The organism is Variovorax sp. Soil_C_17, assembly GCF_057657265.1.
The window spans coordinates 1-110,777 of record NZ_JBDGIT010000007.1; the positions used below are offsets into that span (position 1 = coordinate 1).

Annotated in this window: 107 protein-coding genes; 62 read left to right on the forward strand and 45 right to left on the reverse strand. The window is 67.3% G+C overall.

Features of this window, described 5'->3' with window-relative positions:
• The first annotated feature begins 366 nt into the window (after window positions 1-366).
• The gene (locus tag AC3A6Y_RS26360) at window positions 367-558 is read left to right on the forward strand and encodes a YgaP family membrane protein (protein ID WP_487871197.1); all 192 of its coding nucleotides are present in this window, start codon (window positions 367-369) and stop codon (window positions 556-558) included.
• A 192-nt stretch (window positions 559-750) separates the two neighbouring features.
• Window positions 751-1,272 carry a flavodoxin family protein gene (locus AC3A6Y_RS26365; RefSeq protein ID WP_487871198.1) on the forward strand — a complete coding sequence of 174 codons (522 nt, stop codon included), beginning with the start codon at window positions 751-753 and terminating at the stop codon, window positions 1,270-1,272.
• Window positions 1,273-1,323: 51 nt separating this feature from the next.
• Here the strand turns inward: AC3A6Y_RS26365 and AC3A6Y_RS26370 are convergent, their stop codons facing one another.
• Together AC3A6Y_RS26370 and AC3A6Y_RS26375 are read right to left on the reverse strand one after the other, a co-directional pair.
• Window positions 1,324-2,829 (reverse strand): thymidine phosphorylase family protein, encoded by a 1,506-nt coding sequence (locus tag AC3A6Y_RS26370; protein WP_487871199.1) that lies wholly within the window; start codon window positions 2,827-2,829, stop codon window positions 1,324-1,326.
• A 15-nt stretch (window positions 2,830-2,844) separates the two neighbouring features.
• Window positions 2,845-4,197: an MBL fold metallo-hydrolase RNA specificity domain-containing protein gene (locus AC3A6Y_RS26375; RefSeq protein WP_487871200.1), complete on the reverse strand. Its 1,353-nt coding sequence runs from the start codon at window positions 4,195-4,197 to the stop codon at window positions 2,845-2,847.
• A 129-nt stretch (window positions 4,198-4,326) separates the two neighbouring features.
• Between AC3A6Y_RS26375 and AC3A6Y_RS26380 the strand changes: the two genes are divergently transcribed.
• Window positions 4,327-5,181, forward strand: coding sequence for a universal stress protein (locus AC3A6Y_RS26380; protein ID WP_487871201.1), 855 nt, complete (start codon window positions 4,327-4,329; stop codon window positions 5,179-5,181).
• Between the two features lie 58 nt (window positions 5,182-5,239).
• Here the strand turns inward: AC3A6Y_RS26380 and AC3A6Y_RS26385 are convergent, their stop codons facing one another.
• The 3 genes from AC3A6Y_RS26385 to AC3A6Y_RS26395 are packed head-to-tail and all read right to left on the reverse strand — an operon-like array spanning window position 5,240 to window position 6,443.
• Window positions 5,240-5,674, reverse strand: coding sequence for a DUF6691 family protein (locus AC3A6Y_RS26385; protein WP_487871202.1), 435 nt, complete (start codon window positions 5,672-5,674; stop codon window positions 5,240-5,242).
• A gap of 11 nt (window positions 5,675-5,685) precedes the next feature.
• Complete coding sequence (locus tag AC3A6Y_RS26390) at window positions 5,686-6,120, reverse strand: YeeE/YedE family protein (protein ID WP_487871203.1); 435 nt, start codon at window positions 6,118-6,120, stop codon at window positions 5,686-5,688.
• Window positions 6,120-6,443, reverse strand: a complete 324-nt coding sequence (locus AC3A6Y_RS26395) for a metalloregulator ArsR/SmtB family transcription factor (protein WP_487871204.1) — start codon at window positions 6,441-6,443, stop codon at window positions 6,120-6,122. The genes AC3A6Y_RS26390 and AC3A6Y_RS26395 overlap by 1 nt, the downstream gene beginning before the upstream one ends.
• Before the next feature lie 78 nt (window positions 6,444-6,521).
• Here AC3A6Y_RS26395 and AC3A6Y_RS26400 point away from each other — a divergent pair, with 78 nt between their 5' ends.
• The 7 genes from AC3A6Y_RS26400 to AC3A6Y_RS26430 all read left to right on the forward strand — a co-directional run bounded on the left by AC3A6Y_RS26400 (window position 6,522) and on the right by AC3A6Y_RS26430 (window position 14,232).
• The gene (locus AC3A6Y_RS26400) at window positions 6,522-7,454 is read left to right on the forward strand and encodes an MBL fold metallo-hydrolase (RefSeq protein ID WP_487871205.1); all 933 of its coding nucleotides are present in this window, start codon (window positions 6,522-6,524) and stop codon (window positions 7,452-7,454) included.
• A gap of 118 nt (window positions 7,455-7,572) precedes the next feature.
• The gene (locus AC3A6Y_RS26405) at window positions 7,573-7,782 is read left to right on the forward strand and encodes a hypothetical protein (protein WP_487871206.1); all 210 of its coding nucleotides are present in this window, start codon (window positions 7,573-7,575) and stop codon (window positions 7,780-7,782) included.
• 147 nt (window positions 7,783-7,929) lie between these two features.
• On the forward strand, window positions 7,930-8,526 hold the full coding sequence (locus tag AC3A6Y_RS26410; RefSeq protein WP_487871207.1) for a hypothetical protein: 597 nt from the start codon (window positions 7,930-7,932) through the stop codon (window positions 8,524-8,526).
• Window positions 8,527-8,634: 108 nt separating this feature from the next.
• Window positions 8,635-9,624 (forward strand): zinc-dependent alcohol dehydrogenase family protein, encoded by a 990-nt coding sequence (locus AC3A6Y_RS26415; RefSeq protein WP_487871408.1) that lies wholly within the window; start codon window positions 8,635-8,637, stop codon window positions 9,622-9,624.
• 229 nt (window positions 9,625-9,853) lie between these two features.
• Window positions 9,854-11,482 (forward strand): chaperonin GroEL, encoded by a 1,629-nt coding sequence (groL, locus tag AC3A6Y_RS26420; RefSeq protein WP_487871208.1) that lies wholly within the window; start codon window positions 9,854-9,856, stop codon window positions 11,480-11,482.
• Between the two features lie 50 nt (window positions 11,483-11,532).
• The gene (gene lon, locus AC3A6Y_RS26425; RefSeq protein WP_487871209.1) at window positions 11,533-13,935 is read left to right on the forward strand and encodes an endopeptidase La; all 2,403 of its coding nucleotides are present in this window, start codon (window positions 11,533-11,535) and stop codon (window positions 13,933-13,935) included.
• A 102-nt stretch (window positions 13,936-14,037) separates the two neighbouring features.
• The gene (locus AC3A6Y_RS26430; RefSeq protein ID WP_487871210.1) at window positions 14,038-14,232 is read left to right on the forward strand and encodes a hypothetical protein; all 195 of its coding nucleotides are present in this window, start codon (window positions 14,038-14,040) and stop codon (window positions 14,230-14,232) included.
• On the opposite strand, the gene AC3A6Y_RS26435 is transcribed toward AC3A6Y_RS26430, so the two are convergent.
• Window positions 14,188-14,814, reverse strand: a complete 627-nt coding sequence (locus AC3A6Y_RS26435; RefSeq protein WP_487871211.1) for a hypothetical protein — start codon at window positions 14,812-14,814, stop codon at window positions 14,188-14,190. The two genes, AC3A6Y_RS26430 and AC3A6Y_RS26435, sit on opposite strands and share 45 nt — an antisense overlap.
• Window positions 14,815-14,898: 84 nt before the next feature.
• Here AC3A6Y_RS26435 and AC3A6Y_RS26440 point away from each other — a divergent pair, with 84 nt between their 5' ends.
• The 5 genes from AC3A6Y_RS26440 (at window position 14,899) to mgtA (ending at window position 19,725) form a co-directional block, all read left to right on the forward strand.
• The gene (locus tag AC3A6Y_RS26440; RefSeq protein WP_487871212.1) at window positions 14,899-15,744 is read left to right on the forward strand and encodes a formate/nitrite transporter family protein; all 846 of its coding nucleotides are present in this window, start codon (window positions 14,899-14,901) and stop codon (window positions 15,742-15,744) included.
• A 203-nt stretch (window positions 15,745-15,947) separates the two neighbouring features.
• Window positions 15,948-16,373 carry a hypothetical protein gene (locus AC3A6Y_RS26445; RefSeq protein WP_487871213.1) on the forward strand — a complete coding sequence of 142 codons (426 nt, stop codon included), beginning with the start codon at window positions 15,948-15,950 and terminating at the stop codon, window positions 16,371-16,373.
• A gap of 40 nt (window positions 16,374-16,413) precedes the next feature.
• Complete coding sequence (locus AC3A6Y_RS26450; RefSeq protein WP_487871214.1) at window positions 16,414-16,932, forward strand: CBS domain-containing protein; 519 nt, start codon at window positions 16,414-16,416, stop codon at window positions 16,930-16,932.
• A gap of 34 nt (window positions 16,933-16,966) precedes the next feature.
• On the forward strand, window positions 16,967-17,197 hold the full coding sequence (locus AC3A6Y_RS26455; protein WP_487871215.1) for a hypothetical protein: 231 nt from the start codon (window positions 16,967-16,969) through the stop codon (window positions 17,195-17,197).
• Window positions 17,182-19,725, forward strand: a complete 2,544-nt coding sequence (gene mgtA / locus AC3A6Y_RS26460) for a magnesium-translocating P-type ATPase (protein WP_487871216.1) — start codon at window positions 17,182-17,184, stop codon at window positions 19,723-19,725. The genes AC3A6Y_RS26455 and mgtA overlap by 16 nt, the downstream gene beginning before the upstream one ends.
• A gap of 92 nt (window positions 19,726-19,817) precedes the next feature.
• Here the strand turns inward: mgtA and AC3A6Y_RS26465 are convergent, their stop codons facing one another.
• The gene (locus AC3A6Y_RS26465) at window positions 19,818-20,651 is read right to left on the reverse strand and encodes a DUF6064 family protein (RefSeq protein ID WP_487871217.1); all 834 of its coding nucleotides are present in this window, start codon (window positions 20,649-20,651) and stop codon (window positions 19,818-19,820) included.
• On the opposite strand from AC3A6Y_RS26465, the gene AC3A6Y_RS26470 reads away from it, so the two are divergent.
• The 5 genes from AC3A6Y_RS26470 (at window position 20,650) to AC3A6Y_RS26490 (ending at window position 25,612) form a co-directional block, all read left to right on the forward strand.
• Window positions 20,650-21,168 carry a universal stress protein gene (locus tag AC3A6Y_RS26470; protein WP_487871218.1) on the forward strand — a complete coding sequence of 173 codons (519 nt, stop codon included), beginning with the start codon at window positions 20,650-20,652 and terminating at the stop codon, window positions 21,166-21,168. The two genes, AC3A6Y_RS26465 and AC3A6Y_RS26470, sit on opposite strands and share 2 nt — an antisense overlap.
• The gene (gene ppsA, locus AC3A6Y_RS26475; RefSeq protein ID WP_487871219.1) at window positions 21,165-23,603 is read left to right on the forward strand and encodes a phosphoenolpyruvate synthase; all 2,439 of its coding nucleotides are present in this window, start codon (window positions 21,165-21,167) and stop codon (window positions 23,601-23,603) included. The genes AC3A6Y_RS26470 and ppsA overlap by 4 nt, the downstream gene beginning before the upstream one ends.
• Window positions 23,600-23,992 (forward strand): CBS domain-containing protein, encoded by a 393-nt coding sequence (locus AC3A6Y_RS26480; protein WP_487871220.1) that lies wholly within the window; start codon window positions 23,600-23,602, stop codon window positions 23,990-23,992. The genes ppsA and AC3A6Y_RS26480 overlap by 4 nt, the downstream gene beginning before the upstream one ends.
• Before the next feature lie 117 nt (window positions 23,993-24,109).
• The gene (locus AC3A6Y_RS26485) at window positions 24,110-24,538 is read left to right on the forward strand and encodes an Hsp20/alpha crystallin family protein (RefSeq protein WP_487871221.1); all 429 of its coding nucleotides are present in this window, start codon (window positions 24,110-24,112) and stop codon (window positions 24,536-24,538) included.
• A 204-nt stretch (window positions 24,539-24,742) separates the two neighbouring features.
• Window positions 24,743-25,612, forward strand: coding sequence for a BON domain-containing protein (locus tag AC3A6Y_RS26490; protein WP_487871222.1), 870 nt, complete (start codon window positions 24,743-24,745; stop codon window positions 25,610-25,612).
• Window positions 25,613-25,954: 342 nt separating this feature from the next.
• On the opposite strand, the gene AC3A6Y_RS26495 is transcribed toward AC3A6Y_RS26490, so the two are convergent.
• Window positions 25,955-26,608, reverse strand: a complete 654-nt coding sequence (locus AC3A6Y_RS26495) for a BON domain-containing protein (protein WP_487871223.1) — start codon at window positions 26,606-26,608, stop codon at window positions 25,955-25,957.
• 631 nt (window positions 26,609-27,239) lie between these two features.
• On the opposite strand from AC3A6Y_RS26495, the gene AC3A6Y_RS26500 reads away from it, so the two are divergent.
• Together AC3A6Y_RS26500 and AC3A6Y_RS26505 are read left to right on the forward strand one after the other, a co-directional pair.
• A complete protein-coding gene (locus AC3A6Y_RS26500; RefSeq protein ID WP_487871224.1) occupies window positions 27,240-28,469 on the forward strand; it encodes a trypsin-like peptidase domain-containing protein in 1,230 nt (409 codons plus the stop codon).
• A 102-nt stretch (window positions 28,470-28,571) separates the two neighbouring features.
• The gene (locus AC3A6Y_RS26505; RefSeq protein ID WP_487871225.1) at window positions 28,572-30,944 is read left to right on the forward strand and encodes a phosphoketolase family protein; all 2,373 of its coding nucleotides are present in this window, start codon (window positions 28,572-28,574) and stop codon (window positions 30,942-30,944) included.
• 18 nt (window positions 30,945-30,962) lie between these two features.
• Here the strand turns inward: AC3A6Y_RS26505 and AC3A6Y_RS26510 are convergent, their stop codons facing one another.
• From AC3A6Y_RS26510 to AC3A6Y_RS26525, 4 genes are read right to left on the reverse strand one after another with little or no spacing between them, the layout of a single operon-like run.
• Entirely contained in the window at window positions 30,963-31,823 is an 861-nt protein-coding gene (locus tag AC3A6Y_RS26510; protein WP_487871226.1) for a DUF6544 family protein, read from the reverse strand.
• Complete coding sequence (locus AC3A6Y_RS26515; protein ID WP_487871227.1) at window positions 31,820-33,007, reverse strand: efflux RND transporter periplasmic adaptor subunit; 1,188 nt, start codon at window positions 33,005-33,007, stop codon at window positions 31,820-31,822. Before AC3A6Y_RS26515 ends, AC3A6Y_RS26510 begins: the two co-directional genes overlap by 4 nt.
• Window positions 33,008-33,012: 5 nt before the next feature.
• The gene (locus AC3A6Y_RS26520; RefSeq protein ID WP_487871228.1) at window positions 33,013-35,379 is read right to left on the reverse strand and encodes an ABC transporter permease; all 2,367 of its coding nucleotides are present in this window, start codon (window positions 35,377-35,379) and stop codon (window positions 33,013-33,015) included.
• 5 nt (window positions 35,380-35,384) lie between these two features.
• Window positions 35,385-36,113: an ABC transporter ATP-binding protein gene (locus tag AC3A6Y_RS26525; RefSeq protein ID WP_487871229.1), complete on the reverse strand. Its 729-nt coding sequence runs from the start codon at window positions 36,111-36,113 to the stop codon at window positions 35,385-35,387.
• 525 nt (window positions 36,114-36,638) lie between these two features.
• On the opposite strand from AC3A6Y_RS26525, the gene AC3A6Y_RS26530 reads away from it, so the two are divergent.
• The 3 genes from AC3A6Y_RS26530 to AC3A6Y_RS26540 all read left to right on the forward strand — a co-directional run bounded on the left by AC3A6Y_RS26530 (window position 36,639) and on the right by AC3A6Y_RS26540 (window position 40,111).
• Window positions 36,639-38,090 (forward strand): flavin-containing monooxygenase, encoded by a 1,452-nt coding sequence (locus AC3A6Y_RS26530; RefSeq protein WP_487871230.1) that lies wholly within the window; start codon window positions 36,639-36,641, stop codon window positions 38,088-38,090.
• Between the two features lie 346 nt (window positions 38,091-38,436).
• A complete protein-coding gene (locus AC3A6Y_RS26535; protein ID WP_487871231.1) occupies window positions 38,437-39,051 on the forward strand; it encodes a hypothetical protein in 615 nt (204 codons plus the stop codon).
• A gap of 613 nt (window positions 39,052-39,664) precedes the next feature.
• Window positions 39,665-40,111: a calcium-binding protein gene (locus AC3A6Y_RS26540; RefSeq protein WP_487871232.1), complete on the forward strand. Its 447-nt coding sequence runs from the start codon at window positions 39,665-39,667 to the stop codon at window positions 40,109-40,111.
• A gap of 86 nt (window positions 40,112-40,197) precedes the next feature.
• Here AC3A6Y_RS26540 and AC3A6Y_RS26545 read toward each other — a convergent pair whose 3' ends face one another.
• Window positions 40,198-40,506 (reverse strand): acylphosphatase, encoded by a 309-nt coding sequence (locus AC3A6Y_RS26545; protein ID WP_487871233.1) that lies wholly within the window; start codon window positions 40,504-40,506, stop codon window positions 40,198-40,200.
• A gap of 184 nt (window positions 40,507-40,690) precedes the next feature.
• Between AC3A6Y_RS26545 and AC3A6Y_RS26550 the strand changes: the two genes are divergently transcribed.
• The 3 genes from AC3A6Y_RS26550 to AC3A6Y_RS26560 are packed head-to-tail and all read left to right on the forward strand — an operon-like array spanning window position 40,691 to window position 43,768.
• Window positions 40,691-42,181 (forward strand): NCS1 family nucleobase:cation symporter-1, encoded by a 1,491-nt coding sequence (locus AC3A6Y_RS26550; RefSeq protein ID WP_487871234.1) that lies wholly within the window; start codon window positions 40,691-40,693, stop codon window positions 42,179-42,181.
• 10 nt (window positions 42,182-42,191) lie between these two features.
• Complete coding sequence (locus AC3A6Y_RS26555; RefSeq protein ID WP_487871235.1) at window positions 42,192-42,950, forward strand: aspartate/glutamate racemase family protein; 759 nt, start codon at window positions 42,192-42,194, stop codon at window positions 42,948-42,950.
• Between the two features lie 59 nt (window positions 42,951-43,009).
• Window positions 43,010-43,768, forward strand: a complete 759-nt coding sequence (locus AC3A6Y_RS26560) for a GntR family transcriptional regulator (protein ID WP_487871236.1) — start codon at window positions 43,010-43,012, stop codon at window positions 43,766-43,768.
• 18 nt (window positions 43,769-43,786) lie between these two features.
• Here the strand turns inward: AC3A6Y_RS26560 and AC3A6Y_RS26565 are convergent, their stop codons facing one another.
• A complete protein-coding gene (locus tag AC3A6Y_RS26565) occupies window positions 43,787-44,308 on the reverse strand; it encodes an N-acetyltransferase family protein (protein ID WP_487871237.1) in 522 nt (173 codons plus the stop codon).
• A gap of 209 nt (window positions 44,309-44,517) precedes the next feature.
• Here AC3A6Y_RS26565 and AC3A6Y_RS26570 point away from each other — a divergent pair, with 209 nt between their 5' ends.
• Window positions 44,518-45,915 (forward strand): FAD-containing oxidoreductase, encoded by a 1,398-nt coding sequence (locus AC3A6Y_RS26570; RefSeq protein WP_487871238.1) that lies wholly within the window; start codon window positions 44,518-44,520, stop codon window positions 45,913-45,915.
• Between the two features lie 394 nt (window positions 45,916-46,309).
• On the opposite strand, the gene AC3A6Y_RS26575 is transcribed toward AC3A6Y_RS26570, so the two are convergent.
• From AC3A6Y_RS26575 to AC3A6Y_RS26590, 4 genes are read right to left on the reverse strand one after another with little or no spacing between them, the layout of a single operon-like run.
• Window positions 46,310-48,496 (reverse strand): alpha/beta hydrolase domain-containing protein, encoded by a 2,187-nt coding sequence (locus AC3A6Y_RS26575; protein WP_487871239.1) that lies wholly within the window; start codon window positions 48,494-48,496, stop codon window positions 46,310-46,312.
• Between the two features lie 44 nt (window positions 48,497-48,540).
• A complete protein-coding gene (locus AC3A6Y_RS26580; RefSeq protein ID WP_487871240.1) occupies window positions 48,541-49,506 on the reverse strand; it encodes a Bug family tripartite tricarboxylate transporter substrate binding protein in 966 nt (321 codons plus the stop codon).
• A gap of 49 nt (window positions 49,507-49,555) precedes the next feature.
• Window positions 49,556-49,924, reverse strand: coding sequence for an AtuA-related protein (locus tag AC3A6Y_RS26585; protein WP_487871241.1), 369 nt, complete (start codon window positions 49,922-49,924; stop codon window positions 49,556-49,558).
• Window positions 49,921-51,306 carry an acyclic terpene utilization AtuA family protein gene (locus AC3A6Y_RS26590; protein ID WP_487871242.1) on the reverse strand — a complete coding sequence of 462 codons (1,386 nt, stop codon included), beginning with the start codon at window positions 51,304-51,306 and terminating at the stop codon, window positions 49,921-49,923. The genes AC3A6Y_RS26585 and AC3A6Y_RS26590 overlap by 4 nt, the downstream gene beginning before the upstream one ends.
• Window positions 51,307-51,413: 107 nt before the next feature.
• Here AC3A6Y_RS26590 and AC3A6Y_RS26595 point away from each other — a divergent pair, with 107 nt between their 5' ends.
• Window positions 51,414-52,325 (forward strand): LysR family transcriptional regulator, encoded by a 912-nt coding sequence (locus AC3A6Y_RS26595; RefSeq protein WP_487871243.1) that lies wholly within the window; start codon window positions 51,414-51,416, stop codon window positions 52,323-52,325.
• Between the two features lie 130 nt (window positions 52,326-52,455).
• Here the strand turns inward: AC3A6Y_RS26595 and AC3A6Y_RS26600 are convergent, their stop codons facing one another.
• The gene (locus tag AC3A6Y_RS26600) at window positions 52,456-53,313 is read right to left on the reverse strand and encodes an aldo/keto reductase (protein WP_487871244.1); all 858 of its coding nucleotides are present in this window, start codon (window positions 53,311-53,313) and stop codon (window positions 52,456-52,458) included.
• Between the two features lie 149 nt (window positions 53,314-53,462).
• On the opposite strand from AC3A6Y_RS26600, the gene AC3A6Y_RS26605 reads away from it, so the two are divergent.
• Window positions 53,463-53,651, forward strand: coding sequence for a DUF3606 domain-containing protein (locus tag AC3A6Y_RS26605; protein WP_487871245.1), 189 nt, complete (start codon window positions 53,463-53,465; stop codon window positions 53,649-53,651).
• A 22-nt stretch (window positions 53,652-53,673) separates the two neighbouring features.
• Here AC3A6Y_RS26605 and AC3A6Y_RS26610 read toward each other — a convergent pair whose 3' ends face one another.
• The 10 genes from AC3A6Y_RS26610 to AC3A6Y_RS26655 all read right to left on the reverse strand — a co-directional run bounded on the left by AC3A6Y_RS26610 (window position 53,674) and on the right by AC3A6Y_RS26655 (window position 61,432).
• Complete coding sequence (locus AC3A6Y_RS26610) at window positions 53,674-54,078, reverse strand: hypothetical protein (RefSeq protein ID WP_487871246.1); 405 nt, start codon at window positions 54,076-54,078, stop codon at window positions 53,674-53,676.
• Window positions 54,079-54,578: 500 nt separating this feature from the next.
• Complete coding sequence (locus AC3A6Y_RS26615; RefSeq protein WP_487871247.1) at window positions 54,579-55,133, reverse strand: DUF4142 domain-containing protein; 555 nt, start codon at window positions 55,131-55,133, stop codon at window positions 54,579-54,581.
• A gap of 65 nt (window positions 55,134-55,198) precedes the next feature.
• Window positions 55,199-55,873 (reverse strand): dienelactone hydrolase family protein, encoded by a 675-nt coding sequence (locus tag AC3A6Y_RS26620; protein WP_487871409.1) that lies wholly within the window; start codon window positions 55,871-55,873, stop codon window positions 55,199-55,201.
• A gap of 153 nt (window positions 55,874-56,026) precedes the next feature.
• Window positions 56,027-57,076 (reverse strand): 4-hydroxy-2-oxovalerate aldolase, encoded by a 1,050-nt coding sequence (gene dmpG / locus AC3A6Y_RS26625; protein WP_487871248.1) that lies wholly within the window; start codon window positions 57,074-57,076, stop codon window positions 56,027-56,029.
• Window positions 57,073-58,032, reverse strand: coding sequence for an acetaldehyde dehydrogenase (acetylating) (locus AC3A6Y_RS26630; protein ID WP_487871249.1), 960 nt, complete (start codon window positions 58,030-58,032; stop codon window positions 57,073-57,075). Before AC3A6Y_RS26630 ends, dmpG begins: the two co-directional genes overlap by 4 nt.
• The gene (locus AC3A6Y_RS26635) at window positions 58,029-58,232 is read right to left on the reverse strand and encodes a tautomerase family protein (protein WP_487871250.1); all 204 of its coding nucleotides are present in this window, start codon (window positions 58,230-58,232) and stop codon (window positions 58,029-58,031) included. Before AC3A6Y_RS26635 ends, AC3A6Y_RS26630 begins: the two co-directional genes overlap by 4 nt.
• 3 nt (window positions 58,233-58,235) lie before the next feature.
• On the reverse strand, window positions 58,236-59,003 hold the full coding sequence (locus AC3A6Y_RS26640) for a 2-keto-4-pentenoate hydratase (protein WP_487871251.1): 768 nt from the start codon (window positions 59,001-59,003) through the stop codon (window positions 58,236-58,238).
• The gene (mhpD, locus tag AC3A6Y_RS26645) at window positions 59,000-59,815 is read right to left on the reverse strand and encodes a 2-keto-4-pentenoate hydratase (protein WP_487871252.1); all 816 of its coding nucleotides are present in this window, start codon (window positions 59,813-59,815) and stop codon (window positions 59,000-59,002) included. Before mhpD ends, AC3A6Y_RS26640 begins: the two co-directional genes overlap by 4 nt.
• An 83-nt stretch (window positions 59,816-59,898) precedes the next feature.
• Complete coding sequence (locus AC3A6Y_RS26650; protein WP_487871253.1) at window positions 59,899-60,423, reverse strand: GlcG/HbpS family heme-binding protein; 525 nt, start codon at window positions 60,421-60,423, stop codon at window positions 59,899-59,901.
• 34 nt (window positions 60,424-60,457) lie between these two features.
• Window positions 60,458-61,432 (reverse strand): tripartite tricarboxylate transporter substrate binding protein, encoded by a 975-nt coding sequence (locus AC3A6Y_RS26655; protein WP_487871254.1) that lies wholly within the window; start codon window positions 61,430-61,432, stop codon window positions 60,458-60,460.
• Between the two features lie 118 nt (window positions 61,433-61,550).
• On the opposite strand from AC3A6Y_RS26655, the gene AC3A6Y_RS26660 reads away from it, so the two are divergent.
• On the forward strand, window positions 61,551-62,453 hold the full coding sequence (locus AC3A6Y_RS26660; protein WP_487871255.1) for a LysR family transcriptional regulator: 903 nt from the start codon (window positions 61,551-61,553) through the stop codon (window positions 62,451-62,453).
• A 76-nt stretch (window positions 62,454-62,529) separates the two neighbouring features.
• Here AC3A6Y_RS26660 and AC3A6Y_RS26665 read toward each other — a convergent pair whose 3' ends face one another.
• Together AC3A6Y_RS26665 and AC3A6Y_RS26670 are read right to left on the reverse strand one after the other, a co-directional pair.
• Complete coding sequence (locus AC3A6Y_RS26665) at window positions 62,530-63,582, reverse strand: lysophospholipase (protein ID WP_487871256.1); 1,053 nt, start codon at window positions 63,580-63,582, stop codon at window positions 62,530-62,532.
• A gap of 118 nt (window positions 63,583-63,700) precedes the next feature.
• Window positions 63,701-64,636 (reverse strand): LysR family transcriptional regulator, encoded by a 936-nt coding sequence (locus AC3A6Y_RS26670; protein WP_487871257.1) that lies wholly within the window; start codon window positions 64,634-64,636, stop codon window positions 63,701-63,703.
• Between the two features lie 110 nt (window positions 64,637-64,746).
• On the opposite strand from AC3A6Y_RS26670, the gene AC3A6Y_RS26675 reads away from it, so the two are divergent.
• The 12 genes from AC3A6Y_RS26675 to AC3A6Y_RS26730 all read left to right on the forward strand — a co-directional run bounded on the left by AC3A6Y_RS26675 (window position 64,747) and on the right by AC3A6Y_RS26730 (window position 76,985).
• Complete coding sequence (locus AC3A6Y_RS26675; protein ID WP_487871258.1) at window positions 64,747-65,709, forward strand: Bug family tripartite tricarboxylate transporter substrate binding protein; 963 nt, start codon at window positions 64,747-64,749, stop codon at window positions 65,707-65,709.
• Window position 65,710: 1 nt separating this feature from the next.
• The gene (locus tag AC3A6Y_RS26680; protein WP_487871259.1) at window positions 65,711-66,760 is read left to right on the forward strand and encodes a 4-hydroxythreonine-4-phosphate dehydrogenase PdxA; all 1,050 of its coding nucleotides are present in this window, start codon (window positions 65,711-65,713) and stop codon (window positions 66,758-66,760) included.
• Between the two features lie 26 nt (window positions 66,761-66,786).
• The gene (locus AC3A6Y_RS26685) at window positions 66,787-67,959 is read left to right on the forward strand and encodes an L-rhamnonate dehydratase (RefSeq protein WP_487871260.1); all 1,173 of its coding nucleotides are present in this window, start codon (window positions 66,787-66,789) and stop codon (window positions 67,957-67,959) included.
• Window positions 67,956-69,518, forward strand: coding sequence for a UxaA family hydrolase (locus AC3A6Y_RS26690; protein WP_487871261.1), 1,563 nt, complete (start codon window positions 67,956-67,958; stop codon window positions 69,516-69,518). Before AC3A6Y_RS26685 ends, AC3A6Y_RS26690 begins: the two co-directional genes overlap by 4 nt.
• Before the next feature lie 23 nt (window positions 69,519-69,541).
• On the forward strand, window positions 69,542-70,471 hold the full coding sequence (locus tag AC3A6Y_RS26695) for a dihydrodipicolinate synthase family protein (RefSeq protein WP_487871262.1): 930 nt from the start codon (window positions 69,542-69,544) through the stop codon (window positions 70,469-70,471).
• Window positions 70,472-70,524: 53 nt separating this feature from the next.
• Window positions 70,525-71,508, forward strand: a complete 984-nt coding sequence (locus tag AC3A6Y_RS26700) for a TRAP transporter substrate-binding protein (RefSeq protein WP_487871263.1) — start codon at window positions 70,525-70,527, stop codon at window positions 71,506-71,508.
• A 22-nt stretch (window positions 71,509-71,530) separates the two neighbouring features.
• On the forward strand, window positions 71,531-72,034 hold the full coding sequence (locus AC3A6Y_RS26705; protein ID WP_487871264.1) for a TRAP transporter small permease: 504 nt from the start codon (window positions 71,531-71,533) through the stop codon (window positions 72,032-72,034).
• 13 nt (window positions 72,035-72,047) lie between these two features.
• Window positions 72,048-73,325: a TRAP transporter large permease gene (locus AC3A6Y_RS26710; RefSeq protein ID WP_487871265.1), complete on the forward strand. Its 1,278-nt coding sequence runs from the start codon at window positions 72,048-72,050 to the stop codon at window positions 73,323-73,325.
• 21 nt (window positions 73,326-73,346) lie between these two features.
• A complete protein-coding gene (locus tag AC3A6Y_RS26715; protein ID WP_487871266.1) occupies window positions 73,347-74,291 on the forward strand; it encodes a YncE family protein in 945 nt (314 codons plus the stop codon).
• Between the two features lie 40 nt (window positions 74,292-74,331).
• Window positions 74,332-75,255 (forward strand): amidohydrolase family protein, encoded by a 924-nt coding sequence (locus AC3A6Y_RS26720; protein WP_487871410.1) that lies wholly within the window; start codon window positions 74,332-74,334, stop codon window positions 75,253-75,255.
• The gene (locus tag AC3A6Y_RS26725; RefSeq protein ID WP_487871267.1) at window positions 75,252-76,688 is read left to right on the forward strand and encodes an aldehyde dehydrogenase family protein; all 1,437 of its coding nucleotides are present in this window, start codon (window positions 75,252-75,254) and stop codon (window positions 76,686-76,688) included. The genes AC3A6Y_RS26720 and AC3A6Y_RS26725 overlap by 4 nt, the downstream gene beginning before the upstream one ends.
• A 138-nt stretch (window positions 76,689-76,826) precedes the next feature.
• Entirely contained in the window at window positions 76,827-76,985 is a 159-nt protein-coding gene (locus AC3A6Y_RS26730; RefSeq protein WP_487871268.1) for a hypothetical protein, read from the forward strand.
• Window positions 76,986-77,087: 102 nt separating this feature from the next.
• On the opposite strand, the gene AC3A6Y_RS26735 is transcribed toward AC3A6Y_RS26730, so the two are convergent.
• Entirely contained in the window at window positions 77,088-78,308 is a 1,221-nt protein-coding gene (locus AC3A6Y_RS26735) for an aromatic ring-hydroxylating oxygenase subunit alpha (protein ID WP_487871269.1), read from the reverse strand.
• Window positions 78,309-78,533: 225 nt separating this feature from the next.
• Between AC3A6Y_RS26735 and AC3A6Y_RS26740 the strand changes: the two genes are divergently transcribed.
• The gene (locus tag AC3A6Y_RS26740; RefSeq protein WP_487871270.1) at window positions 78,534-79,214 is read left to right on the forward strand and encodes a TetR/AcrR family transcriptional regulator; all 681 of its coding nucleotides are present in this window, start codon (window positions 78,534-78,536) and stop codon (window positions 79,212-79,214) included.
• Here AC3A6Y_RS26740 and AC3A6Y_RS26745 read toward each other — a convergent pair.
• Entirely contained in the window at window positions 79,204-81,033 is a 1,830-nt protein-coding gene (locus AC3A6Y_RS26745) for a sigma 54-interacting transcriptional regulator (RefSeq protein ID WP_487871271.1), read from the reverse strand. The two genes, AC3A6Y_RS26740 and AC3A6Y_RS26745, sit on opposite strands and share 11 nt — an antisense overlap.
• A gap of 257 nt (window positions 81,034-81,290) precedes the next feature.
• On the opposite strand from AC3A6Y_RS26745, the gene AC3A6Y_RS26750 reads away from it, so the two are divergent.
• Genes AC3A6Y_RS26750 through AC3A6Y_RS26760 form a run of 3 tightly spaced genes read left to right on the forward strand, consistent with a single transcriptional unit; the run spans window position 81,291 to window position 84,568 of the window.
• A complete protein-coding gene (locus AC3A6Y_RS26750; protein ID WP_487871272.1) occupies window positions 81,291-82,766 on the forward strand; it encodes a benzaldehyde dehydrogenase in 1,476 nt (491 codons plus the stop codon).
• A gap of 33 nt (window positions 82,767-82,799) precedes the next feature.
• On the forward strand, window positions 82,800-83,567 hold the full coding sequence (locus AC3A6Y_RS26755; protein ID WP_487871273.1) for a coniferyl-alcohol dehydrogenase: 768 nt from the start codon (window positions 82,800-82,802) through the stop codon (window positions 83,565-83,567).
• Between the two features lie 5 nt (window positions 83,568-83,572).
• A complete protein-coding gene (locus AC3A6Y_RS26760; protein ID WP_487871274.1) occupies window positions 83,573-84,568 on the forward strand; it encodes an alpha/beta hydrolase in 996 nt (331 codons plus the stop codon).
• Here AC3A6Y_RS26760 and AC3A6Y_RS26765 read toward each other — a convergent pair.
• The 6 genes from AC3A6Y_RS26765 to AC3A6Y_RS26790 all read right to left on the reverse strand — a co-directional run bounded on the left by AC3A6Y_RS26765 (window position 84,565) and on the right by AC3A6Y_RS26790 (window position 91,472).
• Complete coding sequence (locus AC3A6Y_RS26765; RefSeq protein WP_487871275.1) at window positions 84,565-85,467, reverse strand: AraC family transcriptional regulator; 903 nt, start codon at window positions 85,465-85,467, stop codon at window positions 84,565-84,567. The two genes, AC3A6Y_RS26760 and AC3A6Y_RS26765, sit on opposite strands and share 4 nt — an antisense overlap.
• A gap of 62 nt (window positions 85,468-85,529) precedes the next feature.
• Window positions 85,530-87,743, reverse strand: a complete 2,214-nt coding sequence (gene paoC / locus AC3A6Y_RS26770) for an aldehyde oxidoreductase molybdenum-binding subunit PaoC (RefSeq protein WP_487871276.1) — start codon at window positions 87,741-87,743, stop codon at window positions 85,530-85,532.
• Between the two features lie 2 nt (window positions 87,744-87,745).
• A complete protein-coding gene (locus AC3A6Y_RS26775) occupies window positions 87,746-88,696 on the reverse strand; it encodes an FAD binding domain-containing protein (RefSeq protein ID WP_487871277.1) in 951 nt (316 codons plus the stop codon).
• Window positions 88,693-89,331, reverse strand: a complete 639-nt coding sequence (paoA, locus tag AC3A6Y_RS26780) for an aldehyde dehydrogenase iron-sulfur subunit PaoA (protein WP_487871278.1) — start codon at window positions 89,329-89,331, stop codon at window positions 88,693-88,695. Before paoA ends, AC3A6Y_RS26775 begins: the two co-directional genes overlap by 4 nt.
• Before the next feature lie 264 nt (window positions 89,332-89,595).
• Complete coding sequence (locus AC3A6Y_RS26785) at window positions 89,596-91,302, reverse strand: patatin-like phospholipase family protein (protein WP_487871279.1); 1,707 nt, start codon at window positions 91,300-91,302, stop codon at window positions 89,596-89,598.
• The gene (locus AC3A6Y_RS26790) at window positions 91,299-91,472 is read right to left on the reverse strand and encodes a hypothetical protein (RefSeq protein ID WP_487871280.1); all 174 of its coding nucleotides are present in this window, start codon (window positions 91,470-91,472) and stop codon (window positions 91,299-91,301) included. The genes AC3A6Y_RS26785 and AC3A6Y_RS26790 overlap by 4 nt, the downstream gene beginning before the upstream one ends.
• Window positions 91,473-91,620: 148 nt before the next feature.
• Between AC3A6Y_RS26790 and AC3A6Y_RS26795 the strand changes: the two genes are divergently transcribed.
• Window positions 91,621-93,108, forward strand: coding sequence for a cyclic nucleotide-binding domain-containing protein (locus AC3A6Y_RS26795; protein WP_487871281.1), 1,488 nt, complete (start codon window positions 91,621-91,623; stop codon window positions 93,106-93,108).
• Between the two features lie 33 nt (window positions 93,109-93,141).
• Here the strand turns inward: AC3A6Y_RS26795 and AC3A6Y_RS26800 are convergent, their stop codons facing one another.
• Both AC3A6Y_RS26800 and AC3A6Y_RS26805 read right to left on the reverse strand, forming a co-directional pair.
• Window positions 93,142-94,707, reverse strand: a complete 1,566-nt coding sequence (locus tag AC3A6Y_RS26800; RefSeq protein WP_487871282.1) for a phospholipase D family protein — start codon at window positions 94,705-94,707, stop codon at window positions 93,142-93,144.
• 197 nt (window positions 94,708-94,904) lie between these two features.
• Complete coding sequence (locus tag AC3A6Y_RS26805) at window positions 94,905-95,705, reverse strand: IclR family transcriptional regulator (protein ID WP_487871283.1); 801 nt, start codon at window positions 95,703-95,705, stop codon at window positions 94,905-94,907.
• A gap of 196 nt (window positions 95,706-95,901) precedes the next feature.
• Between AC3A6Y_RS26805 and AC3A6Y_RS26810 the strand changes: the two genes are divergently transcribed.
• The 5 genes from AC3A6Y_RS26810 to AC3A6Y_RS26830 all read left to right on the forward strand — a co-directional run bounded on the left by AC3A6Y_RS26810 (window position 95,902) and on the right by AC3A6Y_RS26830 (window position 100,979).
• Window positions 95,902-96,915, forward strand: coding sequence for an amidohydrolase family protein (locus tag AC3A6Y_RS26810; RefSeq protein ID WP_487871284.1), 1,014 nt, complete (start codon window positions 95,902-95,904; stop codon window positions 96,913-96,915).
• 78 nt (window positions 96,916-96,993) lie between these two features.
• Window positions 96,994-97,935 (forward strand): Bug family tripartite tricarboxylate transporter substrate binding protein, encoded by a 942-nt coding sequence (locus tag AC3A6Y_RS26815; RefSeq protein WP_487871285.1) that lies wholly within the window; start codon window positions 96,994-96,996, stop codon window positions 97,933-97,935.
• A gap of 32 nt (window positions 97,936-97,967) precedes the next feature.
• Window positions 97,968-98,930, forward strand: coding sequence for a tripartite tricarboxylate transporter substrate binding protein (locus tag AC3A6Y_RS26820; RefSeq protein ID WP_487871286.1), 963 nt, complete (start codon window positions 97,968-97,970; stop codon window positions 98,928-98,930).
• 10 nt (window positions 98,931-98,940) lie between these two features.
• Window positions 98,941-100,140: a CaiB/BaiF CoA transferase family protein gene (locus tag AC3A6Y_RS26825; RefSeq protein WP_487871287.1), complete on the forward strand. Its 1,200-nt coding sequence runs from the start codon at window positions 98,941-98,943 to the stop codon at window positions 100,138-100,140.
• Window positions 100,137-100,979, forward strand: coding sequence for a citryl-CoA lyase (locus AC3A6Y_RS26830; protein ID WP_487871288.1), 843 nt, complete (start codon window positions 100,137-100,139; stop codon window positions 100,977-100,979). Before AC3A6Y_RS26825 ends, AC3A6Y_RS26830 begins: the two co-directional genes overlap by 4 nt.
• A 236-nt stretch (window positions 100,980-101,215) precedes the next feature.
• On the opposite strand, the gene AC3A6Y_RS26835 is transcribed toward AC3A6Y_RS26830, so the two are convergent.
• Window positions 101,216-101,677: a hemerythrin domain-containing protein gene (locus AC3A6Y_RS26835; protein ID WP_487871289.1), complete on the reverse strand. Its 462-nt coding sequence runs from the start codon at window positions 101,675-101,677 to the stop codon at window positions 101,216-101,218.
• A 10-nt stretch (window positions 101,678-101,687) separates the two neighbouring features.
• Entirely contained in the window at window positions 101,688-102,293 is a 606-nt protein-coding gene (locus AC3A6Y_RS26840) for a DUF6448 family protein (protein ID WP_487871290.1), read from the reverse strand.
• Between the two features lie 297 nt (window positions 102,294-102,590).
• Between AC3A6Y_RS26840 and AC3A6Y_RS26845 the strand changes: the two genes are divergently transcribed.
• The 3 genes from AC3A6Y_RS26845 to AC3A6Y_RS26855 all read left to right on the forward strand — a co-directional run bounded on the left by AC3A6Y_RS26845 (window position 102,591) and on the right by AC3A6Y_RS26855 (window position 104,805).
• Entirely contained in the window at window positions 102,591-102,779 is a 189-nt protein-coding gene (locus AC3A6Y_RS26845) for a hypothetical protein (protein WP_487871291.1), read from the forward strand.
• A 191-nt stretch (window positions 102,780-102,970) separates the two neighbouring features.
• A complete protein-coding gene (locus AC3A6Y_RS26850; RefSeq protein WP_487871292.1) occupies window positions 102,971-103,120 on the forward strand; it encodes a hypothetical protein in 150 nt (49 codons plus the stop codon).
• Window positions 103,121-103,188: 68 nt separating this feature from the next.
• A complete protein-coding gene (locus tag AC3A6Y_RS26855) occupies window positions 103,189-104,805 on the forward strand; it encodes an N-acyl-D-amino-acid deacylase family protein (protein ID WP_487871293.1) in 1,617 nt (538 codons plus the stop codon).
• A gap of 194 nt (window positions 104,806-104,999) precedes the next feature.
• Here AC3A6Y_RS26855 and AC3A6Y_RS26860 read toward each other — a convergent pair whose 3' ends face one another.
• Window positions 105,000-105,989 (reverse strand): AraC family transcriptional regulator, encoded by a 990-nt coding sequence (locus AC3A6Y_RS26860; RefSeq protein ID WP_487871294.1) that lies wholly within the window; start codon window positions 105,987-105,989, stop codon window positions 105,000-105,002.
• A gap of 113 nt (window positions 105,990-106,102) precedes the next feature.
• On the opposite strand from AC3A6Y_RS26860, the gene AC3A6Y_RS26865 reads away from it, so the two are divergent.
• The 5 genes from AC3A6Y_RS26865 to AC3A6Y_RS26885 all read left to right on the forward strand — a co-directional run bounded on the left by AC3A6Y_RS26865 (window position 106,103) and on the right by AC3A6Y_RS26885 (window position 109,845).
• Complete coding sequence (locus AC3A6Y_RS26865) at window positions 106,103-107,161, forward strand: beta-keto acid cleavage family enzyme (protein ID WP_487871295.1); 1,059 nt, start codon at window positions 106,103-106,105, stop codon at window positions 107,159-107,161.
• Window positions 107,162-107,163: 2 nt separating this feature from the next.
• Window positions 107,164-107,919, forward strand: coding sequence for a class II aldolase/adducin family protein (locus AC3A6Y_RS26870; protein ID WP_487871296.1), 756 nt, complete (start codon window positions 107,164-107,166; stop codon window positions 107,917-107,919).
• 30 nt (window positions 107,920-107,949) lie between these two features.
• Window positions 107,950-108,321 (forward strand): carboxymuconolactone decarboxylase family protein, encoded by a 372-nt coding sequence (locus AC3A6Y_RS26875; protein WP_487871297.1) that lies wholly within the window; start codon window positions 107,950-107,952, stop codon window positions 108,319-108,321.
• A gap of 56 nt (window positions 108,322-108,377) precedes the next feature.
• Window positions 108,378-109,307, forward strand: a complete 930-nt coding sequence (locus AC3A6Y_RS26880) for a tripartite tricarboxylate transporter substrate binding protein (protein ID WP_487871298.1) — start codon at window positions 108,378-108,380, stop codon at window positions 109,305-109,307.
• A gap of 115 nt (window positions 109,308-109,422) precedes the next feature.
• Entirely contained in the window at window positions 109,423-109,845 is a 423-nt protein-coding gene (locus AC3A6Y_RS26885; RefSeq protein WP_487871411.1) for a hypothetical protein, read from the forward strand.
• 425 nt (window positions 109,846-110,270) lie between these two features.
• On the opposite strand, the gene yidD is transcribed toward AC3A6Y_RS26885, so the two are convergent.
• The gene (gene yidD, locus AC3A6Y_RS26890) at window positions 110,271-110,453 is read right to left on the reverse strand and encodes a membrane protein insertion efficiency factor YidD (protein WP_487871299.1); all 183 of its coding nucleotides are present in this window, start codon (window positions 110,451-110,453) and stop codon (window positions 110,271-110,273) included.
• Between the last annotated feature and the right edge of the window lie 324 nt (window positions 110,454-110,777).

Sequence of the window (110,777 nt, forward strand, 5' to 3'; positions counted from 1 at the left end):
TTGCCCAGCGCGAGCGACTGGGCATCGGCGAGGGCTTCCTGGAATTTGGTGGTGAGTTTGTCTTGGCGCATGAATGACTCCGGTTTCCCGGGCATGTTGGAGGTATCCCGGCGACGTCACGAGTCTGCGCCGATGAGCGCCTGCGCCATCTGATCGAGATCAAACCGTCGGTTCGATCAGGCAACCCTCAACGGGCCTGGTGAAGACGATGCCAGGCACCGCACCTGGAAGCACGTTTGAGCTGCATCAAGCCTTCTTCCACGTTGCATCGGATCATTGCAGACAGCACCAAAGCTTGATCTGCCGCAATAGCACCAAGCCCGCCCGAAAGCACCATAAGGGCTTCAATGCCGAAAGGGATCCATCATGATTCGTAACGTGGGAACCATCGACAGGGCCATCAGGGTCACCGCGGGCGCCGCACTCGTCGTGCTGGCACTTACGAGTGTGATTGGCGCATGGGGCTATCTCGGCGTGCTCCCGTTGCTGACCGGAGCCCTTGGCAATTGCCCCGCCTACAAGCTCTTCGGCGTCAGCACCTGTCCGTCGAGTTCGTGAGGGCGCGATGCAGAAGCTTCGGATCATCGCCGCATCGCTTGCGCTGCTTGGCGCCGCGGTGCTCTGGCTCGGTTTCAAGGTGTTGATCCTCGTGTTGACCCGAGACTGACAAGCCGGCAACGCATTCGACAAGCGCAGGTCCGTTTGCACGCGTGGCGCCAATCCTCTCAAGTCGCACTGATGGAGGCTCCGATGAGCAAGATCCTCGTGGTCGTCTATTCGTACACCGGCACCTCTCGTCGGCTTTCGCAGCAGCTTTGCAGCCAGATGGGATGGCAGCTTGCCGAAGTCGTCGAGGACCGCCCGCGCCGGGGCATCCTGGGCATTTGCCGATGCGTGCTGGATTCGCTCTTGCGACGGCGTCCCGCCATCCACTATGACGGACCGTTTCCAAGAAACTTCGACGCAGTCGTCCTGGTATCGCCGATCTGGCTCGGCCGATTGGCCGGGCCGATGCGCAGCTTCGTTGCGAGACGGAGGGACCATCTGCCCGATGTCGCGGTGATCTCGGTCGCCGGAGCCATCGGAGATTTTGCGGCGGCGGCCGAGGTTGCCGATCTCGTCGGCGAAGCGCCCATCATCAGTACGACATTCACTGCGCGAGAGATCGACGACGGGACATGTGCCGGCCGACTCCAGTTCTTCGGCGCCGCACTCAACGGCGCCGAGGCGACTCATGCAGCCCAGCGAGGACGCATGCCCAAGGCGGCTTGAGGCATTGTTCCCGACCACGGCCCGACCGCCTTTCGCACGGCCGCGCACCGGTCACGGCTGGGCATCGATGTGCACGATGGGCAACTGCGATCGCACGAAACTCAAGGCATATTGCAGGGCGCCCAGGCTCTCTGCGTGCAAGGTGAACAAGGGTTGTCCGAGATCCACGCGGTCCAGCAGGCGAACATGCATCGTCGCACCCGCCGCGCGATCGCGCGGCGCACCGGCCAGCTTTGCCGCGCGCGCCAGGAGCCGGGTGTCGATGGCCGACACGAGGCCATCGACCGGCGCGCACACCTCGCGAGAATGCGTGGATACGGGAGGCACGCGCATGCCGCCCTGCGCCTCGCAGATCGCGATGAACTTGGCGAGGGCTCGCCCGTCGTCCAGCACCCCCCGCGCCATGGCCACGCCTGAGCCCGGTTCGCTCCGGCCTGCCATTTCCAGGACGCACCCGGCGAGCAGCAGGGCACGTTCGCGCAGGTCCAACGGCGCATCGGCGCGGCGCTCGAGCACGGCCATGACGTCCATGGCCTCCAAGGCCGGACCGATGCCGCGGCCCACCGGCTGGGTACCGTCGGTGAGCTGGATCCGCACCTGAAGGCCGAGCGCCGCACCCACGGAAACCATGCTGCGCGAAAGCAGTTCGGCTGCCTCCACGCTGCGCAACTTGGTCAGGGGGCCGACCGGCAGGTCGATCAGCACACGCTGCGAGCCCGCAGCGATCTTCTTCGACAGGATCGATGCCACCAGCAAGCCTTCGCTGTCGAGGTTCAGCGGGCGCTCCACGCGAATGAGCATGTCGTCGGCAGGACTGATGCGCGCAGCGCCGCCCCATGCGATGCAGCCTCCTTCGCGTTCCACGACACGGCGCATCGAAGCCACGTCCAGCTCGACCGGCGCGAGTGTCTCCATTGCATCGGCCGTGCCGGCCGCCGAGGTGATCGCACGCGAGGAAGTCTTCGGCATCGTTACGCCACAAGCGGCGACGATGGGGACCACCAGCAGCGTCGTCCGGTTCCCCGGCAGACCGCCGATGCAATGCTTGTCCATGACGGGCGCCACCCCCCAGTCGAGGCGCTCGCCGATGTCGACCATCGCCCGTGTCAATGCCACCGTCTCGTCGAAGTCGAGGCCCGCGCCGGCGCAGACGGTCACGAAGGAGGCAAGGTGGATGTCGGCGAGTCGGCCAAGGCTCACGTCTTCCATCAGCGGGCGCAGCGCCCCGTAGTCGAACTTGACGCCATGAACCTTGGCGCGCAGGTGGGCCAGCGAATCCTGCAGCGGTGGATGGCGGACCTCCACCTCGTCACCGCCGGCAGCCCCGAGCAGCGTCCACGCGGCCTCCGACAGGGCGATCTCGTCATGCCGCAGCCAATCGTCGGTGACGTGATGGAGGATCGCAAGCAGGTGGCGGGCACCGGCGAGCACCTCGACCTGCGCCTGCGACTGAAATCCTTCGGCCCGGCAGACATCGCAGTCACTGCGCATGTAGACCACCGGTTGCTGGTAGGTGTCGATGCCGGCGCGTCGGGCCCGGAGGTGATTGGCGATCATGCAAAAGGCCCTCCGTCAAAGCTCCCGGCTTTCCCGGTAGATCGGCACGCTCGTCGGCCAGCCATGGCGCTCCTCGATGGCCAGCCGCAGCGCGTCGGCAGCCACCGGCTCGCCATGGGTGACAAACACCTGTCGGGGCCCGGGCAGCGCGCCGATCCAGGCCAGCAGCTGATCGCGGTCTGCATGGGCCGACAAAGTATCGAGGTTGACCACTTCGGCACGTACCGGCACATAGGCGCCGTGGATCTTGATCGCCTCGGCGCCGCCCAACAGCGCTGCGCCTCGCGTGCCGGCGGCCTGGAAGCCCGCGAACAGGATGGTGTTCCTCGCAAGCGGGGCATAGGCCTTGAGGTGATGCAGCACGCGTCCCCCGGTCGCCATGCCGCTGGCGGATACGATGATCGATGGGAAGGCCAGGTCGTTGAGGCGCTTCGAATCATCGACGGTGTTGACGATGGTGACCTCCTTGCTCATGAGCGCGCATTGCTCGGCACTGAGCCGATGCTCATCCAGGTGGTGCCGAAAGATCCGCGTGACGTCGGCCGCCATCGGGCTGTTCAGATAAACCGGCATGTCCGGAATGCGGTGCGCCTTCTTGAGCAGTTGAATGCAGTGCAACAGGGTCTGTGCGCGCCCCACGGCAAAGGAGGGGATGACGACGACACCGCCGCGCGCCGCAGTCCTGTTGATCACTTCGGCGAGTGCCATGAGGGTGTCGGCCTCGCGGTGCCGACGGTCACCGTAAGTGGACTCCACAACCACATAGTCCGCCGGTTCGGGCGATTCTGGCGGGCGCATCATCAGGTCGTCGCTGCGTCCGAGGTCGCCCGAAAAAAGAATGCTGCCGCCCGTCCAGGCCACGCGCACGCTGGCTGCGCCCAGGATGTGGCCCGCGCGCTTCAAGCGCCAAGACCATCCCGGCCAAGGCGAATGCTCCTGGTCGAAGGAAATGGGTTCGAAGCGCTTCAATGCCGCACGGGCATCCTGCTCCGTGTAGAGCGGCAGCGCAGGCTTGTGCTTCGAATGCCCATGCCGGTTCGCGAAGTCGGCCTCCTCCTCCTGCAGCCGGCCCGAATCCGGCAACAGGAGTTCGCAGAGTTCCAGCGTGGCCCGGGTGCAGAAGACCGGCCCCTTGAAACCGAGCTTGACCAGGCGCGGCACGAATCCGCTGTGATCCATGTGCGCATGGGTGAGCAGCACCGCGTCGATCCTGGAGGGGTCGATGGGAAAGGCGTCCCAGTTTCGCAGGCGCAGTTGCTTCAGGCCTTGGAACAGGCCGCAGTCGACCATCAGCCGGCGCCCGTCGTGCTCCAGCAAGTATTTCGATCCGGTGACCGTGTCGGTACCGCCCAGGAATTCGATGCGCATGGCTTTCTCCTTTGTTGGGGTGAGCTTGGCACCGGCGGCGCGTTTCGCCTTGATGCATGTCAAGCCGGACATGCACGCTTCCATTGATCCAGCGCAATGCGACGGCAGCGATCGGTTCTAGATTGGAAGATGTTCAACCCTCTTCCACCATGTCGATGTCCATCCGTTCGATCCTGGTGCCTCGATGGCGGCACGCATGCCGAGGCGAGGCTGCAGTTCGCGCATCAACTGGCACGACTGCACGATGCCGTCCTGACCACCCTGTTCGCGGTGACACCGCAGTACTTGCCGCTGCTCCCGCTCGAAGGGGACACCCTGGCGAGCCGCATGGCCGGACGAATCGATCCGGGTCATCGCGCCCACGCGCGGGAGCTCGTCGAGCGGGCGCGTTCATGGGGTCCTGTCGCGATCGAGTGGCTGGAGCTGAACGGAGAACCGGTCATCCGGAGCTTTGCACATCGCGCGTTGTCGGCCGATCTCCTGGTGCTCGGCCAGCGCGATCCGAGGGATGCCACCGCCTTCGACGTACCCGGCGATTTCGCGGAGGCAGTGATCATCGACGGTGGCCGCCCGGCGCTCGTCGTGCCGTTCGCAGGTTCCGCAATGCCACAGCCGAAGACGGTCCTGGTGGCGTGGAAGTCGACCCCCGAATGTGCCCGCGCCTTGACTGCTTCCCTGCCGATTCTTCGCGTTGCGAGCAAGGTCCATCTGGTCTGCGCCAGCGACAACATCGACGAAGGATTCCCGGCGCCGGTGGAACTGATCCCGTACCTCCACCTGCATGGCATCGATCATGTTCACGAGCACCGGCGGCTCGATGAAAGCGGCGCCGGCCGGGAAATTCTCGCTCTGGCCTCCGAGACCGCCGCCGATCTGGTCGTGATGGGGTGCTACGGACACACCCGGGCACGCGAGCTCGTACTCGGGGGCGCTTCGCGCGTCGTCCTGGATTCGATGCGTGTACCGGTGCTCATGGCGCATTAGAACCCTGGGCCATGTCGCAGGCCGCGTGCCGGGCTTCGATGGCGGTCTTCGCCCGATGTCAAGCAGCGTGCGGCGCGAGACCGCGCTTGCGGCGTTCGAGAAGCTCGAAGATGCCCATGCCTGCCAACATGGCCGACACGAAGACGAGCGCCTTGGCTTCGCCCATTCCCAGTGCGACAAGAGCCGGACCTGGGCAGAACCCCGCAACGCCCCAGCCGATGCCGAAGAGCACGCTGCCGAAGACCAGGCGCCGATCGATGTCGCGCGCCGAAGGAAGTCGCATGCTGGCGCCGAGGAAGGAAGCGGCACGGCGGCCGGCCACCCGGAAGGCGGGCGCACCGACAGCAATCGCACCGACCATGACCAGGGCCAGTGACGGGTCCCAGTGACCGAGGTCAAGGAAGCCAAGCACCTTGGCGGGATTCGCCATGCCTGAAAGCAGGAGCCCGAGGCCGAAGACCAGGCCGGCGAGAAACGAGGTGATGACGTTCATGAAAGCACTCCTCAACCATTCAACAGATGGCGCATCACGAACACCGTGGCGAAGCCGGCGAGCATGAAGAGCGCCGTGGCGATCAACGAGCGGGGCGACAGCCGGGAGAGGCCGCAGACGCCGTGGCCGCTGGTGCAACCCGCGCCGTAACGCGTGCCGATGCCCACGAGCACCCCGGCCAGGACCAGCTGGACATATCCGGCCTCGATCTGTGGCTTTGCCGACGCCGAAAACAGAACCAGGACCAGCGGCGCACCGACCAGTCCGAGGACGAAGGCAATCCGCCAGAGAATGTCGCCCTCGACAGGCCTGAGCAGGCCGCCGAGCACACCGCTGATGCCGGCAATGCGGCCATTGAGCAGCACGAACATTGCGGCGGCGACGCCGATGAGCATGCCGCCAGCCAGTGCGGTGAATGGCGTGAAGTGACCCCAGTCGATGGACATCATTGCACCTTCGGGCAGTAGAGACGATAGAGAAGCACAAGTATTTCGAGCATCGACGGGTCGGCGACGCTGTAGAAGATGCTCTTGCCCTCGCGTCGCGTCTGGACAGCCCCTTCGTTGCGGAGGACTCCGAGTTGCTGCGACAGGGTGGGCTGGTGAATGTTCAGCGCTTGCTCGAGGTCGCTGACGCACATCTCGCCCTGGGAGAGTTGACACATCAGGAGCAAACGTTCCTGGTTGGCGAGCACCTTGAGGGCACCGACGGCCCTGCCGGCGGCTGCGCGCAGAAGCTCGGGATCGATGGCGGGGGAATCTTGTTTCATGGAGCGGCGACAGTATCGTTTGACACATTATGTATGCTTACATAATATTCGTCAATCAAGTGAAGCCGGAGAATTTTCATGACCACCCGCACGACCACCCAAGGATTCTTCGACCCGGATACGGGAACGATCTCCTACGTCGTCTGGGACCACGTGACGCTGCGAGCTGCGGTCATCGACCCGGTGCTGGACTACGATTTCAAGTCCGGGCACACGAGCACCGTCTCCGCCGACCGGCTGTTGGCCTATGTCCGGGACAAGGGCTTGCAGGTGGAGTGGATTCTGGAGACTCATGCGCATGCCGACCACCTGTCCGGCGCACGCTATGTTCAGGCGGAAGCCGGTGGACTCGTCGCCATCGGCGAGAACATCCGCATCGTTCAGGCGACCTTCAAGAAGCTCTACAACTTCGACCGTCGTTTCCTGCCGGACGGGAGCCAGTTCGACCGCCTCTTCAGGGACGGCGAGGTCTTCAAGATCGGCGAAGTCGAGGCCACTGCAATGCTGGTGCCGGGCCACACCCCGGCAGACATGGCCTACCTGATCGACGGTTCGGTTTTCGTGGGCGACACGCTCTTCATGCCCGATGTCGGCAGCGCGCGCGCGGACTTCCCCGGAGGCGACGCGCGCCAGCTCTACACCTCCGTGCGCAGACTGCTGGACCTGCCGCCCGAGACCACGATGTACGTCTGCCACGACTACCCGCCCGCGTCCCGAGAAGCGCGCTGGCAGACCACTGTCGCCGAGCAGCGAGCCCACAACATCCATGTCCGCGACGGCATCGGCGAGGACGCCTTCGTTGACATGCGCACGGCTCGTGACGCCACGCTCGATGTTCCGACGCTCATCCTTCCGTCGATCCAGGTCAACGTGCGCGGCGGCCGGCTTCCGCCTCCGGACGACAACGGCATCGCCTACCTCCGGATTCCTTTGAATTCGCTCGCCGTTCATGCTCGCGGGCCGGCTCGCGCGGGCCAAGTGCTCCGTTCCGGGAATGACACGAAGCGTTAACAGACTGTTCCTTTTCGGTGCCAGGCGTTGACCGAGCTGCAAAGCGCAGCGTCTAAATTGAGATCACGTCCTTGCAGCGCCGCGATTCCACCAGGCGCGAGGGCACCAGGAGACCATCATGAACACGTCGCAAGTAGCCACCGATTGGGAACTCCGTTTCGACGCCCTGTTCGCCGGGCGACGCGGATTCGTCTTTCCCTGCACCGCAGAGGGTCACGTGAACATGGACGCCCTGAGCGAGCGGGCGCTCAACAACTACCTGTATGCCCGCGCCATGATGGGGCGGGAGGTCACGTGGCCCAGTGTGTACCCGAGCCGCGTTCATTGATCTGCCCTTTTGACCGTGGTGGCAGGCGGCGGCAGACGCCGCCGGCCTTCGCAGCCGGCAAGGCGATCTCCCTTGCGTTGGCGCAAACCCTGCCCTTCCGGTTCGTCGCATCCTGAGCACCCCTGCCCACGTCATCGAAGGTCGCATATGAAACCCACCACCCTGCTGATCCTGCTTGCGATAGGGTTCAGCTCAGCAACATTTGCAGCGGACTACACCCAACCCGGACAGCTGAGCCCTCCGCCCGGCCCCGTCAAGAAGTCCAGGGACGCCGCAAACAAGGCTGCGCGCGAAGCGGAAGCCGCTGCACGCAAGGCGGCCGACGACGCCAAGGCAGCATTGCAGAGAAGCGAAGCCACTGCGGGCAAGGTCTCGAAAGCTCTCGCTGAAGCCATCCGGCGAGCGGCGCGCAAGGCTGCGGAATCCGCGAGACGCTTCGAAGAGAAGGCTTCTGAATCGGCAAGGAAGGCCGTCGACGCGAGCAGTGAAGCCGCTCACGCCGCTGCGGAGGCCAGCAAGAAGTCCGCGGCCGCCGCTCGTGCGGCGCTCGACAAGGCGGAGGACGCTTTGAAGCGGATCTTGTCATCGAGCAAGGAAGAAGCCGAGAAAGCGGCCGCCGAGACCCGCGAAGCGCTCAGGAAGGCGGAGGAAGCGACACGCGCCGCAGCCGGCGCTGCCAAGGAGGCTGCGCTGCGGTCCCGGGAGGCAAACCGTCCCGCGTCGCCTCCGCCCGAGCGGAAGTGACACGAAGTTCCATGCACGTTCAGCATCCGTACCTTCATGTGAGAGCGAACCTGCGGCGTGGCTCCACGCAGCACCGCTCATGAACGGGTCCCCTCTGCCATGCAAATGATGAAAGCGATGGTGCTCTCCCGCCCAGGTCAGCCGCTGCGGATGGAACATCGGCCGCTGCCCGAGCCGCGCGCCGGCGAGCTTCGCCTGCGCGTGCTGGCCTGCGCCGTCTGCCGCACGGACCTCCACGTGGTGGATGGCGACCTGCCGTTGCCGGTGCTGCCCATCGTGCCCGGCCACGAGATCGTCGGCGTGGTCGAGGCGCTCGGAGCCGGAGTGGATGCGCACCGGATCGGCGATCGCGTCGGCGTGCCCTGGCTCGGCCACAGTTGCGGCCACTGCCCCTTCTGCGCCGGCGGCAGCGAGAACCTGTGCGATACGCCGCGCTTCACGGGCTACCACCGCGACGGCGGCTTCGCGAGCCACGTCGTCGCCGAAGCCGACTTCTGCCTGCCGCTGGGCATGCTGACGCAGGAGCCCGCCCGGATCGCACCCCTGATGTGCGCCGGCCTCATCGGATGGCGGTGCCTCAAGGCGGCCGGCGAAAGCGCCAGGCGGCTCGGCCTCTACGGGTTCGGCGCGGCTGCTCACCTGATCGCGCAGGTCGCCGCCGCCCAGGGCCGGCAGGTCCATGCCTTCACGCGGCCCGGCGACATCGCGGGTCAGGCCTTTGCACGAAGCCTCGGGGCCGCATGGGCAGGAGACGCCGACCAGCTGCCCACCGCTCCCCTGGACGCCGCGATCATCTTTGCGCCCGCCGGCGAGCTGGTCCCGGCCGCCCTCCGTGCAGTACGCAAGGGCGGCAGGGTGGTCTGCGGCGGCATCCACATGAGCGACATCCCGAGTTTTCCCTATCGGCTCCTCTGGGAAGAGCGCCAACTCGTTTCGGTGGCCAACCTGACCCGCGGCGATGCCCGCGAATTCCTGATGGTTGCGCAAGCGCACCCGCCGCAGGTGCACACGACCACATACCCATTGACGCAGGCCAACGAGGCGCTCGCCGCCCTGCGCGCCGGCCGCGTGAAAGGCGCGGCAGTGCTGCTGCCCTGAGCGGGAGGCCGACGGCATCGGGCGCAGTGTTGGCGACCAAAGCCGCTATCACGATCGCGCAACTCCGCCTGCGACACCTTGATCCGGCGCAACCAACGCGTTTCGGGGAGCAAAACACGCTTCGGTCTGCTCCGGGTTTGCGCACGATCAAACGGTGCCGCCAAGCCAAGGTCTACTGTGCGGCTCCTAGAGCGACGCTTTTCGTCGAAGCCAATGGAGATCCAGCGCAATGACAGCCAAGAAACTGCTTTTCCGGGAAGACGCACGCGAGAAGATCCGCCGCGGCGTCAATACGCTTGCCGATGCGGTCAAGGTCACCCTCGGACCTCGGGGCCGCACGGTGATCATCGACAGCGAGTACGGCGCACCCCAGATCGTGAACTCCGGCGTCGTGGTCGCCAAGTCGATCGAACTGGAGGATCGCTTCGAGAACATGGGGGCGCAACTGCTGCGCGAGGTCGCGGCACGCACCAGCGAAATGGCAGGCGATGGCACGACGACAGCCACCGTGCTGGCGCACGCCATGATCCAGGAGGGCCTGAAGTACCTTGCCGCCGGCATGAACCCGATGGACCTCAAGCGCGGCATCGATCTCGCCGTCGAGACGGTCGTGGGCGAACTGAAAGCGATCTCGCAACCCAGCACGACCTCCCAGGAGATCGCGCACGTCGCGGCCATCTCGGCCAACAACGACCGATCGATCGGCGACCTGATCGCCCATGCGATGGACAAGGTTGGCCGCGAGGGCGCCATTTCCATCGAGGACGGCTCCGGGCTCGTCAGCGAGCTCGAGATCGTCGAGGGCCTGCAGTTCGATCGCGGCTATCTGTCGCCCTATTTCGTCAACAACGCGGAGAAGCAGGCGGCGGTGCTGGAAAATGCGCTGATCGTGCTGTGCGACCACAAGCTTTCGAGCTTCAACGAACTGGTGCCACTGCTCGAGGAAACGGCCAAGTCGGGATCGCCCCTGCTGGTGATCGCAGAGGACGTCGATGCAGATGCGCTGGCCACGCTGGTCGTCAACAGCATTCGCGGCGTTGTGAAAACCTGCGCCGTCAAGGCACCCGGCTTCGGGGACCGCCGCAAGGCGATGTTGCAGGACATGGGTGTTCTCACCGGGGGGCAAGTCATCTCGAGCGAGCTCGGACTGACCCTCGCAAAGGCGACCGTCGACCATCTGGGCCGTGCGCGCCGCGTGGTGATCGACAAGGAGAGCACGACCATCATCGGCGGCGCCGGTGACCCGACCGCCATTCGCGATCGCATTGCCTCCATTCGCAAGGAGCGCGAGGCACAGACCAGCGAGTACGACCGCAAGCAGCTCGAGGAGCGCATCGCCAAGCTCTCCGGCGGCGTGGCACTGATCAAGGTCGGCGCAGCCACCGAGACCGAGCTGAAGGAGCGCAAGCTGCGCGTAGAGGACGCCTTGCATGCCACCCGCGCCGCGGTCGAGGAGGGCATCGTTCCCGGGGGCGGCGTCGCGCTGCTGCGCGCACGCCGCGGCCTGGCAGAACTGGCGCCCCCCAATCTGGACCAGACTTCAGGCATCAAGATCGTGCAGCGCGCACTCGAGGAGCCGCTCAGGCGCATCGTCGGCAATGCGGCCGACGAGCCGTCGATCGTGCTGGACAAGGTGGATGCTTCGACACAGCGAAGCTACGGCTACAACGCCGCGACGCGCCTGTACGGCGACATGCTGGAGATGGGCGTCATCGACCCTGCGAAGGTCACACGCCTGGCGCTGCAGAACGCCGCATCGATTGCCAGCCTGGTGCTCACCACGGACTGCATGGTCGCCAATGCGCCGAAGAAGACGCCGGCCGACGCCCGCCCGGGTCTCGAGCCCGACATGTTCTGACATCGCCACCCGCCACGCCCGCTCGAATTCCCGCTTGCAGGAGAGAACGAATGATGCAAACCGCTCCATCGACCCCTTCGACGCCGCTCCCGGAGACGGTCCCCCAGTTGCCCCCGGATGTCGTGGCCCTGATCCCGATGCGCAACCTCGTCATGTTCCCGCATGTCCTGACAGCCGTGAGCGTGGGCCGCCCGAAGTCGATCGCCGCGCTCAAGCATGCGCTCGACGGGGCGGCGCAGATCGGCATCATTCTGCAGAAGGACCCCGGCGACAACGAGCCTGCGCTCGACGCACTCTGTGCCGTCGGGACGCTCGCGACGGTCGTCCATCACTTCGATCCGGAGGAAGGCCAGCACCATGCGGTGTGTCAGGGCATCCAGCGTTTTCGCACGATCGAAGCGGTCGAGGGCTACCCCTTCCTGGCAGCGAAGATCGAACGCATCGAAGAGCAGGTCGACGAATCGGCTGAAGCCGAGGCCCTGACACTTCAGTTGCGCGAGCGGGCCGTCGAACTCATGTCCTTTCTGCCCAGCGTGCCGCCCGAGTTGGTCCATGCCTTGCAGACGACCCGGGGGCCGTCGGCGCTCGCCGACATCACCGCGAGCGTGGTCGATGTCGAGGTCAACGAGAAGCAGGCCTTGCTCGAGACGATCGCGCCAGCCGAGCGCGTTGCCAGCCTCCTGAAGCTCCTGTCGCACCGCCTCCAGGTTCTGCGCCTCTCCAGGGAGATCGGCGAGCGCACCAAGGAGCAGTTGGACGAGCATCAGCGCAAGTTCCTGCTGCGCGAGCAATTGAAGACGATCCAGCACGCGCTCGGCGAGGACGGCAGCAACGCCGAGGAAATGAAGCGCCTCGAGGAGGCGATTGCCAAGGCGGGGATGCCGGCCGAGACCGAGGCTCACGCGCGCAAGGAGCTGAGTCGCTTGCGCAGCATGTCGGATGCTTCGGGCGAATACTCGATGCTGAGAACCTACCTCGACTGGATGACCGAGCTCCCTTGGCGCGACCCGGCTCCGGCGCCGATCGACCTGGCCGCCGCGCGCAGGACCCTCGAGACCGATCACTTCGGGCTCGAACGCGTGAAGCAGCGCATTCTTGAATTTCTCGCCGTGCGCAAGCTCAATCCCGAAGGCCGCGCGCCCATCCTGTGTTTCGTCGGGCCGCCCGGTGTCGGCAAGACCTCGCTCGGCCAGAGCATTGCGCGGTCCATCCAGCGACCCTTCGTCCGCGTCTCACTGGGCGGCGTCCACGACGAGGCCGAGATCCGCGGCCACCGCCGCACCTATATCGGCGCCCTGCCCGGAAACATCGTGCAGGGGCTGCGCAGGGCCGGCGCGCGGGACTGCGTGATGATGCTCGACGAGGTCGACAAGCTCAACGCGAGCGCGCACGGGGATCCCTCGGCTGCGTTGCTCGAAGTGCTGGACCCCGAGCAGAACAACAGCTTTCGAGACAACTACCTCGGGGTGCCTTTCGACCTGAGCCGCGTGGTGTTCATTGCGACCGCGAACGTGCTCGACAACATACCCGCGCCCGTGCGCGACCGGATGGAGGTGATCGACCTGCCCGGGTACACGCAGGAAGAGAAGCTGCAGATTGCACAGACCTACCTGGTGCCCAGGCAGCGCGAGGCGAATGGCCTGAAGGAAGACCAGTACGAGCTGAGCGCCGGCGCACTCGAAGCCATCATCGCGAACCACACGCGGGAAGCCGGCGTACGGCAACTCGAGCGCGAGATCGGCCGCACCATGCGCCATGCCGCGATGAAAGTGGCGGAAGGGGCAGCCGAGAAGATCTTCATCGATACGGCCGACCTCGACGCGATCCTGGGACCGGCCAGATTCGAGCGCGAGCCGGCCCTGCGCAGCAGCCTGACCGGTGTCGCCACGGGCCTTGCCTGGACGCCGGCGGGAGGCGACATCCTCTTCATCGAGGCAACCCGGGTGCCGGGCACCGGCAAACTGAACCTGACGGGACAACTGGGTGACGTGATGAAGGAGAGCGCGCAGGCGGCGCTTACGCTTGTCAAGTCCCGTAGCGCCGATCTGCGCGTTGCGGCCGGTAGTTTCGACGACATCGACGTCCACCTCCACATCCCCGCCGGCGCCATACCGAAGGATGGCCCCAGCGCAGGCGTCGCCATGTTCATCGCACTGGCGTCCCTGTTCACCGATCGCCCGGTGCGGCACGACGTTGCAATGACCGGCGAGATCAGCCTGCGGGGACTGGTACTGCCCATCGGCGGAGTGAAGGAAAAGGTGCTCGCTGCCCAGCGCGCCGGAATCGCCACCGTGATGCTTCCTGCGCGCAACCTCAAGGACCTGCGCGACGTGCCGGAGAGCGTGCGCGCAAGCTTGCAGTTCGTCGCGCTGGAGACGGTGGACGACGCGATACGCGCAGCACTGGCCGAAGCCGGCGCACGCAAGGTGGCGCCCGAACTGGCCCTGGTCTGAGCGCAGCGCCGCGAACCCGATCCGAACTAGGCGCGCCTGCTGCCCGACACCCACCACACGGAGCATTCGATGCCTTGGACCCCCGATCGCTACCCCGCCTCGATGCGCAGACTGTCGCCTGTGGTGCGCCTGAAGGCCATCGAGATTGCGAATGCCCTGCTCGCCGAAGGCTGCGATGACGGCAAGGCGATCCGGATCGGAATCGCGAAAGCCAAGGCCTGGGCGCAGCGCCTCGGCGACCCTGGTGCCCTTCTACATGCCGGTGCGGTCGACCATCTGCCTGCTGGCACGCCATGATGCTTCGGCAGCCTCGTGTGCGGCGCGCGCCGCCACACGATGAGCTTGCGAGGCGGTTCTCCATGCGTCGCGCGCTCCGCGCGCAGCCAACTTCGCTTCTGACCGGCTCGGTCCGGCGGCTCGACGGGCCGCCGCTTCCGAACTCTCGAGCGCCCAACTGGAAACGATGAAAGCTTTTTCGCCTGCCTGTACGGCCATGTCCGCCTTGGCTCGAGTCTCGCTGTTCGCCCGGAGGGCCGAAAGGATGGTCATTTCCCAGGCGTGGCGGGCGGATTCATCGGCCTTGCGTGCTGCTCGAAGCGTAGCCTCCGCGGCGCGCGCGGAACCACTCCTCGTGAACTGCTCGGCCTTCTTCAGCGCGCCGGCGGCATCCTTGGAAGCTCTCCGCGCGGCAGTCGCGGCATCGAGGGCGGACAAGTATGCAGCGTTGCGCGAAGCGACCTCAGGGGGCGTCACGGGTACTGGGAAACCTTCCCGAGCGTGACATGGCACGCTCAGCGCCAGCCAGACGAGCGGGAGCGCGGCGCGCGCGAGCACACCGAAGTTCATTTTCCAGACGCCGCGATGTCGAGAAGCTTCCATGCGGCACCAGCGTAGCCGCACGGCTGTGGCGGCGCCTTGACCTGGCGCAAGGCGTGGACCGCCTTTGCGCACGAACATGGCGCCATGCCAGTCATCGACGCCCACCCGGCCCCCTACAGAACGCAGCCGCTCCATCGCGACGCCACGTTCGGTGCCGATGCCTATGCGCCGACGGAGATCGCCGCGCGCGTACGCGACCTCGGCGTAGCCAAGGCGCGCCTGCCATGGGCGACGCAAGCGATGCTGGGCGTGCTGGCCGGCGCCTTCATCGGCTTCGGCGCGTTGATGTTCACGCTGGTCGCCAGCGACGCGTCCCTTGGCTTCGCCGTCTCGCGGCTCCTCGGCGGGTTGGCCTTTTCGCTCGGGCTGTTGCTGGTGATGGTGGCCGGCGCGGAGCTGTTCACCGGCAACCACCTGATCGCGATGGCGTGGGCAAGCGGCGAGGTTGGCAGCGGGGAACTGCTGCGCAACTGGGCGGTGGTCTGCCTGGCCAACCTGGTCGGGGCGGCCGGGCTCGCGCTGCTCGTGTTCTTGTCCGGACATGCTTCGATGAACGGCGGTGCAGTCGCCGCAGCCGCGCTTCGAATCGCCACTGCCAAGGCCGAGCTGCCGATCGGGGAACTCTTCTTTCGCGGCGTGCTGTGCAACGTGCTCGTGTGCATGGCAGCCTGGATGGCAATGGCCGGCCGCAGCGTGGCCGACAAGGCGGTGGCGATCGTCTTTCCGATTACCGCGTTCGTCGCTGCCGGCTTCGAGCATTCGATCGCCAACATGTACTTCTTTCCGTTGGCGATGCTGCTGGGCGCGCCGCTGACCATGCTGGATCTGCTGCGCAATCTGGGACCGGTGATCGCCGGCAACCTGGTGGGGGGCAGCGTCCTGGTGGCCCTCGTCTACTGGACGATCTACCTGCGGCCGCAACGGCCCTGAGGCCCCGGTCCCGGCGACCGTCGCCGCTCGACCCCGGCTCGTTCCTCGAATCATGCGTTGGTCGGGTTCATGGAACCGATCAGGCGCGGCGTGGCACGTCGTTCAATCGCCCGCGGCACGTCGTTGATCCAGCGCAAACGCCGGGAGTGCTCATGCCTCAAGAATGGCCACACACGCAACACGCAACCCTTGAGGACATCCCCATGACCACTCGTAGAGCCGCCTTCCTTGCCGCCGCTGCCCTGCTCGCCCTGCCAGGCGCATCGGGACTCGCGTTCGCCGTCCCGTCGCCCGTGCTCGCGCCCGGCTCGCATACCACCGGAGGCATCAGTTTCGAGGGCCGCGAGGAGATGCAGGCGAACCAGGACCTGTACAACCTGCGGCTGACCTTCGCCGAAGCCCAGACCGGCGCCTATCTGGCGGGCGTGACCGTCACGATCGAGCCCGCGGACAGAAGTGCGCCCATCGGTCCGTTCAGGGACTGCGGCCCCCTCTTCCATGTCGCCCTGAATCCCGGCGTCTACCGCGTCGTCGCCAGCTACGCGGGGCTCGCGCGGTCCAAGACCATTCGCGTGGGCAAGGCAGCCACCCAGGCCACCCTCTACTGGCCGGCGGCCAGCGAACTGTGAGACATCGAATCCACCCCAACCCATTCCCAAGGAGAAGCGCATGAACATCGGTTCCATCTGCACGCGGCACATGATCGCCGTGGACAGCAGCAGTACGCTCGCCCAGGCCGCCGGCCTGATGCGCGAACATCACGTCGGCGCCCTGATCGTCACGAGCCAGACGGCGGCGGGTCCCTGTGTGACGGGCATCGTCACCGACCGCGACCTGGTCGTCGATGTGCTTGCGCGCGGACTGGAGACTGCAGGCATCAAGATCGGTGACCTGGCCAGCGACAAGATCGCAAGCGTTCCTGAAGAAGCCGACGTGGCTGCCGCCTTGGCCGTGATGGAGGCCCATGGCGTACGGCGACTGCTGGTGGCCGACGGCGAGAAGCGCGTGACCGGCATCATCTCCCTCGACGACCTCATGGACGCGTGCGCGAAGGAACTGGCCGGCCTTGCCGCCGTGATTCGCAGCGGCATCGAGCGCGAGGTCGCCGAATCCCGGGGCGCTCCGCAGCCGCCGAAGCTGATGCCCTTGCGCGTTCCAGCCGTCGGCACCGCGGGCTGGACAGCGTGACGGGGCGATGGCCGGTCCGCTCGGAGAAGGTCCCATGAAGATCACCATTCGTATCTCCGCCAGGAGAGCCTGCGAAGTGCAGGTCGGGACGACGCACCATCCCTACGCAGGACCGCTTCCCAAAGTCGGGCAGACCATCGTGATCCCCGAAGACGCCAACGTCGAGCAGGAGGCCAAGGGCAAGGCGAGGATCACCAAGATCCTCTGGCACTACAACCCGACCTCCAGCGCGCTCTGGCCCGAGATCGTGTGCAGGATCGCGTAGCGCAGAACGCAGGGAGCTACTGGAGCCTCCCGCCAGGGCGGCTGATGGGCCAATTGCGGTCAACGGACCGCGGCCTCACGGCGGCGGAGGCGGCCGTACGCCTGGCGCAGTACGGACCCAACGCCATCGACGCGGCAAGGCCTGCGGGCGCCATGGGTCTCTACGCAAGGCAGTTCAAGAGCCCGCTGGTGCTGATCCTCATCGTCGCCTCGGTCGTCTCCCTGTTCGCGACGGAATGGGTCGATGCCGGCGTCGTGCTCGCAATCGTCCTGGGCAGCACCTTCCTCGGGTTCGTGCAGGAGTACGTTGCCGGCAACGCCGTCGAACGGCTTCGCTCGCAGGTCACCCTCAAGGCCCTCGTGATGCGGGACGGGGTCGAGCGCACGCTGCCCTCTGCCGAGGTGGTTCCCGGGGATGTGGTGCGGCTGAGGGCCGGGAGCCTGGTGCCGGCCGACGCCGTGGTGCTGGATGCGAATGACTTCTTCGTCAGCGAGGCGGTGCTCACCGGCGAAACCTTCCCCGTCGAGAAGATGCCTGGCGCGGTAGCGCCGGCCGCGGGACTGACCGGGCGCAGCAACTGCGTGTTCATGGGCACCAGCGTTCGCAGCGGGACGGCGCGGGTGCTGGTTGCGGCGACGGGCAGGCGATCCGTCTTCGGCCAGGTCGCGGGGAAGCTGGCGTTGCGCCCGGCGCTGACCGAGTTCGAGCGCGGAATCCAGCGCTTCGGCTACCTGCTCACGCGCATCATGCTGGCGATGGTGACGATCGTGCTCGCCATCAACATCTTCATGGCCAAGCCGCCGGTCGAGTCGCTGCTGTTCGCGCTGGCGCTCGCGGTCGGCCTGGCGCCCGAACTGCTGCCCGCCATCATCAGCGTCGCCCTGTCGCACGGTGCCAAGCGGATGGCCCGCCTGGGCGTCATCGTGCGGCGCCTGAACTCGATCGAGAACCTGGGCAGCATGGACGTCTTGTGCACCGACAAGACCGGCACGCTCACGGCAGGGGTCGTGCAGCTCGATGCCGCGGCCGACCTGGCCGGCCGCCCCAGTGCGGCGGTACTGCGTCTGGCCAGCATCAATGCGCGATTCCAGACCGGCATGCCGAACGCGCTGGATGAGGCCGTGAGCTGCGCCGGCGACAAGGCGGGCGTGGACCTGGCGACCGTCGGCAAGGTGGATGAGATCCCCTATGACTTCGTTCGCAGATCTCTCTCCGTGGTCGCAGCCGACGCCACGGGCGCGCGCACGCTCGTGACGAAGGGTGCGCTGTCGAATGTGCTCGGGATGTGCGAGACGGTCCGCGACGGCACGATGGCGACCGCGCTGGATGCGGCGGCTCGCGCGCAGATCGAGTCGCGCTACGACAACTGGAGCACCCAGGGCTATCGCGTGCTCGGCGTGGCCTCCCGCCCGGTGGACCCGCGCAGTGCTTCGTACTCCCGCATCGATGAAGCCGGAATGTGCTTCGAGGGCTTCCTGCTGTTCCTCGATCCGCCAAAGGACGATGCGCGCCAGACCCTCGTGGACCTGGCGCAGCGTGGCGTGCAGCTGAAGATGATCACGGGCGACAACCACAAGGTGGCTCAGCACACTGCGAAGGCGATCGGCCTGCCGGTCGACGCCACCCTGACCGGCGCCGACCTGGACGCGATGAGCGACGAGGCCCTGCTGCACGCGGCGCAGCAGGCCACCGTTTTCGCGGAGGTCGACCCGAACCAGAAGGAGCGCATCATCCTTGCGCTGCGCAAGACCGGTCACGTGGTCGGGTACATGGGAGACGGCATCAACGATGCGCCCGCCCTGCACAGCGCGGACGTGGGCATCTCGGTCGACACCGCGGTCGATGTTGCCAAGGATGCCGCGGACTTCATGCTGCTGCGCAAGGATCTGGCCATCCTGCGCGCCGGCATCGACGAAGGCCGGATGATCTTCGCCAATACGCTCAAGTACGTCCTGACCACCATCAGCGCCAACTTCGGCAACATGTTCAGCATGGCGGTCGCCTCGGTCCTGCTGCCGTTTCTGCCCTTGCTGGCTTCGCAGATCCTGCTGAACAACTTCCTGTCGGACATTCCGGCCGCCACGATCGCCAGCGACACGGTGGATGACGAATGGGTGGCGAAGCCGCGCCGCTGGGACATGACATTCATCCGCGACTACATGGTGCTGTTCGGCCTCGTGAGTTCGGTGTTCGACTTTCTCACCTTCGGCGCCCTCCTGTGGCTGTTCCAGGCCACGCCCACGGAATTCCGCACCGGCTGGTTCATCGAATCGCTGCTGACGGAATTGATGGTCGCGCTGGTGGTGCGCACGCGCGGCCCCTTCTGGCGCAGCCGACCCGGACACCTGCTGCTCGCGAGCACTGCAGCGGTCACGGCCCTGGCGCTCGCGCTGCCGTACCTGCCGTTCGTGTCCGTCCTCGGCTTCGTGCCGTTGCCCGCGTCGATGGTGCTGGCGATGATCGTCCTGACCTTGGCCTATGTCGCGGCCGCCGAGGCGGCCAAGCGGTTCTTCTACCGGCGACGCTAGTTGCTGGCAGCTGGCACCTTCGCCGGAGATCGGCGGCTTGCCGCATGCCTTCACAGGCAATCAGCGCCGAGCGGAAATCCCTTTGCGCCGCATCAAACGCGGGCCGCACTTGCGGCGGAGGTACGGCGCCGATCGCGCAGGACGATGACCGGCACCGCAATCCCGCTCATGAGCAAGATCCAGTCCTGCGCGACATCAAGCACCACAGCAGCGCTGCCGCCCACCAGCGACCAGAAAAGCGGGATGACGAACAGCCAGCGCGAGACAGGCGCCGTCGTGAGCAGCAGCAAGCCGAAAGTGAAGATCGTGACCGGGCAGGGCGTGATGCCGAACATCGGAATCTCGGGATAGAGATGCCCGGTCCACATCCCCAGCAGCGGGTACAGGACCGCCGCATAGATGACGAGAGCCCATCCCAACCAGGCAGTCGGCCCGCCGGTGGTCCCGAAGTCCATGCGTCCGCGCAGAACGGCCGCATGGAACAGGCCTGCGCCCTGCAAGACGAACAGGGCACCGAAAAGCCATGCCGCCTCGTTGAGGGCCGAGAAGAACAGCCAGTGGTATGCGATTCCGGTCCAGGCCCACATCAGGGCCAGGCCTGTTCCGATGATGCGGCTGCCTGCGCGCGAAGGTCGAACGACCATGCCGGCCATGACGATGCCGAGCAGGTAGCCAAAGATTTGCATCGGCCAAACGGCGTCGTTGTAGGCGCCGAAAAGAGCGATGAACTGATTGGGGGCAAATGGCAACATGAGGTCGAGGTGGAGCGTCCACGGCCTTTCCGATGGAGCGGCGAACTTCGTTTCGAAGCATGCGCCGCAATGTTGCGCCTCGCACGTGGACCTGCCTTGCGCCACATCAAGGCACCGCGCGCCGGCGTTCCGATACTGGCAGTCTCTCCATTCGAAACAGAAGGGACTTGTCATGTACCAAAGAATTCTCGTGCCCCTCGACGGCAGTGCGACAGCGCAGCGCGGACTGGAAGAAGCCACCCGGCTGGCGAAGCTGACGCAGGGTCGCCTGCGGGTCATCCACGTGATCGACGAACTCTCGTTCGCGCTTGCCATGGACGCCTACGCCGGCCACGCCGGGGACTGGCTGAGTGTGCTGCGCCAGGATGGCGAGCGGGTCCTCGCGGAAGCCAAGGCGGTCGTCGAGGCGGCCGGCGTCGAAGCCGACACGGTCCTCTACGACAGGCGCAACGGACAAGTTCACGAACTCGTTACCGCCGAGGCCGCCAATTGGCCGGCGGACCTGATCGTCCTGGGAACGCACGGCCGCCGCGGCGTGGGGCGCGTCGTCATGGGCAGCAGCGCGGAGCACATCCTGCGGCATGCGCCCGTGCCGGTCCTGCTCGTGCGGGCGCCGGAGAGCGAAGCCAGGCCGAAGCCGGTGGAAGCGAAGCACGTGAGCCAGCCGACGGGGGCCCTGGCCTTCGAATGATGGCAACCTATATCCGCTGGTTCTCGGAGATCGGCGCCGACGACGTGGCGAGCGTCGGCGGCAAGAACGCCTCCCTCGGCGAGATGTACCGCGCGCTGACGCCCCATGGCGTGCATGTGCCCAACGGCTTCGCGATCACGGCCGAGGCCTATCGCCGCACGCTGGAGCTCTCCGGTGCGCTGCCGCGCTTGAGGGACGCGTTGGCCGGCCTGGATGTCCAGGACGTCGATGATCTCGCACGGCGCGCGCAGCGCGCGCGAGAGATCGTTCTTGCCGCAACGCTCCCCGAGGAACTGACGCGCGAGATTCTCGCTGCGCACGCCCGGCTGCGCGCGGAGTGCGGAGCCGACATGAGCTTCGCAGTACGCAGTTCCGCCACCGCGGAAGACTTGCCGACCGCCAGCTTCGCGGGCCAGCACGAGAGCTTCCTGAACATCTCCGGCGAGGCGAGGCTCCTGGATTCCGTGCGCCTGTGCTTTGCCAGCCTGTTCAAGGACCGTGCCATCGCCTACCGGGTCGACAAGGGCTTCGATCACTTCAGGATCGCCCAGTCGGTGTGCGTGATGCAGATGGTGCGTTCCGACCGCGCTGCCAGCGGTGTCATGTTCACGCTCGACACCGACACCGGGTTCCGGGATGTCGTCTTCATCACCGGTGCGTACGGCCTGGGCGAGAACGTCGTGCAGGGCACGGTCGATCCGGACGAGTTCTATGTCTTCAAGCCCACGCTGAAATTGGGCCGCCGCGCCGTGCTCCGGCGCAAGCTGGGGGGCAAGGAAGTCCGGCTGGTCTATTCGAAAACCGCCGGCAGGAAGCCCACCTGCAACCTGCCGACGCCACCCGAGGACCGGGCGCGCTACTGCATCGACGATGCCGATGCGCTGGCACTGGCCGATGCGGCTGTGGTGATCGAGGACCACTACAGCCGCCATGCAGGCTGCCCGACGCCGATGGACATCGAATGGGCCAAGGACGGTCTCGACGGCCGGATCTACATCGTGCAGGCTCGGCCCGAGACAGTCGCTTCGCGCAAGCCACTGCACCGCATCGACGAATACCGCCTTTGTCCGACGGCCGCGCCGGTGGTCACCGGCCGAGCCGTCGGTGCGACCGTCGCGGTGGGAAAGGCCCGCGTCGTCACTGATGTGATGGCGCTCGGCCAATTCCAGGCGGGAGAGGTCCTGGTGGCCGACACCACGATGCCCGACTGGGGCACGGTCATGAAGATTGCGGCCGCGGTCGTCACCAATCGCGGCGGGCGTACCTGCCACGCGGCCATCGTCGCTCGCGAACTCGGCATTCCCGCGGTCATCGGCTGCGAGGACGCGACGTCCCGAATCAGGACCGGCGACGAAGTCACCGTGTCCTGCGCGGAAGGCGCCGAAGGCCGCGTCTATGCAGGCGCAGTGCCGTTCGAGAAGACGAGCATCGAGCTGTCGACGCTCGGGCAACCGCAGACGCATCTGATGGTCAATCTCGGCAATCCCGACAGCGCCTTCCAGACGGCGCGGCTGCCTACCGACGGCGTCGGACTGGCGCGCATGGAGTTCATCGTGGCCGAGCACATCAAGGTGCACCCGATGGCCCTGGTTCACCCGGAGAAGATCGCCGACCCGGCGCAGCGGGCCGAGATCGAGCGGCTGACCCGGACGTTCAAGCGGCCGGCCGACTACTTCGTGCGCGAGTTGTCGGAAGGCGTCGGCATGATCGCCGCTGCGTTCTACCCGAAGCCGGTGATCGTGCGCATGTCCGACTTCAAGACCAACGAGTACGCCAGCCTGCTCGGCGGCAGCAGCTTCGAGCCGAAGGAGGAGAACCCGATGATCGGGTTTCGGGGCGCCTCGCGCTACACGCATCCGGCCTACGAGGAAGGCTTCGCGCTCGAGTGCGCCGCCATGAAGCGGGTGCGCGAGGAGATGGGACTGGTCAATGTCAAATTGATGATTCCGTTCTGTCGCCGTGTCCAGGAGGCAGCGCGCGTGCTCGAAGCGATGGCGGCCCATGGCCTGCGGCGCGGCGACAACGGCCTCGAGATCTACGTCATGTGCGAGATCCCGAACAACGTGATCCAGGTCGATGCCTTCGCCCGGCTCTTCGACGGCTTCTCGATCGGCTCCAACGACCTGACCCAGCTGGTGCTGGGCGTCGACCGCGACTCGCGCATCGTGGCCTTCGACTTCGACGAGCGCGACGACGGCGTCAAGGCGATGATTCGTCAGGCGGTGGAAGGCGCGCGACGCAACGGACGTCATGTCGGCATCTGCGGCCAGGCGCCTTCGGACTATCCGGAGATGGCGGCGTATCTGGTCGAGCTCGGCATCGATTCGATGAGCGTGACGCCGGACACGCTGCTCAAGATCACACGCGACGTCCTCGCCGTCGAAGAGCGGCTCGGGCGCCCACCCCGCCGGCAACCCCGAGGAGCAAGCTCATGAACCCGCCCATCTCATCGATGATGCAGCGTCCGGTCTACAGCGTCACCATGGAAGACAACGTGGCGCAGGTGGAGTCCATGCTCTCCGGCAGGCACCTGTCGTGGGTGCCGGTCCTGGAGCCGGCACGCGGCGAAGTCGCCGGCGTGATCAGCGCCTCGGATCTTGTCGCATTCCACGCGCAAGGGCGCAACCCCGCCACCACACGCGCATGGCAGATGTGCTCCTACAAGCCCATCGTCGTCGACGTGGAGATGCCGGCGAGCCAGGTAGCGGCGCTGATGGTGGAGCGCGGCGTCCACCACGTGATCGTGACCGATGGCCGCGGGATCGCGGGCGTGGTGTCGTCGCTGGACTTCGTGCGGCGCTTCGCGGCGGCGACAAGGCCGTGAGTTGGATGCACGAGAGTTGAGGAAGATCAAGCCGCCTGCCGGCGCGGCTGCCTACATTGACAAGGCGCGGTGCAGATGCCCCACGCTTTCGCAAACACATCTACCCAAGGAACCATCATGAGCAACTTGAGACTGCTGGACCCGGTGTTCGGCAACGACTTCGAAGCCGCGCTGCGCCGCTTCTTTTCCCCCACTGTCTTCGAAGGCGAGCCTGCTCCCCTGAAGATGCGCATCGACGTGAAGGAGAACGACAAGGCCTTTACCGTGCAGGCCGACATCCCCGGCGTGAAGAAGGAAGACATCAATGTGAAGATCGACGGCAATGTCGTCAGCATCGATGCCGAGTCGAAAATCGAGAAGGAATCCAAAGGCGAGGGCGACAAGATCCTGCGCAGCGAGCGCTACTACGGATCGGTTTCGCGCACGTTCAGCCTTGGCCAGGACGTCGACGACACGAAGGTGCAGGCAAAGTACGTCGACGGCGTGCTCACGCTGGAGCTGCCGAAGAAGGCCCCGGTCGCCTCGTCGAAGATCGTCATCCAGTGAGACAGGATGCGGCCTGGGAGCACGGGGCAACCGGGCTCTTGGGCCGGGCCGATGCTCGATGCCGGCTTCCTAGCGACTCTTGGGAGACGGCCGCCGCACGCGCGGGATATAAGGCGCGGGGCTCCATTCAGGGCGGGCACTCCGGCGGCTGTCGACGATGACCAAATAGCGGCCCGGGTCCGACACCGTCTCGCGGTCCTGATCATGCAGCCCATTGTCGATTCGGGCTCGCGCACCACGCTTGACAAGGATCAAGACGCAAATCGCCTCTCGACGCCGACAGGCTCTCGCCATCCAGACAACGACGGGCGCACGCGTGTTTCTCTTGATCCAGCGCAACGCGGTGGCGACGATCTCTTCCTACAGTGGCATCAACCCCTCGTTGAGGTCCAACTCGATCTTTCATTGAAAGGAACACTCATGAAATCCGATACGCAACTCCGCACCGACGTCCTGGCCGAGCTCGACTGGGACCCGGCGATCAAGGCCGGCACCGTCGGCGTCACCGTCAAGGAAGGTGTGGTCACCTTGACGGGCCATCTCGGAAGCCATGCCGAGAAGATGGCCGCCGAGCACGCGGCACAACGCGTCCGAGGCGTCAAGGCGCTTGCGGTCGAACTGACGGTCAAGCTGCCCGCTGGCGATGAGCGCACGGATGCCGACATTGCACGGGCCGTGGAGCACGCGCTCGAATGGAGCATCCTCGTGCCGAAGGAAAAGATCAAGCCGATGGTGGAAGCCGGCTGGGTGACGCTGAACGGCGAGGTCGAATGGGAGTACCAGCGCCGTGCAGCGGAGCAGGCAGTGCGCCCCCTGATGGGCGTCACCGGCGTTTCGAACCTGGTGAAGATCTCTCCGAAGCTGCATGCCGCGGACGTCGAAAAGAAACTGCGGGAAGCGTTGGCACGGCAGGCGCAGCGCGAAAGCGACCGCATCCGGATCTCGGTCGACGGATCGAAGATCGCGCTGCGCGGCAGCGTGCATTCATTCGCCGAGCTGTACGCGGTTCGCGATGCCGCCTGGTCGGTGCCGGGCGTGACTTCGGTCGAGAACGACCTCATCGTCCTGGACTGAGGCAGAGTCGGGATAGCGGCGCGAGAGAACTGACATGAAGAAGCGATCGACTCCCCGCCCCTCGCCTGCACGAAGGCGTCGTGTCCGATCGCCGATGCCTCCCGACGAAGCGGCTGCCGATACGAGCAGCACGCGACGGGGCGGGTGGGATCCGAATCGAACCGATATCGAACGGCCCAACGAGGGCCATGGGCAGTCTATCGAGGCGGCACCGCGCGATGCCGAAGCAGGAGGCATCGAAGTGCCGGAATCTCTCTCGGAAGAGAAGAAGTCCTTGCCTTTCGAATAGCCCTGACGCAGCCGCAAGGGGCGCCGCATGTCGATGCGGCGCCCCTGCGCGTTTCAAGCGCCAACCTTGAGTTCATTGACGACATGGGTCACGCCGGGCGCAGAGCATGCGGCGCCCTGGGCTGCCGTGCGCTCCGCCCATGAATGCACCGTGCCCCGCAAGATTGCCGTGGCGCCATTGATCACGACCTCGATGCGCTGCGCCTCCTGCTCGGCATGCCGGGCGAGCGCTTCCCGGATTCGCGTGAGCACGTTCGCCGACATCACCTTCGGCTTGAGGATGATTTCATTCGTCAGCCCCACCACACCCGTCAGCGACTGGACAGCTCGCATGGCGGCGTTGCGCTGGTAAGCCCACTCGACATCGCCTTTGAGCGTCACCCAGCCCTGCTCCACCCGGACGGTGATGCGCTCCGCCGGAATCTGCGCATGCCACTTGAGCGCCGACTCCACGGCCGCCGCGATTTCCGAGTCGCTGCGCTTGTGTCCCGGCGCAAGCTTGACGTCCAGTTCGACTGCAAGCGCCGTCACGCCCTGGACCCGCTTCACGGCACGCTCGATCAGGTACTTCTCGCCATAGGTGTCGAGATGACCGGTCAGGGTGACCACGCCTTTGTCGACAGCCACGCCCACGTGCGTCGCATTCACGGAGGGGTCCCACTCGAGCTCGTTCTCCACGTCCTTCTTCAGTTGTGCATCGGTCTTCATGATCTACCTTTCAAAGTCTGTCTGATAAGGGCTTGCAGGAACCGCCCTGCAAGATGCTCGGGCGACGAAAGCCTGGGTGCCGCCCGACAGACGATGGTGAGGTCAAGGCTTGTCCACTTCATTGAGCAAGCGCAAACGGGGAAGGCGCGCGAAGCGAACCGGCGAATCCGCGTGCGTGAATGTTGATACAGCGCAAACGCCGCGATGCGCCTGCAACCAACAATGAACCAACCGACAGCCGGCAAGTGCAACACGGCCGGCGAACGAGGAAAAACATGTACCAACATATGCAGGTTCCCCTGGATGGCAGCGCCACCGCCGAGCCCGGCGCTCGGCAGCGACGCCGTTCTGGTGGTACGCCAAAGTCCGGTAGCGGTCCTGCTGGTTCATGACCATCCGCAACAGCCCTGACGCGCCCCGAACCGTGCGACAGCCACGCCAACTCCTTTCCGCCCTCGCCTGCGCCTGCCTGCTCTTCGGCTGCGGCATCAGTCCGGCACAGGTCCCGCCGGCAGGCAGCGAATCCCCTGCGCGGCAGGCGGCGGCGTTCTCGACGCTGGTCGCGAGCCGCAGCGCGACGGTGGTGGACATCAGCACCCTGCGCATCGGGCGCGATGAGAGCGAGGGCGAGATGGGCCTGGAGTTCGCGCCCGAGAACGATTTCGCGGACCGGCTTGCCTGGCCGCTTCCGGCAAGCGCGAGGATCAGCCAGATCCGGGATCTGGCCTCGGGGATCATCGTCTCCAGCGACGGGCTCATCCTCACCAGCGCGCACGTCGTCACCCAGGTCGACGAGGCGCAGGTCCGCCTGAACGACGGGCGCCGATTCACGGCCCGGCTGGTCGGCAGTGATCGGCAGACCGATGTCGCATTGCTGAAGATCGACGCAGAGGGGCTTCCGGTGGCAGTCATCGGCGACTCGTCGCAGTTGTTGCCGGGGGACTGGGTTGCAGCGATCGGCGCGCCGTTCGGCTTTCATGGAAGCGTCACCACCGGCGTGGTGAGTGCCAAGGATCGACTCATCGCCGGCGCCGGCGAGATCCCGTTCATCCAGACCGATGTCGCGATCAATCCAGGCAGCTCCGGCAGTCCGCTGTTCAACAGCCGGGGCGAAGTGGTGGCGATCAACTCCATGATCTACAGCGGCAGCGGCGGCTACATGGGGCTTTCGTTCGCGGTGCCGATCAATCTCGCCATGAACATTGCGGCGCAGTTGCGCACCACCGGCTCCGTGCGCCGCGCCCGTCTTGGCGCCGAGTTCCAGGAAATGACGCCCTTGCTGGCCGAATCCTTCGGCCTTGCGCAATCGACCGGCGCGCTGGTCGTCAATGTGGACCCGGACAGTCCCGCCCGGCGCGCGGGGCTGGCCGCCGGCGACATCGTGACTGCGATCGATGGCGCGCGCTTTGCGCACTTCTCCGAGTTGCTGCAGCAAATCGCCGGTCGAACGCCCGGCACGCGCAGTCGCCTGGAGCTCTGGCGCCGCGGCGAGACGCACACGATCTGGGTCACCCTTGCGGAGCAGCCGGGCGCGCGGCTTCCCTCACCCGTCGACTCCGAGCCCGAATGGAACGATGGCCTGGGCCTGAGCCTGGGGGAGCTCTCCGCCGGAACGCGCCAGAAGCTTCGCATCGACGCTGCACTGCTGGTGCGCGAATCCAGCGGGCTCGCCCGCAGCGAGGGCATCCGGGCGGGCGATCTGATCATCGCCGTCAATGACCAGCGCGTCGAACGTGTCGAGGACTTCCGGCGTGCCCTGTCGCGCGTGAAGACGGGCCGGACCGTCGCATTGCTCGTCATGCGCGACCGCCGCCTGGCCTACGTGCCGATCAAGATCTCCGCGCGGTCCGTGTCGCACTGATTCGATGGGCGAGACGCGCCTGCGGCCCTTCGCGCTTGATCTGGAGCAAGGGTTGTCGACCTCCCGGGGACGAACATCACCGTGTCACTCACGAGATCCAACATGACATCGCACCCACCTCCACGCGCCTCCGCCGCCGACATCGCCCGTCTCGATGCCTGGTGGCGGGCGGCAAATTACCTCTCCGTCGGCCAGATCTACCTGATGGACAACCCGCTGTTGCGAGAGCCGCTCGCCCTGGCGCACATCAAGCCGCGCCTGCTCGGGCATTGGGGCACCACGCCCGGCCTGAACTTCATCTATGCGCACATGAACCGTGCGATCAAGGCGCGCGACCTCGATGCGATCTTCGTCGCCGGGCCCGGTCACGGGGGGCCGGGTGTGGTTGCCAATACCTGGCTCGAAGGCACCTACAGCGAGGTCTATCCGAACGTCGGGCAGGACGCGGCGGGCATGAAGCGGCTCTTCAGGCAGTTCTCTTTTCCCGGCGGCATTTCGAGTCACGTGGGAGCCGAGACGCCGGGCTCGATCCACGAGGGCGGCGAGCTCGGCTATTCGCTGCTGCATGCCTACGGCGCCGTCTTCGACAATCCGGACCTGCTGGCCTGTTGTGTCGTGGGCGACGGAGAAGCGGAAACCGGCGCGCTGGCCGCGAGCTGGCATTCGAACAAGTTCCTGAACCCCGCGCGTGACGGCGCGGTGCTGCCGATCCTGCATCTCAACGGCTATAAGATCGCCGGCCCCACGGTGCTTGCGCGGATCGGCGACGAGGAGCTGACCCAACTGATGCGCGGCTACGGCTACGAGCCGCACTTTGTCTCCGGGGACGAGCCCGATGCAATGCACCGCATGATGGCCGACGCACTCGATGAATCGCTCAATGTGATCAACGCCATCCAGGTGGAGGCCCGCGCCGACGGCTTCGGCAGGCGCCACCGCTGGCCGATGATTGTTCTCCGCTCGCCAAAGGGCTGGACGGGACCGAAGAAGGTGAACGGGGTCCCTGTCGAAGGCACGCACCGCGCGCATCAGGTGCCGCTCGGCGGGTTCGACGAAAGCCCGGCACACGTCCAACTGCTCGAGCAATGGATGCGCAGCTATCGCCCCGAGGAGCTGTTCGACGAGGACGGGGCCCTGCGTGCGGAGATCGCCGATTTGGCACCCCGGGGACCACGCCGCATGAGCGCGAATCGGCACGCCAACGGCGGCTTGCTCCTCAAGGATCTGCGGATGCCGGACTTCCGCAACTGCGCGGTTGCCGTGTCGGCTCCTGGCGCCGTGAAGGCCGAGGCCACGCGCGTCGCGGGCGAATTCCTGCGCGACGTCATGCGGCTCAACGCGCAGGACGGCAATTTTCGATTGATGGGACCCGATGAAACGACATCGAACCGACTGAACGCGGTCTTCGAAGCAAGCCAGCGAACGTCGACGGCCGAGATCCTCGCGAGCGACGACCATGTCGCGCCGGACGGGCGCGTCATGGAGGTTCTCAGCGAGCACCTGTGCCAAGGATGGCTCGAAGGCTACCTGCTCACCGGTCGCCATGGCTTCTTTTCCTGTTACGAGGCCTTCATCCCTGTCGTGGACTCCATGTTCAACCAGCACGCCAAATGGCTGAAGGTCACGCGCCAGATTCCATGGCGCAGGCCCATCGCATCGCTGAACTACCTGCTGACCAGCCACGTCTGGCGGCAAGACCACAACGGGTTCAGTCATCAGGACCCGGGCTTCATCGATCACGTCGCCAGCAAGAAGGCCGAGGTGGTGCGCATCTACCTGCCGCCGGATGCGAACACGCTGCTCTCGGTCGTCGACCATTGCCTGCGGAGCCGCAACTACGTGAACGTGATCGTTGCGGGCAAGCAGCTGGAAGTGCAGTGGCTGGACATGGAATCCGCGACACGGCATTGCAGCGTCGGCATGGGGATCTGGACCTGGGCCAGCAATGATGCGGGGGAAGCGCCCGATGTGGTCATGGCGTGTGCGGGCGACGTCGCAACGCTCGAGACGCTCGCCGCAGTCGACTTGCTTCGCAAGCAGTTGCCGGACCTGAAGGTCCGCGTGGTCAACGTGGTCGATCTGATGGCTTTGCAGTCTCCGTCCGCGCACCCGCACGGGATGGCTGACGCGGAGTTCGACTCCATCTTCACGACGGACAAGCCGGTGATCTTCGCTTTCCACGGTTACCCTTCGCTGATTCATCGGCTGACGTACAAGCGCGCCAACCATGACAACTTTCATGTGCACGGCTACCAGGAAGAGGGAGCGACGACGACGCCATTCGACATGACGGTGTTGAACGGGCTGGACCGCTTTCACCTGGCAGCCGATGCGATCGACCGCGTGCCACGGGTTCGAAACGCCGCGGGCCACGTGAAGCAGCACCTGCGCGACCGCCTGATGGCGCATCGCGCCTGGGTCACATCCCACGGCGAGGACATGCCGGAGATTCTCGACTGGCGGTGGGCGAGCTGAAATCTGCGCGCCGTCAGGTCACCGCTGCGTTGGAGGGAGCACCCGGAACGAGAGCACCCGGGCGCGATAGAAAGGGAAGTAGTCGGGCGTTCCGAAGAAGTTGCCACCGTCCACGCGGAACGGCACCCGCAAGCCCTGCACGCGCCTGAAGTCGGACACCTCCCCGCCGAAGGACTGCTCGCGATACACGCCCGCCGGGTTGGCGTTGCTCCAACGCGGAAGGCACACCCAGAGTGGCTGGCCTCCGGCATCCACACGGATGTCGACCTGTTGGCGCATGCCACGGTGCGTGACCGTGGCACGGGCAGTGTCCGCGTCCACCGCCGTCCACGCCACGCCCGCCTGCGGCAGCAGCGAGGCCGGAGCCCAGAACGCGGCTTCGCCGATCACCCGGCCAAAGGACGACCTCAGGTGGTCGGCGTCGCCGCCGGCGCGCACGACCGGCAGCAGCCCGAGGACCCGGAAGCGCGTCCAGGACCGGTCGTCGACCATCGCGTCGGAACCTTCGGCGCACATGACGCCGCTGCCCGTGCGTACGCGCCACACAAGTCCATGCGGCGCAGCCAGCACCTGCTCCGCATGCATCGGCTGGTAGCGCGGGTCTTCCTTCGTGCCGAGCGACAGCTCGCCTTCCATCGTGATTTCCACGGCCGAACCGAGCCGAGCCCCAGGCTCGATGGCGAACAGGAAGAAGCGCCGCGCGGGCTCCGGCAGGTCAGCCACCATGGCGGGATCGAAGCGGCCGGCGGCCGGACCCGCCGTGGAGGCGAGCTGCGCCCAGGCGGCACGCGCCTGTTTCTCGTCAGTGCACCGGCGGGCGAACTGCCGTCCCGCGAGCGCTGCGGCGGCGACTCCGGTGAGCAGGAGTATTCGCTTCAAGGTTTGCGCACCTGCACGCGGCGGCCTTCGCTGACCGTCGGCGGCGGATAGATGATCACGCTTTGGCCTGGGTTCAGGCCGGACTGGATCCAGGCTTCGCTGCCGTTGCGGCCGGCGACTTCCACCGGCTGCAGCCGCGCGCGATTGCCGTCGATGCGGTACACCGCCATGCCGCCGTCGGCGAACGGGAACAAGGCGCCCACCGGGGCGAGCACCGCCTTGTCGACACTTTGAGTGATGATGCGGGCCGTGACGCGGAATCCGTCGCCCATCGCCTGCCAACCCTCCGGCGGACTCTCGATGTCGATCAGCACTTTCACGCGCTGCTCCTCGATGCCGAGTGCCGAAATCTTGGTGAATGCCGCAGGCTCCACGCGCCGGACCCTGCCCTGCACCGGCGGACCGCCCCAGCGCTCTATGACGGCGTGGCGTCCGGGTTGCGCCTGCACGGCGTCGGTCGTCAACAGCTCGGCGACCACTTCCATGCGGGCAGGGTCCCCGATGTCCAGCAGTGCAGTGCCGGCAGGCAACGTGGCCTCGCTCGGCTGCGCCACCTTGAGCACCACGCCATCGACCGGGGACCGAATCGTGAGCGGCCGGCCTGCCGGGGCCTGGCCGGCGGGCTGCAGCACCGCGGCCGCGTGCGCCTGTTCCTGCAGGGCGACCTCGCGCTCCGCGCGTGCGGCTTCCTGCTCGCGCTGCGCAGCCAGGAACGCAAGCCTCGCGCTGTCCAGCCGCGAGGCTGAAAGGAAGCCCTCGCGGGCAAGCATTTCGGTGCGGCGCAGTTCCAGCTGCGCCTCCTCCACCGCGATGCGCGCGCGTTCGAGACGTGCGCCCGCTCGCTGCACCCCTGCGACCGCCGCTGCATGGCGTGCAACGGCTTCGCGCGACGCGCGCTCGTCGATCATTGCCGGCATCACCGGCAGGAGGACGGCAACGGCGTCACCCGCGGTAACGCGGTCGCCTTCCCGCAGCACGATGCGGGTGAGGCGCCCAGCCACCGGAGCCGACACGGTGTAGCGGTCCCTCAACCGGGTCCGGCCGTCCTCCTCGATGCCTTGCTCGAAGCGCCCTGTCTGCACCGCTGCGGCTTCCACCCCGACGGGCCGCGGTGCGAACGCCCATGCGAGCAAGGCGACCAGGGCGGCGCAGCCGCCGCTCCAGGCCAAGATCCTGCGGTTCATCATCTTCATTCCCTTGTCTTGAGTGCCGCCACCATGTCGAGGCGGTCGATGCGGCGGCGGACCACCATGGCGCTGGCCACGCCAGCCATCACGATGCAGATGGCCGCCCAGGCATAGGTCCGCGGCTGGATCGCCACCGGAAAAAGGAACTGGTCCGAGCGCATCAGCTGAACGACGCCGTGCGTGAGGCCCCAGCCGAGGAGCATGCCGAGCGGCAGAGCGATGGCGATGCCCAGGGCCAGCTCGCCGAGCAGCAGCACCGATACTTCACGCCGCGTGAAGCCGAGCACCCGCAGGCTGGCCAGTTCCCAGGTGCGCTCGGCCAGCGCGATCCGCGCATTGTTGTAGACCACGCCCACCGCGATCACGGCGGCAAAGCCGGTGAGGACCGCGCTCATGATCAGGATGTTGCGCGCGCTGACTTCCTGCATGTTGCGCAGCATGGTGGCCTTGCTGAAGGCGCCCGCGACCTTGGGCATGCTCCGCGTCGTTTCCAACACCCGCTCCGCGGCGCCGGGTCCGACCCGCAGGCTGAAGAAGTTGGCCAGGTCGGCATCACCCAGCGCGCGATTGAGCGTGTCGCGCCGGATGAACGCATTGAGCCCCATCATGTCGCTGACGGTGCGCTCGAGAACGAGCTGCAGCACTTCGCGACGGCCTTCGCGGACCTCGACCAGCACCGGGTCGCCAGGCCGCAGCCCGAGCTTGTCGGCCAGCCGGTCGGTCATGACCAGCCCATGCGTGCCCGGGGGCCGTCTCGACTGCGTCACATCGATGATGCGCTGCAGCTGCGGCACGGCGGGATAGGCATCGAGCAGCCCCTTCGCGCTGCGGGGTCCGTGGATGTAGCGCACTTGCAGCCTCCGCCCGGGCTCCACCTGCACCACGCCGGGCAGGCGGGCCAGTTCCCGGGCTGCACCGGCATCGACCGGGTCGGTGGTCCAGACGATGATGTCGCCGCGCATGCCCAGGTTGAACTGCGTGTCGACGATGGTGTCCATTGCATCGCGGAAGAAGTTGCCCATGATGACGATCGCCACCGAAGCGGCAATGCCGCCGATCGTGAGGGCGGCGCGCAGCGGACGGCGCTCGAGGTTGCGCATGATCATGCGCACCGCCGGCCCGAGATGCAGCCTCGGCAGGCGCTCCAGCAGCGCGCGGCGGTAGCGCCCGGGCGCCGGCGGCCGCATCGCTTCGGCGGCCGACAGGCGCACGATGGCCGCGATGGCCGTGAGCGTCCCCAGGACGGCGGTGACGAGCAGGAGCAGCAGGCCCACCGCAGCAAGCTCCGGACCCAGCCGATAGGTGAAGCTCGGGAACCGGAAGAAGTCGGCATAGAGACCGGTAAGCAGCGAGCCCATTACCTGACCGAGCACCAGCCCGAGCGCAAAGCCGCCCAGCACCATGGGCGCGACCAGTTTCAGGTAGTGCCAGGCGATGCTGCGGTTCGGATACCCGAGCGCCTTGAGGGCCGCGACCTGCTCACGCTGCGTGGCGACCAGCCGCGCCGTCACCACATGCAGCAGGAAGCCCGCAACCACCAGGAAGATGGCGGGCAGCACGGTTCCGAGCACGCGCTGTTCGCGGATTTCGTTGTCCAGCATCGAGTGCGAGCCTTGCTCGTCGCGACCATGCGCCGGCGCGCCGCCAAGGCCTGCGAGCCGGCGTGTGACTTCGGCGACGACCGCGTGCTCGGATGCCCCCGGGCCGATCTTGACCGCCACGTGCGTGAAGGCCCCTTCCATGTCCAGCGCCGCTGCCAGCTCGTCGTGGTCGACCCAGAAGACGCCGAAGGCGCGCAGGTCGGGCATGCCGTACAGGCCGCCGAATATGTACTCGGGCGACAGCGCCGTGCCGGTGATGCGCAGCGTCCGGCGCTTGCCGTTCACCAGAGCGGAGACGGCGGCCCCCGGACGCAGGCGATGAGCCTCGGCGAAGCTCTCCGTCACCACTGCTTCGAGTTCGCTGCCGGCGCGGCTGCCGCCTTCCGGCCAGCGGCCGGACCGTAGCTGCACGCGATTAAGCCGCTGCGGCCGGTCGGCGCTGCGCCCGATCAGCTGGCCGATGACAGGGTCGATACTGCCCGGAACCGTGATGCGCGCAAACGTCTCCACCGTGGTCTGCAGGTCGAGCACGCCGGGCACCTCGGCCAAGCGGGGGGCCAAAGCGTCGGGGGCACCCTTGACCGTCGCGAAAACGTCGGCAAAACGGCCGCTGGCGTAGAAGTCGTCGCGCGCCTGCGCGAGCGAGTCGACGGCGGAGAGGGTCGCCAGGAAGCCGCCGATGCCGCTCGCCACCACCAACGCGATGGTGATCGCCTGGCTCCAGAGCAGGCGCAAGTCGCGCAGCACCTTGCGGTCGAGCGCACGCATGACCTTCACCAGGCCAGCTCGGCCGGCGTCAGCCGGCGTTCCGGCCGCTCGATGCTGGCGATGCGCCCGTCGGCCAGGCGAACGACGCGGTCCGCCATGCCGGAGATCGCCGCGTTGTGAGTGATCACCAAAGCGGTGGTTCCCAGTTCTTGGTTGATGCGCGCGATCACCTCCAGCACCAGCTTGCCCGTCGCGTAATCCAGCGCACCGGTAGGCTCGTCGCACAGCAGCAATTGCGGCCGCTTGGCGATGGCACGGGCAATGGCCACCCGCTGCTGCTCTCCGCCGGAGAGCTGCGAAGGAAAGTGATGGCGTCGCGGCCCGAGCCCGACCAAGTCGACGGCCTCGTCGACGGGCATCGGATCGCGTGCGATGTCGGTGACGAGCGCCACGTTCTCGGACACCGTGAGGCTGGGAATCAGGTTGTAGAACTGGAAGACGAAGCCGACGTGTTCGCGACGGTACGTGGTGAGGACCTCTTCGCTTGCGCCCGTCAGGGGCTGCCCCTGGAACAGCAGCTCACCCGAGGTCGGCGTGTCCAGGCCACCCAGGATGTTCAGCAGCGTGGACTTCCCGCTGCCGGACGCACCGAGCAGCACCACGAATTCTCCCGGCGTGACATCGAGGTCCACGTCGCGCAGCGCATGCACGATCGCCTCGCCGCTGCCGTAGCTCTTGCAAAGCTTGCGGCCACGCAGGATCGGCTCGTCACGTGCTGCTGCTGTTGCATGCATAGGCCGCGGCTCCTTACCGGGTGGCCGGATCGAAGGCGGCATCGAGAAGGCTCAGGCGGCTCATGGTTTCCTTGTCTGGGGATGGGTGGCGCGGGACATTCGGCCACGACGAAACTGTAGAAGGCGGGCGGGCCGGCCCGCTTGATCTTGCTCAAATGCCTGCAAGATCGCGGCACGAGGAACGAGCGCAGATCGCGCTCGCCCCACGAGCAGTCAGAGAAGTTGCGTGATGCGCCGCCTGGGCGCGGCTCGTGGCCGGCTCACTCCCGAAGCCCCGGCCGTCCCGGAATTGGCTTACCCTCTCGGCGTCGTCCTCCGCGAGGTTCTCCATGTCCCGCCCCCTCTTCAGCGCCACCGTTGCCGGCAGCCTGCGACTTCGAGAACAGGGTGAAGATGGGCATCCGCGACGACCGCAATCCGATGGACAGGGCCATCGCCCTGCAGAAGCTGCAGGCGCTGGCCGAGGGCGCTGCGTCGCTCGCGCGCCGGCGCTATGGCTGAAGCCCGCAGCCCGGGAGTGCCCGCATGGCTGACGAGACCGTCGATGTGCTGATCGTCGGCGCCGGCCTGTCCGGCATCGGCGCCGCCTGCCACCTGCAGAAGCGATGCCCCGACCGCAGCTTCGCCATCATCGAGGCGCGCCAGGCGCTCGGTGGCACCTGGGACCTCTTTCGCTACCCGGGCGTGCGCTCCGACTCGGACATGTACACGCTGGGCTATTCGTTCCGGCCGTGGACCGGGGACAAGGCCATCGCCGAAGGGCCCGCCATCCTCCAGTACCTGCGCGACACCGCGCGCGAGCACGGCATCGAGGATCGCATCCGCTTCGGCCACCGGCTGCGCCGGGCCGCATGGTCGTCCGCCGAGGCCGCCTGGACCGTCGAAATCGAGCGCGAGGCCGCCGAGCCGCTGCGCCTGCGCTGCGCCTTTCTGTTGATGTGCATCGGCTACTACGACGATGCCGAGGGCTACACGCCCGAGTTCGAAGGCCGGGAGCGCTTCGCCGGCCGCATCGTGCATCCGCAGCACTGGCCCGCCGACATCGACTACGCCGGCCGGCGCGTGGTGGTGATCGGCAGCGGCGCCACCGCGGTCACCCTGGTCCCGGCGCTGGCGCAGCGGGCTGCCCACGTGACGATGCTGCAGCGCTCGCCGAGCTACGTGCTCTCGCGGCCGTCGGCCGATCCGTTGGCACGCTGGCTGCAGCGCGTCGCGGGCCCGGGCCCGGCCCATGCGGTCGCCCGCTGGAAGAACCTGCTGATGGCCATGCTGGTGTTTCGCCTGTGCCGGCGCAGGCCGCAGCAGGCCAGGGAGCTGATGCTCGAGCTGGTGCGCCGCCAGCTCGGGCCGGACTACGACGTCGATCGGCACTTCTCGCCCCGCTACGGCCCCTGGGAACAGCGCCTGTGCCTGGTACCGGACGGCGACCTGTTCAAGGCGATCCGCGCGGGGCGCGCGAGCATCGTCACCGACCGCATCGAACGCTTCACCGAACGCGGCCTTCAGCTCGCGAGCGGCGCGGAGCTCGAGGCCGACCTGGTGGTGACCGCCACCGGCCTGAAGCTGCGGCCGCTGGGCGCGCTCGCGTTCAGCGTCGACGGCCGGCCGCTGGCCGGCTCGGAACTGGTCAGCTACAAGGGGCTGATGTTCGGCGGCGTGCCCAACCTGGTGTCGATCTTCGGTTACACGAATGCCTCGTGGACGCTCAAGGCAGACCTGGCCAGCGTTTTCGTGTGCCGATTGCTGCGGCACATGCAGCGCACCGGCGCACGGGAGTGCCGGCCGCAGCTCGACGCGAGCGCGATGCCGCTCGCGCCCTGGACCGATTTCTCGTCAGGCTACTTCCAGCGCGCGATGAACCAGTTGCCCCGACAGGGCGCGAAGCGGCCGTGGAAGCTGAACCAGGACTATCTGTCCGACCTGATGAGCCTGCGCTTCGCGGCGCTGGATGACGGGGTGATGCGCTTCTCGGCCTGAGCGCACGCGTGGGGGCACCGAACTCTATGTGACTGGCCAGCCAGGCGCCTTGCTGCCGAGGCAGAAGCGGCGCTCCACCGAAAACGGGAACGACCGCACCACTTTCCTGGCCCCGGACCAGTCGCGGCCTCGGTAAGCGCAGGGTCCAAATCTGATCAATTGTCGCGAGGCATGCAGATCGGGACATTCGGCCCATTGAGTTCGGGCCGGAGTGCCGATATGGTTCGCGGTTCATTGCTGAATGGCGCATGCAGGTCTCGATGAGATAGCTCGGCCTGTATTTCTGTGTCGATCAAGAACAAGGCCCCGAGCTGCCAATAAGAACCAACCAAGGGAATCCTCACCCATGTCACGACTGAATCAAGTCGATATCGCCGTTCTTCAACGCTATCTCGATAGCGGAGAACGGTTGGCCTATCGGAACTATCTGAAAGGCACCGGCCCGGCCACCACCCCTGCGCGCGATGCCCTGGCGGCGCAGCGGAACGTCATGATGAGCAGCGGCAATGTGCTTGGCCTCGTCGAGGACGTCGCGGCCCGCTCGCCCGCGCTCGGTGCGGTGGTGCGCGTTATAGCGGACATCGGCGAGAACGCCTTCCTGGACATGCTGATTGGCGCCTCGCAAGGCCGCTCGATGCTCGGCACCACCACGGACCACCTATACGTCATAGGTGTCGAGGACATGGACACCCACACGCCGCTGGCGGAGCTGCTCACCGATGCCGCTGGCAGCGACACTGTCGAACTCCAAGGCCCCATCACCATCCTCAGCGGAAGCAACAAGGGCGACCTCGTGGTTGCGCTTGACCAGACGTCAAGTCGCTGTCGCTGTCGCTCTCGCATGCGTCGCAAGATCGCCGAGCGCCGAGCGTGCTCGCAAACGAGGAAGATAAGCCGTGCCTCTTCGACACCCTGTTTGGAGTTCTTTGCACCGCATCTAAGTGAGGGAGAGATCGAATGAGTGACGCCTGCTGTTTCGCTGAGTTCTTCTCGACTGTTCATTCTGTGCTTTCGTCAGTGAAATGCGGAGGCCTGCATGGCGTACGTGGATTTCGATGACGATGAGCAGCCTCGATCTGTGCCTCCCCCCATTCCAGCATTCTCGTTGAGGGGGAGTCTCAGTCCATTGCTGATCGTGCCGGCGCTGATCCCCGCGCTTGCAGTCTTGTTCGCGCCCGTCGACATTCTGGATCGCGTCCCACTACTTCAGAGGTTCACTGGTTGGATGGTCGCTCATGTGCCCTACATGGATGTGCATGCCAATTCAACGATCTATCCGCAGATGGCATTGCTGGTGAACTGCATGGTGGTGGCGCTGGTGCCGTACTTGGCCGCAGTGGTCCTTTGCCAGAGTTGCGTGAACTATCCCTATCTGCTCCGACGGCAACGAGCCATTGGGCGTGCGAGATTCAAACAGCACTTCGTTGTGCTTCTAGGACCATTGATCTCAGCGGGAGCAATTGCCGGCATGGTGATGTTGCCTGGTGACCCATCCTGGGCACTAGGAACGACAACACACCGGCGTGGGTTCTTCTATGCGTTCTCGGCATTTTTTTTACCCCTCATGGCGGGCTATGGATTCGGGGGCCAACGACACGCTCGATGGCGGCGCCGGCAACGACACCCTGATCGGCGGCGCCGGCAACGACACCTACCGCATGGCGCGCGGCCAGGGCAGCGACACGATCATCGAAACCGACGCCACCGCAGGCAACAAGGACACGGTGGAGTTTGCCAACGGAATCACGGCAGACCAGCTGTGGTTCAGGCAAGTGGGCAACAACCTCGAAGTGAGCATCATCGGCACCGAGGACAAGCTCACCCTCAACAGCTGGTACGCGGGGAGCGGCTACCAAGTCGAGGAGTTCAGGACCAGCGACGGCCATGTGCTGATCGACACCATGGTCCAGAACCTGGTGCAGGCCATGGCCAGCTTCGCACCCCCGCCGCCCGGGCAGACCACCCTGCCGCAGGACCATCAGAACAGCCTGGCCCCGCTCCTGGCTGCCGACTGGCGTTGAAGCGATACAGAGAAACCATGATTCGCCGGGTCGACGCGCGGAACAAGGTGCACGCCGTCACTGCACTGAACGCAAGCGACGATTGATCACGCGGTGGGCAGCACCTCGAAGCCTTCCAGTGGCGGCGACGGTGCCGGCACAGCGGTCCCCTCCAGCGCATCGACGCGTGAGCCCGGCACGCCGTGCCGCAGCCACGCGCACATCTGCGCCACCTGCTGCGGCGAGCCCTGAAGCAGCGCCTCGACCGAGCCATCCCGGCGGTTGCGGACCCAGCCGGCGATGCCGAGCGCTCGCGCGTGGCGCATGCAGCCGTCCCGGAACCCGACGCCCTGCACCACTCCGCGCACCCGCACCAGGCGGTGCTCGATCGCTGCGTTCTCATCATGTCGATCCATGAGCGCCTCTCGCTGATGCCGGGCCGCCCATTGTCGACCGGCTCCGGGTAAACACCAACCCCAATCCCCAACTTGGCGCTTGATTGCACTCATTTTTTGTATACAAATATAGGGTGCAATCAACGAACCGGACTTCCCCCGTCCGGACATCCGCCAACCGCCAACCGCCACGAGGAGACAACCCGTGAACACCGCCGTCAGCCAAGCCAGCGTGGAGCTACCGCTCGCCAGCCCCCCGCCGCACGCCCATGAATCGAACGCCCTCATCAAGCCGGGCTACGACCCTGCCCTCACCAACGAAGACCTTGCGCCGCTGAAGAAGCAGACCTGGGGCCAGTACAACATCTTCGCCTTCTGGATGTCCGACGTGCACAGCGTCGGCGGCTACATCACGGCCGGCAGCCTGTTCGCGCTGGGCCTGTCCAGCTGGCAGGTGCTGGTGGCGCTGCTGGTGGGCATCTGCATCGTGCAGTTCTTCTGCAACCTGGTGGCCAAGCCCAGCCAGGTGACGGGCACGCCCTACCCCGTGATCTGCCGCGCCTCCTTCGGCGTGCGCGGCGCCAACATCCCGGCCATCATCCGCGGCCTGATCGCGGTGGCCTGGTACGGCATCCAGACCTACCTCGCCTCGGCCGCCTTCATGGTGCTGGCGCTGCACCTGTTCCCCACCCTCGCGCCCTACGCCGACGTCAAGCTGCACGGCTTCGCCGGGCTGTCGGCGCTGGGCTGGGTCGCCTTCATGGTGATGTGGGTGCTGCAGGCCTTCGTGTTCTGGCACGGCATGGAAGCGATCCGCAAGTTCATCGACTGGGCCGGCCCCGGCGTGTACGTGGTGATGGCGATCCTGTGCGGCTGGCTGGTGTGGAAGGCCGGCTGGAAGAACATCGACCTCAACCTCGGAGGCGTCAAGTTCCAGGGCTGGGACGCGCTGCCGGTGATGCTGTCGGCGATCGCGCTGGTGGTGAGCTACTTCAGCGGGCCGATGCTCAACTTCGGCGACTTCTCGCGCTACGGCAAGAGCTTCGCCGCAGTGAAGAAGGGCAACTTCTGGGGCCTGCCCGTCAACTTCGTGTTCTTCTCGCTGCTGACGGTGATCACCACCGCAGCGACGCTGCCGGTCTTCGGGGAGCTGATCACCGACCCGGTCCACACGGTGGGCAAGATCGACAGCACCACCGCCGTCGTGCTGGGCGCGCTGACCTTCATGATCGCGACCATCGGCATCAACATCGTGGCCAACTTCGTCTCGCCGGCCTTCGATTTCTCGAACGTGGCGCCGCAGCACATCAGCTGGCGCACGGGCGGCATGATCGCCGCGGTCGGCTCGATCTTCCTGACGCCCTGGAACCTCTACAACAACCCCGAGGTGATCCACTACACGCTGGACATCCTGGGCTCCTTCATCGGACCGCTGTTCGGCATCCTGATCGCGGACTTCTACCTGGTGCAAAAGCAGCACGTCGTGGTCGACGAGCTCTACACGCTGAGCTCCAAGGGCCGCTACTGGTACACCAAGGGCTACAACATGAAGGCCGTGTGGACCATGATCCCCTCGGCGCTGATTCCGATCCTGTGCGTGCTCATCCCCGCGTGGCGCGGCGCCGCCAACTACGCCTGGTTCATCGGCATGGGCCTGGGCTTCGTGATCTACGCCCTCCTCAACCGAAAGCCCTGAACGAGATCCCATGCGCATCAAGATCATCAACCCCAACACCACCTGGAGCATGACCGAGAAGATCGGCGCCTGCGCGCGCTCGGTCGCGCGGCCCGGCACCGAGATCGTGGCGGTCAGCCCGGCGATGGGGCCGGCCTCCATCGAGAGCCACTACGACGAAGCCCTGGCCGTGCCCGGCCTGCTGCAGGAGGTCGCGGCCGGCGAGCGCGAGGGCGTCGACGGCTATGTCATCGCCTGCTTCGGCGACCCGGGCCTGCAGGCGGCGCGCGAGCTGGCGCGCGGCCCGGTGGTGGGGATCGCGCAGGCGGCCATGCACGTGGCCAGCCTGGTGGGCACGCGATTCAGCGTGGTGACGACGCTCGCGCGCACCATCGGCCAGGCCCGGCACCTGGCCGAGGCCTACGGCATGCAGCGCTTCTGCGCCAACGTGCGGGCCTGCGAGATCCCGGTGCTGGAGCTGGAGGCGCCGGGGAGCAAGGCGCGCGAGCGCATCGTCGAGGAATGCCGGCGCGCGCTGGCGGAAGACGGCAGCGACACGATCGTGCTCGGCTGCGCCGGCATGGCCGACCTGTGCGCCCACATCGGCCAGGTGCTGGGGGTGCCGGTGGTCGACGGGGTGGCGGCGGGCACGCAGCTGGTCGAGTCGCTGGTGAACCTGCACCTCTCCACCAGCAAGCGCGGCGAGCTGGCGCTGCCGCCGGCCAAGCCGATGACGGGCCTGCTGGAAGGCTTCACCCTGCAGGCGCCCGCGCTCAAGCGCGCCGCCTGAAGAAGGCGTGAGCGGGCCGCGGCATGAAACGCGCGCCGCGGCTCGTCCACAATCGGGCCATGCCACGCGCGCCCAAAGCACCCGCCTCTCCGTTCCCGACGCCGAGCCCCGAACCCGAGGCGGCCGCCGTCGCACCCGACAAGAGCGCGACCATCGAAAGCATCGCCCAGGACATCGCCACCGCCATCGTCGAGAAGCGCCTGCCGCCCGGCACCTGGCTGCGCGAGGAGGCGCTGGGCCGGGTCTATGCGGTGAGCCGCACCAAGATCCGCGCGGCGCTGCTGACGCTGTCGAAGGACAAGCTGATCGAGATGATTCCCGACAAGGGCGCCTTCGTCTCCAAGCCCAGCGTGCAGGAGGCGCGCGAGGTCTTCGGCGTGCGCCGAATCCTCGAGGCCGAGGTGGTGCGCCTGTTCGTCGCCAAGGCCAAGCCCGCCGACTACCGCGCGCTGGAGCAGCACATCCAGTTCGAGCGCACCACGCTGCGATCCACCACGACCACCGGCACGGTGCGCGAAAAGCTGCTGGGCGACTTCCACGTCGCGCTGGCCGAGGCGGCCGGCAATCACACGCTGGCCGAGCTGGTGCGCGAGCTGGTGGCGCGCAGCTCGCTCATTGCGATGCTCTACCACTCCTCCAACGACCCGCACTGCTCCTCCGACGAGCACTCGGACTTCCTGCGCACGGCCCGCAGCGGCGATGCGGAGGCGGCCGTGGCCTGCATGACCGAGCACCTGCTGCGCATCGAGGCCAACCTGCAGCTCACCACGCAGGGGGCGGACCGGCAGCTGGACCTGGTCAAGGCGCTGCTGGCTTGACGGCGCGCGCGGGCGCGATCAACCGTCGACCGGATGCGCCGGCGTTTCCAGCACCAGCTGCCAGAAGTCCACGTCCAGCCAGCGCCCGAACTTGAAGCCGGCCTGCCGGATGGTGCCCGCATGCTCGAAGCCGAGCCGCTGGTGCAGCGCGATGCTGCCCTTGTTGTCCAGGTCGATGGCGCCCACCATGACATGGACCTCCTGCGCCTTTGCGGCCGCGATCAGCGCCTGCATGAGGCGCAGGCCCAGGCCCTTGCCGCGATGGTTCTTGTGGACGTAGACGGAATGCTCGACCGAATACTTGTAGGCCGGCCAGGCGCGGAAGGTGCCGTAGCTCGCGAAGCCGAGCAGTTCGCCCTTGTCGTCGACCGCACCGATCACCGGGAAGCGCCCCGCCTCCTTGGCCTTGAACCAACCGACCATGTTCTCGGGCGTGCGGGGCTTGTAGTCGTAGAGCGCGGTCGAGTTGACGATGGCGTCGTTGAAGATCTCGAGGATGGCGCCGGCATGGGCGTCGTGCGTACAGGTGACGAAGTTCATGGCGCTCACAGCTCTTTCGTGCAGACGATGAACGGCCGCCGGGCGGCATGGCCGTCCTGCGCAACCGCACGAACAGGAATGGGATGCATCGGGGAAGGAGGGTGGTCGATGGCGATGGAGCACCCGAGTTTGCACGGAAAAAGCCCCCGCCGCGCTCGCCAAGAGGCCGCCGGCCTGAGACACTGCCCGCTTCCGAAAAGGAGCTGCACATGGACGAGCAATTCGACGCCATCGTCATCGGCAGCGGCCAGGCCGGCCCCGCGCTGGCCGACCGCCTCTCGCAGGCCGGCTGGCGCGTCGCGGTGGTCGAGCGCCACCGCTTCGGCGGCACCTGCGTCAACACAGGCTGCATTCCGACCAAGGCGATGGTGGCCAGTGCGCACGTGGCGGCGCTGCTGCATCGCAGCGAGGACTACGGCGTCGCGATCCAGGGCAAGGCCGAAGTGGACTTTCCCGCGGTGATGGCGCGCAAGAGCCGGATCTCCGGCCGTTCGAGCGAGAACGTCGAGAAGTGGCTGCGCGGCATGCCGGGCGTCACGGTCATCCAGGGCCATGCGCGCTTCGAGGACGCCGGCGTGGTCCGCGTGGGCGACCGGCTGCTGCACAGCGGGCGCGTCTTCGTGAACGTGGGCGGACGCGCGAGCGAGCTGGCGCCCGACATCCGCAACGGCGTCGATGTGCTCAACAACGCTTCGTTGATGGCGCTCGACCGCCTGCCCGAGCACCTGGGCGTGGTCGGCGGCAGCTACGTGGGGCTGGAGTTCGCCCAGATGTTCAGGCGCTTCGGCTCGCGCGTGACGGTGATTCAGCGCGGCGCGCAGATCGTGCCGCGGGAAGATGCCGACGTGGCGCGCACCCTGCAGGAGATCCTCGAACGCGAGGGCGTCGAGATCCGCACCGGGAGCGAGTGCTTCGCGCTGCGGCGCGAAGGCGAGCGCATCGCGGCGCGCTGGCGCTGCGGCGACGACAAGGACGAATTCCTCTGCACGCACGTGCTCAACGCAACCGGCCGCCGGCCGAACACGGATGACCTCGGGCTGGACCGCGCCGGCGTCAAGGTCGACGAGCGCGGCTTCATCGAGGTCGACGACCAGCTGCGCACCTCGGCGGCAGGCGTCTGGGCGCTGGGCGAATGCAACGGCCGCGGCGCCTTCACGCACACCGCCTACAACGATTTCGAGATCGTCGCCGCCAACCTGCTGGACGACGATCCGCGTCGCCTGGGCGACCGCATTCCCGCCTATGCGCTCTACACCGATCCGCCGCTGGCGCGCATCGGCATCACGGTGGGCGAGGCGCTGGCCTCGGGGCGGCCGACGCTGATCGGCGAGCGGCCCATGTCCAAGGTGGGCCGAGCCGTTCAGAAGGGCGAGGAACAGGGCTTCCTGCGCGTGCTGGTGGATGCGCAGACGAAGCACCTGGTCGGCGCCACGCTGCTGGGCGTGGAGGCCGACGAAGCGGTGCATGCGCTGCTGACGCTGATGTATTCGCGCCAGCCCGTGTCGACCGTGCAGCGCGCCGTGTTCATCCATCCGACGGTGTCGGAGCTGCTGCCGACGGTGCTGGGCGCCTTGCGGCCGCTGGAGGCACCGCCCGCGCGGGCCTGAAGCTCGCGATTTCTGCCGCGTCCGGCATCGGCCGCGAGAAGTCAAGCCTGTGTCATTGCTCGGTAACGCGCGTTGTCAGCGCGTGAATTATTTGATAGCCGCGCATGTGGCTAAGTCCGGCCGGCGGCTCCCTTTGCGACTCGCTTCCAGAGGGAAATTTATCCCCCGGGCAGGTGGATAACGTTGTGGAAAAGTCCAAGGGCAACTCATCCGTGCGAGGCCCCATGCGCGCTGCGACGGAGTGCCCGTCAAACAGGCATCCGTGGTCCCCGAGCGACGCGAAACGGCAAGGCCGCCCGCGCGGCCTCCCCATTCGACAACTTAGGTACTAAACGTCATTTACAAGCAGCGACAAAGTACTGCCAGGAAACAGCGCCCGGACGAAGCATCGGCCTCAGGGCAGCACCGGATTGGCCTGCGCCCGCTGGATACGGCGGTCTGCGTCCCGCCGCAGCAGGAATCGCTGCGCCACCAGGCTGTCGGCTGCGCTGGTCACGGCCGACAGGTAGCCGGCCTGCGTGCCGTACAGCGACTCGATCGAAGGCCGCGTGTCGCCCGCCGCGACGCGCGCCGCCTCGGTCTTGTGGAACGGGAGGAAGCTGCCCGTCAGGTTGGCCAGGTCGACGATGCCGGGGGTCGCCACGTAGTTGAACTCGAGGCTGGTGCCCAGCGGCGCCTGCACGTCGACGCTGCGGATGCCGGCCCTGGCGAGGCCGGTCGCCGGGTCGACCTGCGGCACCAGGATCGCGTAGTCCTTGCCCATGTAGGAAGGCGGCACGACGGTCGGGATGCCGGATTCGTCCTCCGGCCGGTACTGTGGCCCGTAGTCCAGCAGCGGAAAGCCGTTGTAGCGCGCCAGGTAGTTGAAGGCCGGGATCGCCGCCGGCGTGCCGCCGGCCGGCGGCCAGCTGAGGCCCGCGATGGTCGGGAACAGCAGCTGGCTGGGCCGCACCAGCGTGCCGTCGGCCACCTTGGGCACCTGGCTGGGGGGCGGCGCGGTGTTCTTCACCACCCAGTCCTCCATGTCGATGAAGAGCGCGCGGAAGGTGTCGGCGAAGTCCACCATGGAGCCCGCCGGATAGACCGTGGCCGCCGGGTTGAAGTTGATGCCCGTCGCCAGCCCGCCCGTGCCGCCGCCGTGCTGCGTGCTCCCGTAGTAGTAGATGCGCGCGTTGTCGGGCTGCACCAGGTCGGCGAAGCCGTTGGCGTCGGTCAGCACCGGCGAGCCCTGCAGCTGCCAGAACTCGGTGCCGGAGAGCCCCAGGAAGAACTTGGGGCAGGTGGCCGTGGCGGCGCAGCGCTTCATCACCCCGCCGCTGCGGCCCGAGACGGCGTCCACGTAGTCGGCGGCGAGGCCGCGCGGCGCGGTCTGACCGAAGGCGCGGTGGTCGGTGCGCAAGCCCCCGCCGCCGCCCGGCACCGCGAAGCGCGTGTTGATGTTGGTCTGGCGTGCCGCCACGTGCGCGAACATGCCGTCGAAGACCTTGCCGCCGTCCAGCCGCTGGTTGAAGCCCAGGTGCAGGAAGGTCTTCATCGCGTTGCCCGATTGCGAGGTGCCCTGCCCGATGGTGTGGGCGATCTTCCCGGCGAGCGGGTTCGGCGTGCCGGCCGAATCGGCCGCTGCCGAGCGGAAGAAGCTGATGGTGTCGCGCAGCGCGGCGAGGCCCACGCCCATCACCTTCGGGTCCTTGGCGACGTACTGCAGCTCGTAGAGCTGGTTGGGCTGGAAGCCGCCCTTGAGGCAAACGCGCGCCGGATCGGGGGTGCCGGGGAAGGGGTTGGCGGCGGCATCGCAGCTGGCGAACTTCCAGTCCGAGGGCGCGATGGCGATGCGCGGGTCGGTCTCGTTCACGCGGCGCGTCAGCAGGTAGCCGGGCTGCGTGTTGTCCATGCTTGCCGGCGCGTAGGGGATCATGCTGCCGTTGAACACGCCGCCGGGCAGCGCGATCGAGGGCGTGGGCGCGGAGGCGATCAGCTCGGTGGCGTAGGGCCCGGTGATCGAGGAGCCGTCCTTGTTCTTCGCCACCGGCACCGTCACGGTGAGCCGCTGCGGCGTGCTCTTGGGCACGTCGCCCTGCCAGGCCGAGAACATCCACACATAGCCGCGCTCGAAGTACTCCGCGTCGCTGGGATTCGCCGCGAGGTTGGGCATCGTCAGGATGTTGCCGCGGTTGGGCGCGTCGTAGCGCAGCACGCCGTTGGCCTTGCTCATGTCCTTGGGCTTGAGCATCAGGAAGTCGGCGCTGTACTCGACCATGCCGCGGGCGTTGAGCGGCGCGAACGCCAGGTCCTGGATGACCGCGTTCTTCGGGTCCTTGGGATCGAGCTCGCCGCTGATCGTGCCCGTGAGCTGCTCGTACGCGCCGACGCTGCCGAAGCTGCCGGGGTAGTCGGCGGTGGCGCTCACGGTGAGCTTGGTCTGCGGTGTGGCTGCAGCCGGCGCCGGGGTCGTCGCCACCGGCAGGAATCCGGAGAATCCGCCACCACCGCCTCCGCCGCAGGCGCTCAGTGCGAGGGTGGCGATCGCCCATGCGGCGGCGAAGAGTGCGCGCCGGCGGCGCGCCTCCTTGGGTTCTTGCATTGCTGTCTCCTGGTTGTGGTTCGAGAGGGAGTCCGGCCGCTTGCTTATTCGGCCTCGATTCCGGCCGCCTTCACGATGCGGCCCCACTTCTGCGACTCGCCGGCCTGGAACCTGGCCAGCTCCTCCGGCGTGCTGGTGAACACCTCGGTGCCGCTCGGTTCGTAGAAGGCAGTCTTGGCCGCCTCGCTCTTCGCGGCCTTCACCAGCAGCTCGTTGAGCCGCTTCACCACCGCCGGCGGCGTCTTCGCGGGCGCGTAGGCCGCGAACCAGTAACCCATCTCGTAGCCCTTCACGCCTGCCTCGGCGATGGTGGGCACCTCGGTCGCGAGCGGCGAGCGCTTCGCGCCGGAGACGCCGAGCGCGCGCAGCTTGCCGGCCTTGACCTGCGGCAGGCCGGTCGCCGTGTCGGTGATCATCATGTCGATCTGGCCGCCCAGCAGGTCCGTCACGGCCAAGGGGTTGCTCTTGTACGGCACGTGCAGCAGCTTGATGTCGGCCAGCTGCTGCAGCAGTTCGCCCGCCATGCGGCTGGACGAGCTGCCGCTGCCGAAGCTGTGCTTGCCCGGGTCCTTCTTCGCGAGCGCGACGAACTCGGCCACCGTCTTTGCCGGAAAGTCGGGCCGCACCACCATGATCTGCCCGCCCTTGCCCAAGGCGGCGACCGGTGCGAAGTCCTTCACCGGGTCGTAGGGCAGCTTCTTGAACAGGTGCTCGTTGGCCGCGTGCGTGGTGTTGGTGGTGATCAGCACGGTGTAGCCGTCGGGCGCGGCCTTGGCCACCTGCTGCGAGGCGATGAAGCCGCTGGCGCCCGCCTTGTTGTCGATCACCACCGGCTGCTTCGCCTCGGCCGTCACGCCGTTGCCCAGCGCGCGGGCGATCTGGTCGGTCGCGCTGCCGGCCGCGAAGGGCACGACGAAGGTGATGGGCTTCTCGGGGTAGCCCTGCGCCGCGGCGCTGCCGGCGGCGAGCAGCGCGGCGAGCACCAGCGGAAGAGATGACGATCGGATCATGGTTGCTTGTCTCCTGGGGTCGTTGAATGATGGAAAGAGGATTCGACGCTCAGCCCTCAGGGGGCCCCGCGAGGCGGTGCCGCAGCGCTTCGGGCACCTCGAGCGGCATGTCCAGCAGCAGGAAGGACAGCGCCTTGCCATGCGCATCCAGGTTGAGCGCATCGTTGACGCCGCCGTCGAGCACGCCGTCGAGCACGAAGTTCATGGCATGAAGGCGCGGCAGCAGGAAGCGCTGCACCCCGCTGGGCGCGCGATGGCGGAACTGCGCGGCCACGGCCTCGGGCGTGATCTGCTCGACCAGCAGCGGGTAGAGCGCCGGATGCCAGGCGATCACGCTGATGTTGGAGCGGTCGCCCTTGTCGCCGGTGCGGCCATGGGCGGCGCGAAAGAGCGGGACGCGATGGGTTTGCAAATTCATGCCTGCGCCTCCTCCAGCATCTCGAAGCGCACCGGCACCTGCTCGCGCGGCAACAGGCAGGAGCGCGTGTTGAGGCGCGGCGTGAGCGCGGTGCGCACGCCGCCGCCGCCGGCCGGGCCGCAGGTGTAGAGCGCCATCATCTCGCGCGTGAGCCGCTCGGCCTGCGCGCGCTCGGCATGCACCGCGGCCACGCGCAGCCGCACGTCGCGCGCCTCGCCCGCGGGCGTCGCCGCCAGGGCGCGGCCGCCGTCGTCGGCCAGGATGCTGAGGGCGCCGATCAGGTCGACGCGCAGCGCAAGACCCGCGAGCCGGCTGCGCAAGATGTCTGCGGCCAACCGGGCCCGCGCCTCGGCGCGTGCGCCGGCATAGGAGATCTCGCCCTCGGCCAGCCAGCCGCCCTCGTAGCAGACGTTGACCTTGTACTGCGCGGGCCGCGCATGGCCGCGCACGCCCGAGAGCGCGACCCGGTCCGCGCCGGCGGCGCGCACTTCGGCCTCGCCGATGTCGGCCACCACGTCGGGCGTGAGGTAGGCGGCCGGGTCATGCACCTCGTAGAGCAGCTGCTCCTTGACCGTGGCCTCGCTCACGAAGCCGCCGGTGCCTTCGGCCTTGCCCAGCGTGCAGCCGCCGTCGGCGTCGATCTCGGCGATCGGGAAGCCGATCGCATCCAGCCCCGGCACGTCCTTGTAGCCGGGGTCGGCGAAGTAGCCGCCGCAGACCTGCGCGCCGCATTCCAGCAGGTGGCCGGCCATGGTGGCGCGGCCGAGGCGCTCCCAGTCGTCGGCGCGCCACCCGAAGTGCGACATCGCCGGCCCGACCGTGAGCGAGGGATCGGCCACGCGGCCGCAGACCACGATCTGCGCGCCGGCATCGAGGGCGGCGGCGATCGGCTCCGCGCCGATGTAGGCGTTGGCGCTGACGACGCGCATGCCGTCCATCGCCGCGCCCAGGTGCTCGCGCAGCAGCGCGCGGTGTTCGTTGCCCGAGAGATCGTCTCCCTCCACCACCGCGATGCGCGGCGCGGCGGCCCCGAGCTCGCCGGCCAGGCGGGCGATGTGGCGCGCCGCAGCTCGCGGGTTGGCGGCGCCGAAGTTGCTGACGATGCTGATGCCGTGCGCGAGGCAGCGCGCCAGCACCGGCCGCAGCATCGCGTCGAGCAGCGGCTCGTAGCCGGCTTCGGGGTCGGCGCGGCGGCGCAGCTGGGCCAGGGCCAGCGTGCGCTCGGCGAGCGTTTCGAAGATGAGGAAGGCGCGCTGTCCGGCGGGCCCGCCGGCGAGCCGGGCGATCAGGGTGTCCACCACGGGGCCGGCGGCATCGGTGCGGTCGCCGGAGAAGCCGGCGGCGCAGCCGATCAGCAGGGAGGATGCGGGCGAAGGGCTCATGCGTGTCTCGGGTCGTGGTGCCAATGTAGGCATTCCGCAGTCATCCGTAAAATCGAAACTTCGGATCGGCTCATTCGAATTCCAGATCAATTCACAACAGGCAGGACATGGCCGCCACGGAACTCTCCACCCGCCAACTGCGCGCCTTCGTCGCGCTGGTCGACCTGCCCAACTTCACGCGTGCGGCCCAGGCCTGTCATCTGTCGCAGCCGGCCTTCAGCACGCTGATCCGCCAGCTGGAGCAGGAGGTGGGCACGCGCCTGTTCGACCGCAACACGCGCAGCGTGCAGCTCACGCCCGAGGGGCGCCTCTTCGAAGCCTCGGCGCGACGGCTGCTGGCCGATGTCGCGCGCGCGATCGGCGACTTGGGCGACCACGTGGAGCGCCGCAAGGGCCGCGTGCATGTCGCCGCCCTGCCCTCCCTGGCGGCGGGCTGGCTGCCCGCTTTGTTCTCGGACTTCCACGCGCAATGGCCCGGCATCGAGCTGGCGCTGAGCGACCAGCTGTCCGACGCCTGCATCGACCTCGTGCGCGGCGGCCAGGCCGACTTTGCGCTGGCCGCGGTCGGCAGCCGCGCGGCCGACAACGCCGAGCTGCGCATGCGCGTGCTGTGCACCGACCGCTTCCACCTGGTGTGCCCCGCCGCCCATCCGCTGGCGACCGAGCCCCGGCTCACGCTGCGCAAACTCCAGCCCTACGCCTTCATCCACATGACGCGCAACAGCAGCGTGCGGCAGGCCCTCGAGGTCGCGCTGCACCCTCTTGCGATGAACACGGTGCTGGAGGTCGAGCAGCTGGCCACCGTGATGGGCATGGTCGAGGCCGGCCTCGGCATCAGCGTGGTGCCTACGCTCACGCTCTACCAGTTCAGGCGCGAGACCATCGCGATCCGGCCGCTGCCGCTGCCTCAGCTCACGCGGCGCATCTACGTGGTGCAGCGGCGCGAGGGCAGCCTGTCGGCGGCGGCGCAGGGGCTGCATGACATGGTGGTGGAGCGGCTGGGGTCGCTGTCGATCTGATTCGCGTGCATCAGCAAGGCAGGCGCGGGGCAGGCCTCGGGTTCCACGATACGACTGGCCCATGAACCGACGCTGATCATGATCGGCCAGGCAGGCCGAGGCGCACCGAGGCGCTCCAAGGTCTGCCGCCTCAGATCATCGCCAACGGCTTCTTGCGCCGCGGCGGCGGATGCAGCCGGTCGATCTCCGCGAGGTCTTCCGCGCTCAAGCGCAGTTCCGCCGCGGCCAGGTTGTCGCGCAGATGCGATTCGCGCACCGCCTTCGGGATGGCGACCACGCCGGCCTGCGCCATCACCCAGGCCAGCGCCACCTGCGCCGCCGTCACGCCCAGCCTTTCGGCCATCTTCTTCAGTGCCGCGTCGCCGGCCAGCGCGCCCTGATCGATCGGGCTGTAGGCCATCAGCGGCATGCCGCGCTCGCGCTGCCAGGGTAGCAAGCTGAACTCCGGCCCGCGTTCGCTCATGGAGTAATAGACCTGGTTTGCCGCGCAGTCGAAGGACCTGCCGCAAACGCCCTCCAGCTCTTCCATGTCGTCGGTGTCGAAGTTGCTGACGCCCCAGCAACCGATGCGGCCGTCGGCCACCAGCCGCCGCATCGCGTCGCAGGTCTCGGCCAGCGGATGCTCGCCGCGCCAGTGAAGCAGGTAGAGATCGATGCGATCCAGCCCCAGGCGCGCCAGGCTGCGCGCGCAGGCAGCCGGCGTGCCCTTGCGGCTGGCGTTGTGCGGGTAGACCTTGCTGACGACGAAAAGCTCCTCGCGCTTCACCTCGCCGGCGCGCAGCGCCTCGGCGATGGCCTGGCCCACCACTTCCTCGGCGCCGCCTTCGCCATACATCTCGGCCGTGTCGAGCAGGCGATAGCCCATGTCGAGGGCCGAGCGCACGGCGGCGACTTCGGCCTTGCGCGAGCCGCGCTCTTCGCCCATGCGCCAGGTGCCGAGTCCGAGCACCGGGATGTTCACGTGGGCCGAAAGTGGGAGCGTGCGCATGCAAAGCCTTTCTTACTTGCGGCAATATGGCGGGCTGCCTCGGCACGCAGTCTTCCCCATTTCACCCACGGTTGCGAGGAGGTTTCCTACGTTGGAGGGCCCGGCACCCGTCCAGGCTGGAGCTTTCAAAACCACGGGGAGATTTTCCGATGCTCACCGATACGAGCAATGCCGCTTCGGAAGCCAAGTTCATTTCGCTCCACTGGCCGCACGAGGTCCGCTATTGGACCCGATCGCTTGGCTGCACGGAAGACGAACTCCGCGATGCCGTGATGGCCATCGGCTACTCGGCAGCGGAGATCCGTATCTATCTGGCTCGCAGGCGAGGCGGTCGCTGATCGATGCGCGCCTCGAACAGGTTCACTGCCAGCGGCCGTTGACCCACACCCAGTCGTTGCCCGCGAAGTTCCAGTAGCCCGGCACCCAGCGCGCACCCGCCTGCGGCGGTGCCGATGGCACTTCTTGCCTCATCGGCGGCATGGGGCGAATGGAGCCGGCTCGCCACTGGCCCGATTCCCACTGCCAGTTGCCGTTGCGCCAGACGTAGTGGCCGGGCACCCAGCTGTATCCGCTGGGTGCAGGCGGCGGCGGCTGCACCTCCTGTTGGGGCGCCGGCGGCTGAACGATCGTCACGCGATCGACGATGGTGGATTGCGGCTGCACGATGGGTTGCTCGCGCACCACCTCGCGTGTCACCCGAGTGCCACACGCGGCAAGCATCGAGCCCGCGGCGCCGAGAACAATGAACTTCACAATGGTTTTCATAAGACCTCCGCTGAATGCCGCCGCGCACGATGCCGGCCGGCCCATCTGTTGGAACCGCAGCCTGCGCGGCCCGGCCGAGGCGGATGCGAGACGATGAGGTAGGACGTGGTCGGAACCTGGCGAAAGACAGGCCCGACGCGCTGCGCCGGCTTGGCCGGCACAGCCACGGTCGCACTCCCATTCAACACAACAGCAGCCTTTGCGCTCATCGAGCAGCGCTGCCGTCCGACAAGCGCCGGAACGCGCAGGAATCACGGTGTCTTATCCGATTGGGGAGCGCACCATGAAACAGCGAGAAGACGATCCGGCCGCCAAGCGCGCCTTCCGTCGCATGGCCACCTTGATCGCGGTCCTGATCGTGGCTGCGTTGGCGCTCCTTTGGATATGGCTGAGGCAGCCGCCTCCTGCTGTCCAGTCGCCAACCGGTCAATTCAACGAGCAGCCCAGCCACGCGGCGGCCTCTCCGGTCCTGATGCGGCTTGGGGCGAGCCTTGGCCCGCCTACTTGCCCGCCGACAGGCCTTGCGCCGCGGCCAGGTGCTCCTGCAGGACGCGCAATGTCAGGTTGGCCCAGGTCTTGATGTCCGCGTCCTCGGCCGATCGCACAGCCTGCTGGAAGAGCTCGATGTCGGCGCGGTGATCGGCAATGCCGACCTCCCGAACGAAGGCGGTGTCGAAGGCAGCGCCGTCGTGCTTTTCGAGGGCGGCCATCTTGTGCTTCTTTTCCTCGGGCATGTCGTTCGGCAATTGAACGTCCTTGCTGGCTGCCAGTCGCCTGAGCTGGTCATTGGATGCCGTGTGATGCTCGACCAGCATCCGGGCGAACTGCTTGACCTGCGCCGACCGGGCCCTTTGCACGGCCCTTCTGGAGACCTCGACCTCATACAGCCCGGCTTGAACGGCGCTGCGCAGGAAAACGTTGTCCCCGTCGCTGACCTTTCTTGCCCCGCCGGTGAGTCCGCCGCCGGAGCGCGGCGGATCGGCGGCATGCACCCGGGGCGCCAGCAGTCCCATCGCCGCAAGGGCCAGGAGGATCGAGGCTCGGCGCTTGTCCACGCGCACGGTTGCGGCAGCGCGCAGACACGGCGGTTGGCGGGAGCGCACGGGCCGATCCATGGCCTTCAGGACACGTTGTCCGTGAGCCTGGGTGAAGGATTCAGGTGCCGAAGAAACCAGTCTCGTGCCAGGGACGACACGGTCTCGAGCGCGTCCGGCTCCTCGAACAGATGGGTGGCGCCCGGCACGATCGAGAGCTGCTTGGTGCCGTGCAGCGATGCGAGGGCGCGCCGGTTCAGGTCGATCACGGCCCCGTCGTTTCCACCGACGATGAGCAGCGTGGGCGCGCGCACCCGCTCCAGCGCCTGCTCGGCCAGGTCCGGACGGCCGCCGCGCGAAACGACCGCGCCCACGGCATCGGGCCGCTGCGCCGCGGCCACCAGTGCGGCGCCTGCGCCGGTGCTCGCGCCGAAGTAACCCAGCGCGAGCGAGGCGGTCCGCCGGTCGGCCTTCAGCCAGTCGGTCAGGCCGACCAAGCGTTCGGCGAGCAGGGCGATATCGAAACGCAAGCGGCGATCGCGCTCGTCGATGGCTTCTTCTTCGGCCGTCAGAAGGTCCGCCAGCACTGTCGCCAGGCGTGCGTCGTTGAGCCGTGCGGCCACCTGGCGGTTGCGCGGGCTGAGCCGGCTGCTTCCGCTTCCGTGCGCGAACAAGACCAGGCCACGAGCCCTGGCCGGCAGGCTCAGGTCGGCCTGGAGCATGGCGCCGGACGCGTCTATCTGAAGTGGGAACTTCTCCACGATTCCGGATACGGGATTCATCGCTGCACCCTGCGAAACAACAACCTTAGCCGCGCCCGCCGCAGACTTCTGTAGGGTGACGCGTACATGCGCGTAGGGCGATACAGAAAGGATCGACGCCACCGGAAATCGGAGCGCCCTTTGCGCGAGCACTCACCGGAATCCGGGCGAATGCCGCCGCCCGCCCTCGGCCTTGTGCAGCAAGTCCAGCGCCACATCGACGATCATGTCCTCCTGCCCGCCCACCATCTTCCGCGCGCCCAGCTCGACGAGGATGTCCACGGTCTTCAGCCCGTACTTTTGCGCGGCCGCCTCGGCGTGGCGCAGGAAGCTCGAATACACGCCCGCGTAGCCGAGTGCCAGCGTCTCGCGGTCGACGCGCACCGGCCGGTCCTGCAGCGGGCGCACCAGGTCGTCGGCCGCATCCATCAGCCGGTAGAGATCGGTGCCGTGACGCCAGCCCTGGCGCTCGGCCGCCGCGATGAAGACCTCCAGCGGCGCATTGCCGGCCCCGGCGCCCATGCCGGCCAGGCTGGCATCGACGCGGTCGCAGCCCTCTTCCACGGCCACGATCGAGTTCGCCACGCCCAGGCTCAGGTTGTGATGCGCGTGGATGCCGGTCTGCGTGTCGGCGCCCAGCACCTCCTTGAACGCGCGGAACCGGTCCCGCACGTCGTCCATGCCGAGCGCGCCGCCGGAGTCGACGACGTAGACGCAGCTCGCGCCGTAGTTCTCCATCAACAACGCCTGCTCGGCCAGCTTCCTCGGCGTGGTCATGTGGCTCATCATCAGGAAGCCCACCGCGTCCATGCCGAGCTCGCGCGCATATTCCAGATGCTGGCGAGACACGTCGGCCTCGGTGCAGTGGGTGGCGACCCGCACGACGCGCGCGCCCGCATCGTAGGCATTGCGCAAGTCGTGCGTGGTGCCGATGCCGGGCAGCAGCAGGGTGGCGACCTTGGCGCTCTTGACGGTCTCGGCCACCGCGGCGATCCACTCGACATCGGTGTGCGCGCCGAAGCCGTAGTTGAAGCTGGAGCCTTCGAGCCCGTCGCCGTGGGCGACCTCGATGCTGTCGACGCCGGCGGCGTCCAGCGCCGCGGCGATCGCCTTGACCTGCGCGATGCCGTACTGGTGACGAACGGCGTGGCTGCCGTCACGCAGGGTCACGTCGCTGATGTAGAGCTTTCGGGCCGGCATCATGCGAGCTCCTTCATACCGCGCGCGATGCCGCCGGCGATGCGCCGTTGCGCCATCCGTTCCGCGCATGCGAGCGCGGCCGAGGTCATGATGTCCAGGTTGCCGGCATAGGCGGGCAGGTAGTGCGCGGCGCCCTCGACCTCGAGGTACACCGAGGTCTTCAGGCCGTGCCGCATGCCGAGCCCGGGGATGTTGAGCGGCCGGTCGGCCGGGATCGGGTCGAACTGCACGCGCTGCTTCAGGCGGTAGCCCGGCACATAAGCCTGCACGCTCGCCACCATGCGGGCGATGCTGGCTTCCACCGCCGCCTGATCGGCCGGCTCGGAGAGGACGAAAACCGTGTCGCGCATGATCAGCGGCGGCTCTGCCGGGTTCAGCACGATGATCGCCTTGCCGCGCTCGGCCCCGCCGAGCTTCTCGATTGCGGCCCGGGTCGTTTCGGTGAACTCGTCGATGTTCGCGCGCGTGCCGGGCCCGGCGCTTCGGCTCGCGATCGACGCCACGATCTCGGCATAGTGCACCTTGGCGACGCGCGACACGGCAGCCACCATCGGGATGGTCGCCTGCCCGCCGCAGGTCACCATGTTCATGTTGCCGGCGTTCTCCGCATCCAGGTTGATCGCCGGGATCACGTAGGGGCCGATCGCGGCGGGCGTCAGGTCGATGACCTGCACGCCATGGGCCTGCAGCACCTCGTCGTGGTGCTTGTGGGCGGCCGCCGAGGTGGCGTCGAACACGATGTCGATGTCGCGGAACACGCCGAGCTTCACCAGCCCTTCGATGCCTTCCGCCGTGGTGGCGATGCCGAAGCGTTCGGCCCTTGCCAGGCCATCGGAGCTCGGGTCGACGCCCACCATCGCAGCCATCTCCAGGTGCTTGCCGTTGCGCATGACCTTGATCATCAGGTCGGTGCCGATGTTGCCCGGGCCGATGATCGCGACCTTCAATTTGTTCGTCACCTTGCTTCCTTCTCTCGAATGTCGGAGACGAGCTGCCCGCCGCGTCCCCAATGGCCTGCGGGGTACTCGTGGAGCAGGACCCGCACTGCGTCGACCGGCAATTCGAGACTGTCCGCCATGGCACGCGAAACACTCTCTATCAACCGGCGCTTCTTGTCGGGGCTGCGCCCCTCGATGATCTTGATCAGGGCGATGGGCATGGGTCACTCCTCGACGCCGAAGCCTGCGGTTCCGAGGCGCTCCATCTCGATCGAGACGTACTGCCCCGGCTTGATCCATTCGGCCGGCGTGGCGCCGCCCGCCATCACCACCCAGCCGGCTTGCAGCGGCTCGCCGGCCGCCGCCGAGAGCCGCGCGGCGGCGACCAGCGAGCGCAGCGGATGGCCGAGGATGGCGGCGGTGGAGCCGACCTGCACCACGCGGCCGTCGATGCTCAGCGTCAGGCCCAGGTTGCCGAAATCCTGCTGCGGATCGCTCCACGCGCCGATCACGAAGCCGCTCGACGAGGCGTTGTCGGCGATCACGTCCGGCAGGCTGAACTTGAAGTCCTGGTAGCGCGAGTCGATGATCTCGAGCGCCGGCGCCACGGCCTCGACCGCGGCGAGCGCCTCGACCAGCGTGGCGTCGCCGGACAAGGGCTTCTTCAGCACGAAGGCCAGTTCCGGCTCGACGCGCGGATGCACGAAGCGCGCGAACTTCAAGGGCGCGCCCTCCTCCACCTGCATGGCGCTCGACAGGCGTCCCCAGATGACGTCGTCGATGCCCATCTGGACCATCTTGGCGCGGCTGGTGAAGCCCATCTTCACGCCGACGCGGCGCTCGCCGCGCGCCAGGCGCCGCTGGATCGACGCGGACTGGATCGCGTAGGCCTCGGCCAGCGAGAGCTCCCCATGCGGGTCGATCTGCGGCATTGCGCGGGCGTGGCGGGCCGCGTCGTCCAGCAGCTGTGCGAATTCGTGGGCCTGGCTCATTTCGATTCCTTTGCAGCGTCAGCGGCTTCGAACACGGCCTTGACGCTCCCGAGGCCGTTGATGCGCGCTTCGAACACGTCGCCGGCCGCGACCGGCACCATCGGGCCGAGTGCGCCCGACAGCACCACGTCGCCGGCGCGCAAGGGCTGGCCGAGCGCCGCCATGGTGCGGGCCAGCCAGACCACCGCATTGACCGGGTGGCCCAGGCATGCCGCACCCGCGCCGACCGACACCGGCTCGCCGCGGCGGCTCATGACCATGCCGCACAGCCGAAGGTCCACGTCCCCGAGAAGCCGGGGGCTTCCACCCAGGACGAATGCGCCGGACGATGCGTTGTCCGCCACCGTGTCGACGAAGCGGATGTCCCAGCCCGCGATGCGGCTGCCCACGATCTCGATCGCCGGAAGGACGTGGTCCACGGCCCTGATCACCTCCGCATGTCCGGGATTTGCCATGTCGAGGTCACGGCCGAGAACGAACGCAATCTCCGCCTCGACCTTCGGCTGATCGAGCTGCTGCATGGGGATGGGTACGGCGTCGCCGAAGCTCATGTCGTCGAAGAGCACGCCGAAATCCGGTTGATCGACGCCGAGCTGCACCTGCACGGCGCGTGCCGTCAGGCCGATCTTGCGTCCGACCACGCGGCGGCCGCCGGCCAGCCTGCGTTCGGTGTTCATTCGCTGGATGGCGTAGGCATCCGCGGCATCCAGGCCGGGATGGCTCGCTCTCAAGGGCTGCGTGTAGCGGCCGGTCCTGGCAGCGTCCCACAGGGCTGCGGCTGCTTCAGCCAGGACGGCTGGTTGGGAAGGCATGGGTTCTCCATTGCCCGCGCGCGGCAGGCAGATTGAAATTCAGGGGTGGGGATGCGGGCCGGCTCGTCGGCCGGCCGCGGTGCTCAGAGGGCGCGGTCCTTCAGGCCGACCTTGCCGTAGATCTCGTTCACGTGTTTCTTCACGCTTTCGGGCGTCGTGTCGTCGACCGGCATGTGTGCCCAGCCGACCTTCGCGCGCGCGTACCGGCCGATCTCTTCGTCCTGGTCGCCGGTCGCCCCGCTGATGCCGTAGGCGCCCACCATGTCGTTGCCCTTGAACACGGGCGCGCAGCCACCGGAGGCCACCACCTGGCCGTTGGTGAAGACCGATGCGTTCACCAGCATCTGCGGATTTCGCTCCTTGAACCATTGCTGAATGACCAGCCCGTCGCTGAAGCGCGGGCTCATCGAGCGGAAGGCAGCGACGGTGAAGGCCTTTGCACGGGCCGTGTCCGGCGTGATGAAGCCCGCCTCATCCATGCGCTCGAGCGCGATCAGGTGGCCTTCGGGCCCGACGATGGCGACGGAGATGGGCACGCCCATCTCGGCAGCCTTCTCGCTCACGGCAGCGATGAATTCGCGGCACTCGGCAGCACGCAGTTTGGACATCTCGGTATTCCTTTTCCTGAAAAATGTGCTTCACTCACTCGGGCTTGATGCCCGTGTGCTGAACGAACTTCGACCAGCGCGCCGCCTCGCTGCGCAGGAAGCGCGACATCTCCTCGTCGCTGGTCTTGAGGACATCGATGGCCTGGGCCTTGTAGATCGCCTGGAGCTCGCTCGAATCGAGCGCCGCGTGCGCCGCGGTGCGCAGCTTCCCGATCACGCTCGACGGCGTCTGCGCGGGGGCCACGAGTCCCATCCACACCGACGTGTCGAAGCCCTTCAGCCCCAGTTCGTCGAGCGTGGGCAGATCCGGCGCGGCCGAGGTCCTGCGCGGACTGGTGACGGCCAGCGCCACCAGCTTGTTCGCGCGCACGTGCGGCAGCACGGTCGAAGCCGGCGCGAACATGAGCTGCACCTGGCCGCCGAGCAGGTCCGTGACCGCAGGCGTGCTCCCCTTGTACGGGACGTGGACCATCTTGACGTCGGCCATCAGCGCGAACTGCTCGCCCGACAGGTGCGGCGAGGTGCCGATGCCGGACGACGCATAGGCCAGCGCGCCCGGCCTGGCCTTGGCGAGTGCGACGAGTTCGGCCAAGGTCGTGACCTTCAGCGAGGGATGAACCACCAGCACGTTGGGAACGTTGCCGATGAGCGTGACGGGCTTGAATTCCTTCAGCGGATCGACCGCGCTGGCGCCGGGGAACGCAGCGTTGATGACGTTGGCGATCGTGATCGCGAAGACGGTGTACCCATCGGGCTGTGCCGTCGCCACGGCCTTGGCGGCGATGTTGCTGCCGGCGCCGGGCTTGTTGTCCACCACGAAGGGCTGGCCCAGGCGCCGCGCCATCTGCTCCGAGACGGCACGCACCGCCACGTCCGTGGCGGTGCCGGGCGGGAAGCCCACCAGCACCTTGACCGGCGAGGCCGGATAGACAGGCTGCGCCGAAGTCCATGAGGGCAAGGTGGCGGCAGCCAGTGCAGGCACTGCGGCGAGGAGTTCACGGCGTTTCATGTCTCGGTCTTTCTGTGAAGGGGCAGGCCAGGTCTCCATCGGCTTGCATGCGGTGATTAGAAGATGCAAGAGGCTATGTTTCAATCGAGACTTTCCAATCGAATGAGTGGCTGCGCTCATGAATGTGACTCTCCGCCAGCTCCGGGCCTTCGTGCTGGTCGCGCGGCTCGGCAACTTCACGCGTGCCGCGCAGGCGATGCATGTCACGCAATCGGCGCTCAGCCTGCTCGTGCGCGAGCTCGAGGGCGCCATCGACAGCCGGCTGTTCGATCGCACCACGCGGGCCGTGGCCCTGACGGCTGCCGGCAGCGACTTCTTTCCGCGCGCGGAACGGGTGCTGGCCGAGCTCGAGTCGGCGCTCGCGGGGGTGGACAAGCTGGTGGCCAGGGAACGCGGACGCGTGGTGGTGGCTGCGCCGCTGGTGCTGTCGAGCACTTACCTCCCGCCGATCCTGGCGGCCTTCGGCGCGAAGTACCCCGGCATCGAGGTCGTGCTGCAGGACACGCTGCCCAACCAGGTGTTGCCGCTGGTGCGCGGCGGTGCGGCCGATGTCGGGATCGGCACGTTCGCCTCGGATGAAGCCGACATCCAGCGCACGCTGCTGTTCTCGGAAGCGATGGCGGCCGCCTTCCCGGCGGGGCATGCGTTCACGCGCCTGAAGCAGTTGACCTGGGCGGATCTCGCGCAGGAGCCGGTGCTTGCATTGAGCCGCGGGAGCGTGTTCCGCGACCTCACCGAGGCAGGCTTTGCGGCGGCCGGGCTGATGCTGAAGCCCGCGAGAGAGGCCAACTATGCGGGCTCGCTCATCGGGATGGTGGACGCCGGGCTCGGCGTCGCGATCCTGCCCGGCTATGCGGTGAAGCTGGCGGACCCGGCGCGGATCGCATGGCGCCGCGTCGAAAACCCGCTGATCGACCGCGAGGTCGCGCTGGTGCAGCGTGCAGGCGTTTCGCTCTCGCACGCTGCCCAGGGCTTTGTCGACTTCATCCTCGCGCCGGCAGCGCAAGCGCCGGTTGCATAGAGTGCCGTGCGCTTGCTGAGGTGGTGCACGTAGCCGAGGCTCACCTTGCTGGCCGATTCCCGCGGCAAAGAATGGTTCAGCGCACCTGGTCCGCGATCCAGCGAAGAATGAAGTCGGCCACTTCCAGGTTGTTCCTGTCCTGCATCATCATGTGCGAGTTGCCCTTGAGGCCCACTTCGGGAAGCCGCACCAGGGACGCCCTGCCCCCGTCCGCGCGGTTGATCCGCTCGACCACGGCCTTGCGCGCCTCGTAGCGGGGCTTGCCCGTGAACACGGGGGCGTCCAGATGGTCCCCGAACAGCTCCAGCACGGGGATGCCTCGATAGGCGGCGATCTGCGCGTCGGTGGGCGCGACCGACTGCGCGCCCTCGATGTTGACGACGGCCTTGACCAGCGCGGGCCGCAAGCCGACCAGGGCATCGGCAAAGGGCCCTGCCAGCGAGTGCACGACGACGATCGCGGGCCCGATGTCGTCCAGCAGGGCTGCGAGCGCCTGCGGGGCAGTGCCCATGCCGCCGCCGTCGAGCATGGCCTCGGCGAAGGGCACACCCTGCGAAGCGAATCTCGGGAATGCCTCCACGGGAAACTGCGTGTCGGGGAACGCGGTGCCGTGGGAAGGCCCGAAGCGGAAAAGCGGCCAGGCGAGTTCGGCCGTCACCATCAACACGCTGGCGGGCAGGCCGGCGACGCTGTCGCCGGCCTTGGCTGCGTTGATGGCGGTCGCGTCGAATCCGGAGCGCCCGCGCCCCGGCGTGTCGACCACGTAAACGGCATGCCCCTTGCGCGCGAGGTAGGTGGCCCAGCCCTCTCGTCCATCGGGCGTGGTCTCGTAGCTCATGCCGGTCAACCCGCCGCCGTGCACCAGCACGACGGGGATGGCGCTGGTCCTGTTCGCAGGGATGCGGTAGTGGACGTACATCTGGTTGACGGCCACCGTCCCCGGCTTGACCGGGCCGGCCGGCGACACGCCCGGATGCTTGGAAGTGACCGGCTTCCCGTTGACGAAGAACATGCCCTCGTCGGCCAGGTTCAGGGGTCCGCCGATCGAGGCGGCGGCGGTTTCGGCGCTCGCGCAACCGAGCAGGATCGCGCAGGCCGCGGCGGCGATCTTTTGGTGGAAATGAAGCATCAGGCGTCTCCGTGGTGTTCTGGTGACGCAGGCATTAGAGGTCCTCGAGCGCAGCACGTCCAACGAGGAAAGCCAATGAGTCCATTGGCTCGGCTCATCGACGAGCCGCATGGCCGGCCTATCGTTTCCTGTGCAGCAGTTCCAGGAACTGCTCTGCCGGCGTACTGAGCGGCCGGTCGCTGCGCACCATGCTGCCGTAGGTCGCGAGCTTGTGCCGTATCGGGTAGCGCACGATGCTGAGCACGCCATGCTCGGCGTCGCGCTGCGCGACCGTCGCCGGGATCACGCCGATCATCCGGGACTTGCGAATCAGGTTGATGGTCGTGAGGATCGAACCGGTCTCGATCAGGCCGCGCGGCACCACCGCGTGGTGCACCTGGAACTCGCGCTCGATCACGTCGCGCATGGGGCTGTGCGCCGGTTGCAGGATCCACGGGTAGTCCAGCAGATCGGCGAAGGCCACGCGTGACCGTCCGGCCAGCGGATGGTCGTTGCCGGCGACCACTGCCAAGGCCTCGTCCTCGATCGCCCTGAAGGTGCAGATCGCCGCCTCGGGACCCACGGGGCGACCCACCACCACCTCGAGCACGCCCTCGTGCAACTGGGCGAGCAGCTTGTCGCTGGTGTCCACGGCGATCTCGATGGCCAGCAAGGGATGGGCCGCCTTGAGCTCGGTGAGCGCGTCGGTCAGCCGGCCGGGCGAGGCGGCCATGATGCTGCCGAGCGAGAACTTGCCCACGCTGCCGAGCTGGAACTCGTGCAGTTCGCGATTGAGCGCCTCCATGCTGCCGCGGATTCCCCTGAAGTAACCCATCACGCGCTCGCCCGCGGCGTTGAGCCGCAGGCCGCGCCCGGCGCGCTCGAACAGCGGCTGGCCCAGCGCGCTCTCGAGCTCGTGAAGCATCTTGGTGGCGGCCGGCTGCGTCAGGCCCAGTTGATCGGCGGCGGCGCGCAGGGTGCGCCGTTCCTCCACGGCCAGCATCAGCGCCACCTGCCTCATGCGAACGCGGTTGAGCAGCCGGGGGGTCGAATCCTGCTTGTCGAGGGAGCCCACGATTGATTACCTCAGGATATAGATCGATCAAGAGCTTTCAGTTTACGTGCATCAATCGCCTCCCTACGATTGCCACCAGCGAATCCTCGAAACAATCTGGAGACAAGCAGATGAAAAAGCTCATCGCGGCTGCGGCCGCAGGGTTGCTGGCGCTCGCCACGGGCGCCGTGCAGGCCCAAGGTTGGCCCACCCGCCCGATCAGGATCATGGTGGGCTCCGCACCTGGCGGGGGCACCGATGCGATGGCGCGCGCGGTCGCCGACCGGCTCGGCCCCTTGCTCAAGCAGCCGGTGGTCGTCGAGAACCGGTCCGGCGTTTCCAACACGCTGGCGGCCGATGCCACGGCCAAGTCCACCGACGGCCACACGATGGTGATGGGCGTGGTCACCGCCCATGCGATCGCGCCGCACCTGCTCAAGCTCAACTACGACAGCAACCGCGACCTGGTGCCGGTGGCCTTCGTCGGCGCGGTGCCCAACGTGCTGGTGGTGAGCAACAGCGTGCCGGCCGACTCGGTGCAGGCGCTGGTCAAGCTGGCGAAGAAGGACCCGGGCAAGCTCAACTACGCCAGCAGCGGCGCGGGCAGCACCCAGCACATCGCGGCCGAGATGTTCAAGGACGCGACCGGCACCGACATCACGCATGTGCCCTACAAGGGCAGCGGCCCGGCGCTCGTCGACCTGGTCGGCGGCCAGGTGCAGCTGAGCTTCGACACCCTGCCCTCGGTGATCGGCCAGATCAGGAACGGCAAGGTCCGCGCGCTCGCCGTGACCACCGCCAGCCGCAATGCGCAGCTGCCCGACGTACCCACGCTGGCCGAAGCGGGCGTGCCGCACGTGGAGATGAGCGCCTGGTACGGCATCTACATGCCCGCTGCGACGCCGAAGGCGGTGCAGGACCGGGTGCACGACGCGGTCGGCCAGGTGCTCGCGATGCCCGAGACCCGAACCCGCCTCGACGCCGTCGGCGCCGAGATCGCGCCCATGACCCAGGCGCAGTTCGCGCAGTTCCACGCTGCCGAATACAAGCGCTTCGGCGAGGTCATCAAGAAGAACCGCATCCGCCTGGATTGACATGACGAACACCTCCTCCCTTCCCGTCGTTGCGCTCACCCTCGGCGACCCCGCCGGGATCGGCGCCGAACTGATCGCCAAGCTGCTGGCCAAGCCCGAAGCCACGGCGCTCGCCAACATCGTGCTGGTCGGCGACCGTTGGCTGTGGGACGAAGGCCAGCGCATTGCCGGCAGCTCCGTCGCCACCGACGAGGTGCATTCGCTGGCCGAGGTGCGTGGGCGCGCTGGTACGGCGTGCCCCGCATTCCTGGCCTTGCACAGCATCGATCCCGCGCTGGTGCAGCGCGGCCGGGCGGCGGCGCCGGGCGGCCGTTCGGTGCTGCAGGTGCTCGACCAGTGCATGGACGCGACGCTCGCCGGCGAAGTCGACGCGATCTGCTTCGCACCGCTCAACAAGCACGCCATGAAGCTTGGCGGCCTGCAGCACGAGGACGAACTGCACCATTTCGCGCAGCACCTGGGCGTCGCCGGCTACTTCTGCGAGTTCAACACCCTCGGCGAGCTCTGGACCTCGCGCATCTCTTCGCACGTGCCGCTGAAGGACGTGGCCGCCTACCTGAGCGTGGAGCGCATCGAACAGGCGGCCGAGCTGATCTACCGCTCGCTCCTGGCCAACGGGGTGGCGCAGCCGAAGATCGCGGTCGCGGCCTTCAATCCGCACGGCGGCGACGGCGGCCTGTGCGGGCGCGAGGAGGTCGACATCATCATCCCGGCCGTGCAGCGCCTGCAGGCCCGCGACTGGCCCACCGAGGCGCCCTTCCACGGCCCTTTCCCGGCCGACACCATCTTCCTGAAAGCCCAGGCGGGCGACTACCAGGCCGTCGTGACCATGTACCACGACCAGGGCCAGATCGCCATCAAGCTGATGGGCTTCAGCCGCGGGGTCACGGTGCAGGGCGGCTTGCCGATTCCCATCACCACGCCGGCGCATGGCACGGCCTACGACATCGCGGGCCAGGGCACGGCCAGCGTCGACGCCATGTGGCAGGCCTTCCGCATCGCGAGCCGCATGGGCGCGGCGCACCGCCTCGCCCACTGCACCCCCGCCTGAACTCCCTCCCGCACCCGAGAAGCACCATGAAGATCAAATCCGTCCGCGCCCGCGTTTTCCAGTGGAAAGGCAAGACCGTTCCGCCGCAGGGCAACTTCTGCTCCAACGCGATGGACCTGCTGTACGCGCCGCAGGAAACCATGAGCACCTTCCGCTTCCATTCGTGGACGGTGGTCGAGATCGAGACCGACGACGGCATCGTCGGCCTCGGCAACGTGGCGCTCGCGCCGGCCATCGCCAAGGCCATCATCGACCAGTACCTCGCGCCGCTGGTCGTCGGCCACGACCCCTGGGACTACGAGTACCTCTGGCAGCGCATGTACCGCGCCACCCATGCCTGGGGCCGCAAGGGCGTGACCATGGCCGCCATCTCCGCGGTCGACCTCGCCATCTGGGACATCCTGGGCAAGTCGGTGAACAAGCCGGTGTTCAAGCTGCTCGGCGGCCGCACCAAGGAAAAGATCCCCTGCTACTACTCCAAGCTCTACCGCACCGACCTGAAGGAAATGCAGGCCGAGGCGCAGAAGTTCCTCGACCAGGGCTTCACGGCCTTCAAGATGCGCTTCGGCTACGGGCCGGCCCACCTCCAGAAGGGCGTGGCGGAAAACCTCAAATCGGTCGAGGCCGTGCGCGAAGTCATCGGCTACGACAACGACCTCATGCTCGAGTGCTACATGGGATGGAACCTCGAGTACGCCAAGCGCATGTTGCCCAAGCTCGAGAAGTTCCAGCCGCGCTGGCTCGAGGAGCCGGTGATCGCCGATGACATCGACGGCTATGCCGAGCTGAACCAGCTGACCGGCATCCCGATCTCGGGCGGCGAGCACGAGTTCTCGCTGTACGGCTTCAAGCAGCTGCTGGACCGCAAGGCGGTGTCGGTCGTGCAGTACGACACCAACCGCGTCGGCGGCATCACGGCCGCGCACAAGATCAACGCGCTGTGCGAGGCCCACAGCGTGCCGGTGATCCCGCATGCGGGCCAGATGCACAACTACCACCTGACCATGAGCACGCTGGCCTCGCCGATGAGCGAGTACTTCCCCATGCACGACGTGGAAGTGGGCAACGAGCTCTTCTACTACATCTTCGACGGCGAGCCGGTGGCCGAGAACGGCTTCCTGCAGCTCGACGACCACAAGCCCGGGCTCGGTCTCACGCTGAAGACCGAGTACCTCAAGGACTTCGACATCGTCGAATGACGGCAGCGGCCATGTCGTCCTCGAGCATCCGGCCCGGCGCACGCGTGATACGCCTGCATGCCGATGACGATGTCGTGATCTCGCTGGACCAGCTGGTCTCGGGCACGCACATCGAAAGCGAAGGCATCGCCGTGGCCGGCCTGGTTCCGCCGGGACACAAGATGGCCACGCGGGCCATCGAGACGGGCAGCGCCGTGCGCCGCTACGGGCAGATCATCGGCTTTGCGAGCCAGCCGATCCGTGCGGGGCAGCACGTGCACACGCACAACCTGGCCATGGGCGACTTCGCGCGCGACCATGCCCACGGCGCCGAGGCGCGGCCGACGCCCGCCGCCGCCGAGCCGGCGAGCTTCGAGGGCATCGTGCGCGACGACGGCCGCGTCGCCACGCGCAACTACATCGGCATCCTCACCTCCGTGAACTGCTCGGCCACCGTGGCGCGCGCCATCGCCGACCATTTCCGCCGCGACATCCATCCCGAGATGCTCGCGCCCTTTCCGAACATCGATGGCGTGGTGGCGCTCACGCACGGCGCCGGCTGCGCGATCGACCCGGAAGGCGAAGGCCTCGCCATCCTGCAGCGCACGCTGGGCGGCTACGCCTGCCATCCCAATTTCGCGAGCGTGCTGGTCATCGGCCTCGGGTGCGAAACCAACCAGATCGCAAAGCTGCTCGCGACCCAGGGCCTGCAGCACGGCGAGCGCCTGCACAGCTTCACGATCCAGGACACCGGCGGCACCACGCGCACCATCGCGCACGGCATCGAGCGCATCCAGGCGATGCTGCCGCAGGCCGATGCCGTGCGCCGGAAGACCGTCCCCGCGAGCCATCTGGTGGTCGGCCTGCAGTGCGGCGGCTCCGACGGCTACTCCGGCATCTCGGCCAACCCGGTGCTCGGTGCAGCGGTCGACCTGCTGGTTGCGCAGGGCGGCACGGCCATCCTGTCGGAAACGCCGGAGATCTACGGCGCCGAACACCTGCTCACGCGGCGCGCGCAAACGCCCGAGGTCGGCCGCAAGCTGGTCGAGCGCATCCGCTGGTGGGAAGCCTACTGCGCGCGCAACGGCGCGGCGATGGACAACAACCCCTCGGCCGGCAACAAGGCCGGCGGCCTGAGCACCGTGCTGGAGAAGTCGCTGGGCGGCATCGCCAAGGCCGGCTCGACCAGCCTGGTGGACGTGTACGAATACGCGCAGCCGGTGACGGCCCGCGGCCTGGTGTTCATGGACACGCCCGGCTACGACCCGATCTCGGCCACCGGCCAGGTCGCAGGCGGCGCCAACCTGATCTGCTTCACCACCGGCCGCGGCTCGGCCTACGGCTGCGCGCCCTCGCCTTCCGTCAAGCTCGCCACCCATACCGCGCTGTGGCAGCGGCAGTCCGACGACATGGACCTCAACTGCGGCGAGGTGCTCGACGGAACGCAAAGCATCGAGGAACTCGGCGCCCGGCTGTTCCAGCTGCTGCTGGCCACCGCGTCCGGCCGGCCTTCGCGCAGCGAACGCCACGGCTACGGCCAGCAGGAATTCGTTCCCTGGCAAATCAGCGTCATCACCTGACGCAGCTCTTTTCTTCTCACGCCATGACCACCATCCAGCCTGCCCGCTACCGCGGCATCTTCCCCGTCGTGCCCACCATCTTCAGCGAAGACGGCGCGCTCGACCTCGACAGCCAGAAGCGCTGCGTCGACTTCATGATCGATGCCGGCTCCGACGGCCTGTGCATCCTGGCCAACTTCTCCGAGCAGTTCCTGCTGGCGGACGACGAACGCGAGGTGCTGACCCGCACCATCCTCGAACACGCGGCCGGGCGCGTGCCGGTGATCGTGACCACCACCCATTTCAGCACCAAGGCGTGCGCCGAGCGCAGTCGCCGTGCGCAGGAGATGGGCGCCGCGATGCTGATGGTGATGCCGCCCTATCACGGCGCCACCTTCCGCGTGCCCGAGCCGCAGATCTTCGACTTCTATGCGCGGCTGTCCGATGCGGTGGACATTCCGATCATGGTGCAGGATGCGCCGGCCGCCGGCACCGCGCTGTCGGCCGCGTTTCTCGCGAGGATGGCGCGCGAGATCGAGCACGTCGCCTATTTCAAGATCGAGACCGCGGCCGCGGCATCGAAGCTGCGCGAGCTCATCCGCCTGGGCGGCGCCGCGATCGAAGGGCCTTGGGACGGCGAAGAAGCGATCACCCTGCTGCCCGACCTCGACGCCGGCGCCACCGGCTCGATGACCGGCGGCGGCTATCCCGACGGCATCCGCCCGATCATCGAAGCGCATCGCACGGGCGATCGCGACAAGGCCTTCGCCCTCTACCAGCGCTGGCTGCCGCTGATCAACCACGAGAACCGGCAGTCGGGCTTCCTGGCTGCCAAGGCGCTGATGAAGGAAGGCGGCGTGATCGCCTGCGAGGCGCCGCGCCACCCTTGGCCCTCCATGCACCCCGAAACCCGCAAGGGGCTGATCGAGACCGCCCGGCGGCTCGATCCGCTGGTGCTGCGCTGGGCGGCCTAGCAGCACGCGCCCCTTCCCCCGCAACCCCACGAATTCATACAGGAGACACAACCATGCAACGCCTTTCCTTCCTCAAGCTCGCCCTGTGCAGCGCACTGCTCGCAACCGGCCTTGCCGCCAATGCCCAGGTCACCAGGATTCGCTTTTCCCATGCCGGCCCCGAAACCGCATCGCAGCACCAGGCTGCGCTGGAGTTCGCGCGACTGGTCAAGGAACGCAGCAAGGGACAGCTCGAAGTGCAGGTCTATCCCAGCAGCCAGTTGGGCAACGACTCGACCACGCTGGGCGCGGTGCGCGGCGGCACCATCGACATGATGATGGCCGGCAGCGGCAATTTCTCGGGCCTGGTCTCGAAGTTCGAGGTGCTGGACATCCCCTTCCTGTTCCGCGACCCAACGCATGCCTATGCCACGGTGGACGGCGACGTGGGGCAACGCCTCGCGAAGGAACTGGAGGCCCACGGCCTCAAGCAGCTCGCCTTCTGGGAAGTGGGCTTTCGTTCGATCACCACCAAGAATCGCGCAGTACGCACGCCGGAGGACGTCAAGGGACTGAAGATCCGGACCATGGGCAACCCGGTCCATATCCAGGCCTGGAAGCTGCTGGGCAGCAACCCGCTGCCGATGCCGCTGGGCGAGCTCTACCAGGCCCTGGAATCGGGCGCTGTGGATGCGCAGGAACACCCGGTGGACATCACCTATGCCGCCAAGTTCTACGAAGTGCAGAAGCACCTGACGCTGACCCGGCACGCCTTCACCGCCATGCCGGTGGTCTACAGCAAGCAGAAGTTCGACGCGCTCAAGCCCGAGCTGCAGAAGGTCTTGCTCGACAGCGCCAACGACGCCAAGCTGCTGCAGCGGAACACCAACCAGAAGAACGAGGCGGGCATCGTCGCCGACCTGCGCAAGCAGGGCATGTCGGTGATCGAGAGCTACGACCCCATGCCCTTCAAGGCCATCGTGGGCGACGTCGTGCGCAAGGCCTACGTGACCAAGAACGGGCCCGAGCTGCTGGCTGCGGTCGACGCGGTCAAGTGAGCGCCACCGCCAGGAGCTCCCGATGAAACCCGATCTGCTCACGCGCGCCGCGGAATGGCTGCTGATCGCCCTGCTCGCCGTCATGGTGGTGCTGGTGTTCGGCAACGTCGTGCTGCGCTATGCCTTCAATTCCGGCATCGTCTTTTCCGAGGAAGTGGCGCGCTTCGTCTTCATGTGGGTCACGCTGATCGGCGCGCTCGTGGTGATGAAGGACAAGGCCCACCTCGGCATGTCCAGCCTGGTCGACCGGCTGGGCGAGACCGGCCAGCGCATCTGCCGCTTCGCCTCCGACGCGCTGACGCTGGGCTGCTGCCTGCTGCTGGCGCACGGCGCCTGGAAGCAGGTGGTGATCGGCATGGGCGATCACGCGCCCGTGACCGGCGTGCCGCTGGGCCTGGTCTACCTGTGCCTGGTGGTCAGCAGCGCCGGCATGGCCCTGTTGCTGGCGCATTCGCTCTGGCGCCAGCTGGCCGGGCGCATGGCACGCGAAGAGCTGGTGCCGCAGAGCGTCAGCGCCGGCGAATGAAGAAGGACGCGACATGACGATCTCCGTCTTCCTCTTCTCCCTGCTCGGCGCCATGGCGCTGGGCACGCCCATCGCCTTCGCGCTGCTGGTGTGCGGCGTGGCGCTGATGATCCACCTCAACAGCTTCGACACGCAGATCCTGGCGCAGAACCTGCTCGAGGGCGTCAACAACTATCCGTTGATGGCGGTGCCCTTCTTCATGCTGGCCGGCGAGCTGATGAATGCCGGCGGCCTGTCGCGGCGCATCGTCGCCGTGGCCGAAGCGCTGGTGGGCCACGTGCGCGGCGGCCTGGGCTACGTCGCCATCATCGCCTGCGTGGTGGTCGCCAGCATCTCCGGCTCGGCCGTCGCCGACACGGCGGCCGTTGCCGCGCTGCTGATCCCGATGATGCGCGCCGCAGGCTACGACGTGCCGCGCGCCTCCGGCCTGATCGCCGCCGGCGGCATCATCGCGCCGGTGATTCCGCCTTCCATCGCCTTCGTGGTGTTCGGCGTGGCGGCCCAGGTGTCGATCACGAAGCTCTTCATGGCCGGCATCTTCCCGGGTCTCATGATGGCCGCCGCGCTGGCGTTCACCTGGTGGCTGTGCGCGAAGAAGGAGCCGGGCGCGGCCGCCCGGCAGTTCGACGCACGCAAGCTCGCCGCGGCAATGGCCGATGGCATCTGGGCGCTGGCCTTGCCGGGCGTGATCATCGGCGGCATGAAGTTCGGCATCTTCACGCCCACCGAAGCTGCGGTGGTGGCGGTGGTCTATGCGCTGCTGGTGGGGCGCTTCGTCTACGGCGAGCTCAGGTTCGAACGGCTGCCCGAGCTCATGCTGTCGGCGGCCAAGACCTCGAGCACGGTGATGTTCCTGGTGGCCTGCGCGCTGGTCTCGGCCTGGCTCATCACGATCGCCGACATCCCGGCGCAGGCCACGGCGATGCTCGAACCCTTCATGGGCAACAAGGTCCTGCTGATGTTCCTGATCATGATCCTGGTCATCGTGGTCGGCACGGCGCTGGACCTCATGCCCACGGTGCTGATCCTCACGCCCATCCTCATGCCGGTGATCACCAAGGCGGGGATCGATCCCGTCTACTTCGGCGTGATGTTCATCATGAACAACGCGATCGGCCTGCTCACGCCGCCGGTCGGAACAGTGCTCAACGTGGTCGCGGGCGTGGCCAGGACCCCGCTGGACGCCGTGATCAAGGGCGTCTGGCCCTTCCTGCTGGCGCAGATGGTGCTGCTGTTCCTGTTCGTCCTGTTTCCACAGCTGGTCATGGTGCCGGCCAGCTGGTTCCGCTGATTCTTTTCCGAAAGCCACGCGATGCCCGATCCCGAGATCCTGCTGCTGGTGCAGAAATGCGCCCATACCTTCAGCTTCTACAACCTGACCACGGGCCAGGCCGAGAAGCACATCGTGCTGCCGAACTTTCCGCACGAGTTCGCGGTGGACACCGTGCGCAAGCGCGCCTACGTGGGCCACTACGGCATCGAGACCGCCAGCCACCTGGGCGAGCCCGGCGGCCACTCGGTGTTCGTGATCGACCTGGAAACGCGGGAGCACGTCGCCACGCTCGACATCTGGCCCTTCCACCGCCCGCATGGGCTGACGGTGGACGCCGAGGGGCGCCTCTACGTGATGTCGGAGGCCCACAACACGCTGCTGCGCTTTTCCGATCCGGTCCATCGCCACGTCCCCGACCTGGCTGTCCCCTCGGGCGGCTACAAGACCCACCTGTTCGCACTGACGAAGGACGCGCAGACCGCGTACGCGCTCAACCTGCTGTCCAACACGGTCACCAAGATCCGGCCGCACGACCCGACCTTCACGCCTGTGGCCGTGGTGCCGGGGCCCGTGCCCGAAGGCAACGCGCTGTCGGCCGACGAGGCGCTGCTGTACGTGGCGAACCGCGGCGACGACACCCTCGTGGCCGTCGACACGGCCAGCATGAAGGTGGTGGCCTCGGGCAAGACGCGGCGCGATCCGAACCGTGTCTATCGCTGCACCGACGCCCGGGGCCGCGACGTGCTGCTGACCACCAACTCGGGCGAGCAGAGCCTGTCGGTCTTCGGCACCGACCTGAAGGAGCAGCGCTGCATCGAGCTGCCGGCCAACCCGCTGGCGCTGTCGCTGCATCCCGGTGGACGGGCCGCCTGGATCTCGTTCCAGGACCAGACGATCCGGCGCCTGAATCTGGAAAGCTTCGAATTCGAGCAGCAGATCGCCACGCTGCAGGAGCCCGATTCCTCGCACGTCTGGGTTCACTGAGGCGTCGATCTTGAAGCCTTTGCCCCTCCCGCCGGAACGCATGGCCGTCGTCGACGCGCACCACCATTTGTGGGACTTGTCGAGCGGACGCTACCCGTGGCTGCAGCAAGCGTACGACCCGCGGGCCTTCTTCCTCGGCGACTACGACGCGTTGCGCCGGGACTTCCTGCCCGCGGACTACCGTGCCGCGAGTGCCGGCGTGGAGGTGCTGGCGACGGTGCACGTGGAGGCCGAGCGCAACCGCAGCGAGCAGGTGGCCGAGACCGCCTGGCTGCACGAGTTGAACGCTGCGCACGGCTTTCCGCATGCCGTGGTCGCGCACGCCTGGCTCGACCGGCAGGACACCGAGGAGTGCCTGCTGGGACACCTGCGCCATCCGCTGGTGCGCGGCATCCGCAGCAAGCCGGTGACCTCCGCCGGACCGGAGCACAGCGTGGCGGGCCGGCCGGGCAGCATGCAGGACGAGGCCTGGCTGCGCGGCTTCTCGCTGCTGGAGAAGCACGGACTGAGCTGGGACATGCGGGTGCCGGCCTGGCACCTGCCCGAAGCGGCCGAGGTCGCGGCCATGTTTGCGCAGGTGCCGATGGTCCTGAACCACCACGGCTTTGCGTGGGACCGCAGCGAGGAAGGCCTCGCGCGGTGGCGCGGCTGGATGGAAGTCCTCGCGCGCCAGCCGAACGTGCACGTGAAGCTCTCCGAGTTCGGCCTGCGCGGCCAGCCCTGGGATTGGGATGCCAACGCGCGCATCGTGCGCGACACGCTGGCCATCTTCGGCTGGCAACGCTGCATGTTCGCCAGCAACTTCCCCGTTGCGGGCCTGCGCATCGGCTTTCCGCAACTGGTGCAGGGCGTCCGGCGCATGTTGGACGGCCTCGCACCCTATCAGCAGCAGGCCGTGATGAGCGGCAACGCGCTGCGCTTCTACCGCATCGACCTTCCACCTCCATCCGATTCGAACGCATGAACCACTTCGACAACCTGATCAACGGCGAATGGCGCGCGGGCGCCAGCTACAGCCCCAACACCAACCCCAGCAACCTGGAAGACGTGCTCGGCCACTATGCCCAGGGCGATGCCGTGCAGGTCGACGAGGCGGTGGCGGCCGCCACCGCGGCGTTCCCGGGCTGGTCCACCGGCAGCGTGCAGGCGCGCAGCGATGCGCTGGACAAGATCGGCAACGAGATTCTCGCGCGCAAGGAAGAGCTGGGCACGCTGCTGGCGCGCGAGGAGGGCAAGACCCGCGCCGAGGGCATCGGCGAGGCCACGCGCGCCGGCCACATCTTCAAGTTCTTCGCCGGCGAGTGCCTGCGCCTGTCGGGCGAGGTCCTGCCCTCGGTGCGCCCGGGCATCGGCGTGGAGATCACGCGCGAGCCGGTGGGCGTGGTGGGGCTGATCACGCCGTGGAACTTCCCCATTGCCATCCCCGCCTGGAAGATCGCCCCGGCGCTGGCCTTCGGCAACTGCGTGGTCTTGAAGCCGGCCGACCTGGTGCCCGGCTGCGCCTGGGCGCTGGCCGAGATCATCAGCCGCTCGGGCATCCCGGCGGGCGTCTTCAACCTGGTGATGGGCCGCGGCAGCGTGATCGGCAATGCGCTGGTCGACCACCCCGGCATCCACGCCATCAGCTTCACCGGCTCGGTCGGCGTGGGCCGCGGCATCGCCGTGGCGTGCGCGACCAAGGGCAAGAAGGTGCAGCTGGAGATGGGCGGCAAGAACCCGCAGGTGGTGCTGGACGACGCCGACCTGAACCAGGCGGTGGAGCTGAGCGTGCAGAGCGCCTTCTATTCCACCGGGCAGCGCTGCACGGCGTCGAGCCGGCTGATCGTGACCGAGGGCATCTACCCGAAGTTCATCGAGGCGATGAAGGCGCGCATGGCGAAGATCAAGGTCGGCGATGCGCTGGCGCAGGGCACGGACATCGGCCCCGTCTCCAGCGAGAGCCAGCTGCGCCAGGACCTGGACTACATCGAGATCGGCCAGGGCGAGGGCGCCACGCTGGCCGCGGGCGGCGATCGGCTGAAGCTGGCGACCGAGGGCTTCTACATGTCGCCGGCGCTGTTCAGCGAGTCGGTGGCGAGCATGCGCATCAACAAGGAAGAGATCTTCGGGCCGGTGGCCAGCGTGATCCGGGTGAAGAACTACGAGGAGGCGCTGGCCACGGCCAACGACACCGAGTTCGGGCTGTCGGCCGGCATCGCCACGACGAGCCTGAAGTACGCGACGCACTTCAAGCGCCACAGCCAGGCCGGGATGGTGATGGTGAACCTGCCGACGGCCGGGGTGGACTACCACGTGCCCTTCGGCGGGCGCAAGGGCTCCAGCTACGGGCCGCGCGAGCAGGGGCGGTATGCGCAGGAGTTCTTCACGGTGGTGAAGACGGCCTATACGCTGGCCTGAGGTCTTTGCTCCCTCCCCTTCGGGGAAGGGCGGGGGCGGGGGCGCCGGGCGCATCATTCGCCGTTGAGTTTGATCGAGGGCCCAATGCCCCCACCCGAATTTCCGAGTCGTTCTTCGTAACGAAGGAATCCAGCGACCATGACACAAGAGATCCTGAGCTTTCATCCCACTCGGCCGCTCGCTTTCGTCAGCCAGGACAACGACAGGCTCGGCTACTTCAACATGGAGACACTGGCCTTCGAACGCTTCATCGGGACCCAGCGCGAGCCGGACGTGTCATGCGTGGTGCTGCTGTGAGCGGCACAGCGTCCGCAACACGCGTGCTGCGCATCGAAGTCGGAGGGCAATGCAAGGGTGGTGGCCGTCGTCACGGGGGCACTCATCACGATGGACGGCGGCTCACGCCGATGGCGGTCCAGCCGGAGCTGCGCATGGCACCAACGTGCCGCCGAGGGCATCGTCGATGCCGCGGTGAAAGCGCAACACCCCGTGCTCGAGCCGGCCCAGATGAAAGTCCGCGTTGGCACCACTGGCCAGGCCGCGCTGGATCGCCACCGCGGTGGCGATGTCCTCCTGCTGAAAGACGGTCTGCTCGATGAGCTGGAAGGTCTTCTCCCAATGGGCATTCCAGTCCTCGCCGCTGCGCTCGGGCGGTATCAGCATGGTGTGTACCCAGCGGACCTGGTCCACCGCCGGCGAGAACATGCCGATCAGGCTCACGTAGTCGGGGTGCCAGATGAGGAAGGTGTTCGGGAACACGAGCTGCGTCGGCGTGGCCAGCTTGCACAGGGCATAGCGGTCACCCGGCGGCGCAAAGGCATCGAAGGCGGCTCGCCGCGCCACCAGCGAGTCCTGGTGCGGCCCCGCATGCAGGTTGACCGTGTACGCATCGGCAAAGAAGGGATAGATCGTCTCGCGATGCAGCACGCGGATGTGATAACCCTCCAGGAACGCGTCGACCGTGAGCTTCCAGTTCGCGGCGTACACCCGGTCGACTTTGCGGAACACGGTCATGCCGGGCAGGCCCATCCACTGCAGATGCGCGTCCAGCCCCTGCAGGAAGGCTGCTGCGGAGAAGGCCGCGCCGGGGGTGCGCTTGACGAAGATCAGCCCGCCCGCTTCGTCGCAAGGCAGCTCGACCAGGTTCAGCGTGGCCGGGTCGAAGCCGTCGAAGGTCTGCGCGTGCAGGCGATGCCGCAGCCGCCCATCGAGCTCGTAGGTCCACGCGTGGTACGGGCACACGAGCGCCTTGCACGGCTTGGACTTGGTTGGCTCGGGCCCGCCGGTGCCGACCAGCGCCATGCCGCGATGCCTGCACACATTGAGGAAGGCACGCGCACGGCCGTCCGCCGCGCGGGTCAGCACGATGGGGACGCCCAGGGCATCGAAGGGCAGCGCCGATTCTTTCGGAAGCTCCGAGCCGTGGGCCGCGACGATGGGCCACTGGCCGAACAGCGACGCCTGCTCTTGCTGCCAGTGCGCAGGGTCCGTGTAGCGGCGGGTGGAAACCGTTCCGATCGCTTCGCCCTCCTCTCGCGTGCCGGTGCGCCGCGCCTGGTCCAGACGCTGAACCAGATCGGCCAGCGTGGCGGGCATCGGGGTGGTGCTCGGATTGCTCATCGTGATCGCATCATTCCGGTGGAGAGTCATTCGCTGGCCCCGTGGTCGCGGGACGCCGCACAGGGTGACCCGCAAGATGGGCATCAGCTTAGTCCGAATGCATTCGAGGCGTGTTCAGGTTCCACGCCGAGGCGATTTCGGGAGCCCTGAGCGAGGGATGTTCAGGTTTGCGCGATCCGCAGCGGACGGCTTGCAGCAGCAGCGGCAAACCCCGAAGATCCCTGCATGAACTCGATCGTGAAGCCCCGCCGCAGACCTCTGCAATCGCGCGCCTGGATGACCACCGGCGCGATCCAGGATGCCTTCGTCCTGCTGCTGGTCGAGCGCGGCTACGAGAAGGTCTCGATGCGCGACATCGCAGGGGTCGCGGGCGTGGGCCTGGGGACCCTGTACCTGTACTTTCCCGGGAAGGACTCCATTGCCGCGGTCACCGTCCGCAGCTGGATGCGCAGGCAGGTCGCGCTCCTCGCGCAAGCGGCCGAGGCGCCGGCTCCACGCACGATCGAACAGACGATCCGCGCGATGGTGGCCGCACACGTGCGCGGGCTCATCGGCCATGCCGACGAATGGCGTGCGCTCTTGTTCGTCGAGCGCCGCATCTCCTCGCCCGAAAGCTATCGCGAGATCTACCGCGAGTTCGTGGGCCTGCTTCGCGATGCGCTCGTCGCGTCTTCCGACTGGCCGGCGGCGCTCGATCCGCAGCGCACGGCCTTCAACGCGTTCGCCATCATGGACGCCATCGTCGAGCAGGCCCTGCTGGTGCAGGACGCCTGCCCCGGCACCGAAGACCTGGCGAGCGACGTGGAGTGCGCGCTGGTCGGCTACATCCGGACAGCGCAAGAGAGCGCCGTGATGTCCGCACCTGCGGCACGGAGCAGACAGGCGCGAGCGGTCGTCAGCTCGTGATGCCGCGCTTGCGCGCACGATAGGCCAGCTGGGGACGCGTGACACCCAGCAAGCGCGCCGCCGCGGAGAGGTTGCCTGCGCATTGCTCGAGCGCACGGCGTATCAGCGCCTCCTCTGCTTGCCCCCATGTACCGGAGCCGTGCCGGCCCTCCGCCACAGCGGGGTTTGCAGGCGTGGCCTGCGGGGGCGAGGCGCCGGCAGCGCCAGCCAGATGGCCATCCGGTCGTACCGAGAGCACGTTCTTGTCGAGCGTCTCGCCGCTGGTGAACAGGTGCTGGACTTCGATCAGGCCGCCCTCGGGAGCGACGATCAAGGCGCGCTCGATCAGGTTCTGCAGTTCGCGGATGTTGCCGGGGTAGTCGTAGTTCAGGAGCGCCTTGACCGCGGCTTGCGTGAAACCGGCGACCTGCCGGCCATGCTTGCGGCCGTAATGCCGCAGGAAATGGCTCATCAGGAGCGGCACGTCGTCGCGCCGCTCACGCAGCGGCGGCAGGTGAATGGGAAAGACGTTGAGGCGGAAGAACAGGTCGTCGCGAAACTTGCCCTCGCGCACGGCCTGTCGCAGATCGACGTTGGTGGCCGCAATGACGCGCGTGTCGACCCGGATGCTGCGCGTGCCACCCACGCGCTCGACCTCGCCCTCCTGCAAGGTGCGCAGCAGCTTGCCCTGGGCCGCGTAGCTCAGCGTGCCGATCTCGTCCAGGAACAGCGTGCCGCCATGGGCGCGCTCGAAGCGTCCCGGCCGTGCCGCACCGGCGCCGGTGTAGGCGCCGCGCTCCACGCCGAACAGCTCGGACTCGACCAGCGTCTCCGGAATGGCGGCGCAATTCACCGCGACGAAGGGCTTGTCGCGCCGCGGGCCGATGCTGTGCAGCATGCTGGCGAACTTCTCCTTGCCGACGCCGGACTCGCCGGTAAACAGCACGGTGGCGGTGGTCGGCGCAACGCGGTGCAACAGGTGGCAGGCCGCGTTGAATGCCGATGACGCACCCACCATCGGGTCGCTTCCGCGCGGCGGCGTGGGCAACGCCGCGGCAGCCTGCGGCGGCGCACTGCCGTATTGCGACACCCCGACGAAGTCGCGCGCACGCAGGTAACGCATGTCTTCTTCCACGTCGTCCCAGCGCTCCGCGGATTTACCGATCACACGGCATTGGCTCTCGCCCATCGAGCGGCAGGCGACTTCGCGGAACACCACCAGCCGCCCGAACAGCGTGCTGACGTAGCCGGTGGCATAGCCCACCTGCATCCAGCAGGCCGGCGAGCCGCCGATGCCGTAGGCAGCGATGTGCTCGTCGTCCTCGCTCGAGTGGTGCCACAGGAATTCGCCCTCGTAGTCCGAGGTCGCGGGGTCGTAGCGCGCATGCACCAGCTCGACCTTCACCAGGCCTTCCAGGGCATGGAGGCGGGTGCCGGCCATGGCGGCCGCGGCCGGCTCGGCCTCGGGCCAGTGCTCGCGCACCAGTCGCGCATCGCGTGCGCCGCTGACGTAGCCCGCGCGCGTGAACAAGCCGCGGGCCTTCTCCTGGCCCAGGCTGTCGATGAGCTCGCGACGGAGCGACCCCAGCGCTTCGTTGTGCAACAGCACCATGCGCTGATCCTGCAGCCAGATGCGGCCGTCGCCGGGCGAGAAGAACAGGCATTCGCTGATGTCGGCAATCGTCGGGTGCTCTTCGCTGCCCACATGCGAGGCCTCGAAGCGGCTCATGGCACGCGCCACTTCGGCGCCGTCGAAACGGCCGAGCGCAGCGCCTGTGGCGCGCGCGACATCGGCCAGCGAGATCCGGTCCGGGGCGGGTGAGGCAGTGGCCTTGATCAATGGGGGTTCATCCTTTGGTGAAAGCAGTGATCGATTTTTTGATCATTTGGCAACTCCGTCGATGCGGGTAAACCAGTTACTGGAAATAATCAAAAGGACTACGGGAATCCACCTAGTCCTCCAATGAAAACGAGCGTCGCGCAACGGCGTCGGACCGCCCCGACGCGGCGCCGCTGGTACGCCCGTTGCGAAATGAAGGCGCGCCGGGGGTATTGGCACCCGCGGCCAGCCGATCAATTTTTTGCAAGGGGTGACTCATGGATGTTTCGGAAAAGCCGGCGTTCCTGGACGCGGCGGTCTGGGCCGGCAAGGTGTTCAACGGCGCGTGGATCGCCTCGGCAGGCGGTGTGCGCGAGGTGGTCGAACCGGCGACGGGCCAGGTGATAACGGCCGTCGGCATCGCCGACGCGCAGGACGTGGGGCTGGCCACGGTCGCCGCGGCGCAGGCACAGAAGCGCTGGGCGCAGGTCGCGCCGCGCGAAAAGGCCGCCGTGTTCCAACGGGCCGCGGCCTTGTTCCAGCAGCACTTCGACGAACTGGCGCTCTACGTCGCCCGTGAGACGGGCGCCATCCTGCCCAAAGGGCAGCACGAGGTGCGCGAGGCCATCACCCTGTGCCATCTGGCGGCGGCCATGCCCCTGCAGGCGCAGGGCCAGATCCTGCCGAGCGCGAGCGGCACCACCAGCCTGGCGCGGCGCGTGCCGCGCGGCCTGGTGGGCGTGATCTCGCCCTTCAACTTTCCGCTCATCCTCACCCTTCGCACCGTGGCGCCGGCCCTCGCGGCCGGCAATGGCGTGGTGATCAAGCCCGACGCGCGCACGCCGGTGAGCGGCGGCTTCATGATCGCCCGCGTGTTCGAGGAGGCAGGCCTGCCCGCCGGCCTGCTGCAGGTGCTGCCCGGCGACGCGGCCGCCGGTGAAGCCCTGGTGACCGACGCGCGCGTGCCGATGATCGCTTTCACCGGCTCGCCCGCCGTGGGCCGGCGCATCGGCGAGCTGGCCGGTCGCCATCTGAAGAAGGTGACGCTGGAGCTGGGCGGCGCCAACTCGCTGATCATCCTGGAAGACGCCGACCTCGACGTGGCCGCGAGCAATGCCGCCTGGGGTGCCTACCTGCACCAGGGGCAAATCTGCATGGCGACCAATCGCATCCTCGTGCACGAGAGCGTCGCTGCCGCTTTGACGCAGCGGCTGGTCGCGAAGGCCCAGCACCTGCCGGTCGGCGACGGTGCCAGCGGCCAGGTGGCCCTGGGCCCGCTGATCGACGCCAGGCAGCGCGATCGCGTGCATGCCATCGTGCAGGACAGCATCGCCGCCGGCGCGCAGTTGCTGGCCGGCGGCAGCAGCGATGGCCTGTTCTACAAGCCGACGGTGCTGGCGGGCGTGAAGGCCGGCATGCGCGTGTACGACGAAGAAGTGTTCGGCCCTGTCGCCAACATCATCAGCTTCAAGACCGACGACGAGGCCGTAGCCCTGGCCAACGACCACCAGGGCAGCCTGGCGTCGGCGGTGATCTCGCCCTCGATCGGGCGGGCCATGTCGATCGCCGCGCAGCTGAACTCCGGCATGGTCCACATCAACGACCAGACCGTCAACGACGAATGCGTCAATCCTTTCGGCGGCCCCGGCATCGCCGGCAACGGCAGCAGCGTGGGCGGCCCGGCCGACTGGGAGGAATACACCCAGTGGCAGTGGCTGACCATCAAGCAAGCGCCGCATGCCTATCCGTTCTGAGCTTTATCGACCGAACCCGCGAGGAGACATCACATGCAGCTTCAAGGAAAGACCATCGTCGTCACCGGCGTGTCGTCGGGCATCGGCGCCGAGGTGGCGCGCATCGCGCGCTTTGCCGGCGCCCGCGTCATCGGGATGGACCGCAACGATCCCAGCCTCACGCTCGACGGCTTCGTCCAGGCCGACCTCCGCTCCGCCGCCGCCATCGATGCGGCCGTCGCGCAACTGCCCGAGCGCCTGGACGCACTCTGCAACATCGCCGGCGTGCCCGGCACGGCGCCCGTCAAGCTCGTCGCCGACATCAACTACCTCGGCCTTCGCCATCTGACGGAACAGGCGCTGCCGCGCATGCCGCGTGGCGGCTCCATCGTGAACGTGGCCTCGATCCTCGGCGCCGAATGGGCGCAGCGATTGGCGCCGCACAAGGCCCTGGCCGCCGCTCGAGGCTTCGAGGCCGGGGCCCATTGGCTGCGCGACCACCCCGTGCCGCAGGAGACCTGCTACCAGTACTTCAAGGAAGCGCTGATCGTCTGGAGCGCCACGCAGTCGCAGAAATGGTTTCTGGAATACGGCGTGCGCATGAACTGCGTCGCGCCGGGTCCGGTGTTCACGCCGATCCTCGGCGACTTCGTGAGCATGCTCGGCCAGGAGCGGGTGCAGGCCGATTCGCATCGCATGCTGCGCCCCGGCTTCGCCGACGAGATCGCGCCGGTGATCGCGTGGCTGTGCAGCGACCAGGCCCGCTGGATCAGCGGCGCCAACATCCCCGTCGACGGTGGGCTGGCATCGACCTACATCTGACCCGCATGACCGACACCACCATTCCGGCCGCGCTCGACACGGCGCCCCTGGACCCGGCTTTGGCGGCCTTCCTGGCGCAAGCCGCCGCCCAGGGCAATCCGCCGCTCGAGACGCTGCCGCTGCCGGCGGCGCGCCAGATCTACCGCGACCTGGCCGCCGGCCTGGGGCTGCCCGCGCCGGCCATCGCATCGGCGAACGACCGCGTCATCGAGGGACCCTGCAGCTCGTTGACGCTGCGCATCTACCAGCCCGACGCAGAAGGGCCGCTTCCCTTGCTGCTTTATGTGCATGGGGGCGGCTTCGTGATCGGCGATCTCGAGACCCACGACAAGGTCTGCCGCACCTTGAGCCACGACGTGGCCGCCGTGGTGGTGGCGGTGGACTACCGCCTGGCGCCGGAGCATCCCTTTCCGGCGGCGGTGGACGACGTGGCCTGCGCGCTGCGCTGGGTGGCCGCGCACGCGCGCGAGCTCGGCGCCGACCCGTCGCGCCTCGCGCTGGCCGGGGACAGCGCGGGCGCGCAGCTCGCCACCGTGGCGGCGCTGCGGGCCGCCGGTGCGGTGGCGCCGCGAGCGCTGGGCCTCATCTATCCCGTTGCCCAGCACTACGGCGAACCGAGCCCTTCGATGGCCGAGAACGGCGAAGGCAAGTTCCTCACGACCGGCGTCATGCGATGGTTCATCGACTGCTACCTCGGCGGGCGCCAGGCGCTGGCGCGGCACCCCGATTTCGCCTTGTTGCACGCGCAGGCACTGGACACCCTGCCGCCCACCTGGCTGGCAACCATGGGCCACGACCCGCTGCGCGACGAAGGCCACGCGCTGGCGCTGCGCATTGCGCAGGCCGGTGTGCCGACCGAGCACCGCCACTACGCCAGTGCCATCCACGCCTGCATTCACTTCACCGCGGTGTCGCCGGTGGGCAATCAGGTGCTGGCCGACCTGGCTGCGTGGTTGCGCTCGCAGTTGCGTCGAAGCAGAGCGACGGGAACCTCGCGCTAAGGCCCGTGGTCGCCCTTGAGGCGCAGGCCCTCGACGTCCCGCTTGGGCGGCATGCCGAACGCACGGCTGTACTCGCGGCTGAAGTGCGAGGGGCTTTCGTAGCCGACGTGGAAGGCTGCGCTGGCGGCATCGAAGCGCTCGTTCAGCATCAGGCGCCTTGCTTCATTCAGGCGCAGCCACTTCTGGTACTGCAGCGGGCTCATCGACGTGAGCTGGCGGAAGTGATGGTGCAGCCTCGACACGCTCATCTGCACGTGAGCGGCGAGTTCGTCGATGCGCAGCGGCTGCGAGAAGTTCGCCTTCAGCCAGCCGGTCGCCCGGACGATGCGCTGGCTCTGGCTGCCGGCCGAGGCGACCTGCCAAAGCCGTGCCGCCCGGTCGCTGGTGAGCAGCCGGTAGTGGATCTCGCGCTCGATGAGCGGCGCCAGCACCGGAAGGGACCGGGGCTCGTCGAGCATCGCGAGCAGCCGGCTGAAGGGTTCCAGCACGGGCAGGCTGATCGTGCCGAGCGCCGCGCTGCCGTCTTCGGCAGGCTCGCGGGGCGCGGACAATCCGCCTTGAGCAATGAGCTCGGCCGTGACGCGCAGATCCAGCCCGAACACCAGTCCCAGGCAAGGCTTCTGCGGACTGGCTTCGAGAATCTGCGAACTGGCCGGCAGGTCCAGCGATGCGATCAGGAAGCGCCGAGGGTCGTACACATAGGCGCGGTCGCCGATCAGCAGCTGCTTCGCCCCCTGGACGACGAGAACGATGCTGGGCCCCAAGATGCAAAGACAAGGCTCGGAGGGTGCCTCTCGCCTGAACAGCAGCAGGTTCGGGACCGCGGTCGGGCACTCTTCCTTTCCTTCGGTCCATCGGCTGATGGCGCCGATCAATTGCTCCTGAACCCTCTCCAGCATGCATGCTCCCTCGTGCCCGGACCTGGCTTTTGAATTTTCCATTGCAGCCGGACGTGCTCCTGTCACGCCACCGGCGGCAGGCGATCCAGCAACTTGTCGAGCGTGATCGGATACTCGCGCACGCGGATGCCCGTCGCGTTGTAGACCGCATTGGCCACGGCGGCAGCGACGCCGCACATGCCGAGCTCCCCCACACCCTTGGCCTTCATGGGCGAAGAGATCGGGTCCGTCTCGTCCAGGAAGATCACTTCCTGGTGGGGAATGTCGGCATGCACCGGCACCTCGTAGGCCGCCAAGTCGTGGTTGACGAAGAAGCCGTGCCGCTTGTCGAGCGCGAGGTCCTCCATCAGCGCCGCTCCGACGCCCATCGTCATGGCGCCGATCACCTGGCTGCGGGCGGACTTGGGGTTCAGGATGCGCCCGGCGGCACACACGGCGAGCATGCGCCGCACCCGGATCTCGCCGGTCGCGGCGTCGACGCCGACCTCCACGAAATGGGCGCCGAAGGTGGACTGCTGGTACTTCTTGTCGAGATCACCGTACTCGATGCCGTCCTCGGCGACCAGGCCGTTCGGGCCGGCCGCCTCGGCGAGCGGCACCGCGCGCTCGCCGGCGCGCACCATGCCGTCCGAGAACTCCGCGTCGCCCGCCGCCGCGATGCCAAGCTTCCTCGCCACGGCCTCGCGCAGCTTCATGCAGGCGGCGTAGACGCCGGAGGTCGAATTGTTGGCACCCCACTGCCCGCCCGAGCCGGCCGAGACGGGAAAGGACGAGTCGCCGAGGCGCACGAGCACCTTCTGCAGCGGCACGCCCATCGTTTCGGCGGCGGTCTGCGCGATGATGGTGTACGTCCCGGTTCCGATGTCGGTCATGTCGGTTTCCACCGTCACGATGCCCCGGTTGTCCAGGCGCACGCGCGCGGCCGACTTCGTCAGCAGGTTGTTTCGGAATGCCGCGGCCATGCCCATGCCCACGAGCCAGCGGCCGTCGCGCTGCTGTCCCGGCCGCGCGTTGCGCTTGCTCCATTCGAAGCGCTCGGCCCCGGTGCGCATGCATTCGATCAACTTGCGTTGGGAGTACGGGCGCTCCGGCTTCTCGGGATCGACCTGGGTGTCGTTGCGCACTCGAAACTCGAGCGGGTCGAGACCCAGCTTTTCCGCCATCTCGTCCATGGCGATCTCCAGCGCCATCATGCCCGGCGCCTCGCCGGGAGCGCGCATGGCGTTGCCCTCGGGTAGATCCAGCACCGCCAGCCGCGTGGTCGTCAGGCGGTTCGCGCCGGCGTACAGCAGCCGGGTCTGATTGACCGCGGTCTCCGCCTGCCCACCCGGCAGGTCGCCGGACCAGCCCTCGTGGGCCATGGCGGTGATCTTGCCGTCGCGGGTGGCACCGATGCGGATGCGCTGGATGGTGGCTGGCCGGTGCGTGGTGTTGTTCATCATCAGCGGCCGCTGAAGCGCGACCTTCACCGGCCGACGGGCGGCCCGCGCGCCGAGCGCGGCGAGCACCGCATCCGCGCGCACGAACAGCTTGCCGCCGAAGCCGCCACCGATGAAGGGCGAGACCAGTCGGACATTGGCCTGGGGGATGCCGAGCGTCTTGGCCACATCGCCGACGCCCCAGGCAATCATCTGGTTCGATGTCCAGACGGTGAGCTTGTCTCCCTTCCAGGCGGCCACCGAGGCGTGCGGCTCCATCATCGCGTGCGACTCGTCGGGCGTGGTGTAGGTCGCATCCAACTGCACCGGGGCCGCGGCGAAGGCGCCGGCGAAATCACCCACTTTCGTTTCCGGCTCGCCGGAGAAGGGGTTCGGCTTGGGCAATTGCGCCGCGTCCTTCTCTGCGGCCAGATCGAAGCGCCCCGGCGACCGTGTGTATTCGATGCGCACCAGCTGCGCCGCGGCACGCGCCTGTTCGAAGGTGTTCGCGACGACGAGTGCCACCGCCTGGTGGTAGTGGTCGATCGCCGGCCCGCCCAGGAGCTTGGCCGTGTTGAAGTCGCCCTTGCCGAGCTTGCCGGCATTGCGCGAGGTGACGATGGCGAGCACGCCCGGCGCCGCACGGGCGGAGGCCAGGTCCATCGACGCGATACGGCCCTTCGCAATGCCGGCGCCGACCACGTAGCCATAGGCCGCGTTGGGCGCCACATCGTGCCGCTCGTACGCGTAGGGCGCGGTGCCCGTGGTCTTGAGGGGGCCGTCGATGCGGTCGGTGGGCTTGCCGATCACCTTCAGCTGATCGATCGGGTTGGTTGTGGCGGGGGTGTCGAATTTCATGATCAGCTCCTCGCCTGCAGCAGCGCGGCGGCCAGCGTGCGCTCGGCCAGTGGCAACTTGAATGCGTTCTCGTGGGACGGCTGCGCACCGGCCAACAGCTGCGCCGTCACCGCCTTGGCGCCCTGCGGCATCGCGGCCTCCGCCGCCTCGACGCGCCACGGCTTGTGGGCCACGCCGCCCAGTGCCACCCGGCCCGACCCGTCGCGCTGCACGATCGCCGCGACGGAAACGAGCGCGAAGGCATAGGAAGCGCGGTCGCGAACCTTGCGATAGATGTGGGCGCCGCCGACCGGCCGTGGCAGCGTGACGGCGGTGATCAGTTCATCCCGCTCCAGCGCCGTCTCGATGTGCGGCGTGTCGCCGGGCAGGCGGTGGAAATCGGCGATCGGGATCACGCGTGTGCGGCCATCGGGGCGTACGGTCTCGACGGCTGCGTCGAGCACGCGCATGGCCACGGCCATGTCGCTGGGGTGCGTTGCGATGCAGGCCTTGCTCGAGCCGATCACCGCGAGCTGGCGACTCGCACCGCCCATGGCGCTGCAGCCGCTTCCGGGCTGGCGCTTGTTGCAGGGCTGGTCCGTGTCATAGAAATAGGGGCAGCGCGTGCGCTGCAGCAGGTTGCCCGCGGTGCTTGCCTTGTTGCGCAACTGGCCGGAGGCGCCGGCCAGCAGCGCACGGGACAGCACGCCGTAGTCGCGCCGCACGCGCTCGTCGGCGGCCAGGTCGGTGTTGCGCACCAGGGCACCGATGCGCAAGCCGCCCTCGCCCGTCGGCTCGATCTTGTCGAGGGCCAGACCGTTCACGTCGACCAGGTGCGTCGGCGCCTCGATCTGCAGCTTCATCAGGTCCAGCAGGTTGGTGCCGCCGGCGATGAACTTGGCACCCGGGCTCCGTGCGACGGCGGCGGCGGCCTGCGCCGGGGATTGCGCCCGCTCGTAGGTGAACGGCTTCATGTTCTGCTCCCCGCCACTTCCGTCATGGCGTCGACGATGTTGGAGTAGGCGCCGCAGCGGCAGATGTTGCCGCTCATGCGCTCGCGCAGCTCTTCGGCGGAAAGCAGAGGACGGGCCGTGAGATCGGCGCTCACGTGGCTGGGGACCCCGCGCTTGATCTCGTCGAGGACCGAGACGGCCGAGCAGATCTGGCCGGGCGTGCAGTAGCCGCACTGGTAGCCGTCATGCTTGACGAATGCGGCCTGCATCGGATGCATGCGCTGCGGCGTGCCCAGACCTTCGATGGTGGTGACCTGCGCGCCCTCGTGCATGACGGCGAGCGTCAGGCAGGCGTTGATGCGCCTGCCGTCGACGATCACGGTGCAGGCGCCGCACTGCCCGTGGTCGCAGCCTTTCTTGGTGCCGGTCAGGTGCAGGTGCTCGCGCAGTGCGTCGAGCAAGGTCACCCGCGTATCGAGCTCGAGGGTACGAGCCTGGCCGTTGACGCTCAGCGAGAGCTTCGCGAGCGGCACGGCAGCGGCGGATGCCGGGGCCGGCGCGGCCGCAGCGGGCGCCGTCGACACCGCCGCGGCGGCTGCGGCGCCGACGATGAGTGCGTCGCGTCGCGAGATCAATGGGGTTTCGGGACTGTCCATGTCAGCTCCTGTGTTCGTGGGACGAGCGTGATGCCGAATCGGCCAGTGTCCTCCCACCGCTTCCGGGCCGTTTGTCGGAAATTCGCGCGTTCTTGCCTAAAACTACTGAGCTGCGTTCTGCGTCGGTGGCGATGAGGCAGGACACAAAAATATGCTCTGGGCCATTTGGTCCCTGAACAAGGCCCCGAAGCTTTGTCGAGGTTGACCGGTCTATGGCGCAGGTCGACTACGGGGTGCCGGCGGCCCACGCCCGGCTGCGTACCGTCAAGGCACCCCTGGCGCCAGCACCTGCTGCATCGCCAGGCGGATCTGCGGCAGGCGCTCCAGCGCCGTGCGCCGGCCACACTCGACCATGGCTTCGGCCGCCGCAAAGTTGAAGCCTTCGCCGACCGGGATCGGAACGGTCAGCGACAGGTCGGCGCGATCGGCCTGGGCGGCGGCGTCCCACCAGCCCTGCAAGCGCCACGCACCGCCCATCGCGGCGCGCAGGCCGAACGGGCGACGCAGTCGCTGTTCGAAGCGATCGGCCGCGCGCGCAGCATCGGGGGCCGCCTCGGGATAGGTGGGTCGGACCAGCGCGGCGAGCCTGAAGCCGCAGCCGCGCGCGGCGAGCAGGTCGACCGGCAGGCGCGACACGACCGCGCCGTCGACGAGGATCGAGTCGCCGAGCCGGACCGCGGCGAACACCCCCGGGATCGCCGCCGTGGCCCGTGCCGCCGGCGCCACGGCGCCGCTGTCGAGCACGGCACGCTTGCCCATCGTCAGGTCGGCCGCGACGACAGCGACCGGCACCCGCAACTGCGCAAACGTGGCATCGCCATACAGCTCGCGGGTGAGCGTGGTCAGGCGCGATGCGGAGATGAGCGAGGCGCGCGGCAACCATTGCATGCCCCTGGCGCGCGCGAACTCCGCGACCACGCGCAGGACGTTGTCGGTCGCCGCGCGCGCGCTGCCGAATCGGGCAAAGGCCAGTGCCACCGCGCCCCCCATGCTCGAGCCGCAAAGGAAGTCGATCGGCAGCCCGTCGCTTTCCAGGACCTCGAGCACCCCCAGGTGCGCCAGCCCGGCAGCCGCGCCCACGCTCATGGCCACGCCCACCTCGCGGCCGCAAAGCCGCCGCACGAGGTGATCGAGCGCCGGCTGGCGCGCCCGCGACCAGTCGCCGCCCGATGCCGCAGCGTCAACCTCGTCGCGCGGCACCGCGTGGCACCAGCGCTGCAGTGCCGCCGCCCCGGAGAGCGCACCCGGGCGCCAGACGACGGGGGCGGCGTGCGTATCCGGGAGGCGGCGCAGATCGTCCGCGGTGACCAGCAACGCGTCATCGGCATCGAGCTCCGCCAGCAACGCCGCGCTGCCGGCCTGGCCGGACCCGAGCAGCAGCACTGCGTCGCTCGGCCCAAGGTCGCGCCAGCGGCGAATGCGCTGCGCGCCGCTTGCCGCGTCGTCGCCCGACTCGTCGTGCTCGGAGCCGGGCGCGTAGTGCTGCAAACCGCGGGCAAGCGCCGCCAGCAGGATCGGGTCGCCGTCCTCCCCCGTCGGCACCAGCACGACGCGCGGCCGCGCCGCCTGCGCACGGCGCGTGCGCTCGCGAAGGCGCAGCCCCAGCAAGGTCGCGACATTGCGGAAGAACGCGACCTCCTGCGCCATCGCCTCCAAGAGAACGGGGGCCGAGAGGACCCAGGTTCGCACATCGCGCTGGGCGACGACGTTGGCCGAGACGGGATCGCCGGTCAGCGCCGACAGTTCGCCGAAGCACTGGGGCGGCAACAGCAGCAGCCGCCGGCCACCCCCGGCCAGCTCGACGCGCACAGCGCCTTCGATCAGCCCGAACAGCTCGGCCGACGGCACGCCGGCGCGCAGGATGATGTCGCCCGCATCGAAGCGACGCGTTTGCAGACATCGTTCAAGGGAGGCGAGCGCCTCGGACGAAATGCCGGCGAACAGCGGGTGAAGGGCGAGCGCAGGCGTCATCGCGCCAGGCCTGGCACCAGGGCGTCCCGGCGCGCGACGTTCTCGATCGGCAGGGCAATCGGCGCGGCGGGCACGCCGAGCAGCAGGAACCCGCAACCTTCGGCGAGGACTGCGAGCGCCTCGGCCGGAAGCGTCCGGCGGCTGCAAAGGGAGGGCGGCTCGGCGAGCATCCCGCCAGTATGCCGCGGCGCGAGGGCGCCACGGCGATCGGGTCGGGCGTGCCGTGGGGCAAAATCGTTCGTCCCATCCGCCACGCGTGCAACCCGCCGGCCTTCGAACTTCCGGCGGTTCGACGGCGGTCCGCAGCGCCCGACACCCATGCCGAAGATCGCCAAATCCGCCATCGTCGTCCCGAGCAAGCTCGACCCCGCCGCGCGGCAAGAGTTCATCGATGCGCTGTACAAGGTCCATTGCGAGGTGTTCGACGGCGTCAGCCGCGACTCGTTCGCGAAGTACGTGGTCGAGTCGCCGGCCGAGCACACCTGGATCAACGTGCACCGCAACGACGCAGGCGAGATCGTCGGCTACTTCGCGCTGCACGTCTTCGAGCGCGAACTGGCCGGCAAGGCGAGCGCCATCTTTCGTGCCGAGGCCGGTACGCTGCGCGCTTACCGGGGTGGCAATACCAACATGCGCTTCGGCCTCAAGCTCGGCGTGCCTTACCTGCTGCGCTACCTCGGGCGGCGCTTCTACTACCTCGGCTCGCTGGTGCACCCTTCGAGCTATTGCCTGTTTGCCAAGCACTTCGACGTGATCTGGCCGAGCAGCCGGCATCCGCCGCCGCCGGCCGTGCTCGCCTTCATGGACGAGCTGGCGAACTCGTTCGGCCTCGAGCGCGTGAGCCCCGACAACCCGCTGACGCGACAAGTGCACTGGATCACGCGCGACTCCGAGGTCGAGCGCAACTACTGGCGCAACTGCGACAAGCCCGCGGCGCGCTTCTTCATCGAAGCCAACCCCGGCTACAGCGAAGGCGATGGACTCGTCACGCTGATCAAGGTCGATGCTCACAACGTCTGGCACATGATCTCGACCTTCTTCGCCGAGCGCTACACGCGGCGCAAGGAGGGCTTGATGGTGACGCTGTACCGCCTGCCCATCGGCGGCCACCTGCTGCGCCCGGCCGAGGTCGTCCGGCGTCTGAAGACGACCGCACTGTTCGGCTCGTTCGACGCACCCAGCCTCGCCACGCTGGCACGCAGCGCGCAGATCGTTGCGCTCCCCGCGGGAAAAATAATCTTCCGTGCCGGCGACCCCGGCAACGAGCTCTACGTGATTGCGCGCGGCGCCGTCTACGTGCTGGCCGATGCCAACGGCGCAGGCGAAGGCAAAGACGCCATCATCGACGAGCTGGCCAGCGGCGACATGTTCGGCGAGATCGCCATGCTCAGCGGCGAACGGCGCAGTGCCTCGTTGCGCACCGCCACCGCCACGCTGCTCATCCAGATTTCGCGCGCTGCCTTGTTCTCCATCCTCGAAGCGCATCCGAAACTGAGCGAGATCCTCTGGAAGAACTTCGCGGCGCGGCGCTTCGACGACTGCGTGCGTGGCCTGCCGGCGTGGAAGACGATGGAGCGCGCGGCGCGGCTGGCGGTCGTCGACGCGGGGCAGCACCAGCCGCTGGCCGCCGGCGAGCGCGCCGAGGTGAGCGCCGGCGAGCTCTTGCTCGTGCTGCTGGGCACCGTGCAGGTCGAGCAGGCCGGCACATCGACCGTCGTGCGCGCGCCCGCCTTCTTCGATACGAAGCAGGCGATGGCAGTGACGGCCATCGGCGCGGCGCGCATCGTGCGCATCGCGCGTCGATGAACCTCGGATGCAAGGGACTCCGGCGGGGGCCGGCTACAAGTCGCTCTCGGACACGAACAACGATTGCAGCCACAGCGAAATGCCTTGCCACAGGCTCGCGTGCGGCTCGTCGTGCCGCACCTGCGTCTTGCCGCTGTCGTCGCGCAGATGCCATTCGACCGTCTGGCCGTCTTCGCCAAGCTGGAGCCGGTACATGCTGGCGAAGGAATCGGCGCGCAGCAGGCCGAGCGCCTGACGCGTGAGCGCCGCGCAGTCGATGGTGACGCCCAACTCGGTGTTCAGCACTGCCGAGCGAAGATCGAGGTTGACCGAGCCCACCACCATCCAGCGCCGGTCCACGCCCACCACCTTGGCGTGCAGGCGCGGCGTGGATTTGCCGAAGACCCCGAAGGTGTTCGACCGCCGCACCAGGTCGGGACCGAACTCGTACACCTGCACGCCCAGCCGCAGCATGTCGGCGCGGTAGCGCGAGTAGGCGCGGTACACCAGAGGTTCGTCGGTGGAGCCCAGCGAGTTGGTGACGATCAACACACGCGTGCCGCGCTTTTGGGCCTCGCCCATCATGCGCAGGCCCACCGGGCCGGGCAGGAAATAAGGATTGACGATGACCACTTCCTCGCGCGCGGCGGCGATCACGTCGAGCTTGGTCCGCATCGCCGGGCTGGCCTTGTTCGGGTCCACGGGTTGGAGCACCTTGTCGGGCGGGTCGTCGTGCACGCGGGCACTGCCGGCCAGCAGTCGCACCCGGCCCTGCGCGATCTGCACGCGAACCGTTCTCTGGCCCAGGTAGTCCAGCGGTGGCACGTTAGGCGGTGGGCCGGCGATCCTTTTCTGCTGCACGTCGAAGTCGGCGCGCCGCTCGGCGGGTTTGGCGGCGCGTTCCAGAGCGTGCAGCCTCTGCTCCAGCGCCCACACCTGTTCGCTGTTCCAGTAGCGGTCGAAGCTTGCCGACAGCTCGCGCACGACGGTGCCGGCGGAGAGGACGTCGAGGTCGATGAAGTTGGCCTCGCCATGGCGCGTGAAATATTCGTCGGCGATATTGCGCCCGCCGTAGACGGCGAACTGGTTGTCGGCGACGAAGAGCTTGTTGTGCATGCGACGGTTGACGCGCGTGAAATCGTGCAGCGACAGCAGCAAGCGACGGATCGGCGTGCCGTAGCGCTCGGGCAGCGGGTTGAACAGGCGCACTTCGGCGTTCGGAAACGCGGCCAGGCCCCGCAGCATGGGGTACAGATCGCCGGCGTGGTAGTCGTCCACCAGCAGCCGCACGCGCACGCCGCGCACCGCGGCATCGCGCAGCGCCCCCAGGAAGGCCGCGCCGGCGGTATCGGCGTGGATGTGGTAGTACTGGACGTCGATCGAGCGTGTGGCGGCCTCCGCCAGCGCGAGGCGCGCATCGAAGGCCATTTCGCCGCTCGGCAACAGCATGAAGCCCGAATTGCCACCGGGTGCCTCAGCCAGACTCGCCGCAGCAATGCGCCCGAGAGGCGTGTCGCCGGTATCGGCGATGGCGCTGCTGGCAGGCTGCGCGATGCGCGGCGGCAGCATTGTGCAGCCGGCGAGCAGCAGCACGAAGAGGGCAGTCAACCAGCGTCTCATGGCTTCGGCTCCGAACCGCATCGCCCGGAAGCGAGCGTTCGCCGCAATTCTGACGCCATCCACAGGGCAGCGGAAGGCCCTGCTTGTCCAAAGCTCCCTTGCTCGAGCCAACGCCGGCACTCGGCCAAAAGCCGACCTTCATGGTCGCCGCAGAACTTGCGCAGAAGGTCGGTCACTTCCCGGCGGTGACGCGGTTGTCAGCTGACCAAGGCTGCTGTGGGTGCGGCGAAGCTTTCGGCAGTCATTCGCTCGAGACTCTGCGCATAGTGAGTTGCAAGCCCTCCGAGGGCCATCGTTGCCTCGCGAGCTGCCTCCAGCACATGACGACATGCTTCGTACATGGTCTCGCAAGGGGCGAGCCGCGCCCGCGGCCCCGAAATAGCCAACGCCCCTTGGAGTTCCCCGGTCACGCCAAACACCGGCGCGGCAACTGATGCAGTCTCGGGGTCTCGCTCCCCATAAGACACTGCCCAGTACTGCTCGCGAATGGCTTGAAATTCGGGGCGTGCAGGTAGCGAGAACGCAAGCAGCACCTTGCCCGATGCACCCTGCGCGACCGCGTATTCCTGGCCTATCTGCACCGACGCACGAACCGCTCTGGAAGGTTCGACCCGGAAGAGCGCGATTCGCTTGTCCCCATGCCTGACGTAGAAGGATGCGGTCTCGCCCGTCGCGACGCTCAACTGCTTCAGGATGGGCTCGATGACATGCCCCACCTGGAACGAGCGCTGATAAATCGAAGCCAAGCGAAGCGGCTGCGGACCGATCGCGTACTGCCCATCGGCCAGCTTGCGAATGAAGCCACCGTGTTCGAGCGCCGATAGCAAGCGCAACACCGTGCTCTTGTAGAGCCCGGTCCTCTTCGACAGCTCGGTGAGTGTCAACGCCGCGTCCGTTGCGCCAAAGGCGGCGAGCAGCGAAAAGGCCCTGTCCAACACCGCAACGCCGCTGGATTCGGCGTTGTCGGCAGTTTGTGCGGTGGGCTTTGGTTCGGTCATGGGAATCCCCAGGCAATCGTGAACGCGCTTCTTTCAGAGCTGCGGACCTCAGTGTGACATGGCCACCGCCGCGGCCAAGGAACCACCTATCAAAGGGTTTACCCGCATCTGAAAGGTGCAAGTTCGCGCTTATAGTTCTATTACACAGATCACAGTTCTATTCAATAGAACTATATCAGATGCCCTGGAGACAAAGATGAGCAGTACCAACTACTTCGCCGTTCGCCCGGATTGGCTTGCCATGCACCAGGAGGAAGTCCTTGAGCCTGGCCTTCGCATCGTCGACGCCCACCATCACTTCTACGAGCGACCCGCCTGGACCTACCTGGCTGAAGATTTCCTGGAGGACACGCGCACAGGCCACAACATCGTCGCATCGGTGTACATGCAGGCTCAGACCCGCTATCGAGCCGATGGGCCCGCCGCCCTCAAGCCGGTTGGCGAAACTGAATTTGTTTCTGCGGTTGCCCGGCAGCACGCCAGTGGCGCTCCCGAAGTTGCCAAGGCCATCGTTGGCCATGCGGATCTTCGGCTGGGCGCTGTTGTGCGCGAAGTCCTCGAGGCTCATGTCCAAGCGGGCCAAGGCCGGTTCAGAGGCGTGCGCCATCTGAGCACCTGGGACGCGGATTCGTCCCTCGTCAACCCGTTGTCCGCCGCGCCGAAAGGCCTGCTCGTGGACAAGGGCTACCGCGAGGGCGTCGCGCAGTTGGCCGAACTTGGTCTTTCCTACGACGCCTGGCTGTTCTTTCACCAACTGCCCGAGCTGTTCGAGCTCGCCAAAGCCGCACCAGACACCCCTGTGGTCATCAACCACTGCGGCGGCATCGTTCGAATTGGAGCCTACGAGAGCTTCCGCTCGCAGGTGTTCGAGACATGGCTGCAAGGTATGCGCCAACTCGCGAAGCTGCCCAACGTCTACGTGAAGCTCGGTGGCCTCGGCATGCGCATCAACGGCTTCGAGTTCGAGAGGGGCGCAACACCGCCTACTTCCCACCAACTGGTCGACACATGGCGACCATGGATGGAGCCCTGCATAGAGCTGTTCGGTGCAGACCGCTGCATGTTCGAAAGCAATTTCCCTGTCGACAAGGGTTCCTACAGCTACGCCACGTGCTGGAACGCCTTCAAACGACTGACCTCCAGCGCGGGTGCCGATGAGCGGCGAGCGCTGTTCGAGGGGACGGCAAGTCGCGTGTACCGACTTGCCTGACGCCCTCGCCCATTCCCGCTGTCCACATCCATCAGGAGACTTCCCTTGAAATCACAGAAGCAAGCCTTCCGCCTCGCCATGTTCGCCGCGTTCGCGCTTTGCGGGGCAGCCGCCAGCGCCCAAGCCGCTTATCCGTCACAGCCCATCAAGCTCGTTGTGCCGTTCCCGCCCGCCGGTGGCACCGACGTGCTGACGCGCCTGGTCGCGAACGAAGTGACCTTGCGAGACAAGTGGACCTTCATCGTCGACAACAAGCCCGGCGCCGGCGGCAACATCGGCATGGACGCCGTCGCCAAGGCCAAGAAGGATGGCTACACCTTCGGCGCGGGGCAGACGGCCAACCTGGCCATCAACCCGACGCTCTATACCAAGATGCCCTTCGATGCGCTGAAGGACTTCGAGCCCGTGGTGCTGCTGGCCTCGCAACCCCTCGTTCTGGTGGTGCGCGCAGACTCGCCCATCAAATCCCTCGCAGACCTCAAGACGCAGGGTGAGGCCAAGCAACTGTCGATGGCGTCCGCGGGGACCGGCACCGTAGGTCATGTCGGCGGCGAGATGTTCGCCAAACGGGCAGGCATCAAGGTCATGCACGTGCCGTACAAGGGCGCCGGCCCGGCGACGAATGACTTGCTTGGCGGGCAGACCGACATCTACTTCGCGACTCCGCCCAGCATCATCTCGATGGTCAAAGGCGGCAAGCTGCGCGCGCTCGCCGTCACGTCGCTCAAGCGTATCGACGTTCTGCCGAACATCCCGACCGTCGCTGAATCCGGCTATCCGGGTTTCGTCGCGGAAGACTGGAAGGCGCTCGTCGCCCCTGCCGGCACGCCGTCTCAGGCGATTACCAGGATGAATCAGGTCATGAACACCGCACTCGCGCGACCCGAGGTCGTTGCCCGCCTGAAGGATGAGGGCAGCGTGGCGCGCGGCGGCACGCCCGCGGAACTCGGCGCCTTCCTGAAGGCGGAAAACACCCGTTGGGGCGCCGCGGTCAAGGAGTCGGGTGCCAAGCTCGACTGAGATTTCCTTCAACCAATTCCAGGAGAACCCTCATGAAGTTCAGCTCTATCCGTCGCGCCTTGGTTCTTGCCGGTGCGGCCGGCCTGTTCAGTGCATCGGCACTTGCTCAGAAACCCATCACCATCATCGTTCCCTACGCACCCGGCGGAAGCGCCGACCTGGCAACGCGCGCACTCGCTCAGTTCGCTGCACCCGGCGCCGGTGCCCCCATGGTGGTGGACAACCGCACCGGCGGCGGTGGTGTAGTTGGCTGGGGTGCGGCCGCACGCTCCACGCCAGACGGAACCACTCTGCTGACGGTCGAGCTGTCGTATGCCATCGCTGCCGGGCTGATTCCCACGCTCCCGTTCGACCCACAGAAAGCTTTCACGCAAGTCACGACGGCCGTCAAGGTTCCTCACGTGCTGGTGGTCAACCCCGCCGTGCCGGCGAAGAACGTTCAAGAGTTCGTCGCACTGGCCAAGGCCCAACCGGGCAAGCTCAACTACGGGTCAGGCGGCAATGGCACGAACACCCATCTTGCAGGCGAGCTGTTCAAGAGCACCACGGGCGTGGACATCGTGCACGTTCCGTACAAGGGCGCCGGCGCTGTGCTGACGGACTTGATGGGCAACCAGGTGCAGGCGCTCATCACTTCGGTCCCCACCGCGTTGCCGCACATCAAGAGCGGCAAGCTGCGCGCCCTGATGGTGACGGGCGCCGAGCGCAACGCAATGCTCCCCGATGTACCCAGCGCCAAGGAAGCCGGTATGCCCAAGATGGACATCGACTACTGGATTGGCATCGGTGCGCCGGCAGGTACGCCCCAGGCAACCATCGACAAGCTCAACAAGTCGTTCAACGCTGCACTCGCTCAACCCGAGGCCAAGAAGAAGTTCGCCGAGATGGGCATGACCGTCGTCGCCAACACGCCGGCACAGGCCACGCAGCTGGTGAACAGCGAAATCCAGCGCTGGGCCACTGTCATCAAGCAGGCCGGCATCAAAGCCGACTGAGGAGGCTGACATGACCAACGCCCTTCGCGGCATCCGCGTCCTGGACCTGACCAACGTGCTCGCCGGTCCCTTCGCCTGCCACCAGCTCGCTCACATGGGCGCCGACGTCGTCAAGGTCGAGACCCGCAATGGCGGAGACCTGGCACGCCAGCTCGGCGCAGACGCCGAACTGAACAAGCGCTATATGGGGGTGTCCTTCTTGGCGCAGAATCCCGGCAAGCGTTCCATCACCATCGACTTCAAGCATCCGTCGGGGAAGGATGTCTTTCGCAAGCTCGTGCGCACCGCCGACGTGCTCGTGGAGAACTTCAGGCCGGGGGTCATGAAGCGCCTGGGCCTTGGCTACGAAGAGCTGCTGAAGGAAAACCCAAAGCTCATTTACTGCGCCATCTCCGGCTTCGGACAAGAGGGGCCTCTTCGGGACCTGCCGGCATACGACCAGATCATCCAGGGCATGTCCGGTGTCATGAGCATCACGGGCGCGCCGGAAAACGCACCGTATCGCGTCGGCTATCCCATGGCGGACACCATTGGAGGCATCACAGCCGCGTTCGCCGTTGCTGCAGCGCTGGCGGACAGAAGCCGCGAGGGTGGCACGTTCATCGACGTCTCCATGTTGGAGGCCGTGATGTCGACGATGGGCTGGGCGGTCTCGAATCACCTGGTCGCCGGACGCGAACCCAAGCCGATGGGCAATGAGAACGTCACTGCAAGTCCGTCGGGGACGTTCCGAACGGGCGATGGACTTTTGAACATTGCAGCGAACAAGCAAGAGCAATTCGAGGCCGTCTGCCATGTGGTCGGCCGGCCGGAACTCATTCAAGACGGTCGCTTCAGCGAGCGCCAGAGTCGGCTCCAGCATCGCTTCGAGCTCAAAGCCATCCTCGAGGAGGCCATGGCTTCTCGGTCCACCGACGCGTGGTGGAAGCTCTTCAATCAGGCCGGCGTGCCGGCAGGGCCGGTCTACAGCGTGCCGCAGGCGCTGGAGCATCCCCAGGTTGCCGAGCGCGGCATGGTTGGAACCTTCCCGGACGCGCCGGGTGTCGGTCGCGACATCCGCCTCCTCCGCACGGGTTTCAAGGTCAATGGAAAGACGCCGCAGGTCGACTCGCCTCCGCCGACGCTGGGTCAGCACTCCGAGGAAATCCTGGCGAGCCTTGGCTACTCGGCTTCGGAGATCGAAGCGCTCAGAACGGAGAAAGCCATATGACCGATGCCACGTCCTCGGACGCCAGAAAGACCACGGAAGACTGGTGGCGCACGAGCATCATCGACATGTCCCCCGGGGTCATCCGCTACCGCGGGTACCCCATCGAAGACTTGATTCGCCAGAAGGTGAGCCTGGCCCAGATGATCTGGCTGATGACAAGGGGAGAGCTGCCGACCCGCATCCAAGGCCAGCTTCTGGAGGCTGCGCTGATGTCCGCGGTCGACCACGGCCCACAGGCGCCGAGCATTGCGATTGCACGTATGGCCGCGACCTGCGGCGTGGGGCTGAACAGCGCGATGGCATCTGCGGTCAACGTCCTTGGCGATGTCCATGGCGGCGCTGGCGAGCAGGCCGTCGAACTCTATGAGGACATCGCTGCGCGCATCGACGCCGGCTCGCCCGAAGATGAGGCTGTCGACGCAGGGCTTCGGGCGTTCGTTGAAGTACACGGCAAGGTCATCTCAGGATTCGGCCATCGCTTCCACCCCGTCGACCCGCGAAGTGCACCACTTCTGGAACTCGTTGACGAGGCGGCTGGCCGCGGTGAGGTCAGTGGACGCTTCGCGCATATCGGCCGGGCCGTCGAAGCGAAGCTGAGTGCAAGCAAGGGCAAGCCCATCCCGATGAACATCGATGGAGCGACGGCGGTCATCTACGCCGAGCTTGGCTTTCCCGCACCCTTGGCCCGCGGACTGTTCTGTCTCTCAAGGTCTGTCGGGGTGCTTGCTCACGCATGGGAGCAGACCCAGCAAGGCGGGCGCATCAAAGGACCAATTCCGCGGCAGTACATCCCGACGTACGAAGGTCAACACGTCCGAGAGGTGCCTGACCAGCGCTAGTCAAGTTCGAGAAAATGCGGCCAACACGGGACCTTCGCTGCGGTCCCTGATGAACTCTCGCCTACGAACATCCAGGAAGCGCGTTCCCAGGCGAAGGTGAGCACGCCGCCATCCGGAGGCTCAGTCAGGCGGCTTGGAATCAATCCTTCGATTGCACAAGCGCGGGGGTCGCACTTCAGCCTTGCTTGAATGGCCTCGAGCCGAGCTCCACGGGTTCTGGTGCTCGCGTCAAGTACTCACCGCTGCGGCGTCGGACCGAGCCTCAGGCGCACGTAGCGCCCCACGAGCACGGCGGCCGGGTACATCACCTCTTCCTCGGTGCGCGCGTGGTCCATGAGCCGGCGCCCAAAATCGACGATGTCGGCCCTGCCGGCTCGCGTGGCGGCGTCGTGCAGCCGCTGGAGCGCGCCGATGATGGCTTGATGCTCCTGCAACATGGCAGGCAACTCGGCCTCGAGGCGGTCGGTCAGTGTCAGAACTTCGGCCATGGCCGTGCTGACCTCGCCGCGCGCCAGCGCCGCCAGCAACCCCAGTGGGGGAAGCGCAATCTGGTCTTCCTTGACGAAGTGCGGGTGCATCAGCCGCGCCAGCGCACTCGCGGCCTCGCCGACCTCGCCGTCGGCCTGCGTGGCGCGGCGCAATTCCTCGTGCAGTGCCTCATGCTCCCGCTGCAAGGAGGTGGGGATGACAAGATCCATGGCGGGATCCTCAGTGGGTGTGGACGGGCGCCGTCGTCCGCGCCTCGGGGGCGAGCGTGTCGGCCGCGTCGTACAGGCGCTCGGCATAGTGCACGAACTCGACGTATGCACTCGAGTACGCACGGCCGGCTTCCACGTCGTTCGGGTGGTACTTCTTCTTCGCCATGACCTGCGCGAAATGCTCGTGCAGACCCTTCTCGGTCCGCTCGGAGATGGTGTTCGCGAGCCCTTGAAGCCGGCCCGTCTCGATGGCCTTGTCGGCGGCTGCCACCGGCGGCTCGACCGTTCCGGCAGGCTTGAGGCCCGTGTACGGCGCGCCCTCGCCGGCGCGGTGGATCCTTACCAGTGTCTCGAAGAAGTAACTGTCGGCCAGCTGCAGCGCCTCGCCCCCGGGCTTCCGCACCGCCAGCGTCCGCTTGAATGCATGACGGATCTCGTCCTCGTCCTTCTTCTGCACCCACACGAGCACGAGGTTGACATTGCCGCTCTCCAGCGCGCTGCGGGCAGCCGCCACGACGGGGCCGTCGAGCGTGTCGCAGTGCGCCTGCGCGGGCGCCGCCCAAGCCAGCGCGATGGACAGCGACAAGGCAGCCACGGCGCGATCGGCGATCTTCATGATGCGTCTCCTTCCTCAATGAGTCGAACGAGCAGAGCACGCCATATCTTGGAGCACGGCGGCCTGCGCCACTTGATCCATGTCAATGAAATGGCGTCGGAACTATCGAACCGCGTATGTAGGCAGCCTGGGTCTTGGGTCCGAGCTTGCGCATGCGCATGTCGTCGAGCATGCGTTGGCGCAGCGGCGCGACGGCTGGGATCGTGAGCCTTTCAAGCTGTCGGGCAGACACGTATGGAAGACCAGGTCCTTCAGCCGCAGGCCACCGAGGACTTCGATCCTTCGGGAAGATTCGGCATGGAAGCTTTCACACTCCTGGGCCTGCTGGTGGCGATTTGGCGCGGCAACCTGCTCTTTCGGGGCATCGGAGGGCTTGGGGGCTTCCAGCAATGCGGACTGGCGCCGGGTCCTCTTCTCTTCGTGATCAACGCCGATCTGGTCTGGGGCCTGATCGCGAGCGCACGCTCGCCCTGGTCGCCCCGCTGATCTTCAAGGGGCTGAAACGGTTCAAGGGCGACGACGCGTGTGGCGGTGCGCCCGGCGCCGCTGCTCGGCCAGCACACGGCCGAGATGCTGGCGGAGGCCGGCGTATCGCGACCGGCCCAGCAGCAGCTCGCCTCAGACGGCGTTCGGATTGCCAAGCGGCGAAACATGAACAAGGAGACGAGACGAGACACATGGAACAAGCTCGCTACGAAGTGCTGGACGGCATCGCCGAGATCACACTCGCCAACCCGCCGGCCAATGCGCTGACAGAACAGGGGCATGGTGGCTTGAGGGCCTGTGCTGACCATGCCCTCAGGGCATGGCCGGTGGTCCATTTGTAATGGCCGCGCGCGCGGAGGCGCCTCTAGACTTGGACGCTTTCCCTCTTCCAACGCGCACTCCCATCGCCATGCCCGTCGCCATCTCCCGCTTCCCGCTCCGTCGCAGCGTCGCCGTGCTGGCGGCGCTACTGCCCCTGGCCTTCGGCGTGTCGGCGCGCGCCGTCGACGAACCTGTCGCGCTCGATCTGATCATCGAAGGCGGCACCATCTTCACCGGCGACGACGCGCCGCCGCAGGTGGGCGACGTCGGCATTGCCGGCGACCGCATTGTCTTCGTCGGCAGGGCTGCGCCGCATCGCTTCGTGGCCAAGCGGCGCATCGATGCGCGCGGCCAGGTGGTGGCGCCGGGCTTCATCGATCCGCACACCCATGCCGACCGCGACCTGTTCCAGGCCGACGCGCGCCGCCGGCTCAACGTGCCCTTCCTCACCCAGGGCGTGACCACCGCGGTGATCGGCAGCGACGGCTTCGGCGGCGCCGACATCGCGGCGCAGGCGCAGCGGCTGAGGGACAACGGCGCCGGCACCAACACCGCGATCTACGTCGGCTTCGGGCCGGTGCGCGCCGGCCAGCTCGGCGAGGCCAACCGCGCACCAACGCCCGAGCAGCTGGACGCCATGCGCGCCCAGGTCTCGCGCGCGATGTGCGAAGGCGCGCTCGGCCTGTCAACCGGGCTCTTCTATGCGCCGCAGAGTTTCGCGCGGACCGAGGAGGTGATCGAGCTGGCCAAGGTCGCGGCGCGCCACGGCGGCCTGTACGACAGCCACATCCGCGACGAGTCCATGTACAACATCGGCCTCAAGGGCTCGATCGACGAGGTGATCCGCATCGGGCACGAAGCCAGGCTGCCGGTGCACGTAGCCCACATCAAGGCGCTGGGCGTGGCAGTGCATGGCCAGAGCGGCGACATCATCCGCCGCATCGAGGCCGAACAGAAGCGCGGCCTGCCGATAACCGCCGACCAGTACCCGTGGACCGCATCGAGCACCCGCTTCTCGGCCGCGCTGGTGCCCGGCTGGGCGGTGGACGGCGGCCGCGCCGCGATGCTCAAGCGATTCGACGACGCCTCGCTGCAGGAGCGTCTGCGCAAGGACATGCGCGAGAACTTACGCCTGCGCGGCGGGCCGGAGGCGATCCTGTTCTCGGCCGGCCCGAACACCAAATACATCGGCCGCACGCTGGCCGAGGTGGCGCAGGGCGGCGATCCGGTGGACGCCGCCATCGCGGTGCTGCGCGAGGCCGACCTGGCGATCGCCTCCTTCAACCAGACCGACGACGACGTGCGCAACTTCATGAAGCGGCCGTGGGTGATGACCTCCTCCGATTCGTCGGAAGGCCATCCGCGCGCCTACGGCACTTTCGCGCGCAAGTACGACCAGTATGTGGTGAAGGAAAAGGTGATCTCGCTCGGCCGCTTCGTGCGCGCCAGCACCGGCCAAGTGGCCGACACCCTGGGACTGACCAAGCGCGGCTACCTGCGCAGCGGCTACCACGCCGACGTGGTGGTGTTCGATCCGGCGCGCTACGCGGCGCGCGCCACCTATGCGCAGCCTACGCTGCTGTCGCAGGGCGTGACGACGGTGCTGGTGAACGGCGAGCTGGCGGTGGACGGCGGCGAAATCACCGGCCGCGCCGCCGGCCGGCCACTGCTGCGCACGCCGCGCGAGGGAAGCTGCCCGGCCTGAAGCCGGCGGCTGGTCAAACGCCAGATTGGCTACGGCGACGAATTTCTACCGGTTGTCGAAACAAGCGATGTAGAACGCTTGGTCATGCTCTCAATCCGCGGACTGGTCGACGCGTTCAGTCGTGGCATTGCGTCGACGTTGCAGGAAATCAAGGGTGACGATGAACGTCGGACGGATTAATGCTGCGCACCAGCTCACGCCGCCCCCGATCGCTTCCATGTAGTCGGCGTCATCCCGAAGTTCTTCCTGAACCAGAACGCGAAGGCGCTCGGCGTTGAAAAGCCGAGCAGGTCCGCGACCTCCGCGAGCGGGCGGTCGCTGGCTTCGATGTGTCGCGCCGCGAACTCGCACCGAACCTCCTGCAGCAGCTGCGTGAAACTCGTTCCTTCCGCGAGCAGATGCCGGTGGAGAGTGCGCCGGTCGATGGCGAGAGCCTTCGCGACTTGCTCGACGGTGCATCGCCCGGACGAGAGCAGGGCGATGATCACGCGACGGACGTTGTCGATTGAACCGTCGCCCGAGCCGATGGCCTCGTCGAGGATTCGTCGCGCATAAGGCGCCATGCCAGAATCGGGCTTGACCAAGGGCGCGTGAAGGTCCTTCGTTGCGCAGACGATGCCGTTGAAGCTGGCGTTGAACTCCACGGTGCCGAACATCGACTTGTGGATGGTGGGCGCATGCGGCGGCCGGTGTTCGAGGCAAACACATCGCGGCTTCCAGTCGGAACCGAGCAGTCCCGAGAGGATGCGGTAAAGCACGCCCACGGCGCCCTCCGTCATTTGCCGCACGGAACCGTGCACTTCGGCCAGCACCTCGACGCGGACGACCGACACATCCTCGTGATCGTCCACCTGTGCCACCAGCACCGAGTTCAGGAAACGCATGTAGCGGCAAAGAAGTTCGATAGCTTCCCGCACGGTCTCTGCCTCGCGCATCACGACGCTGGTCGGCCCGAGGGGGGTCCACGGCGCGCGCGCCCTCACGATTCGTAGAGTGAAGTCCTCGACGCCCGCAGCGTTTGCGGAGTCTTCTAACACGCGGATCACCCCCGCTGCGCGGATGGGGATCGCTGGGTCCGCGAGGCATCTGGGGTTCAACCCCGCCCGACGCAACATGATGTCCGGATCGAGCCCGACCTGCCGGGCCACCTCGGCGTAGCCGATAAGGCTTCCGCTGCGAACCATGTGCGGTGGGCGTGACATGCGATGTCCCGGTTTCGACAGTCAATGTCCCGGATCATACATCGGACAAGCGCACCTCTCTGCACACTGAGAGCCCCTAACCCAAGGAGACTTTCATGCATTTCCTCGATGGATCCCTCGTTCCCGAAAACCAGGACAAGCTGGTCATCACCGTCGCGCCATACGCCCCCGCTTTCGAGGTTGGCGACGGGTCCGACATTCCACTGACGATGGACGAGCACGTCCAGATCGCGGTCGACTGCTACAACGCCGGCGCCACCGTGCTGCACACGCATGTGCGCGAGCTGGATGGCAAGGGCTCCAAGCGGCTGTCGATGTTCAACGAACTGCTGGCTCGGCTGCGTGAGGCGGTGCCCAAGATGATCCTGCAGGTCGGCGGCTCGATCTCGTTCGCGCCGGAAGGCGAGGGGGCGGAGGCCAAGTGGTTGAGTGACGACACGCGCCACATGCTTGCCGAGCTCAACCCAAAGCCGGACCAGGTAACGGTGGCCGTCAACACCACCCAGATGAACGTGACCGAGCTGATGACCAAGGAGGACATCGCGGGCACCTCGTTCTCGCGCAGGGAGGTGTGGGACACCTACGAAGAACTCACGGTGCCGGCCGGGCCGCAGTGGCTGCGCGAACACCTGCACCGCCTGCAGGCCGCGAAGATCCAGCCGCACTTCCAGCTGGTATCCAAGCCGAGCCTGCTGACGCTGGAGCGCTTGATCCGTGCGGGGCACTACCGCGGCCCGCTGAACATCTCATGGAACGCTATCGGCGGCGGTTTCGACACGCCCGAGCCCTACAGCATGATGGACTTCCTCCGCCATGTGCCCGACGGCGCCAGCGTCACGCTCGAAGCGATCATGCGCCAGTGCCTGCCGATCAACACGATGGCGATCGCCATGGGCCTGCACGTGCGCTGCGGTAACGAGGACAACCTGTGGGGCCCCAGCGGCGAGCCGATCACCTCTGTGCAGATGGTGGAGCAGCTGGTCCGCATTTCCCGTGAGCTCGGGCGGGGCGTCGCCAACGCGGACGAAGCGCGCGCCATCTACAAGATCGGCAAGCAGTACGAGACCACGGAGCAGACGCTGGAGCAGCTGCGCTATCCGCAGCATCGCCGCCCGACCCGGGCAGCGTTGGCAGAGCGCAAGACGGCGGCCTGACCATGCATATTCCTTCTGTCAAAGAGGTGGTGAGTGCCGAAGAATGGAAGCTTCGCTGCGACCTCGCGGCTTGCTACCGCCTTGTGGCCGCTTACGGATGGAGCGACCTGGTGTTCACCCACACGAGCGCGCGCATTCCCGGGCCCGAGCACCATTTCCTCGTCAATCCCTACGGCCTGATGTTCGACGAGATCACGGCGTCCTCGCTGGTGAAGGTCGACCAGGACTGCAACAAGCTGCAGGGGTCGCCCTTCCCGGTAAACCCCGCAGGCTTCGTGATCCACAGCGCTGTGCATGCGGCGCGAGAGGACGCCGGCTGCGTGCTGCATACCCATTCGCGTGCCGGGGTTGCGGTTAGTGCGCAGAAGTGCGGGGTGCTGCCCATCAGTCAGCAGAGCACCTTCGTGCTGGCCTCGCTCGCGTATCACGACTACGAAGGCGTCGCGCTACGCGATGACGAAAAGACGCGACTGCAGGCGGACCTCGGTGGCGCCAGCTACCTGATGCTGCGCAACCACGGGCTCCTGACAGTGGGCCGCACGATCCCCGAAGCCTTCTTGCAGATGTACATCTTCGAAGCCACTTGCCGCATCCAGCTCGACGCCCAGGCAGGAGGCGAACTGGTCCCGGTCCGGCCGGAGATCCTGCAGGGAGTGACGCAGGTGATGCAGAACGCCACGCTCGACATGGGAGGCGAACTCGCTTGGCCGGCCCTCCTGCGCAAGCTTGACCGGTTGGACCCCAGCTACAAGACTTGAGCATCGCATGATGGACCAAGGAGACAAGACGTGAAGAAAGAAGACATACCGACTCCGACCTGCGATGCGATGCGCGCGAACGGCACGTGGAACGCCGACTGGGACCTGCTCGCCGAACTCGATCCGGACTGGACCGAGCGCTACCTGCACGCGGTGGCGCGGCCGCTGCGGCCGGGAGTGCTCGACCCCAAGACCTTCGAGCTTGCGTCCATTGCCGTGGATGCCGCGTGCACCCACATGTATGCACCCGGCACGCGCCGGCATATCCGCCGGGCCCTCGACATCGGCATCACGCCGGAAGAGATCCTGGCCGTGCTGCAACTGGTCACCACCGTTGGCGTCCACAGCATGGCCATGGCCGCGCCCATCCTGCGCGAGGAACTTCAGCGCAATCCAACCTGAGAGGAAGCATCATGAAAGCGAACAACATTTTCAGGAACCTGGCTTGCGCCGCTGCATTGGCCGCGCTGGTGGGGCCGGCATGGGCCTGGCCCGACAAGCTGGTCAAGCTGGTGACCAGCGCGAGCCCTGGCGGCAGCACCGACGTCATCGCACGCTTGCTGGCCGAGGCGATCACTGCGGAGACCGGACAGCCGGCGATCGTCGACAACAAGCCGGGAGCCCTCGGCGCGATTTCCGTCCGCGCCATGCTCGGTTCGGGACCAGATGCCCACACGCTCCTCTTCGCAGCCAACAACCTCGTGACTGAAGGGCCGCTGGCGGTCAAGGCCGGCTTCGATCCCTTCTCGGACATCCGTCCCGTGGCTGCCTTCGCGCACACCTGCCTCGTGATGGTCGGGAACCCGGGGTTCGGCGCGCGAGACCTGAAGTCGGTCGTGGCGGAGGTCAAGAAGCAGCCCGGCAAGGTCAACTACGCTTCGTACAGCATCGGTACCGTCTCGCACTACGCCGGGCTGATGCTGAATGCACGCGAAGGCCTTGACTTGCAGCATGTGCCTTTCGTGGGCTCGCCTGCCGGCCTGACGCAGGTCATGGGTGGCCAGGTCCCCTTAATGTTCGACGTGGTCGTCTCGTCGCGGCCATTCGTCCAATCGGGCAAGCTCGTCCCTTATGCGTACGCCGGCAAGGCCCGCAGCAGTTTCCTTCCGCAGGTTCCGACGTTCGCGGAACTCGGATACCCCGAGATGAACTTCTGCAACTGGTTCGGCGTCTTCGCCGCGGGCAAACTGCCCGACGCCACGGTCGAAATCATCCACGCCGCGCTCACCAGACTCACGTCGAGTGTCCGCTTCCGCGACAAGCTGGCGGCGGCCGGCTACGAGCCGAACGCCGTGCAGACACCTGCTGAACTGGGGCGCGGCTTGCGCGCGGACTACGACCGCAACGCTGGAATCCTGAAGGCAGCCGGTATCAAGCTGGTTGATTGAGCTGTTCCTGGGGATGGCTTTGCGCCTGGCGGCATGAAAACACCTACCGTCCTCATCGTCCCCGGGCTGCGAGACGACTCCTGAGCAGCATTGGCAGACGCTGCTCGCACGCGAGCTGTCCCGCGTGGCCTTAGTGCACGCGATGGGTCGAACCGACCTCGATTCCGCTAAGCGCGTCGCAGCCATCGAAGCCGCGGCGCAAGCCATTGACGGCCCCATCATGGTCGCAGCGCACAGCGGCGGCGCCGTGATGGTGGCGCACTGGGCCGGCGGACGAAGCGCCCGGTTCTCGGCGCGCTCCTGGCCACGGTGCCGAGCGCTAGGCCTGGACGATTGCGTGGCGGGAATGTTCCTCGGCGCCACCATCCACGGAGTTGTTCAGCGTGGGCCTCAAGCCGATCGCGCTGATGGTGGGCGAGACCGCCTTCCTCGCAGCGCTGTCGCTGTTGCCCCCGAGGCGACCTGTCTCGCTGGTGTCTGGTGGCGGCCATCGCCGGCATCGGCATGGCATGAAGACAAACCTGAAGGGCTCCTGTGAACCAGCGCTCCCTCGCGACTCCTTGCAGTGGCTCCATCTGGCAGAGCGTGACCGAATGTCTGCTTCCGGTCGAGAGCGGCGTCGAGCGGCTGCTTCCTGGCATGCACATTGAACGGCTGTCCATGGCCGCAGGTGCAGGCAGCCCGAAAGTTCGACCGATTGTCGGCAAAGGGCACGTAGCCGCAGGATGGGTATGCTCGATCTATGTCGGCTTAGGGATCGACACCGGCCGTCCACAGGCCCACTAGCGGAGGACTGCTCCTGGCCGGATTCTGACCTAGCCGGGCCAGCACGCGCAGCACCCTGACAGTTTCCTCGCGCCCCAGCGGGACCAGAGCGGGCAAGCCTCAGCGGGAGCCTCCGGCGGTGCCGCGGCGGCTTGGCCTTCCGCGCTGGAGAGGACTTGTGCCCAGGCGGCGCATGCTTCAAAGCGATGGATGGTGACCAAGGACGCCCGCCACGATGCCCAGGCGAGCAATCGCTCGCTTTGCGAACCGCGAACATGAAGCTCCGCCCGTCCGCACTCGACGTGCGCAGCTGAAGCCCTTGTAGGGTGAGATGAACCGCTGGTATCCGTTTTGAAGCATCAACGCCCACCACCCCAACATACCTTATCCCTTCCTGAATCCAGGCCGCGACAAGCATATCGAGCGCACGTCGATAGCCTTGCCTGGAGAGAAGCACAACCTTCTTGATCATGGTGGGGAACAGGTGTCAGTCAATGATCGGGACCGGTCGCCTTGCCGTCCGTTGCTCGACGAGCGCGCTCAAGCGCCTCAATGAACGGCGAAGCCCTTGGGTGGGCTCGGCCCTCCACCGCGATGGCCGGGTCAGCGAGCTTGGACTGGATCCTGCGGGCTACGGAACCCACGCGTCGCAGATCCGTCCTCCTTGCTGCGGCGGATCGATGCGCTGCCGGATGGCTCTTGCTT

Bases quoted from the DNA above. Each gene is read 5' to 3' on its own strand.
- AC3A6Y_RS26360 (WP_487871197.1), top strand. From the start codon at position 367: ATGATTCGTAACGTGGGAACCATCGACAGGGCCATCAGGGTCACCGCG.
- AC3A6Y_RS26365 (WP_487871198.1), top strand. From the start codon at position 751: ATGAGCAAGATCCTCGTGGTCGTCTATTCGTACACCGGCACCTCTCGT.
- AC3A6Y_RS26370 (WP_487871199.1), bottom strand. From the start codon at position 2,829: ATGATCGCCAATCACCTCCGGGCCCGACGCGCCGGCATCGACACCTAC.
- AC3A6Y_RS26375 (WP_487871200.1), bottom strand. From the start codon at position 4,197: ATGCGCATCGAATTCCTGGGCGGTACCGACACGGTCACCGGATCGAAA.
- AC3A6Y_RS26380 (WP_487871201.1), top strand. From the start codon at position 4,327: ATGTTCAACCCTCTTCCACCATGTCGATGTCCATCCGTTCGATCCTGG.
- AC3A6Y_RS26385 (WP_487871202.1), bottom strand. From the start codon at position 5,674: ATGAACGTCATCACCTCGTTTCTCGCCGGCCTGGTCTTCGGCCTCGGG.
- AC3A6Y_RS26390 (WP_487871203.1), bottom strand. From the start codon at position 6,120: ATGTCCATCGACTGGGGTCACTTCACGCCATTCACCGCACTGGCTGGC.
- AC3A6Y_RS26395 (WP_487871204.1), bottom strand. From the start codon at position 6,443: ATGAAACAAGATTCCCCCGCCATCGATCCCGAGCTTCTGCGCGCAGCC.
- AC3A6Y_RS26400 (WP_487871205.1), top strand. From the start codon at position 6,522: ATGACCACCCGCACGACCACCCAAGGATTCTTCGACCCGGATACGGGA.
- AC3A6Y_RS26405 (WP_487871206.1), top strand. From the start codon at position 7,573: ATGAACACGTCGCAAGTAGCCACCGATTGGGAACTCCGTTTCGACGCC.
- AC3A6Y_RS26410 (WP_487871207.1), top strand. From the start codon at position 7,930: ATGAAACCCACCACCCTGCTGATCCTGCTTGCGATAGGGTTCAGCTCA.
- AC3A6Y_RS26415 (WP_487871408.1), top strand. From the start codon at position 8,635: ATGAAAGCGATGGTGCTCTCCCGCCCAGGTCAGCCGCTGCGGATGGAA.
- groL (WP_487871208.1), top strand. From the start codon at position 9,854: ATGACAGCCAAGAAACTGCTTTTCCGGGAAGACGCACGCGAGAAGATC.
- lon (WP_487871209.1), top strand. From the start codon at position 11,533: ATGATGCAAACCGCTCCATCGACCCCTTCGACGCCGCTCCCGGAGACG.
- AC3A6Y_RS26430 (WP_487871210.1), top strand. From the start codon at position 14,038: ATGCGCAGACTGTCGCCTGTGGTGCGCCTGAAGGCCATCGAGATTGCG.
- AC3A6Y_RS26435 (WP_487871211.1), bottom strand. From the start codon at position 14,814: ATGGAAGCTTCTCGACATCGCGGCGTCTGGAAAATGAACTTCGGTGTG.
- AC3A6Y_RS26440 (WP_487871212.1), top strand. From the start codon at position 14,899: ATGCCAGTCATCGACGCCCACCCGGCCCCCTACAGAACGCAGCCGCTC.
- AC3A6Y_RS26445 (WP_487871213.1), top strand. From the start codon at position 15,948: ATGACCACTCGTAGAGCCGCCTTCCTTGCCGCCGCTGCCCTGCTCGCC.
- AC3A6Y_RS26450 (WP_487871214.1), top strand. From the start codon at position 16,414: ATGAACATCGGTTCCATCTGCACGCGGCACATGATCGCCGTGGACAGC.
- AC3A6Y_RS26455 (WP_487871215.1), top strand. From the start codon at position 16,967: ATGAAGATCACCATTCGTATCTCCGCCAGGAGAGCCTGCGAAGTGCAG.
- AC3A6Y_RS26470 (WP_487871218.1), top strand. From the start codon at position 20,650: ATGTACCAAAGAATTCTCGTGCCCCTCGACGGCAGTGCGACAGCGCAG.
- AC3A6Y_RS26465 (WP_487871217.1), bottom strand. From the start codon at position 20,651: ATGACAAGTCCCTTCTGTTTCGAATGGAGAGACTGCCAGTATCGGAAC.
- ppsA (WP_487871219.1), top strand. From the start codon at position 21,165: ATGATGGCAACCTATATCCGCTGGTTCTCGGAGATCGGCGCCGACGAC.
- AC3A6Y_RS26480 (WP_487871220.1), top strand. From the start codon at position 23,600: ATGAACCCGCCCATCTCATCGATGATGCAGCGTCCGGTCTACAGCGTC.
- AC3A6Y_RS26485 (WP_487871221.1), top strand. From the start codon at position 24,110: ATGAGCAACTTGAGACTGCTGGACCCGGTGTTCGGCAACGACTTCGAA.
- AC3A6Y_RS26490 (WP_487871222.1), top strand. From the start codon at position 24,743: ATGCAGCCCATTGTCGATTCGGGCTCGCGCACCACGCTTGACAAGGAT.
- AC3A6Y_RS26495 (WP_487871223.1), bottom strand. From the start codon at position 26,608: ATGAAGACCGATGCACAACTGAAGAAGGACGTGGAGAACGAGCTCGAG.
- AC3A6Y_RS26500 (WP_487871224.1), top strand. From the start codon at position 27,240: ATGGGCCTGGAGTTCGCGCCCGAGAACGATTTCGCGGACCGGCTTGCC.
- AC3A6Y_RS26505 (WP_487871225.1), top strand. From the start codon at position 28,572: ATGACATCGCACCCACCTCCACGCGCCTCCGCCGCCGACATCGCCCGT.
- AC3A6Y_RS26515 (WP_487871227.1), bottom strand. From the start codon at position 33,007: ATGAACCGCAGGATCTTGGCCTGGAGCGGCGGCTGCGCCGCCCTGGTC.
- AC3A6Y_RS26520 (WP_487871228.1), bottom strand. From the start codon at position 35,379: ATGCGTGCGCTCGACCGCAAGGTGCTGCGCGACTTGCGCCTGCTCTGG.
- AC3A6Y_RS26525 (WP_487871229.1), bottom strand. From the start codon at position 36,113: ATGCATGCAACAGCAGCAGCACGTGACGAGCCGATCCTGCGTGGCCGC.
- AC3A6Y_RS26530 (WP_487871230.1), top strand. From the start codon at position 36,639: ATGGCTGACGAGACCGTCGATGTGCTGATCGTCGGCGCCGGCCTGTCC.
- AC3A6Y_RS26535 (WP_487871231.1), top strand. From the start codon at position 38,437: ATGTCACGACTGAATCAAGTCGATATCGCCGTTCTTCAACGCTATCTC.
- AC3A6Y_RS26540 (WP_487871232.1), top strand. From the start codon at position 39,665: ATGGATTCGGGGGCCAACGACACGCTCGATGGCGGCGCCGGCAACGAC.
- AC3A6Y_RS26545 (WP_487871233.1), bottom strand. From the start codon at position 40,506: ATGGATCGACATGATGAGAACGCAGCGATCGAGCACCGCCTGGTGCGG.
- AC3A6Y_RS26555 (WP_487871235.1), top strand. From the start codon at position 42,192: ATGCGCATCAAGATCATCAACCCCAACACCACCTGGAGCATGACCGAG.
- AC3A6Y_RS26560 (WP_487871236.1), top strand. From the start codon at position 43,010: ATGCCACGCGCGCCCAAAGCACCCGCCTCTCCGTTCCCGACGCCGAGC.
- AC3A6Y_RS26565 (WP_487871237.1), bottom strand. From the start codon at position 44,308: ATGAACTTCGTCACCTGTACGCACGACGCCCATGCCGGCGCCATCCTC.
- AC3A6Y_RS26570 (WP_487871238.1), top strand. From the start codon at position 44,518: ATGGACGAGCAATTCGACGCCATCGTCATCGGCAGCGGCCAGGCCGGC.
- AC3A6Y_RS26575 (WP_487871239.1), bottom strand. From the start codon at position 48,496: ATGCAAGAACCCAAGGAGGCGCGCCGCCGGCGCGCACTCTTCGCCGCC.
- AC3A6Y_RS26580 (WP_487871240.1), bottom strand. From the start codon at position 49,506: ATGATCCGATCGTCATCTCTTCCGCTGGTGCTCGCCGCGCTGCTCGCC.
- AC3A6Y_RS26585 (WP_487871241.1), bottom strand. From the start codon at position 49,924: ATGAATTTGCAAACCCATCGCGTCCCGCTCTTTCGCGCCGCCCATGGC.
- AC3A6Y_RS26590 (WP_487871242.1), bottom strand. From the start codon at position 51,306: ATGAGCCCTTCGCCCGCATCCTCCCTGCTGATCGGCTGCGCCGCCGGC.
- AC3A6Y_RS26595 (WP_487871243.1), top strand. From the start codon at position 51,414: ATGGCCGCCACGGAACTCTCCACCCGCCAACTGCGCGCCTTCGTCGCG.
- AC3A6Y_RS26600 (WP_487871244.1), bottom strand. From the start codon at position 53,313: ATGCGCACGCTCCCACTTTCGGCCCACGTGAACATCCCGGTGCTCGGA.
- AC3A6Y_RS26605 (WP_487871245.1), top strand. From the start codon at position 53,463: ATGCTCACCGATACGAGCAATGCCGCTTCGGAAGCCAAGTTCATTTCG.
- AC3A6Y_RS26610 (WP_487871246.1), bottom strand. From the start codon at position 54,078: ATGAAAACCATTGTGAAGTTCATTGTTCTCGGCGCCGCGGGCTCGATG.
- dmpG (WP_487871248.1), bottom strand. From the start codon at position 57,076: ATGATGCCGGCCCGAAAGCTCTACATCAGCGACGTGACCCTGCGTGAC.
- AC3A6Y_RS26635 (WP_487871250.1), bottom strand. From the start codon at position 58,232: ATGCCCATCGCCCTGATCAAGATCATCGAGGGGCGCAGCCCCGACAAG.
- AC3A6Y_RS26640 (WP_487871251.1), bottom strand. From the start codon at position 59,003: ATGAGCCAGGCCCACGAATTCGCACAGCTGCTGGACGACGCGGCCCGC.
- mhpD (WP_487871252.1), bottom strand. From the start codon at position 59,815: ATGCCTTCCCAACCAGCCGTCCTGGCTGAAGCAGCCGCAGCCCTGTGG.
- AC3A6Y_RS26650 (WP_487871253.1), bottom strand. From the start codon at position 60,423: ATGTCCAAACTGCGTGCTGCCGAGTGCCGCGAATTCATCGCTGCCGTG.
- AC3A6Y_RS26655 (WP_487871254.1), bottom strand. From the start codon at position 61,432: ATGAAACGCCGTGAACTCCTCGCCGCAGTGCCTGCACTGGCTGCCGCC.
- AC3A6Y_RS26660 (WP_487871255.1), top strand. From the start codon at position 61,551: ATGAATGTGACTCTCCGCCAGCTCCGGGCCTTCGTGCTGGTCGCGCGG.
- AC3A6Y_RS26665 (WP_487871256.1), bottom strand. From the start codon at position 63,582: ATGCTTCATTTCCACCAAAAGATCGCCGCCGCGGCCTGCGCGATCCTG.
- AC3A6Y_RS26675 (WP_487871258.1), top strand. From the start codon at position 64,747: ATGAAAAAGCTCATCGCGGCTGCGGCCGCAGGGTTGCTGGCGCTCGCC.
- AC3A6Y_RS26680 (WP_487871259.1), top strand. From the start codon at position 65,711: ATGACGAACACCTCCTCCCTTCCCGTCGTTGCGCTCACCCTCGGCGAC.
- AC3A6Y_RS26685 (WP_487871260.1), top strand. From the start codon at position 66,787: ATGAAGATCAAATCCGTCCGCGCCCGCGTTTTCCAGTGGAAAGGCAAG.
- AC3A6Y_RS26690 (WP_487871261.1), top strand. From the start codon at position 67,956: ATGACGGCAGCGGCCATGTCGTCCTCGAGCATCCGGCCCGGCGCACGC.
- AC3A6Y_RS26695 (WP_487871262.1), top strand. From the start codon at position 69,542: ATGACCACCATCCAGCCTGCCCGCTACCGCGGCATCTTCCCCGTCGTG.
- AC3A6Y_RS26700 (WP_487871263.1), top strand. From the start codon at position 70,525: ATGCAACGCCTTTCCTTCCTCAAGCTCGCCCTGTGCAGCGCACTGCTC.
- AC3A6Y_RS26705 (WP_487871264.1), top strand. From the start codon at position 71,531: ATGAAACCCGATCTGCTCACGCGCGCCGCGGAATGGCTGCTGATCGCC.
- AC3A6Y_RS26710 (WP_487871265.1), top strand. From the start codon at position 72,048: ATGACGATCTCCGTCTTCCTCTTCTCCCTGCTCGGCGCCATGGCGCTG.
- AC3A6Y_RS26715 (WP_487871266.1), top strand. From the start codon at position 73,347: ATGCCCGATCCCGAGATCCTGCTGCTGGTGCAGAAATGCGCCCATACC.
- AC3A6Y_RS26720 (WP_487871410.1), top strand. From the start codon at position 74,332: ATGGCCGTCGTCGACGCGCACCACCATTTGTGGGACTTGTCGAGCGGA.
- AC3A6Y_RS26725 (WP_487871267.1), top strand. From the start codon at position 75,252: ATGAACCACTTCGACAACCTGATCAACGGCGAATGGCGCGCGGGCGCC.
- AC3A6Y_RS26730 (WP_487871268.1), top strand. From the start codon at position 76,827: ATGACACAAGAGATCCTGAGCTTTCATCCCACTCGGCCGCTCGCTTTC.
- AC3A6Y_RS26735 (WP_487871269.1), bottom strand. From the start codon at position 78,308: ATGAGCAATCCGAGCACCACCCCGATGCCCGCCACGCTGGCCGATCTG.
- AC3A6Y_RS26740 (WP_487871270.1), top strand. From the start codon at position 78,534: ATGAACTCGATCGTGAAGCCCCGCCGCAGACCTCTGCAATCGCGCGCC.
- AC3A6Y_RS26750 (WP_487871272.1), top strand. From the start codon at position 81,291: ATGGATGTTTCGGAAAAGCCGGCGTTCCTGGACGCGGCGGTCTGGGCC.
- AC3A6Y_RS26755 (WP_487871273.1), top strand. From the start codon at position 82,800: ATGCAGCTTCAAGGAAAGACCATCGTCGTCACCGGCGTGTCGTCGGGC.
- AC3A6Y_RS26760 (WP_487871274.1), top strand. From the start codon at position 83,573: ATGACCGACACCACCATTCCGGCCGCGCTCGACACGGCGCCCCTGGAC.
- AC3A6Y_RS26765 (WP_487871275.1), bottom strand. From the start codon at position 85,467: ATGCTGGAGAGGGTTCAGGAGCAATTGATCGGCGCCATCAGCCGATGG.
- paoC (WP_487871276.1), bottom strand. From the start codon at position 87,743: ATGAAATTCGACACCCCCGCCACAACCAACCCGATCGATCAGCTGAAG.
- AC3A6Y_RS26775 (WP_487871277.1), bottom strand. From the start codon at position 88,696: ATGAAGCCGTTCACCTACGAGCGGGCGCAATCCCCGGCGCAGGCCGCC.
- paoA (WP_487871278.1), bottom strand. From the start codon at position 89,331: ATGGACAGTCCCGAAACCCCATTGATCTCGCGACGCGACGCACTCATC.
- AC3A6Y_RS26785 (WP_487871279.1), bottom strand. From the start codon at position 91,302: ATGACGCCTGCGCTCGCCCTTCACCCGCTGTTCGCCGGCATTTCGTCC.
- AC3A6Y_RS26790 (WP_487871280.1), bottom strand. From the start codon at position 91,472: ATGCTCGCCGAGCCGCCCTCCCTTTGCAGCCGCCGGACGCTTCCGGCC.
- AC3A6Y_RS26795 (WP_487871281.1), top strand. From the start codon at position 91,621: ATGCCGAAGATCGCCAAATCCGCCATCGTCGTCCCGAGCAAGCTCGAC.
- AC3A6Y_RS26800 (WP_487871282.1), bottom strand. From the start codon at position 94,707: ATGAGACGCTGGTTGACTGCCCTCTTCGTGCTGCTGCTCGCCGGCTGC.
- AC3A6Y_RS26805 (WP_487871283.1), bottom strand. From the start codon at position 95,705: ATGACCGAACCAAAGCCCACCGCACAAACTGCCGACAACGCCGAATCC.
- AC3A6Y_RS26810 (WP_487871284.1), top strand. From the start codon at position 95,902: ATGAGCAGTACCAACTACTTCGCCGTTCGCCCGGATTGGCTTGCCATG.
- AC3A6Y_RS26815 (WP_487871285.1), top strand. From the start codon at position 96,994: ATGTTCGCCGCGTTCGCGCTTTGCGGGGCAGCCGCCAGCGCCCAAGCC.
- AC3A6Y_RS26820 (WP_487871286.1), top strand. From the start codon at position 97,968: ATGAAGTTCAGCTCTATCCGTCGCGCCTTGGTTCTTGCCGGTGCGGCC.
- AC3A6Y_RS26825 (WP_487871287.1), top strand. From the start codon at position 98,941: ATGACCAACGCCCTTCGCGGCATCCGCGTCCTGGACCTGACCAACGTG.
- AC3A6Y_RS26830 (WP_487871288.1), top strand. From the start codon at position 100,137: ATGACCGATGCCACGTCCTCGGACGCCAGAAAGACCACGGAAGACTGG.
- AC3A6Y_RS26835 (WP_487871289.1), bottom strand. From the start codon at position 101,677: ATGGATCTTGTCATCCCCACCTCCTTGCAGCGGGAGCATGAGGCACTG.
- AC3A6Y_RS26840 (WP_487871290.1), bottom strand. From the start codon at position 102,293: ATGAAGATCGCCGATCGCGCCGTGGCTGCCTTGTCGCTGTCCATCGCG.
- AC3A6Y_RS26845 (WP_487871291.1), top strand. From the start codon at position 102,591: ATGGAAGCTTTCACACTCCTGGGCCTGCTGGTGGCGATTTGGCGCGGC.
- AC3A6Y_RS26850 (WP_487871292.1), top strand. From the start codon at position 102,971: ATGGAACAAGCTCGCTACGAAGTGCTGGACGGCATCGCCGAGATCACA.
- AC3A6Y_RS26855 (WP_487871293.1), top strand. From the start codon at position 103,189: ATGCCCGTCGCCATCTCCCGCTTCCCGCTCCGTCGCAGCGTCGCCGTG.
- AC3A6Y_RS26860 (WP_487871294.1), bottom strand. From the start codon at position 105,989: ATGGTTCGCAGCGGAAGCCTTATCGGCTACGCCGAGGTGGCCCGGCAG.
- AC3A6Y_RS26865 (WP_487871295.1), top strand. From the start codon at position 106,103: ATGCATTTCCTCGATGGATCCCTCGTTCCCGAAAACCAGGACAAGCTG.
- AC3A6Y_RS26870 (WP_487871296.1), top strand. From the start codon at position 107,164: ATGCATATTCCTTCTGTCAAAGAGGTGGTGAGTGCCGAAGAATGGAAG.
- yidD (WP_487871299.1), bottom strand. From the start codon at position 110,453: ATGTTGGGGTGGTGGGCGTTGATGCTTCAAAACGGATACCAGCGGTTC.